The following is a 115,343-nucleotide window of genomic DNA, read 5'->3' on the forward strand; positions in this document are numbered from 1 at the left end:
TTATCATTCATCGTTCATAACTTATCATTTATCATTGATGATGACATCCCCAGCTGTCACTCCGAAGGAGTCTCAACAATCTATTTTACATTATTCTATCATCAAATATTTGAATCCTTTAGACTCTAATAAATATGGCTGGATTCCTACGGAATGACACAACTGAAAAAGAGGATACTTATAATACTATTTGAAAATCATAACACGTAACATGTAACCCGAATCTCAAATCATTCACTAATAGATATTAATATATTTTATTCGCCTATCAAACTAATCAAAAGAACGCAGAAATGAATGATAACAGCTGTACATTCATTAATTGATTATCAACTTTATTCAAATACGAGGGATTTTTGCTTTTTTAACTTGAAAATTGTGTAACTTAGTAATATCAAAATGATTACGAATCTAAAAATATATAATATGAAAAAACATTTATTCCCTCTATTTTTACTGTTATTCGGTGTGAATGCGCAGGCACAACAAGATTTCTTTGCGATTGCCGGAAAACAGACTCAGAGTATCACGTTCAACGATTTTCGAGCAATTGATGCAGTTAATGGAACTTCCGGAGAAAAAGTTTTTACAGCCGATTCTTCAGCCAAAGTATTTTCTCAGGCTAGAAGAGGTATTGTAGCTGAAGATAAAAGCTCTTATGGTAATTCTCAAGCAATAACTTTGGCTGCCTTGGCCTATGATTCTTCAAATAATAATCTGGTTTATATGCCTATGTTTTCGTCAAATATCTATGTCTTAAACCCACAGACGAAGGATATTACATTGGTAGAAAATACAGTAGCAAGAGTATCATCATGTGATATCAATTCTCATATTACAAGAATGGCAACAGGATATAATGGGAGCATTTATGCTGTGAATAATGCCGGAACACAGTTTCTGGAAATTAGTAAAAAAGGTGGACAATATGTAGTAAATGATCTTGGAATTATCAAAGATGATTCTTCTAACGGTAAAAATTCATTTACAGCCATGGAGACTGGATTTGGTGGAGATATGATAGCTGATTCAGATAATAATTTCTATATTTTCTCAGCGTCAGGAAATGTTTTCAAGGTGCTGACAAAGGAATTAAAAGCTAAGTTCGTAGGTAAAATTGCCGGAATTCCGGATAATTATTCCGTTAACGGTTCAGCTGTAAATGATCAGGGAAAAGTAGTAGTTGCAAGTGCAAAAGGAGCTGCGTTATATGAGGTAGATCTAGCAACTTTACAGGCAAAGCAGCTTCCAGGAGAACAAGGACTGCATATTTATGATTTGGCAAGTAAGTATTTTGTTAATGATAAAGCTTCCAACATAAATGCTATGGCAACTAATCTAGATATTTATCCTACAAAAGTAGATGAGCATTATATCAACGTTCATACTAATAAGAATATGAAAGGTAATATTAAACTAAATATCTTTGATATGTCAGGTAAAAATGTAATGACTCATGATTTATCTATAAAAGATACTTCAGTGGATGAGAAAGTATATCTTAAAGGATTGGTGAGCGGAGCTTATATTGTAAATATTACTGATGAATCCGGAAAGGTAATATTTAATAAGAAGATTCTCGTAACAAGATAATTACAAAATATAATTAAGAATATAAAGACCTTTTCAAATCAATTTGAGAAGGTTTTTTAATGATTATTTGATATTCAATAAGTTTTATTTTTCGATATTAAAATGTACATTTATAAAAAAATATAGATGAAACTATACTTTAATGTAGGATATATTGTAAAGGCTGGAGAAAATTTGCAGTTGGTAATTGGTGAAGAGGGAGCTGCAGTACATATCCATACTATGTTTTATGCTGAAAACGGATTATGGAAATGTGAAGTTGATAATTTCTCAAAATCCATTTCTTATCAATACCGGGTAGTTAATGAAAAAGGCAATGTATTAAGAGAGGAATTTGTTCCGCATCATCTTAGTTTCCCCCATAATTATAAGGAGTTTATAGTTTTTGACGAGTGGAATAACAAAAATTTTCCTGAAAACTATTTGAACAACAAAATCCTTTACAATAAACTGCATGATTTTGTTCCCGAAAAAATTACGGTTTTAAAAAAGCATACCCATTTATTCAGAATAGAAGCTCCTATTTATAATCCGGATTGGAGAATCGTGCTCTTTGGAAGCACGGCATCCTTAGGGAACTGGAGCTATGACAAAGTGATTCATCTGCAACAGACAGATTTTGGAATGTGGGAAGCTTCTGTAGAAATTCCGGAGAATGAATTTATCCAATTCAAATATTGTATTTACGATACTAAAGAAAACAGAGTTATTGATGTGGAAACCGGAGAGAACAGATTTACGGTTGCTAATCTGTTAGATGATGTTCTGCAGATCGTTTCCAATCATTATTTTAAATTTAAAGGATATCAGATGTATCATGATGCCGGGGTTGCTGTTCCTGTATTCTCTTTGAGAAGTGATGACGGTTTCGGTGTAGGAGAATTTGCGGATATTAAAAAGTTGGCAGATTGGACAAAAGAAACGAATCTTGGTATTATTCAGATTCTTCCGATCAATGATACAACAGCAAATTATACCTGGACTGATTCCTATCCTTATGCGGCAGTATCTGTTTATGCATTGCATCCACAATATATCTCTATAGAAAAGCTTGATTATTTCTTACCTAAAGAATTAGTTGAATCGTATTTAACTGAAAAAGAAAGACTAAATTCCTTGGATCTGATTGACTATGAAAAAATGATCGAAGGTAAATGGAAATATCTTACAGCTGTTTTCTACGCAGAAAAAGATAAAATCTATAAAGACAGAAACTTCAAAAAGTTTATTAAGGACAATGAATATTGGCTTGTTCCTTATTCTGCATTCTGCGTATTGAGGGATAAATATAAAACACCCAATTTCAACGAGTGGAAAACTCATAAAAAATATATTGCAGGAAAAATTTTACAGTTTTTCACAACGAAAAATAAAGATTATGATATCTCAATGCTTCATGCCTGGGTACAGTATCAATTACATGTACAGCTGAAAGATGCTGTTGATTATGCACATAACCTAGGAATTTCGTTGAAGGGAGATCTTCCGATTGGAATTTACAGATACTCCGTAGAAGCGTGGACAGAGCCGGAATTATTCGGAATGGATTTTCAGGCAGGAGCCCCACCAGATCAGTTTACAGAGCTTGGACAGAACTGGGAATTCCCAACTTATAATTGGGAAGCTATGAAAGCAGATGATTACAGATGGTGGAAAAATAGGTTCAAAGCGTTGGAACAGTATTTTGATGCGATGAGAATTGACCACATTCTTGGTTTTTTCAGAATATGGAGAATGCCAATTTCTGCCGTACAAGGAATTTTAGGGTACTTTTACCCGGCTGTTCCTATAGTGGTGGAGGAATTTAAAGCCTGGCAGATTCCGTTTAATTTTGACAGATATTGTAAGCCTTTTATCAATAATCAGATCTTATGGGACTATTTTGGAAAAGATAGTGGGAAAGCTCTTGAATTTATGAACCGTAACACAGACGGAACCTATGTATTTAAAGAAGAATTTGATACCCAGAGAAAACTGGCTGATTTCTTTAAGAAAAAATCATATGGTCCGCTTGAGGAGCAATTGATTTCCCTGTGTGCTAATGTTTTGTTTTTAACAGAAGAAAGAAACGGGAAAACAGTGTATCACCCAAGGTTCAATGTATACAATACAGAGTCTTACAAATACCTTCCCGAATTGGAGCAGAAAAGTATTTATGATCTGTATCACGATTATTTCTTCAGAAGACAGGATCATCTTTGGTCTGAGAAAGCAATGGAAAAGCTTCCCGTTATCCTGAATGCTACCAAGATGCTGATCTGCGGAGAAGACCTCGGGATGGTTCCTGCATGTGTACCGGTTGTAATGGACGAATTAGCGATCATAGCTTTAAAGGTACAGAGAATGCCTTCTGAAAATATCCCGTTTTATAATCCTAAGCATGCAAACTATATGAATGTAGTGACAGCATCTTCACACGACAGCTCAACCTTGAGACAATGGTGGAAAGAAGATCCTGCTCTTACCCAAAAATATTTCAACCAACAGCTGATACAATATGGTAAAGCTCCTGCAGATCTGAATCCTCATCTTGCAGAGATCATTATGAAACAGCATTTATATAACGAAGCTATGCTGGCTATTTTCCCGATTCAGGAGTTTCTGGCAACAGATGCTGAACTTACTAATAAACATATTGATAATGAAAGAATTAATAATCCTGCAGTTTTTCCACATTATTGGCGTTACAGAATGCATATAAAACTGGAAGACCTTAAAAAGAAAAAATCTTTCAATGAAAAGATTGCTTTTTGGATAAAAGATAGCGGGAGAATGTAAATTTAACACCTGATTATCAGTTAGTTGAAAATAATTTAAAAGAAGTTTGATCTTATGATTTAACTTCTTTTTTTTATTTGTATCAAAAAGATAGAATTAAGATATTCTGCTATATATTAACCAATTAACGACTATAGAGATGAAAAAAATATTTTTAGGATTAGCTTTTGGGTTGGGCGTTTTGACGTCTGCTCAGCAGTATCCGAACAATGGTTGGGGTGATGATGGTTATTATCAGAATGGAGATGGCTATTACAGCGATGAAGATGACAGAAATTATTTCCCTGATGATTATTATTACAATTATCCTCAGGATTATTATCCAAGTGATTATTATCAAAGCTATTATAACGACTACAGAGGAAGTATCATTAATATCGACTGGAACGGTTTTTTTGTACAGAACAGACTAAGCCGCTGGCAGATAGATCAGATTATGAGACTTAATAATCTGTATGCAAGTTTTACAGCATGGAATAATTTCTACCGATATAATCCGGACAGATGGTATTATGACAGGTTTTATGCAATGGAAAGGATATTAGGACCAAGGGTATTTGTAGTTTTCCAAAATAACTACTACAGAGGTTCAAGCCCTATTGTGTATTTCCAGAATTACAGAAGAACGTATTATGTACCGAGATATACTGTAATGCCAAGATATAGAAATGTCAATATCAATATTTACAGAGTAGACAGATCAAGATTCCGTAGAATGGATAACCCTACTTTTGATATTGTCAGAAGAGACAGAGGCGGTAATGGTTTCAGAAATACGAGAACCGATAACTCGGGAGGCTTCCGTGATAATAATGGAGGTTTTAGAAGTAGTAATAGCGGGAATAGAGGAAACTCTGACAATAACGGAGGTTTCAGAACTAATAACAGCGGAGGATTCAGAGGAAACTCTGATAATGGTGGAACCCGTGGGAATTCTGATAACGGAGGATTCAGAAGCAATAATGGAGGTGGTTTCAGAGGAAACAGTGAAGTAAGAAGAGAAGCTCCTAAAAGAGAAGATAATGGCGGATTCAGAGGAAATGGAGGTGGATCGAGACAAAGATCTGAAAGTTCTGGTCGCGGTAATGGAGGCTTTAGAGGCAGCTTAGTAAAGAATTAATTTTCATATATTATATTTAAGTGGTGTGAAGGGCAGGTTTTTATAATCTGTCCTTTTTTTTTGTTTGTTTGTTGATTTATTTTTGTTAAAATTTAACATTATTTATGAATTTATTAATTTAACTTCTGTTTTAATTAATAATCAAAAAGGTATAATAACAATTAATTAAATTTTAAAAAGATGAAAAAATTAGTTTTAGCAATAACATTTATCGGAATGGGAAGTTTTGCAATGGCACAACAGACTACAACTCCACAAGACAGACAGGCAAGAGGCGCTGAAATGAAGCAGAAAATGGAGCAGAAACAACAGGAACGCCTTGCAGAAATGCAAAAAGACCTTAATCTGAACCAATCTCAGGTAGCGCAGATAAAAGACCTTCAGGAAAAAAGAAATGCCGAAAGAAAAGCTGAGTTTGAAAAAAATAAAGGAGAAAGACAGGTTAGAATGCAGGAAATGATGGCAAAGAAAGCACAAATGGATGCTGACATGAAAAAAATTCTAAACCCTGAACAATACGATAAATGGCAGGCTGACAGAAAAGCAAAAGCAGAAAAAATGAAGATGGCAATGAAAGAAAGAAGAATGATGAAAAAGCCGATGAATACAGGAGCTGCTGACGTAAAATAACAGCTTGTAATTTTAGTTTTTTAATGTGTTAAGGATGGATGTTTTTCCATCCTTTTTGTATTAAATTTCTTTAAAACCTTTGATTTCGGGCTTTTATTCCCTATTTTTGACTGTAAATTTAATACTTATGGTTAGCGAAAAAATTGCAAAATTAATTAACGAACAAATTGCCCACGAACAATACGCCGCTCAATATTATCTTTCAATGTCTGCATGGTTTTCCGGAAAAGATCTGGACGGAATTGCCAACTATTTCAGAGTACAGAGCAAAGAAGAATTAATGCACGCAGATAAAATGTTTGATTATTTAAATGATGTAGGCGGAGAAATTATCATCGGAGAAATTCCAAAACCTCCACATGAGTTCGAGAATGCTACGGATATTTTTGAAAAAGCTTTGGCACATGAGAAAATAGTAACTAAAAGTATTTTCAATATTGTAAAAAATGCAAACGATGAAGGAGATTTTGCAACAACATCATTCCTGCAGTGGTTTATCAACGAGCAGGTAGAAGAAGAAGCCAGCGCTTCTCAGTATGTAACAAAAATCAAAATGGTATGCGATAACCCATCAGCACTATACCTTTTTGATCAGGAGTTGTCTCAGAGAGTATTTGTTCCTGCTACAACAGCTTAAGACTTAAACTTCTCAAAATATAAAACCGCTATCCAATGGAATAGCGGTTTTTGTTTTTTATCCGAAAAGAATTAAGCCTTTAGAATTGGAAAATTTATAGATAAATAATCTGAGTCTTAAGAACCTTTTTACCCAGACGCTCAAGGATATTTTTATAGCCTTCTACCTGTGCCTCATCTTTAGTTTTCTGTTCACCAGTCTTAAAATCAACGATGATATAACCTTCCTCACCTTTTAAAATACGGTCAGGTCTGAATATATGGCTTTCCCCATTTTCAGAGATCATAATATCTTTCTCGTTGATCACCTCCCATTTTTCATCAAAGAATTCCGCATAAGTTTTCACGATCTCCTCTAAAGTGAGTTGTATTTCATTCTTTTCCTCCAGCGTAATCTGGCCTTCCAGTGCATAACCTTCCAACACTTTTGAAATATCTTTTTCAGTATTGATCTTTGATAAAAGTTCATGAACAAATAACCCGATCCTTACTTTTTCATTTCGTACCTGATAGTTTTTAGACGGAGTAGCAATTTTGATAGAAGTACTTTTTTCGTTGACATTCTTAAGATCCTGAATATTCTGCGTTTTAAAAGATGAACTTTTATCTTTCGAGTATTTTTTCAGCATTTCCGGATTCACTTCATACAGATCAAACTCATCAGCCTGTTCCGAATTTTTTGTTTGAAGGAATTCGAGAAGCTCAAGATTATTAGAAGTTTTATTAGCTTTCTGAAGATAGAAAAACAACTGTTCAACGGGTCTGGTGGTGGCAACATACTGCAGACATAATCTGTCAATCATGTTTTTATAAGAATTTTTACTGTTAAAAAACAGAATTTCCTCATCATAAACTTCAAGATTCTTATTAAACTGATTGATGTTCACAGATTTTAAAGCTTCATTTTCATTCGTATCAAACCAGTTGGTAAATTCACTATCTCGGTTTTTGTTCATCATAGGAATAAAAACAATAGGGAACTCCAGGCCTTTAGACTTATGAATGGTCATAATTTGGATTGCATCAATATTTTCCGAAGCCTGAATGGTGTAAGAGGAAGCTTCCTCATCCCAGTATTTCAAAAACTCTTTTGTACTGGCACCTGCATTCTGGGTGAAGTTGAAAAGCATTTCAAGGAAGTTCAGTAAAAAATCGGTCTCTTTGTTTTCAACAGAAAATTCGTTGATGTAATATTCTATAAAATTGTACAGATTAAACCTCGGAAAATTGTCCTGCTTAAGCTGCAGTGAATATTTCTGCTGAATAAACTGAAGTATTTCTTCATGCCCCTCAATATCCAGAATTTCTTTCATTTCTAAAGTGAAATCCGGCATATGAATTTTTCCCAGTGTATTCAGATGATACATCATCATGATCAGGCAATGTTTATTCTTAGGATTAAGTTCCCATCGCAGAAATTCAATCACAGCCTTTAACGTATTGGAAAGTTCCAGTGTAAGACCTTTATCGGAAATTGTTTTAATATTCGTTTCCTCACCGCGATAATTAACTTTTAAACTTCCCAGTTTTTGAGAGTAGCTGAAAATATCAAAATTTCCTCTGCAAAGAATCGTGATATCAGAAAACTTAAAACCATTATCCAGACATTCCTGAATGTCCTTTCGCATTCTTTCTGAAGTATCATTGTAAAACTCTTCGTTTGTAAGATTGTCGATAAGATTCACCTTTACACGTCCGTCAATCTTTGATTTTGGACTTTGCTCAGCATCTTCCCCGAAAATATTCTTATGCTCCTCCAAAAGCCCTTCAGAATGGAAACGGTACAGCTCATTGTTGAACTGTACAATATTTCTGGCACTTCTCCAGTTGTCTTTTAACACAAGAAGATCTGCTTCCTTCGGTGAAAATTCTTTTTTGTTGATAATATCCAGCATCAGTTTACTCTCCCCACCACGGAATCTGTAAATACTCTGCTTGGGATCACCCACCAAAGTAAATGAAGTATACTCTGTAGAGACACTGTGATCTCTCAGTGGAACAAAATTTTGCCACTGCAGTTCTGATGTATCCTGAAACTCATCAAAGAAATAATGCTGAAACTGTGCTCCTACTTTTTCGTAAATAAAAGCAGAAGGTTCATTTTTAAGATTTTCATTGATCAGGATATTAAATTTAGAAAGAAGGACAAGATCATTTTCTTCCTCAATTTTTTGAAGCTCATCCTGAATATCCTTATTTACTTTTAAAGGAAGGAGAGCAGACAAAACTTTCTCTTTCTTTTGAGTCTCAATGTACAGAAGGATCAGTTTCATTCTGTTCTCAAGAAGATGATCAAGGATCTCAAAAATTTCAGACTCTTTATGTTTTGATTTTGAAGAGGCTCCCTTTTTGTAATTGTTGATCACAGATTCTTCCTGAGTGGTAGGAAAAGGAAATCCGGCTCTTTTCTGCTGGTAAAAATCGATAACTTTCGTAAAGAAACCTCCGATTCCGTTTTTACCCTGGGCAAAATCTTCAATATCTATATTTCTGGATTTGAATAATTCAATAGAACTGGCCGCAAGTTCTGCAGACTGTTTTTTATTGAGAACAATTTCTTTACGAAGCGTATTCTTTATTTTCTCATAATTGGCATCGTCAAAACTCTTATTGCTTTTCAGATGCTCATAGTGAATATCCTTTACAAATTCTTTTGCCGAATCATAAAGGTTTTTATTAAGATTAATTCTTTCATTATTTTCAAGGCTGTAGTCTACATAATCCATGAAAGAATTGGAGATCGTTTCATTTTCTCCAATCTGGTCCAGCATTTTATCAACGGCCTCTATCAAAAAGGGTTCAGCTTCAATTTCAAGATTAAAATTTTTAGCCAATCCCAATTCATAAGAAAAGCTTCTTACCAGTCTTGAATTAAAACGGTCAATAGTTCCGATGTTCAATGTGGAATAATTGTGGAGAACATAATCCAGCAGTTTCTTAGAACGGTGATGAAGTTCATCAATTGTAATTTTAAGGCCCTCTTCTTCAAAGGCTTTCTGGATATTTTTCAGATCTGTATTCTCTGCATACTCTTTAGCGGAGAAATTTCCCAGCCAGGATAAAATTCTTTCCTTCATCTCGTTTGCCGCCTTATTGGTGAAAGTCAAAGCGAGAATATTCCTGATCGACTGCTGTTGATTAGGATAGCGGAGACAGATCATCAGAAGCCTTTGTACCAGGGCATATGTTTTCCCGGATCCGGCAGAAGCATTGATGACTGTGTAAGAATTTTGCATTGTAAAAAGAGAATTGAGACTGCAAGTTAGCTAAAATTTGAAAGAAAATTTAACAATTTAATCAGGCTATTTAACAGTTTAGAAGGCAAAAATCAAAAAGAAATATTAAAACGCGTTAAGTGTGGTTAAACTTATGGTAAACATTAAAAATAATTTTAGCTTTGCTTTATAAAAAACAGCCAGTGAAACTCAAACTATTCTTTTTTTTATCCTTTATTTTTTTTATCCATACCCATGCCCAAAGTTATATATTCGGAAGGATTACTTCTGAAGACGGTGCAGAAATGCAGGATGTAAATGTAATCAATATCCGGACTGATGAAATGGTGGTTTCAAACAGTGATGGTCATTTTATGATTTCCGGAAAACAGGGGGATGAATTACGTTTTATAAAAGCAGGATATGAACGGCTGATGAGAAAAGTTTCTCAGGAAAATATACAGTCTCCTATGAATATAAGCCTTGTCCGTCAAACCATTCTGATTCCTGAAGTGGAAGTAAAGCAAGGGCTTACCGGAAACCTGAAAATAGATTCAAAACTTTACAACAAACCTAAAAAGGTTGAAAAGCTACTTAAAGATATGGATCGCTATATTGCTCAGAAATCTGATCCAAGAATATTGGCCGCTAAACCCGGAGAATTCGTACAGCCAAAAGGACAAGGATTCTCCATAGGAAAAGTCAAAGACAAGTGGGATGATGTAGATTTGATGCAGTATATCAGAGCGAGTCTTGGAGATGATTATTTTACCAATCTTAAGATCGAAAAACCTCTGATAGATCATTTTATTTATTATGTTTTTGCAGGCGGTTTTGAAAGAAAAAAAATACTGAAGTACGGTTTTTGCAGTGATTCAGATCTGAACAGGTTTCAAGGTTTTGTTCTGACAAGAATTTCATCTTATCGCGCTCCACAAACTAAAAGATAGATGGAGATGATGTATATCAAAAGGTTTTTGTTTCTTGTGCTTTTTTGTATCACCTCTGGATTGTGGGCACAGCAAAAAATATCAGGAAAAGTGATCACAGGGGATGAATTTGATTTAACTCCTGTACTCATTGTCAATATTTCAGAAGACAAAAGCATATTAAGTGATATGTCCGGGAAATTTGAGATTGATGCAAAAGAAAATGACGAGATCAGATTCGTAAAAGAAGGATACTACCGTGTAGATAAGAAAATTACCATAGAAGAGTTCGATTCCCCATTGAATATCATTCTCAAAAGAATAGAAATCCAGATTCCTGAAGTGAAGATTACCTATAAACCTACAGGAAATTTAGCGAAGGATAATCAGCGCTTAAATGAATCAAGAAAACTCCAGTCATTAAAATCGGATATGGAGGATTATATGAAAAGTCCGCTTAATCAACCATTACCGACTAATACCGTTTCAAAAACTTTTACAGGGCATGACTATAATGTGGGACAGGTAAACCTGTTTGGCGTATTTAATGCTGTATCAGGTTTGGTAAAGAAGGTAACAAAACCTAAAATTACGAAAGCGAATTACAATGAGACTCAGAATTTCCTTAAAAGAGTAAGGAACCAGATTAACTTGAATTTCCTGAAAAAATACGGAATGGATGAAGAGCAGATTGACGCCTTCCTTCTTTATGCAGAAAAGACCCGTTCCCTTGCAAAACGCTATCGGAAAGATTTTCAGATTGATGTTATAGAGTATGAGCTTAAAATAGCATTCGGGGAATATAGTAAAATGAATAAATTAGAAGGAAATAAAGAATAATAAAGTTGGGATATATGACTGAAAATATTGAAACATTTGGGCTAAGAAAATTTTTTCTTTTCCTTATGCTTCTGTGCAGTACTCTTATTTTTTCCCAGCAGACAGTAACTGGTCGGATAGTAGATGATAATGGGGAGAACCTGAGTAAAGTGATCGTTATCAATATGTCTTCAGACAAAAAGGTATATTCTGATTCAGAGGGTATTTTTTCTATTGAGGCCAATCCTAATGACGAACTGAGATTTGTAAAAGAAGACTTCAACAGAACCTCCAGAAGAGTTCTTGCCGATGGTATTAATTCTCCGTTGTTTATTACTCTTTATCAGATTCCAAGGGATGTAGGAGAAGTAAAGATCGTAAAAAAACTTACAGGAGATCTGGAAACAGATTCCCGAATTGTTGCAAAAGTAGATAAAGGTGAACAGGTGAGAGATGCGGTAGGACTTCCGCAGCCGGTTGGAAAAATGAGAGAAAAACCAGCCGAAGTAAAAAGTGTTCTTTTACCGATACTCTTGGGAAATCTGAATGTTCAGGGAGTGTATGATCTGATAAGCGGTAAAGCCAGAAGGCAGAAAAGACAATATAAATATGACGATCTTCAGGAACATATTGCCTGGATTCGGGACAGGATAGATGATGATTATTTTGTAAAAGCCGGAATTCCAGCCGACAGAATCTCAGAATTTATTCAATTTTCATTTTTAGCGAAACCTCAGGTCCGAACCTATGTGAAAGCAAGAAATCTTTCTGGGGTAATGCTGAGGTTAGAAGAAACGGTACCTCTTTTTATAGAAAGGTTAAAAGAGAATCAAAAATAGTTATGTGAATCTTCAGGTTTTCTAATTTTTAAAATGTTAAAAAAATCTTAAAATATTGGAATAGAAATTGATACAGTCTTTATTGTAACAACAACCTAAATTCACAAGTTTTATGAATAAAAACATTTTTGCAGTAGCCATAGCCGCGCTTGGTTTCATAATCGGGCTCGGATTTTTAGGAAACGCCATTAAAAACAGAAATAAATCTGAAAATACTATTTCCGTAACAGGTCTCGGTACAAAACAGTTTACATCAGATCTGATCACCTGGTCCGGAAGTTTTTCCAAAAATAATTCTGATCTTAAATCAGCTTATGATGAGCTGGCGATGGACAGAAAAGTGATCAATGATTATCTGCTTTCAAAAGGGATACAGCAGAAGGAGATTGTATTTTCTTCCGTGGATATTCAGAAACAATTCAGGAGTTATAATGATGCCAACGGAAATTATGTACAGGGAGAATTCTCCGGCTATAACCTTACCCAAAAAGTTTCTATTGAAAGTAAAGAAGTAAGCAAAATAGAAAATCTTTCCAGAAATATTACTGAAATTATCAATCGGGGAATTGAATTCACCTCTTCTTCACCAGCCTATTTTTATACTAAACTGGCTACCGTAAAACAGGAAATGATTGCCAGCGCAACAAAGGATGCTAAAGAACGCGCTGAAAAAATTGCTGAAAATTCGGGAAGTAGTTTGGGAAATCTAAAAAAAGCAACCATGGGAGTGATTCAGATTACAGCACCCAATTCTAATGAAGATTATTCTTACGGAGGAACCTTCAATACATCATCCAAAGAAAAAGAAGCCAGTATTACAATAAAACTGGAGTACGAAGTAAATTAATATAAATATCAGTAAAAGAAAAACGCCGGAATAGTTTTTTCCGGCGTTTTTATATTTTTAGGCATAAATAATTTTATGAATTTCTTTTTTAGCTTCATCTACATTTTCGGGAGTATAATTAGCAAGCAGCCATAAATTCAGAGACCTTTTTCCCTCACCATAGCTCGGCTGAATATGGGTATCATCAATCAGACTGAAATTATTTCTCTGATAAAATGAATAACGCCTTGCAGCATCTTCACTCAAATCTGCAGGTTCAATTTCTAAAATTACACCCGGATAGTTTTCTGAGATGTGATTGATAATATGAGAACCCAGTTTCTTGCTTCTGAATGCTTCAAATACTTCAAAATGCTCTACAAAAACAAAAGTGCTAAGCTCCCATAAGATGAGGTAACCAATAGTCTCCGATTCATGAATAACAGACATGAATTTTACATGCGGATTTGAAAATAAACCCTCAAACTGTTCTTTATCTCTTTGTTCATCTACAGGAAAAGTAGTGGTGTAAGAAGTATAGATTTCTTTAATTCTATGATCTTCAGCAGAAGTAATCGGTAAAAATTCCATAATTTATAAGTCAAAGACACTAGGTCTTCTGGTGATAAAAATATCTTTAATCCAAAGCGTGAATGCTAATCCCAAATAGATCAGAAAGAAAAAACCTGCTGTGGCGAAAGTAGAGTAAATGAAGAAAATTCTCAATTTAGATACAGGAATTCCCAGCTTGGCACCCGTTCTTGTCAGTACACCAAACCATTCTCTTTCCATTTTATGACGGATATTACTCAGCATTTCCAGATTGTTATTTAAAAGTTTAAATCCAATACTGCAAGTTAAGTTTTTTTCTTTAAATAGTATTAAGAAACTCAGACAAGTCATACCCATTGTTCATATTCCATTTAGATTTTATTCTTGTTTATATACAATTATTCCTCCTGGGGGAGAAAAAAATCCTTTAAAATATATTTGTTTGTAACTAATTGTTATGATGTTATTTAGTTTTATAGGTCATAATTTTTTTATGCTGAAAAGACATGATATATGGGCTGAGGCCATAGTTTGGGATAGCTACTCTGATTAAATTTGTATCTTGAAAATGTGAATTTTATTTCATGGAACATTGTATTTATAATAAGCCTAAGAAGTCCTCTTATTGTTTTATATGATTGGAATACGATTAAATGTAATATTAAAGAATATAGAAGGGAAAGAGGTATGAAATAGTGTCAATAAACATATGATGCATTATTTCAGTGAATACATGTACTGTATCTATTATTTACATTTACACTTGAGGCATAACAAAAATTTATAAATACACATTGAATGAAAAAAAAGATTTTATTACCTACCGTAATATTATGTTCCTGTTTAGCTTTTGGACAGGTAAGCATAAAAACAACAAATCCCCAAGGAACGTTTCATCTGGATGGAGCGAAAGATAATAATCTTACAGGTACCCCTTCTGTAACACAGCAAACTAATGATTTTATAGTTACATCATCAGGAAATGTAGGCATAGGAACTACAGCACCTGCAGCCAAGCTGCATATAGCCGGAAATGCATACTTAGGAACAGCAACTCCCACTAACGGAGCAGCAGGACACGCCCAAGTTGTAAGAAATGATTTGACAGGAGAATTGCAAATAATTGGTACCCCTACTAATACATTTCCCATAAACTATATTGCTTATAAAGTAAACCATGTGGAAGGAGACAATCTTGAAGATTTAAATCTTAATATACCAAGCTCTCAATATATAGTTGCAGTAGTTGGTAGTTATTTTGTGTCTAATGATGGGAATAATCAATTGTCAATGAGCTTTATCGGAGAAGGAGATTTTTCTCCTAAAAATATATATGCATTTAATAGCGGCGGAACATGGCATCTAACAGCTAATTTTCCCCATGCAACTACGAAGAATTTTTTAACCGGAGCCAATGGAAGCTGGACTATATACTGTCTGGTCATTAATAATACTTTTTCAAAGGATTTAGGATCTTCTGTAGTAAACTTTGGCGGATCAAGTAATGCTACAGGTACAGTTCCGGCAGGATTATAAAAGCAATACCAAATGATATTTAAATTTTATTTACAATGACAATTAGAAAATTAACAAATACCTTATTTTTTATTTCCATACTATTCTCTTCATTTACTTTTGGACAGGTAGGAATTAATACATCAAATCCTCAAGGAACATTTCATGTAGACGGAGGTAAAAATAACAATCTTTCAGGAACTCCAACCGCCGGGCAACAAGCAGACGACTTCATAGTAGCACCTGATGGAAAAATAGGTATTGGTACTACGACACCGGCTGCCAAATTAGACTTGAAAGGAAATATGATTCTTGGTGCAGCTGATTTTGCTAATAATGCACCAGGTTATTCCTCAGTAATGAGAGATAATGCTACAGGAGAATTAAAAGTAGCTTCTTCCTCTTCAGGGAATTCATTTCCAATTAATTATGTGACTTTTCAGATCAATAATGTAAACAGGGATTGGATTAGTGATTATAATACAAATATTGATACGGCAAACTATACAGTTACCATAATCGGAAGCACATTTACTTCTAATAACGGAACAAAACAGTTGGTAATGTCTGATCCGAGCTATGGGGATTTTGGTCCTGCGAACATGTATGCTTTTCAAAATGCAGGTACGTGGAGGTTATTTGCCAATTATCCCGGAGCAACAACAATGAACGGAATAAATGGAAGTTGGACATTCTATTGCTTGGTCATTAACAACTCAATAGTGAAAAATCTGGGGACATCTTCTATTGATCTTGCCGGAGGAAAGACAGGATCAATTGCTATACCTGCCGGATTATAATATAATACAATTAAAAACATACAACAATGAAAAAAAATATAAAGACAAAAATCTTATTGCTCACATTTATTTCTCTTTCTTTATTTACTTTCGGGCAAGTGGGAATAAATACAGCAAATCCTCAAGGTACTTTCCATGTAGACGGAGCTAAGGATAATGCCGCTTCTGGAATACCTACGGCAGCCCAGCAGAGTAATGATTTTGTGATATTTTCTAATGGGAATACAGCAATAGGTACTACATCAATGTCTGCTGCAAAACTTAATATCAAAGGAAATATGATCTTAGGATCTGCAGCATTTACTAACGGAGCCAGAGGGTACTCAGTTGTGGTAAGGGATAATGTGACAGGAGAATTAAAAGTAATGTCAACCCCAACATCAGCTGCACCTATTGGTTATATGGTGTATCAGCTGGATAATGTAAATCAGGATTTTGTTGGTGATTTTAATACTAATATTGATACAACCAAATATACTCTTGCATTAATTGGAAGTTCCTTTGCTTCCAATGATGGCAATAATCAGCTAAAAATGTCTTTGCCAACCTCTGGTGATTTTGCTCCGTTAAATATCAATTCCTATAAAAGCGGAGGTACATGGCATATTTTTGCTGACTTTCCTTCAGCAGGAACCAATAATGCTTCTAATGGAAACTGGACAGTATACTGTTTGGTGATTAATAATTCTATAACAAAAGATCTGGGAACAATAACGACTGATCTTGGAGGTTCAGAAATAGGATCCGGTGTTGTACCAGGATTATAAGTAGCAAAAACGAACAACGAAATAAAAGGAAAATAGATGTTTTTTAATATTGATAGTTTAATAAATTTTATTCTCAAGCAAATCACCTAAAAGTTCCCGATTTATTTTTTAGGTCAAGAGCGATGCAGGTTAACCTGCATCGCTCGCTTTTTTAAGATGAAATCAATTCAATGAGATGTTAAGAGTTTTGATCCAATACTGCATTGCAAACAACTTTTCTCTTCACAGTAATTTTTGTAGTGGTAGATGAGACTTTGACTTTCCAAAGCATTAGCGATTTCCAATCCCAGTTTTTTCCAACTTGTAATGATGGTATTTTTTTCAGGAGAAACTGTTCTGTACAGTTCAATAACTTCATCTGTAATCTCTTCATGATGGTATCTGTGATAAGTATACTTTAAAGGAAGAACAGTATTTAAAATAAGAAGATCAATGAAATCCCTGCTCAATGTTTTAGGCTGTACTTTGGAAATACTCCCGAAATTAAAATGAAAATCCCAATACTCAGAGGCTTTTACAGGTTTAAAAATATCATAAAGCTGATCTGCATTTCCGGCTTCCATAATCTTAGAGAATAGATTCTGATGTTTGTAAAGGTCTGCCAGTTGAGACAATCGGATTGTAGGGAAATTGGGAGGTCTTAGCCTTAAAAATTTAGGATGAAACTTTAGATCTGAAATTGAGAATTTAGCTTTAATGAAATCAAATTCTCTTTTCCATATTTTCATCTGCCCGTCCTGTGGGTTCTCAAGCCATCCTGAAATTCCGAATAATAAAGCTTCAAGCTGAAGAGGATTTTGACGGATTTTATTAATAATACCGTAATCTACACTTTCAGCAATCTGCCGGAAAATATGAGCATTTACTTTTAATCCGAATGAATATGCAAAACTGTGAAATAAAACGGCTTCAAAATTATTTTTATAACGGGTTAAACTCTGTTCAAGTTCTTCAGATTTTTTGTCCAGTTTTTTCAGGATATTCTCTTCGTAGAAGTTGACAGGTACTTTTTTGGGATCAAAGATATTTTCACAGGGAATAAATTCATTTCCATTAATGAGCTTTTCATATTTCAAAATGATATTTTCATCAATATGATTTTTCAGTTCCAAAGTTGGAACATGTTTTCCGGTAAGCTCCTGAACTTCTATGTCATGTTGAAGTACAACATGCAGAATGATATTCTGATAATTGGGATCTTGGGAATGATTATGGAAAATCCAGTCTGAGGAACGTACATGGAGTTCTATATTTCCTGCGAGAAGTAAGTCGTTGATTTTGATTTTAGCATCCAGAAAATCAGGGCCGGCATTTTTATTCCATTTTCCGAAATGGATGATCTCAACGGAATTCCCTTCAATATCCTTGAAGTCAAAATTTTTGAAAATCTTATAGTTCCAAAGATATTGAAGCAGTTTTTCCGTCATAAGTGTGACGATAAATATAATGGAAATATTATACTTTCGTCAGCTTCTTATTAAAGTTTTCTATAGTCGTTCTATACATTTTCTCATAGATAGGAAGAATGTTTTTCAAATCGAATTTTATAGCCTGATCTTTCGCGTTTTGCTTCATTTTGGTTAAAAGTTCATCATTGCTCAACAGCTTGATGGTGTAGTTGCTCATAGCCTCCACATTTCCAATTTCAGCAAGATATCCTGTCTCCCCCTGAATATTCACTTCAGGAATTCCTCCTGCATTGGAACTGATTACCGGAGTATAAGCGGCCATTGCTTCCAAAGCAGCCAGACCGAAACTTTCCTGCTCGGAAGGCAGAAGAAAAACGTCTGAAAGCTGTAAGATTTTATACAGATCATTCACTTTTCCTAAAAGACGAATTTTGGAAATAAGATCCGGGTTTTCTTCCAGAAACTGATTGACCTTTTCCATATCAGGACCTTCACCAATGATGATAAGTTTAGATTTCACCTTTTTTTCCACATTCTTAAAGATCTGAAGTACTTCATCCACACGTTTTACAGGACGAAGGTTGGATACGTGGATCAGGATCTTTTCATCAGGATTGGCAAACTGTGTTCTCTGGCACTCAGAGCAGTCATCAAATTCAGAATTATCAATAAAATTGGTAATTACCTGAATTTCTTTTTTAATATTAAAAAACTGAAGGGTATCTTTTTTCAGACTTTCAGAAACCGATGTAATAGCATCTGACTGGTTGATTGAGAATTCTACCGCATGCTTATAACTTGGGTGCTGGCCTACAAGGGTAATGTCTGTACCGTGCAGAGTAGTCACCAGTGGAATATCATTATTGTCTTCCTGAAGCATCTGTTTTGCCGTAAAAGCTGCATACGCATACGGAATGGCATAATGTGCATGAAGAAGATCCAGTTTATAAAGATTAACAACCCTATAGATCATCGAGCTTAACGCAATATCATAAGGCTGATACTGGAAAAGCGGATAGGTCTGAACATTTACCCTGTGGAAGAAAATATTCGGGTTGGTGATGTCTAATCTTGCAGGAAGTGCAGAACTGATAAAATGTACTTCATATCCTTTATTGGCAAGAGACATTCCTAATTCTGTTGCTACAATTCCGCTTCCTCCATAGGTTGGATAGCAAAGTATGCCTATTTTCATTAGATTATTGTTGTTTTGATGTTGTATTATTTGGTATTTGCTGAGGTAACTGCATTAAGATCAATCCCCATTCCCGGTTTTAACTGATCATTAACCAATACCGGAAGTTTTCCCCATATTTTTGTTTTCCCGTTTAAAGCATCAGCTGCAGCATTCATAGAATCATCATTGTTTTCATAAGAAACAAGAACTGTTGAAACTTTTGAAATATCAATATCTTTTAATGCATAAGCACTTCCGAATACATTCAGGATTACATTTTGATTCCTGGTAAGATCAGAAAGTACCTGCTTAGATTCTGCTGAAACTTTATAAGGTTTGTAAGCCGTTGAATTATCTTTATGTAAGCCGACAATTACTGTTGATCCTGCTGGAATCGTATTTATTTCGCCCGCTTTTTTAATGATTACATTATTCCCTAATCTGTTGGCGAAAGTCTGATAAGGAGCTTCTTCCAAAGGAACATAGTACATCTGCTTTCCTGTAAGAGGAAGTAATTTCTTTTCATCCTTTAATAAAGTCAGTGCATTGGAATAAAGATTCTGTACCAATTGGATATGAGAATTATTATTTAAATCGCCATTGATGTTCTCCGGATTTTTTGGTGTGTATTGAGTGAGACCAAGGAAATATTTGGTTAGTAAGATTTTTTTCACACTTTCTTCTACTCTGGATTGAGGAATTTCTCCTTTATCAATGGCTTTCTGAATCAATTTTTTACCTTCAGAAACACCTTGTGAGAAAAGCATGATATCATTTCCTGCTTTAAAAGCCATAGCATCCAGTTCCCCTGGTTTATATTTATTGGCTACAGCACCCATATTTAGGGCATCTGTAATGATTAAACCTTTATAGCCTAGTTTATCTTTAAGTAATCCGGTAATAATATTTTTAGAAACGGAAGCTGGAATTCCTTTTCCTGATTCTAAACTCGGAACATATAAATGAGCAACCATTACCCCTCCGATTCCTTTATTCATCAACGCTTTGAAGGGGGCCAGTTCTATTGTGTTAAGTCTTTCCATTGAATGGGAAACCACAGGAAGATCAAGGTGTGAGTCTGTGCTGGTGTCTCCGTGTCCCGGGAAATGTTTAATGGCTGCTAAGATATTGTTATCCTGAAGACCATTAGAATAGGATAGGGCAGAGCTGATTACATTATCTACTTCAGAACCAAAACTTCTGTTACCAATGATAGGATTATTAGGGTTAGTGTTTACATCCACTACAGGAGCGAAATCCCAGTTGATTCCCATTCTGTGGCAATCCTCAGCAATTTTTGCGGCCATCTGATACACAAGGTTTTTATCCTGAATGGCGCCCAATGTCATTGCCCATGGAAATTTGTGAGCAGTGGCTATTCTCTGATACAGTCCCCATTCTGCATCCATACCAATCATCAAAGGCACTTTAGATTTTTGCTGAAATTCATTTACCAGATTGATTTCCCTTGCAGCATCATCCTGCATTAAGATCAGACCTCCTATTTTATCATTTGCAACAATTTTTCTTACCTGGCTGATATAGTCTTCACCTTTATTGGTGTAAAGTGCCACAATAAAAAGCTGTCCTAGTTTTTCATCCTGAGAAAGATTTTTATAGGTTTTGTCAACCCACTGGTGAGCCTTTTTCAAATCTTCCTTAGAAGCATTTTTTGGCTGATATTGGGCGTTCACCTTAGGACTTATCAATGCGACAATAAAGAGTGAAGTATATAATAATTTCTTCATGACTTTTTGAATAAGAACAAAAATACAATTAAAAAAATGAGGAAAACAAAGTTTTTGAGATTTTTGGTATATGATTTGAATACGCAATATAAATAATAACTAAACTTTAATAAGAAATGAAAAAAATACTTCTCTTTTTATTCCTGGGTACTGTGGGACTTACTGCTTACAGTTGTGATAATAACGATGATGTAGTACAGGGAACAGATTATGATACTATAAACCAATCGTTCGATATAAGCCCTAGTTTTACTAAGGTTGATGATAATTTGTACAGATGGACCGATGATTTCAACAGCCCATTAGTACAATCTGATATGGTCCTTATTTATATGCAGATTGGAACTGACGGAGGTTCTCCTATCTGGAAGCTTCTTCCCTATACTCGTTATGTAGGAAATGTAAATAATGATGCTGTGGATTATATTTTTGAATTCAGTAAATATGCTGCTACCATTAATATTAATTCTACTGCTACATTTAGTTTAACAGCTAATCCGTCATACTATCAGAATAAAAACTTCAGAGTACTTATTCTTCCTGCTAATGGATCAGGTACCGGTGGTGCAAAAATGGCAAAAGGTACTGCTGTAGATTACAACGATTACAAAAGTGTAATCAAATATTACAATATTGACGAGTCTAAAATCAAGACTAAATAATTTAGAATATCTTTTCAGTTTTTTATAATTAAAAAAGCTCCGGGAGAAATCTCGGGGCTTTTGATTTATGAATGACTGATTACAAATGATTTTATAGGATGCTGTAATTTTCGAGTATTATCTATGCATACAGTATATAAAGTTCAGATTGTTACATTAAATCCTTATGTGAGCGTTTTATACGTAAAATTTGTAGTCTGAATAATGACAGTTTCCTAAGGTCGAAAGTAAAAAACAAAAGCTTCAGAATTTCTGAAGCTTTTGTTTTATTTAGTTATCATTGTCATCCAGAAGATGTCCAAAGAAATCTTTTTTTGTTTGCAGATATCCTTTGCTTATTTCGTTTGCAGGAATCTGTAACGGTACTCTTGAATTAAGGTGAATATTGCTGTCTACAACATATTTTACCTTTTCAGGATTATTGGTCAGAAGATTGATATCTTTTACCTCCAGGAGATTAAGGATTTCAATGGCTACGCCAAAATTTCTGTCATCTGCGGGTAGTCCCAGTTCAAGATTGGCCTGTACGGTGTCCAACCCTTTTTCCTGCAGGGAATATGCCTTCAGCTTGTTGATGATCCCGATGTTTCTTCCTTCCTGACGAAGGTAGATGATAATTCCACCGTTTTCATGGATATATTTCATTGCAGCATCCAATTGTTGGCCGCATTCACATTTTTTTGAATGGAAAACTTCTCCGGTAATACATTCTGAGTGGAAACGAACATTGACTGGCTTTGAAAAATCTGTATTTTCAGCAACGATGGCCATGTGAGGCATCCAGTCATTTTCGTTTTCGGAGAAAGCTATCATTCGGAAAGTACCGTGTTCTGTAGGAACATTGGCTTCCGCCTGAATTTTAATCATTGATAAGTTCAATTAGTTTTTAACTTCCTGGCAAAGCATCTTCAATAACAGAGATATTGGTTTTTAAACGAACCAGATATCTGTTGAGAACTTCATCGTCATCTCTGTCAAGATTCTGTCTTAGCTTTTGAATTTTTTTGTATGATTTTTCAAAGCTTTTAAGGGCTCTGCTCTTACCGGCAGAATTACTGGCATCAATAGCATATAAATAATTCTGAAGGCTGTATTTCAAACTGGTAACCTCATCATTCAACCCATTGTTTTTAAACTTGGGAAAAGTGGAGATCATATTTGAAATTTCAGAAGCATTTACATTTTCTTTAACATTGATATTAAAATTCTTCTTTGAGCCTCTGTCGGAATCAGAACCTTTGGTATCACTATAAAAATTATTTGACAACGGGGAAAGATTTAGCTTTTCCGTTGCGCAGGAAGATGTTAATATGATAAGTACTCCAAGAAAAATTAGTCGTTTCATTTCTGTTGCCCTTTTTGATAAAGGATTGGGTTAAGACTTTCATCGTTATACATTTTCATTTGTTTGTATACTTTCATCTTAACGTTACCGTTCTCAATATCAGCAAGCAACTGATTAATAGAAGTTGACAGGTCCTCTTTCTGAGTAAGCAGAACATCCAGTTTAGCCTGGCAGTTGTTTCTGTGTTCTTCAGAAGCAGATTCTCTATTCGCTTCTAACGACATATGATAAACCTTTAATGCAAGAATTGATAATCTGTCTACTGCCCAAGCGGGAGTTTCTGTATTTATTTTTGCGTCAGATTTAGGAGTTATATTTTCAAACTTAGTAAGGAACCAGCTGTCAATATATTCTACCAGATCAGTTCTTTTCTGATTGGAAGCGTCTATTGTTCTCTTGAGTTGAAGAGCTTCAGCCGGATCAATATTTTCATCTCTAATTATATCTTCCAGATGCCATTGAACGGTATCAATCCAGTTCTTTGCATACAAAATCCGTTCCAAAGTATCTTTTTCGAACGGGTTATTAATTAGAGTGTTAACGTCATCAGACACGTGATAGTCTTCAATAGCTTGATTGAAGACTTTCCATGCAGTCTCAGTAAATTTCATTAATTCTAAGGAATTTTAGTTGCTTGGAGAATTATTATCGTTCGACGTGGTTTTTTTTTCAGAACCAGGTTTGTCTTCTTCTTTTACTGCATCTTTAAATTCCTTGATTCCTGAACCTACTCCTCTCATTAATTCCGGAATTTTCTTTCCTCCAAAAAGTAATACTAAAAGTATTGCTACGATAAGGATATGTTGCCAAGATAAGGCAAGTATTGTTAGTGTATTCATCTCTTAAAATTTTTGCAAAGTTACACTTTTTTTAATATGAAATCCAACCTAATGGATCAACTGGTGTACTTCCGTTCCATACTTGGAAATCAAGGGTATAAGCGCCATCAAAATCCTGTGCTATAGTACCTATTGCGGTTCCTGATGAAACCTGCTGTCCTTTGGAAACATTTGCATTGGATAAGTTGGAATAAATAGTAAAGTACCCTCCGTGTTTGATAATAACGGTTTTGGTACCATCACTGCTTGCTACAACTGAAGATACAGTTCCAGGGAATACAGATTTGGCACGTGTACCTGAAGGCACTGAAATTTTAATACCGGTATTGTCTTCAGAGATATTTTTGAAAACCGGGTGCTGCTGTCTTCCGAAACGGTGGGTGATTTGTCCGGCTCTGTCTGCAGGATAACCAAGTCTTCCTCTATTGTCTGCAAAGTTGTTTCCGGTAGCGGTAGAAACTCCGTAGCTTGTCATGGCCTTTGTTTCAGCAGCTTTTTTCTCTTCTTCTTTTCTCTTTGCTAGGGCAGCTTCTGCGGCTCTAGCAGCTGTTAATTTATCTGCAGCTTCTTTAGCTCTTGCATTGGCTTCGTCTGAAGCTTTTTTAGCGGCTATTCTTCTGGATTCGTCTCTTGCATTAGCTTCTGCTTTGGCAGCATCTTCACTACGTTTTCTTTCTTCTTCAGCTCTTTTTGCCGCCAGATCTGCAGCTCTCTTAGCTTCTGCTTCTGCAAGTCTTCTTTCTCTTTCCAGGGCTTCTGCTCTTGCCTTAGCTTCTGCTTCAATTCTTGCTTTTTCTCTTTCAGCGGCTAGTTTTGCTAAACGTATTTTTTCTGCTTCTGCTTTTCTTCTTGCTTCTTCTTCTGCTTTAGCAATTCTGATTTCTTCAGCAATAATGGCTCTGATCTGTCCTTCCAATGCTTTAGACTGAACTTGTTTTTGCTTAAGTTCAGCGGTCAGTTTGGTCTCGTTTTTCTTAAAGTCAGTTACCAATTGCTCTTTTTGGGCTCTTTCCGCATTGATCGTCGCCAAATCCTTCTGTTGGTTTACCAGAAGGTTCGCTTTCTCTTTTACAGAGTTTTGTCTTTGTGCAATTGTTTTCTTGATCAGGTTGGCTGCATTTGTAATTTCAGCTGCTTTTTTATCCTGATAATCTGAGTATTGTTTCAGGTATTGTACTCTACGTATACCTTCTCCTAAGTTTTTGGCAGAAAGAATAAAAGTTACTTTGTTCTGTACGCCTTTATTTTTATAAGCATTCACCAAAACCTCAGCATAGTTTTTTCTCAATACAGCCAGTTCTTTATTCTGACGGTTGATTTCCAGCTGACGTAAATAGATATCATCCTCAATGAATCTTTTTTCTTTCTGTGTATTATTATAGACCTTCTCTCTTAAAACCAGTTTTTGGTTCACGCTGGAAAGATAGGCTATAGAAAGCTTAGATTCACTTCTGGTTTTGGCTAAATCGGAATTTATTTGTGCAATTTGTTTTTTAAGTTCGGCATTCTGCTTCTGCAGCTGTTCTTTGTTCTGCTGTCCCTGGTGCAGTCCAAACATCAAAACACCTATTAAAAAGCTAAATTTTCTAATCATTTAATCTCAATTTTCTTATAACTGGATGGTACAGAATAAGGTGTTTCCATCCTCGAAAAGTCAAATTTCGTATTTTCCATTAAGATCTGACTAGATTTTGAGCCTTTTATAATTATTTTAACATTTTTTGGAAGGCGGATTCCTTCATATTCATTCCAGTCACTGTAAGAAACATCAAGTTCGTCTGAAGACAGAATATCTTTTAAATTGACGGACAATAAATCGTAATTAGTGTCGTATTGAAGAGCAATTTTATATTCTCTGTTTTTTTCATCCGTTGTAATTTTCTGATTGATATTAGAAACCATTTTGAAGCCTTGTGCATTCTGTGTCAGATCAAATTGTCTGTCATTTATTTTAACAAAAGTTCTTCCTAACAGGATTTTCTCCAAAGATTTATAATCAATGAAATTAACATTCAGTAAATTATTAAGATAATCAAAGTCGGAATCTATATAGGTTTTATTGATCTTATCCTGGCCTTTTATTCCTTCGGGAGTAGCAATACCTCTGGCTGCATTGATGAATAATGCTCTGAGATTCATCCACACCTTTTTATCATTTTCAATATAGACCGTAGCATCCAGAGTAGGGACATAATTTCCTGTTTCTACTCGAACTTTGCTGTCTATCTTAATCTGCTCAAATTTGGGTGGAATCAATACATGTTCATAAAAAGTGAGTTTGTCTCTCACCGGTTGGCTTACATCTTTTGGATCGCCGTTGTCTTTATCTGCTGTTGTAGCAATGCTGTCCCGTGTCTGATCCGTATCATTTTGAACTTTAGTACGGGTCTTACAGGATGATAAGACAAGAAGCAATAAAAGAAGGGGAATCCAGTTTTTCATGTATTTATCTTTAATTAAAAATACGGTGCAATATTAACGCCAAACCACACAAAACATTTTGTGTGGCCTGATGATATCTTGTTTAAATTAAATAATTTCTACTCTTTTTATTTAGATAGAAAATCTAAAACGGAATAATCTCCCAAAGAAATTTCTCTTGCTACTCCGAAATATTGCGCAGAATTACCAATCATAGAATTGGAAAGGTTTCCATGATTAATTCTGGTGTTTTCCTGAATAAGGGAGTTTTCAATATTAGAATTAACAATTGTTGTATTGTTTCCTAATGAAACTCCCGGGCCTACTTTTGAATTGGAGATTTTTACATTTTCACCAATGAAGCATGGCTGAATAATCAATGAATTTTCAATCACAGCAGAAGCTGGGTGATTCTTCATTTCTTCTCTTTCATATTCAAGGATTTTGCTGTTGGTTTCTACAGTGGCATTTTTGTTACCGCAGTCCATCCAGTCATTTACTTTTCCAAGGGTAAACTTTGCTCCTTTAGATCTAAGGTTTTCAAGGGCTGTTGTCAATTGATATTCACCTCCGTTTTTAATATCATTGTCCATGATATAATTGATCTCTTCCATCAGTTTTTCAGCACTGTTGAAATAATAGATACCGATGATGGCAAGATCTGAAACGTAAGTCGTTGGTTTTTCAACAAAATCTGTGATGAAACCATAATTGTCTAATTTTACAACTCCAAAAGCAGATGGATCTTCCACGCTTTTTACCCAGATCACTCCATCAGAATTTTTGTCTAATTGGAAGTCTGCACGGAAAAGGGTATCTGCAAAGGCAATAACGATATCTCCCTGCATAGATTCCTCAGCACATTTGATTGCATGAGCGGTACCAAGAGGGTCATTCTGATAATATATGCTTCCTTTTGCTCCCAGCTTTTCAGCAATCTGAATAAGGGATCTTTCGATCTCAGGACCAAAATCTCCGATGATAAATGCTACCTCTTCAATATTTTCTCCTGCAACTTTAGCAATATCTTCCACCAATCTCTGTACGATAGGTTTTCCTGCAATAGGAATAAGCGGTTTTGGAACTGTCAGTGTATGTGGACGTAATCTGGAACCACGTCCAGCCATAGGAACAATAATTTTCATAAATTATATAAAAAATTTTTTATAGTTATTTTAATAATATGGCTAAAGATAATAATTATAACCTTTGATGGAATATGATTTATATCTTTTTAATATTTGAATAGATTGTTTACCATCAAAATAAAGACCAAAGTTTAATTCTTTCTGATTCTCGATAAAATCAAATCTTTTTCGGAATAAATCAAAATTCCTGTGAAGATCAAAAATAGTATATTACTTGTTAAAATATTATAGTTGAGATATTTTACAATGATGAAACTAAAGATCCCAAGCAAAATAAGGAAAAAAGACATTTTCTTCATTCTGTAAGGAATAGGATAATATTTCTGGCCCAGCAGATAGGATACAATCATCATAATAATATAGGCTCCAAACGTTGCCCATGCAGAGCCGATCATGCTGTGATAATAGTTTAAGGCTAAAAGATTGAGACCAATATTTATTCCTGCTCCAAGCCATGAAATAACAGTTCCTACACTGGTTCTGTCCGTTACTTTATACCAGGTGGAAAAGTTATAATATATTCCGAAGCAGAGATTGGCAATAACAATGATCGGGATGATATCTATAGCGATCCAATAAGATTTGTTGGGAATAAAAACTTCTTTCAGCCAGGATATATTGGCAATAATTCCTAACGCTACGGCACAGGCAAAGAAGGAAAAGTATTCTGCTACTTTGGCGTAAGTCTTTTTAGCATCGCCTTTATCCATTTGTTTAAAAAAGAAAGGCTCAATACCCATTCGGTATGCTGTAACAAATAAGGTCATCAGTACAGCCAGTTTATAGCAGCCGCCATAAGCACCGGCCTCTTCGTCTGAAATGTGATTTCTCTGGATGGATTTATCAAAGTTTTCATTGACCATAAAAGCCAGTCCCGCCAACATGAGCGGAAAAGAATATTTGATCATTCGCCCGAACAAAGAGGTTACAAACTGAAATCTTACTTTTAATATAATAGGAAGTAGTAATAAAACCCCTAAAGCACTTCCCGCCAAATTACTGAAGAACGGATAATCTACATTTTGGTCTAAACCAAAACTTTTGGATATGTTTTCCGGAATCCAGAAGAATAATGCTGCAGTAAAAACAGCCTGAAATATAGCCTGAACAACTCTTACAGCAGAGTATTTGATGGGTTTATTATGAAAACGCAGCCATGCAAACGGAATCACCAGTAAATTATCAAAAAACGCAATCAAAGCAAACCATCTGATGTATTCAGGATTATCATGATATCCTAAATAATCTGCAATAGGCTGATTGAGCAAATAGCATAATGCAAGAAAAGCCGTGGACGTTGAAAACAAAAACCAGAATGAAGTATTGAAAGTTTTTTTCTCATTATCCTCTTCAGCAGAAAACCGGAAATAGGCCGTTTCAAAACCAAAAGAGAGAATGATATTAACAAAAGAAATCCATGCATAAAGCTGTGTGAAAATAGCAAAACCTTCATTGGGAATTTTATAGATCAAAAGTGGATTAAGGATGAATAAAATAATTCTGGGTGCTATAGCTCCCGCTCCATAGATGATTGTCTGCCCTAATAGTTTCTTATACAAAGTCGAAATTTTTTACAAATGTAAAACTTTAAGTATTCGTTTGGTGATTTTGGGGTGAATTAAAACATAAAATCTTAATTTTACGGGGAAATAAATTGAAATGAAAGTTCTTATAAAAAACGTAAATATCGTGAACGAAGGAAAAGTCTTTGAAAGCGATATCCTAATAGAAAATGACTTAATCTCCAAAATAGCTGTTAATATTTCTGAAGATGCAGATCAGATCATTGAAGGTTCTGGAAAGTATCTTCTTCCAGGAGTAATTGATGATCAGGTGCATTTCCGTGATCCGGGACTTACACATAAAGGAGATATTGAAAGTGAATCAAGGGCGGCCATTGCAGGTGGAGTAACCAGCTTTATCGATCAGCCTAATACGGTACCGAATGCTGTTACTCAGGAACTGCTGGCAAATAAATATGAGATTGCTTCCCAAAAAGCATATGCCAACTATGGTTTTATGATGGGGGGAACGAATGATAATCTGGAGGAGGTTCTGAAAACAAATCCAAGGAATGTTCCCGGAATCAAATTATTCTTAGGTTCGTCCACAGGAAATATGCTGGTGGATAACCCTGAAACACTGGAAAATATTTTTAGTAATACCCAAATGCTGATTGCTGTTCATTGTGAAGATGAAGCTACGATCAGAGCCAATACTCAAAAATATATGGATGAATACGGTGAAGATATTCCTGTAAAATTCCATCATTTGATCAGAAGCGAAGAAGCATGTTACATCTCTTCTTCCAAAGCTATTGAACTTGCCGAGAAAACAGGAGCGAGACTTCACGTTTTCCATCTTTCAACAGCAAAGGAAATGGAACTTTTTAGAAATGATATTCCTTTAAAAGATAAAAAAATCACTGCTGAGGTGTGTGTTCACCACCTTACTTTTACCAATGAGGATTATGAAACAAAAGGCGGACTTATCAAATGGAATCCGGCTGTAAAAACTCAAAAGGATAAAGATGCCCTTTGGGAAGCACTGCTGGATGACAGAATTGATGTTATTGCTACAGACCATGCCCCACATACCGCTGAAGAAAAGAATAATGTATATACAAAGTGTCCTTCAGGAGCGCCTTTGGTACAACATTCATTGGTTGTGATGCTGGAAAACTATAAAAACGGTAAAATCTCCCTAGAGAAAATCGTTGAAAAGATGTCTCATAATCCTGCCATCCTTTTCAAAGTTGAAAAAAGAGGTTTTGTGAAAGAAGGATATAAAGCGGATCTTGTTTTAGTTGATTTAAATGAAAACTGGACGGTTTCCAAAGACAATTTATTATACAAATGTGGCTGGAGTCCATTGGAGGGAATGAACTTCCACTCGAAGGTTACCCATACTTTTGTAAATGGACATCTGGTGTATGATAATGGTAAGATTGCAGAGGAAAAGTTTGGAGAGAGATTGCTTTTTGAAGCAAGGGACTAATGAGATATAATCGAAGAATTACGATAATTCAATAAGAGCGGGTTTTAGCCCGCTCTATTTATTTGACCTCATAGATTATATGATTAAACTTAATCCTTTTTTGAACTCTTTTAAATTTTCAGATAATTTAAATTTATGTAGTTTCGCGCAGAAAAAAAATTACCAATATCTATGTATAAATTCTTTTTGATTTTATTTTTCTCATTTTCGTTACAGTTTAGTTCACAAGTCAATACACAACTGCTTGCAAATTCGTCATGGACAAGTGTAAAATCCAGTATGTTGGATGGAAGCAGGGATTTGTTCCAAAAACCATCCAGTTTTTTAGTATGGAAAATTAATGGGAATAACCTTTGTGAATATATTGATCCTTGGTATTTGGAAAGGAAAAATTGTATGAATATTAAGATCGAAAAAAATGTCATACAAATATCTGATAAACCAGTTTATGTAATTGAAAAATTAACCTCAGATTCATTGATTGTTATAGAAAAAAAAGATGATGTTACTTTTCCTGATAAAATAAGAAAGAGGTGGTTTGTAAAAACCTCGGAGGTTTTGAAAGATTTTACGGATAAAGCAACTGGTGATTCGATTATAATTACTTCCCGAAACGCAATGCCATCATTAAAAAGAGGAATAAATTTTGAGCTTCTTGAAAGTTATTCAAAAAAGAAATATACTCTGAATTTCGAGACAGTAGGAGAAATCAGAATTTTCCTTAAAAAACAAAAGGTTGAAGTAACTGTGGATTCTAAAAAGCAGAATAAAGATAATCAGACAGCTATTGAATTTTTCAAAACTACGCTGGAAAAAGATTATAAACTATGGAATCTGACAGGGTTTGAGAAATTTGAGAAAATTATTATTCCATACTATCTCATGGTGAAATTAGAAGATGGTGATGCCGGTAGTATTGCTTTTTTTGGCAAAGTTTCTTTTGAAAAAGATGAAAGAACTGTAGTAAGAATAAAAGATAAATTTGTGTCTGCAGAAAATTTCAATAAGGGTTTAAAAGCCATTAACAGTCAAAAATTTGATAATGCAGTTTACTTTTTCAATAAGGCTCATGAAGATGATAATACAAACACTGAAGCATTGTATAATGTAGCGTCAATTTCTCTAGCACAAAACAAAACAGACGTTGCATGTACTGCATTAAAAAAATTAAAAGATCTGGATCAAAAGGAAGGGATCAAACTATACAATGAAAAATGTTCAGGAAAATAATAATCAATAAGAGCGGGCTTTAGCCCGCTCTCTTTATTTTAAACCTTTCATTGGATTTAGTCACTTTTTATTTCTTCACCTTACTTCCCATATAAAAAGTAAGCTTCCCACCATTCATGATCTCAGAATGTTTCAGTATAAAATTCTTGATTTCTCTTCCATTTAAAAGAACTTTCTGAACATATACATTTTTCGGACTTTGATTGATTGCTTCAATTTCAAAAGTTTTTCCGTTTTCCAGATTCACTACAGCATGATCAATCGCAGGGCTTCCTATTGAATAATCTTCAGAACCCGGAGCTACAGGATAGAAACCCAATGAGCTTAAAATATACCATGCACTCATTTGTCCGGCATCATCATTTCCTCCCAATCCGTCTGGCGTTGCTTTATACTGCATTTCCAAAATACGGCGGATCTGTGCCTGTGCTTTCCATGGCTGGCCTGCCCAGTTATAAAAATAAACAACGTGGTGGGCTGGTTCATTTCCGTGAACATATCCTCCAATGATTCCTTCCCGTGTAATATCTTCAGTATCTGCGAAAAACTCATCAGGTAGATGCATGGTGAACAGTTCATCCAGCTTTGATGCAAATTTTTTCTTACCACCCATCATGCTGATCAGTTCATCCGGATTTTGTGGAACAAAGAAACTGTAGTTCCATGAATTTCCTTCAATAAAGCCTTGACCGTGGGTGCTTAATACATCAAAATCTTTCTTGAAACTTCCATCCGCCAGACGTAGACGCATAAACCCGATCGTTTTATCAAAATTATTTTTCCAGTTTTCAGATCGTTTGATAAACTGATTGTAAATTTCTGTTTTGTTTAAATGTTTTGCCAATTGAGCTATAGCCCAGTCATCATAAGCATATTCCAGCGTATTGGAAACTGAAGTTCCGCTTTTTTCAGCTGGGATATATCCAAGATCGATATATTGCCCGATACCTTCATAATTTCTTTTGTTGGCTGTTTCTATACATGCTTTTAATGCTTCTTCAGGATCTCCTTCATAATTTCCTTTAATAATAGCATCTGCCACTACACTTACACTGTGGTAGCCACTCATACACCAGTTGTCATTGGCATAATGAGACCAGATAGGTAGCATTTTCATAGAAAACTGATTATAATGAGCCATCATGGATTTTACCATATCACCATTCCGTTTGGGCTGAATAATATTAAAGAAAGGGTGAAGAGTTCGGTAAGTATCCCACAAAGAAAAGGTGGTATAATTGGTAAAGCCGTCTGCTTTATGAACATTCTGATCCAGACCTTTGTATTCTCCATTAACATCCATGTAAGTAGTAGGATTGATAAAGGTATGATACATGGCTGTATAGAAGTTGGTTTTTTCCGTATCAGAACCCTTTATCACAATTTTATTTAATTCCTTATTCCAGTTGTTCTGTGCCTGAGCTTTAGCCTGATCAAAAGTTATACTTCCTGCTTCTTTTTCCAAATTTTCTAAAGCGTTGGTCTGGCTTACCGGAGAAATGGCAAGTTTTACTTCAATGGCTTCATTTTCAAGAGTGTCAAAATCAAAAAACATTTTCAGGTTTTTACCTGCAATTTCAGGGAAGTTCTGATTTTGGTCAAATTTTCTCCAAAAACCTTTATAAACCTGCTTCTCATCATAGTTTTTCTGGCCATAAGATTTGAAAGGTTTTGAAAACTTCATCGCAAAATAAACCGTTCTGGTTCTTGCCCAGCCGTTAGTCTGACGATATCCTGTAATGGTATTTCCATTTTCTACCCTAACGTATGTCCAGACATTTTTTCCGTCATAATTATATATTCCAGCCATCAGATCCAGAATAATATGGGACTGGTCAGACTTCGGGAAAGTATAGCGGTGGATTCCCACTCTTGGAGTAGCTGTAAGCTCTGCCAGAATATTGTGATCATCCAGTTTTACTTTGTAATATCCAGCCTCTGCTGTTTCGTTTTGATGTGAAAACCGGCTTCTGTAACCATTTTCAGGATTGGTAGCTGTTCCGGGATTCAGCTGAAGTTTTCCTACCGTTGGCATGATCAGAAAATCTCCAAGATCAGAATGTCCCGTTCCGCTGAAGTGAGTAGAACTGAAACCTACAATCGTTTTATCTTCATAGCGGTAGCCGGCGCAGTATTTATAAACCTCGCCATTGTATTTTCCGTTAAGTTCATAAGAAATAGTGTCTGTTTCAGGACTTAGCTGTACAGCACCAAAAGGAACTGTAGCTCCGGGATAAGTATGTCCCATCTTTTCTGTGCCGATCAGAGGATTGACGTATTGTATTAATTTTTCAAATTTTTGGGCATGAAAGTTTGCACTTAAAAATAATAGAGAAAGAAAAACAATGGGTCTGTGATTTTTCATTAATGACAATTTTTCAAAGTTTAAAATTAATTAAAATCATCATTTGCTGTTGTGTTTTAGATCAATTTGAGTACTGTATTATTCTTTTTCAGAAAAGCGAAAACCTATTCCGTGCAGGTTTTCTATTAAAATATTCCGTTCTTCGGCAAGTACCTTTCGCAATCTGGAAATAAATACGTCTAGACTTCGTCCCATAAAGTAGTCATCATCACCCCAAATTGCTTTCAGAATGTCCTGTCTTTTTACAACAAGGTTTTTGTGACAGATAAAATATAAAAGCAGGTCAGACTCTCTTTGGGTAAGGGTAATGCTGTTTTCTATACCTTGCAGCGTATAATTTTTAGGATCAAAATCATACTTCCCGATTTTGTATTTTAGAGGAGAAGTATCTGTTTTCCTGGTGCGTTTCAGAAAGACTTCAATTTTCAGCATCAGTTCTTCAATACTGAATGGCTTTACCAGATAATCATCAGCTCCTATTTTAAGCCCTTTTATTCTGTCTTCTTTTAAAGCTTTTGCAGAAATGAAAATAATAGGGATTTCAGAATTTTTACTGCGGATATGTTCAGCTACTTCAAATCCGTTCATGCCGGGCATCATAATATCCAGCAGACAAATATCAAAATTCTGACTGTTAAATGCTTCCAATGCAGATTCACCATCAGAATAGCAGCTGATGTCATAATAACTCTCCAGGCTATCTTCAACGAGGAAAGCTATTGTCTTATCATCTTCGGCATATAAAATTTTAGATTTCTCCATACTTACACATGATTATTTGAAAACGGAAAAAATAGGGTGGTCGTAATTCCTTTATCGTCATTATTCTCCACAGAAATTTTCCAGTGATGCTGCTGAACTACTTTTTTCACATAAAATAATCCCAGACCAAAACCATTCACTTCTTCGCTTCTTTTAGTATGTACCCTGTAAAACTTTTCAAAAATATGAGGAATATTTTTAGCAGGAATCCCCATTCCGTTGTCTTTAAACTTTAAATATAAGCCTTTTGAATCTTTATTGGCTGAAATTTTAATTACAGGCTTTGTTTCACAATATTTGATGGAATTATCCAACAGGTTGTAAATGATGTTGGTAAAGTGAAATTCATCCGCCATTACAGAGGTGCTGTTTTCAATATCAATCTTAATGCTGAGGTCTTTATTTTTATGCTGTATAGTGTCTGCAATTTCCTGAATAAAAGGAAGTAACAATATTTTCTGAGGTTTCAAAGAAAGTCCTGCTGCATCGTTCTTGGCAATATTCAATATTTTTTCAATATGATTATTGAGCTTATGACTTTGATTGATAATTATGGAAGTATAGGTTTGCAGTTTAGAATTATTCTGTATCAGATCCTGTTTATTAAGTGCCTCTGAAGCCAAAAGTATAGAAGATAAAGGCGTTTTAAACTCATGAGTCATATTATTGATAAAGTCACGCTGCAACTCCGAAAATTTCTTTTGTTGAATAATGGTATAAATAGAATAAACATATACCAGGAGAATGATAATAAGAGCAAATGTAAGGAGATACCAGAACCTTAATGAGCTGATTAGATAAGTTGTTTTATCAGGAAAACGGATGGAAAAATAATAGATAAGATTTTTATGCTTCGGAAAATTGATCATTTTGTTACTGGGATTTTCCTGGTGCGAAGTCATATACTTTCCGTAAACCATTTTATCACTGTGACAGTTGTATAAAGCGTATACATAATCTGTATTGATCTGAAAACGGGTAAATTCTGTTTTCAGATAGTATTCCAGCACTACGGGGTGAAATTCATTGTTGATATTAACCACATAATAATCATTGGCAATATTCTGTACAGGGTTTTCGGTATAGGATGTCTTTCCTCCGGAGAGTTTTTCTGCGACTTCCATTAAGGCAATATTTACCTTCTGATTGAATTTTTTATCTTCAAGATTATAAGCCTGGCGGGTCCACATCAATTGTGCTATTAAAATTCCGATAATAGCTACGAATCCCAGCGTTATTATAATATTGAGTTTTTTTATTTTCATTTCCTGAAACAATATTATCCAAAATTATCTATTTATCTTTTATCATTAACAACTCGTTAACAAATGTTTGAGAGCGGTTAACAAGTTGTAACCAAGGTCTGTTTTACATTTGCTATACCGAAAGAAAATAATCAGTTTCAAATATTAAAATTTATACTCATGAAAAAATTAAAAATTACCGCTCTTTTAGCAGTTTTGGCATTCTCTCCTTTTTATGCGAATGTATTTACTGCAGACGCTCCATCAATTGTAAAAATGGTTGCAGACGCCATTAAATGGAAATCAGAATCTATAGATGTAGGAAATATTCCTCAGGGAAAACCAAAATTGATCAGATTTGAATTTACCAACACAAGTTCAAAACCAATCATTATTCAGAATGTAGCTCCTTCTTGTGGATGTACTACAGCTGATTATACAAAAACTCCTATCCAGCCAGGAAAAAAAGGATTTGTAGAAGCGAGTTATAACGCAGCTGCAGTAGGTCCGTTTATGAAGACTGTAAACGTTACTACAAGTGACAGCAAAACTCCTAAGACACTTTCTTTCAAAGGAGTGGTAGCTTCTTAATATCCATTTTTAAAAGATAAAAATAGTCTGGTAAGTAATTATCAGGCTATTTTATTTTAGACTATCTGACTGATTTTAAAATAATAGATAAGAATAATTATTTGTAGCATTATTTATCGATCTATTTTAAAGGATTGCATTTCAATATTTATTATTTTTAAGAAAAAATAATTTATGAGTCTATATACACAACCTATGCTGCGCGAAGGGGCATTAAAAGATAAAGTAGCAATTGTAACAGGAGGCGGAAGCGGTCTTGGAAAAGCAATGACCAAATACTTTCTTGAACTAGGCGCCAAAGTGGTGATTACTTCCAGAAATCTGGAAAAACTACAAGCAACAGCGAAGGAACTGGAAGACGAAACAGGTGGTAAAGTTCTTTGTGTGGCTTGTGATGTAAGAAACTGGGATGAGGTGGAAGCTATGAAAGAAGCTACTTTAAAAGAATTCGGTAAAATTGATATTTTATTAAATAACGCTGCCGGAAACTTTATTTCTCCAACAGAAAAACTGACTCACTCCGCTTTTGATTCTATTCTGGATATTGTATTAAAAGGAACAAAGAACTGTACACTTTCTGTAGGAAAACACTGGATAGATTCTAAAACCCCGGGAACTGTACTGAATATCGTAACAACCTATGCATGGACAGGTTCTGCTTATGTAGTACCATCAGCCTGTGCAAAAGCCGGAGTTCTGGCAATGACCAGATCATTGGCTGTAGAATGGGCAAAATACGGAATCCGCTTCAATGCTATTGCTCCAGGACCTTTCCCTACAAAAGGAGCTTGGGACAGACTTCTTCCGGGAGATCTTCAGGAGAAATTCGATATGAAAAAGAAAGTGCCTTTGAGAAGAGTGGGAGAGCATCAGGAACTTGCTAACCTTGCGGCTTATCTGGTTTCCGATTATTCAGCATATATGAATGGTGAAGTGGTAACTATTGATGGAGGAGAATGGCTTCAGGGAGCTGGTGAATTTAATATGCTTGAAGCAATTCCTAAAGAAATGTGGGATGCTTTAGAAGCTATGATTAAGGCAAAAAAATCAAATTAAATTAAACTTATATTAAAAAAGCTCCCGGATGTGTAACAAATCCGGGAGTTTTTTTTACCTATACAGTAAATAATATTTTTCCAATGAACTTTAAATTTCCAACCCTCGTTTCAACTGTTGCAGTTTTGTTGCTCTCAGGATCAGCATATGCACAGCAAACTCCGAAATATGATTATGTAGAAGCATTTAAGCCATTTTTCTATCCTCAGACAGGTACAGCAACCCGTTCTGCAAGCGGACAGCCGGGACATGCCTATTGGCAGAATTCAGCAGATTATCATTTGAACGTCAGCCTGAATGAAGATAAAAAAGAAATTACCGGTACAGCACAGATTACCTATACGAACAACAGTCCGGATAAACTGGGTTTTCTTTGGCTGCAGCTGGATCAGAACCTGTTTGCTAAAGATTCCAGAGGAAATGGAGTAGTTCCTCTTTCGGGAAGCAGAAATGGGGCTCATGGCGAAGAGTTTAATGGTGGATATACAATTAAATCAGTAAAGCTTGACGGTAAAGAAGTAAAATACACCATTACCGACACAAGAATGCAGATTGATCTTCCAAAAGAACTGAAAGCCAACGGAGGCGTTGCAAAAATACAAATAGAGTACTCTTTTATTTCCCCTGATTATGGATCAGACAGAATGGGAATACAGGATACTAAAAATGGTAAAATCTTTACCATGGCACAATGGTATCCGAGAATGTGTGTGTACGATGATGTGTTGGGATGGAATACACTTCCATACATTGGAGCTTCAGAGTTTTACTTAGAATATGGAGATATTACAGCCAATATTACTGTTCCGGCTAATCATTATGTAGTAGCATCCGGAGAGCTTCTGAATGAAAAAGAAGTCTACAGCAAAGAAGAAATTGGCAGATGGAATCAGGCAAGAAACAGTGATAAAACGGTAATGATCCGCCCTGAGTCTGAAATCGGAAAGAATAAAACTTCCGGTACGAAAACCTGGAAATTTAAAATTAAGCAGACAAGAGATTTTGCATGGGCATCGTCAGCAGGATTTATTTTAGATGCAGCAAAAATTGATTTGCCCAGCGGAAAGAAATCTTTAGCTATTTCTGCTTACCCTGCAGAAAGTGCCGGTGAGAAAGCTTGGGGAAGATCTACAGAATATACAAAAGCTGCTATAGAACATTATTCAAAAAAATGGTATGAATACACATATCCTGCAGCCACTAATGTTGCCGGAAATGAAGGCGGAATGGAATATCCCGGAATTGTTTTCTGTCATATGGACTCTAAAGGAGAAGATCTTTGGGGAGTTACAGATCACGAGTTTGGACATAACTGGTTTCCTATGATCGTTGGGTCTAATGAAAGACTTTTTGCATGGATGGATGAAGGGTTTAACACATTCATTAACGGACTTTCAACTGAAGCGTTCAATAAAGGAGAATATTATAATAAACCGAATCTTGCGAGATCAGGAGTATATCTGTTGACAGACAGTCTGGAACCTGTAATGGTAGGACCGGATAATATGAAAGAAAGAAGTATCGGTGCTTTAGCTTACTATAAGCCGGGAACAGGATTGGAGGTTTTAAGAGAGACCATTCTCGGACATGAAAAATTTGACAAAGCATTCAGAACTTATATAGACCGTTGGGCTTTTAAACATCCTACACCATGGGACTTCTTCCATACGATGGAGAACGTTTCCGGTGAGGAACTGAATTGGTTCTGGAGAGGATGGTTTTTCAATAAATGGAAAATTGATCAGGCTGTTAAAAACGTAAAATATGTCAACGGTGATTTTAAAAACGGAGTTCAGATTACTGTTGAAAACCTTGGCCAGCTGCCAATGCCAACCACCGTACAATTGAGATTCAAAGATGGAACGGCTCAAATAGTAAAAATTCCTGTTGAAGTCTGGAAAAGAAATACAGAATGGACATTCAAGGTAGATTCTAACAAGGAAATTGATGAGGTGAAACTTGATCCGAATTCAGTAGTTCCTGATGTCAATCTGGAGAACAACAGCAAAAAGCCTGCATAGAATGTTTTGCGGATAAATATCGGCGAATCTATATGTTACAAAAGCCTGAGCTTACCATCGTAAGTTCAGGCTTTTGTTTTTAGGGTGTTTTTCCGGGGTAAGTAGAGGTGTTCTCCTACAATGTTTGGATGGTGAGTGATATACTTTTGTCTCACCATATTAATCAAAAACAAAAGAACATGGAAACATTAAAATCGGTGCTTGAAGCAAGCCACGCCAAAAAAACAAAAAATGAGTTAATCGATCTCTTGTCAGGAGTAGAAAAAGTACTTACCCCTGCTGTCTATGAAAAAGTATCAGGAATCGAAACTTCAGAACTGGGTTCATTAACGAACAAAGAATTATTAATCATTGTAGACGAATTCAAAAAGAACTATGATGAAAAATGGGAAAAATCTTTCTCCGGTGCATCTACAGAAATTATGAAGCTTATTGCCGGTAAAATAGCTGCCGATGACGAGATCTTCAGAACTTCTGATGCTGCCAGTGCAGATTTTGCTGCAGAATTGGGAAGTATTGACTTTGCTACTATTATTGGTGGACCTTTGGATGCCTGTGTAAAAGCACAGTCTAATGCCTCTATTGCAACCGTTAATTTCATTAATGAAGTTGGTTTTGAACTTACAGATCCTGCCAATGCTGCCAGTCCTAAAAAGCTGAGAATGGCGGAATTCAAATACAAAAAAAATATTCCGAATCCGGATTTTAAAGAAGATGAGCCGGTAAGTGCTTCCAATCCTAAAACAATTCCGAATGATGTGGAAATTTCAGTGCCTTTTATTGCGTTGCTGAATGTTCCAAGCTTTAGAATTGAAACCTGTGAAGTAGATTTCAATGTTAAACTTAATTCTACATATACTAAGGATGTAAGTGATGAATTTGGAATCAATGCCGGAGTTTCCGGTGGATGGGGACCTGTGAAATTTAAAGTGGATGTGTCTTACAAAAGAACTTCCAGCACAGGAATCAAAGTGGAAAAAGAATATTCTCTTGGCGTAAAAGTACGCGCAACCAATGATGAAATGCCTGCAGGACTTGAAAAAGTACTTGGACTTCTTTCACAATAATATATTTTACGAAAGATGATAAAATTATCAGATTACCTGGATTATCTCAACAATGAGATAATTCAGGCTCGTAAAAAAGCAGACGAAAATGCGGTTCTTATTGCAAAAGAATATGCCCGTCATGAATACCTTAAATATTTTAAGGTTCCAAGATATGCGCTGCCCAGTGTAAAGATGGATATTCCGATCAAAATTACAGACATTGATTCGGCTCCCAAATATAATTTTAAGCTGAATCAGGACCAGTTTGTTACTGAATTGAATGAGAGAATCCGTTTGGTAAACAAAGAAAAAAGGATGAATATTCCTCAGATTTCCATAAAACAGATTCAGACCGAAGAGTTCAAAACGCTGTTCAGTAAACTGGAAAAAAATGATCAGAAATTTGGTAAGCTTCCCGCCAGCGAAGTTCTTAAACTGGATCTCAGACACAAAGTACAGCTTCTTAATTCAGGAATATTTCGGCCTCAGGATGGGACAACTGAAGAGGAGACTGATGAACTGAAAGATATTTTTTCAAAAGTACTGCTGAATAAATATACGTTGGTCAATGCAAAGCTGAACAACATTTACATAGATCCCAATACAAGCGCAGCGGAAGATAAAGATAAACTGTTCATCAACCTTCATGTAGAAATGGAGGAAGAGGGAATCAGGATTGTATCCTACAAAGATAAAGACGGTAACGAAATTGAACAGATAACATTTGAGTAATGCAGGAACTTATTCACTTTACAGTACAGAAAATCAAGGAACTTCTGGAGCATTTCAATGAAGTTCAGGGGCTATACCTGTCAAAATCATTTGACTTTGATACCCGGTTTGATGTATTTCTCAACGAGGTCCTGGAATATTTCCGTACAAAAGGAAACACAAGTCATGAATCTGAAGTCTTGAAGATTATGAATATGATTTCAACCGTTAAAAGGGGTTTTAATCCTATAAAAATGGAGAAAATAATTACTGGAAGACGGGAGATTCTCGGTGGATTTTCATTCAACGGAATAGAAAGTATTTATGATATTCTGATGGAAATTTATACTAAGGAAAATAAAAAGCTTGATGATGCGGAAGAGCTTATTTCGGGGATTATTGTTTCCCTATACCAGAATGGAATTTTGGATGATGAAAAATTGAAAGAAATGAATTCTGTTGATAAAATTGAACGTTTCTGGACTTCACTGGTTGAGCAGAATACAGCGATCTCTGGAATTAATAAGAAGCTCAGACTGTCTGTCATTCCGGAAGATATTTTCCTTATCCTGGAAAAAATATTTCTGAAATTAATTTAAAAAAAGATCATTATGGAAACCGGAAGATATATTGTTCTATTGAAAGATCAGCAAAAAGCTGCACTCAAAAAAATAGAGAAAGAACTGGAAGTAAATATTACTTCTTCAGAGCTTCTTTCCAAAGAAAACCGTTCTTACGAGATTATTGATCAGGATAACAGTGTGCTTTATAAAAATCTGGGCATTCTTGTGGTGGATAATATGGATGAAGCTCAATTGAAAAGTGCCGTGAAAAATGAATCCAATGCTATCGTTTATTACGAAAAAGAACGGGAATTTTTTCCTGCCGATGAACTGCAATTGATTAATGAACTTAAAAAACAGTCAGCAGGACTCACAGAAAAAATTTCAGAACTTGAAAAATACATCACCAGCAAACCTTTACCTCAAAAATCATTCGTAGAAATGGAATGGGGATTAAAGGCGATTGGACTGGAAAATACCCATTATACAGGAAAAGGAGTTGATATCTGTATTCTGGATACCGGACTTGAAACTTCCCATCCCGATTTTTCTTCTGAAGAAATTGAAGGGAAGTCTTTCATAGATGGAGAAGACTGGAGCAGAGATCCCAACGGACATGGTACACACTGCGCAGGAGTTGCCACAGGAAATACAAGAAGTGATACCGGAAAACGCTACGGAATAGCGAAGGACTGTAATCTGAAGATTGCAAAAGTACTCGCAGATAACGGAAGAGGAACTACCAGCAGCGTGATTGATGCCATAGACTGGGCCATTACGAAAAAATTCAGAATACTTTCTCTTTCACTGGCAGCTCCTGTGAAGCTTGATGACCAGCCTTCCGTACTTTTTGAAACGATTGGAGAAAGAGCATTAGAAAATAACTGTCTTATTATAGCAGCTGCAGGAAATGACAGCAACAGACCTCAGGTTCCGCAGCCTGTTTCAATGCCGGCCAATTCAAAATCTATCATGGCGGTAGGAGCTATTGACGGGCAAATGAAAATCGCGAAATTTTCAAATGCAGGGATCAATCCGTCTACAGGAGGAAATATTAATGTGTGCGCGCCTGGTGTAGATATTATAAGTGCCTATCCTAAAAATTCAAAAAATAAAAAGAACTTTTATTATACGATGAGTGGCACCAGTATGGCTGCACCACATGTTTCCGGACTTGCAGCTTTGTATATGGAACAGTTTCCCGACAAATCAGCCAAAGAAATCTGGGAGCTTATTGAAAACAAAGCAAGGCCTATTGAAGGCATAAAATATAGAGATATTGGAAACGGCTTAATACAGGTATACCTATGATCACTTATCTTGCAGTTTTAAAGAAAGATATAAATTTTAAAAAGCTTGAAGCTCTTCTAAAAAGCAAAGGGATTAAGCTGGCTGCTCACTATAAAACCATTGGTGTGGTAAAACTTGAAAGCAGTATACCTGTTTCAGAATCCGAATTTCAGGAATATTTTATATCTATAGAAGAAGAAAAAGATAATTTAACAATATAATCATATCAATAAAGCTTTTCTGTCACAGAGAAGTTTTATTTTTGTCTCTTACTGATAAAATAACATATGAATTTAAGATTTTCAATGGTGCTTCTGATGTTTTTTGCATTAGGATTTTCACAGGAGCTTACCGTAATGAGTTTCAATATCAGACTGAATGTAGAATCTGATAAAGACAATGCATGGCCGAAGAGAAAACAGGACGTTGCCGATTTGCTTACCTATTATCACCCTGATTACTTCGGAGTACAGGAAGCTCTTCCGGAACAAATGAAAGATATTAAAACAGGAGTAAAGAACTATGATTACATAGGAGTAGGAAGAGACGATGGTAAAGAAAAAGGAGAATTTTCTGCTATTTTTTATGATACCAACAAACTTGAAGTGATAAAATCAGGGACATTCTGGCTATCTGAAACTCCGGAAAAACCTTCAAAAGGCTGGGATGCTGCATTGAACAGAATCTGTACCTATGCAGTATTTAAAGATAAAAAATCGAAAAAAGAATTTCTGGCAATGAACCTTCACTTTGATCATGTAGGAAATGTAGCCAGAGTAAAATCTTCCGAACTGATCCTGAAAAAGATAAAAGAACTGAATCCAAAGAACCTTCCGGTAGCTCTAAGCGGAGATTTTAACCTGACAGATGATTCGGAACCCATTAAAATTCTTTCCCAGAATATGAAGGACACTTTTTATCATTCTGAAACGAAACATTACGGGCCGGTAGGAACTTTCACAGGCTTCAATGTAAATGAAGTGCCAAAAGACAGAATTGATTATATTTTTACCCAAGGCTTTAAGATAAAATCTCACAGACACATCAATGACAGAAGAGAAAATCTTTTGTATCCATCAGATCATTTCCCGGTGATTGTAAATCTGTCGTTATAAAAAAATCAGTTGGTTGGAAAATCGACTTCAAATCCAATTCCTCTCAGGGATTGGATTTTTATTTGGGGATCACTGTTGAAATACTTACGCAGTCTGCTGATGAACACATCAAGACTTCTGCCGGTAAAGTAATCATTGGTTTCCCAAAGATTGTCAAGGATATTATCTCTTGTGATGATGGTGCGATTGTGTTTCAGAAGATATAGTAATAGCTCCTGTTCCCGTATGGTAAGCCGATTATTTCCGTTAGGATGTGATAATAGAAGTTTGGCGGTATCCAGTGAAAACTCACCGATTTTTATTTGGCTTTCTTTAACGGCAGGAAGAATTCTTTTCAGAATGTTTTTAATTCGTAAAACGAGTTCTTCAGGATCGCAGGGTTTCGCAATATAATCGTCAGCGCCTATTTTTAATCCGGTCAGGCGGTCTATTTTCTGATTTTTTGCCGTTAAAAACAACAGTGGGAAATTACTTTTTTCTTTCAAAATCATTTTAGCCAAAGAAAAGCCGTCTATGTTAGGCATCATCACATCCAGAATCCCTATCTGAAAAGAAAAATCATTGTGAAGTAACGGCACAACATCTTCAGGATTCTGAAACCAGCTGACTTCAAAATCTTCCAATTCAAGATACTGCTTCAGGATCATTCCGAAATCAGGATCGTCTTCTGCGAGAAGGATTTTAGTTTTCATAAGGAACTGATATTTTAAAAGTACTCCCTGTCTGAGGCTGGCTGGAAACATCTATTTTGCCTCCATATGTTGTAATGATCTTTTTAACGAAATAAAGACCAAGTCCAAGCCCTTTACTGTTATGGATATTGTTATTCTGTATTCTGTAGAATTTCTCAAAAATATGACTTAATTCTTTAGCGTCCATACCTTGTCCGTTATCGGAAACTTCAATCTCCATATGCTGAGAGATACTGCTGATGTTTATTTTAACAATAGATGCACCATATTTTACACTGTTTTCACAGAGGTTTTTGATCACTGTTTCCATCAGGTTTTTATCAAAAGGAAGTTTTTGTGAAATGGTATTTTCAAATGTAAAATCAATATCAGGGTGCGTCACAGCAAGATCCTGAATGAAAAAATTCCAGTCTTCAGGTTGTATGGCTGTCATTTCATCCGGCATTTCATCCTTATGAAGCTGAAACATCAGACTTTCAAGGCGTGAAATCTGGCGGTCAATAAGAGGAAGTGTTTCCGGATTCCATTCTTTTTTTAATGCTTTGGAAGCTATTTTTAAAGTAGCAATCGGAGTTTTAAACTCATGTGAAATGTTATCCACAATGGTGTGGAGAACTTCCACCTGCTTTTGCTGCCGGATCAGGTTTCTGATGGTGAAAATATAAAGAAGAAGAACACCTGATAGAAGTATGATACAACAAATAATCAACAATGTAAGTTCCTTGAAAACAATGCTTTTTATATTTTTAATTTCAAAATCAGTCTGGGTTTTTACAAGAAAAGTATGTTTTTTTTCAATCTGCCCGTTCTCTGTATCATCTCTTTTGGTGGTTGAAGTCTCCCAGCTTCCGTTACTGGCAATACGTGGATTTTTAAGCTTATCCTGTGTCTCGAAGATAACAATAGGTTCTGTAATTACTTTTGTGCTGTCTGGCAGATGAACAATAGAAAGGTATCGGATTCTTGCAGAGATTTCATAGCCGTCTTTTTGTTTGCGGCTGTCGATATAATGAATCAGCCTGTCTCTGGCGGATTTTCTGTTTTCTATGAAATAGTTTAAAAAATCCTTTTTATTGATCTCCTTATTATGGTATTGTATAATGATTTCCTGAAGAGAATCATCATTCCTCTCTTTGGTTTCCTGGATATCTTCAAGATTGTCTGTGTAATTGGTAAGCCCGTCATTAATGGATCGGTAGATATCCCTTTCCTTTACCTGATAGGTTTTATACATAAAGTAAACCTGTATTCCCAGTAAAAGCAGGAACAGAGCGGCAAAAACCGGAATGAGAATTTTACTCTTGGCTATCATTAAAACAAAGATAAAACTTTAACATTTTACTGAAATAGTATTTTTGTTATTAACCTTTTATTAACCTGATGGTTAATGTGTTTTTGGTAATTTTAGAAAATTAATGACCATTTAATGAAAAAGATACTCATTCTTCTAATTTTGATGCTTTGGATGCACATCAATGCGCAAACCCACCGCTTTATATATGAACTTCAGTACAGATTTGAACCTAACGGGACAAATTATGATAAAGAAGAAATGGTGCTGGATATCAATCCGGATGAAGTGAAGTTTTATGAATCTGAATTTTTAGCAAGCGACTCTCTAAATATTCTTCACGGGGGAATTTCTTCCCAGCACACCAGTCAGTCCGGACAATCCATTATCCGAAAAAGAAACTCCAATAAGAATAAAAACTTTGTTCAGATTATGATGATGCCTTATTATTATGTTTTTGAAACTGAAGATAATATTCAGTGGAAAATAGAGGCTGATACTAAAAAGATCAATAATTATAATTTACAAAAAGCAACTGCTGTATTTGGAGGAAGAAACTGGACCGCTTGGTTTACACCGGATATCAACATTCCTGAAGGCCCTTATAAATTCAGAGGATTGCCGGGATTGGTTCTGTATGTGGAAGACGATAAAAAAGATTTTATCTATTCTTTCTCCCGAAATAAAAATCTGCCAAAAACTTACGATACAAAAAGCTTTCTCGAAAGACATTATTCACTGGATCCTATTACCATTGACTTAAAGAAATGGGTAAAACTGAATCTGGAGTTTTATAATGATCCATATGCCAGAATGAGAACTGAATTTCAACAGGATTGGAATGTCCGAATTAATGGGCAGCAAATCAAAAGTAAAGAAGAGTTTGCGGGCTTAACTAAACAAACGCAGATAGACATCAAAAAATATTATAATCCGATTGAACTGGATAAAGCGATTCCTTATCCATAAAGAATATACTCTATTGATTTTAAACCTGAATTACTGAATTCAGGTTTTCTTATTTTAAAGAAAAGACATTAACCCATCATTAACCTTCTATTAACCGTATTTCTTATAATCAATACAGAATTTTGTACCCATAAAACAGAACAGTGTTTTTGTTAAGATAAAAAATAGCCATGTATAAAATTCTTTTTTTTCTGTGTTTTCCAGTGTTGATTCTTGCCCAGAAACAAAAACTTGGAGGAACAGTTACGAACACTGAACAGGAAAAACTTTCATCGGTAAAAGTAGAGTTGTACAACTCTCAAAATGAATTAATCAAAGAGTTTAAAACTGATGAAAACGGGAAGTTTATACTGGAAGGGATAGCAGAACAGGAGGTAAAGCTGGTTGTTAAAAATAAGGGATATTCTTTGTTTGAGAAAAAACTTGATCTGAAAGAACCTGAGCCCCTGAATATTATCCTTAAAAAAGAATCTCAGGAAATAGAAGGAGTGGTAATGACGAAACGTAAGCCTTTGGTGAAAAGAAAAGTAGACCGCCTGGAATTTAATGTTGAAAACAGCAATATTTCCTCACTCAATGCCTGGGAAATTCTAAAGAATACACCAAGTGTCACCGTAAACAATGATGTACTTGGTGTAAAGGGAAGTACTGCAATTTTGGTGACCATTAATGATAAAAAGATAATGCTGACGGGGGATGAACTCAAAAATCTTTTGGAAAATACGCAAGGAGATGAAGTGAAGTCGGTAGAAGTGATTACCAATCCACCGGCAAAATATGAGGCTTCAGGAAGTGCAGTGCTGAATATCGTTATGAAAAAGAATAAAATTGAAGGCTACCGCGGTATTCTCTCATCCAAATATGTACAGACACAATATGCGAAAGGCGTTTTTGGTCTTTCCCAATATTATAAAAAAGATAAACTTTCCATGATGGGAAGCTATTATAAAGGGCTGGGGACGTACTACCGGGAAGGAACAGACTATGTGAATTACCCGGAAAGCCAAACCCGATGGGTCAGTACGATGAACAGGAAGGATAAAAACAATAACCAGAATACCCTGAATTTTAATGTGGAGTATGAATTGGACAGCTTGACCAATGCAAGCCTCAACTATTCAGGGTATTTTTCACCAAAATCCTTCGGAACCTACAACGTTCCTACATTAATCTACAATAACCAGGATATCGTAGAGTCGAATTATACCACAATCAATGATCACCGCTCACGTTCCATTAATAACTCTCTGAGTTTTCAAATAGATCGGAAGCTGAATAAGAAAAGCAGTCTTTCCTGGATCAACTATTTTACCGGAAACAACAGCGATAAATACCAGAATGTTATCACCAACCTGAACTTTGCAGGCCAGCCTCCAAAAGAAGATAATTTTCTTACTAAGAACAAAGCTGATGTTCAGCTGTATTCCACTCAATTTGATTATCAATGGAAAGATGATAAACTGGAGCTGGAATCCGGAGCAAAATACAGTTTTGTAAAGACCAGCAGCCAACTTGATTTCTCTGATAACGAAAACGGTGTACTGCAATACCGCCCGGAAAAGAGCAGTATCTTTGATTATAAGGAGCATAATTTTGCCCTGTATTCTTCATTGGCCTACAATATTGGGAAATGGAATTTCAAAGGAGGGCTTCGTGCAGAGATGACGGATCTTGAAGGCGTAGTTTCTGAACCTTATGAATTGAATAAAAGTAATTACTGGAAATTTTTCCCCACTTTTTACGCACAATATACCACAGAAAATAAACAAGAATTCGGTTTCTCTTATGGGAAAAGGATCAGCAGACCTTCCTATTCATGGTTGAACCCTGCAAAATCTTATTACAATCTGTTTTCATATTATCAGGGAGATCCGAAGTTAAAGGCAACCATCACCCATAACCTGAATCTTACCTACTCATGGAAAGACTGGAATCTGGATCTGTATTACCGAAAAGAAATATATCCGTCTATGGAAATTTCATATCAGGAACCAAGCACCAACAGCCTCATTTATTACTTTACTAATATTGAAAAAGGAGAAGCTTTTGGATTGAGCCTGTACAAAAATTTTCAGATCAAACCATGGTGGAATATCATTATGTCTGAAAACCTTGAACACAACGAAAATTATTTCAAGGGAATTGACGGAATGCTGTATAAAAATAAAGTCTGGAACTGGGTTTCAAATATATCAACAAGCTTTACCCTTGATAAAAACAGCGATTGGAAAATGGAAACGGGCCATCGTTACTATTCTCCGGGAATACAGGGGACTTTCAGGATTTCTGCAGTTTGGTCGGCATATTTTGTAATGAACAGAAAGTTCTTTAATAAAAAACTGGAAGCCAGTCTTATATTCACAGATATTTTCAGAACAACAGGTCAGAAAGTCAGTACAAAATACGCGAATCAGGATAATTATTTTCTCGATTATATGGATGCTCAAGGTGTTTCGTTTTCATTGAAATTTAATTTCGGAAATCAGTCTGTAAAAAATGCCAAAACAATAAAGAAGACAGCAGAACAAGATAGATTGTAGAATAATTTACTATAAAATCAGTTATAAATATCATAGTATTCCAAAAGAAATGATCTCTTGATGTCACATTTTCGTTATTTTTGATACCTATTTTTAAAAAGGTCATTATGAAGAAAATTTTTTCCGGAATGCTGATGGTCGTTTCCTTACTGCAATTACCTGCACAGGAACTCTATATGCCGAGGAATATTAAAAAAGCATATGAAAAAGGGACCCGTGATATCTCCGGAGCGCCAGGTAAAAACTACTGGCAGAATAAAGGAGCATATAATGTGGAGGTGAAAGTGGATGCCAATACAAAACTGGTTTCCGGGAAAGAAACAATTACCTATACAAACAACAGCCCGGATAGTCTGAATGAACTGGCTATTCGATTTGTGAATAACCTTCATAAGCCGCAGTCGCCAAGATCAGGATTTGTGTCTAAAGACTTTCTGTCCTCAGGACTTAAGATTAAATCCTTCATTGTAAACGGTACAAAATACGACGTCAACAGTGATGATTGGAGTACCGTTGAAAAAGTAAAATTAAAAACAGCTTTAAAACCCAAATCAAAAGCTGAAGTAAAAATTGAATGGGAATATCCGCTTTCAGTACAGAGTGGAAGAGAAGGTCAGATAGATCCGGAGACATTTTATGTAGCCTATTCTTTTCCAAGAATTTCCGTGTATGATGATTACAACGGATGGGATATGCTTCCGCACTCAGACAGACAGGAATTTTACAATGACTTCAATGACTATAGCTTTGCCATCACGGCACCCAAAAATTATGTAGTCTGGGCAACAGGAGATTTCCTGAATCCTGAAGCAGTACTTCAGCCGGAATATTTAAAAAGATATAAAGCTTCATTAAAAAGCGATAAAGTAATGCATATTGCTACAGAGCAGGAAATGAAGTCGGGTAAAGTAACCAAACCCAATAAATGGAACATTTGGAAATTTAAAGCCAGTCACATTACAGATTTCTGTTTTGCAATGAGCAACCATTATGTGTGGGATGCGGCAAGTGTTCAGTTGAAATCAAAAAGAGCAAGCGTTCAGGCAGGGTATAAAAATGGGGCAAAAGATTTTGAACACTATGTAGACTGGATGCGTTATAACCTTGATTGGTTCTCTAAAAACTGGCCGGGAGTAGAATATCCTTACAATGTGATGACCGCTATTCAGGGATATGCAGACATGGAGTATCCAATGATGATCAACGATACCAGTATTCCTGATGATCTTCAGGATGCAAGGCTGACTGCAGATCATGAAATTGCTCACACGTATTTCCCTTTTTATATGGGAATCAACGAGACGAGATATGCATTTATGGATGAAGGCTGGGCCACCACTCTGGAATATCTTATAGGAATTGATGAAAACGGAGAAGAAGCAGCTAAAGAATTTTATAAAAACTTCCGCGTTAAAAGATGGATCAATGACCCGTCTGCAGAACAGGATCAACCGGTGATTACGATGAGTACGCAGGTGAGTGGTTCCGGATATGGAAACAATTCTTATGTAAAAGCTTCTTTATCTTATCTGGCTCTGAAAGATTATTTAGGAGATGACCTTTTCAAAAAAGCATTACACCATTATATGGATAACTGGAATGGGAAACATCCGGTTCCATGGGATTATTTCAATTCTATGAATACAGGATCAGGGAAAAATCTGAACTGGTTCTTTCAAAATTGGTTTTATACCAATAATTATATTGATTTAAAAGTAACAGGTGCATCCCAGATTAATGATATGCTTACAGTAAACGTAGCGAATGTAGGAGGGTTTGCTATTCCGTTTGATGCTCTATTGTCATATGAAGACGGAACTACGGAGAAACTGCATTTCTCTCCTTCTGTTTGGGAAAAAGATCAGAAATTGACAGATCTTGTGATTCCTATTAAGAAGAAAGTAAAATCTGTAAAGCTGGATGGAGATCTGTTTATGGATTATACTCCGGAAAATAATCAAAAAAACTTATAAAGTAAAAGCCTTCAGATTTTGAAGGCTTTTGTATTTTAAAAATAAGCAGTTAGTCTTAAACCTACTGTAATATAATTAATTTTTTCTTTAGCAATCAGGTTGTTAAGCTCCTGATTCAGCTCATCACTTTCCTTGATCTCATCGCTGAAGTAATACCGGATCGTAGAGTTGATCTGGTTGTAATCTGTATAAAAAGTGAGCCCCAGTCCGGGATTGAACTTGTAGGTCATAGCAGCCCCTGTATTCCAACGGAAAGCGGGTTTAGGCTTGTATCGGGCTATCTGAAGTTCGTGATTAGGAGCATCTATATTGTCTCCTTTTACAAATACTTTCCCACTGGCAGTAGCTGCATACCCTCCCGTTAATTTTAAAGTAAGCTGCCATTTATCTGAGAATTCATGAGAAAAATAAGGTCCGATGCCTGCTGCCAGGAAGCCCATGGATTGTGTTTTAATCTCATGATCCCCAAAATCCTGCCCGTCATCAAAAGTTATTCTTTGAGATTTGATAGGGAAGCTGCTGAAGGCTACATCAGCACCCACACCCCATTTTTTTGAAAAGAAATAAGCTCCTTCCAATCCGCCTTCAAAACCGATTTGTTTTTTGTCATCCAGCTCAGATTCCCTCAGGAAATTGGTTGTACCCAATGCAGTACCCATTTTCAGGGCAAGAAAAGACGGATAATCGTTCCCTTGTATTCTGGATAGGATACTTAAATTATCCCCTTTATTCTTATAAATTTTATCAATAAAAAAATACCCCAGTTCTGTTGATATAATTCCGATACCAGCTCCCGCAAGAATATCCGGAACCCAGTGTCTGTTGTTTAAATTTCGGCCAAGTCCTGTAATGGCGGCAGAACCATACCCTGCGATACTGTAGGCTGGGTTTACCATACCATATTCCTTGTGCAGAAAGCTTGCATTGGTAAAAGCCATTGCAGCGTGCCCTGATGGAAATGAATTGTTTTTTGATCCATCCGGACGTTCAACTTTTGCTGTATATTTAATAGAATTGACTAAAATTGCCATGATAGCTAAACTTGTTCCATAAGACAAGGTAGCTCTTCCAATATTATTTCGTCCCTTTACACCTGCCAGTTTTAATCCGTAAACAGTTGCAGCCGGAGCATATTGAAGATAATCATCAAATTTAACCTTGAAATTAGGAAGATATCGGTTTCTTACCTCACGGATATTTTCCTTTTCTCCCCATGTAGCAGCCGCGGCCGTAAAAAGAAGGGCAGGAGCCACTGATTTTTTCACCCATTCTTTTTTGAAAAAAGGAGTCTTCTTCCCAAATACACAACCAGAAGAGTTGATCAGTGCAATATCTTCCCTGAGATTTCTGGATTGAATAGTGTCCTGTACTTTAATTTGGATAGTATCCTGTGCTTTTATACAGTAAAGATGCAATAGTATTCCTGATGCTAATGCTAATTTTTTCATCGTAGTGGTGCTGAAATTTAAGTCGCGTAAAAATATTAAAAAAATCTATCCCAAAAATTGAGATAGACTATTTTAATGTTTTTATAATATTCAGCTAAGTTGTTGATTATCTTAGACCAGCTCTTGGTCCGGATGCTGCTACTACAGCCTGCATTCTTGTTTTTTGATTAGCAGAGAACATTACCATAGATTTGTCATCTACATAATCCATATAGTTCATGAACATCTGAGAACGGCTTACCCCTCCACAAACTCTGTTCAGAGGATAAGTAGGATTCCCGTAGTTAGGGCCTGGAGACACAGGTGTGTCATTAGAGTAATCCGTTTGGCAACCTGTATCAGATGATCCCCAAAGGTGTGGCAGGTTTAAGTAGTGTCCTACTTCATGTGTTACGGTTCTTCCTAAGTTGAAAGGAGCAGAAGCACCGGTTTTTCCTATATACTGATATCCTATTACTAGACCATCATACCATTGTCCTGCATTTTCCGGATAATAAGCATAACCTAAAGTTCCCGGTTGGTTGTTCTCATCAAGTATTGAATTTACAACCCATATATTCATATTTTTATTCACATCAGTAGCGTCAATACCACCTGTGCTTGCTTTTTTCATTTGTTCCAGATCAGATCTCCAGCCTGTTTTTGTACTTTGTTTACGGTTGGTAGCTACTAATTTGAAACGGATTTTTACATCTCCTGCTGCTGAAGGCTGAAATGCCGAAGGAATTTTATTGATGTCAGAATTGGTAGCGCCATAATCAGCATTCAATACAGCAATTTGTTCTGCGATTCTTGCATCGGAAACATTTTGAGCGGAAGTGTTGTAAATTACATTAAAAACTACCGGAATCTCAACAGTTCCATCTGCCAGAACTTTTCCCAATTTAAGGTTTTCAGTGAATTTTTCAGTGCTGAATTCAATGTCAGTCATTTTTTGTTTTAGTGAAGGGTTTTTTAGAAGCATTGCCTGTCTTATTCCTTCTGAAGGACAGCTTCTTTTAAGTGCGCTTGGAGTGGATGCTTCCTGATCCACAGATGCTTCATTTTGATTACTTAAGTTGTCGGTGTTACACGCCGACATAAGGCCCAGAACAAGGGCTCCAAACAGGAATTTTTTCATATCGTTATAATATAATTTGGTTGAGGGTGTGAAATTATAGTATTTAAAATTGATATGCAAATAATTTGTTTAAAAATATAACAAATGTTTAAATTATTTCTTGTTTGTTTGAATTTAAATTAATCAATTGTAAAATGTATTGAATTTTAGTTAATTTTATTTATTTGTTTTATATTTCACGTTTAAGTGTGTTTTTAAGTGTAAATAATTTTATACTCTATATAATTTGTAGGATATTTTTTACAATTTAAAAGTTTTAATTGATCTTTAAAAGCAAAAGAAAAACTGTTGATTTCTTATCATATTCTTTTATAATCTGCATTAAAGTTCTAGTTTTAACATTTTTCATTAGTATATTCCTGAAATTAAGTAAGATAAGACCATAAAAAAAATCTATCTCAAGGTTGAGATAGATTTAAATTATTCTGAAAGATTTTATTCTAATATACTCTCAATCCTGATCTTGCACCAGAAGAGGCTACTACAGACTGCATTCTTGTTTTTTGTCCCGAAGAGAACATAAACATAGCTGCATCATCTACATAATCCATGTAGTTCATAAACATTACAGATCTTTGTACACCGCTGCACGTATTGTATAGAGGGTAAGAAGGTTTTCCGTAATTCGCTGTAGTTTGTGTAGGAGTGTCGCTTACCAGGTCGTTTCCACAATTAGCATCCCCCCAGATGTGTCTTAGGTTTAAATAATGGCCTACTTCATGTGTAGCTGTTCTTCCAAGATTGAAAGGTGAAGAGGCACCGGTTTTTCCAAAATAAGGAGCACCAATTACAACACCGTCATTCCATAATCCTGCAGATTCCGGGAAGGTAGCATATCCAAGAATTGTACGGCCCTGGCTGGTCATTTTCCCTACGATCCAGATATTAAGATAATTAGTAGGATTAGTAGCATCAATTCCTCCTTTGGAAGCTTTTTTCATATCATCATTAGTAGACCAGCTTGTTTTTGTAGTAGATTTTCTAATGGTATTTACAAGTCTGAATTTTACTTTTGTATCACCTGAACTTACAGATTGAAATTCTGTGGGTATTTTGCTGACATCGCTGTTGGTTCCGGAATAGTCAGCATTTAATACTGCAATCTGTTCAGCGATTCTTGCATCAGAAACATTTTCTGCTGTAGTTTTGTATACTACATTTACAATAACAGGGATTTCTACCGTACCATCGGCAAGAACTTTTCCAACTTTCAGATCATTTGCGAATTTTTCTGTATTGGTTTCCAATGCTGAAAATCTTTGTTGAAGTTCGGGGCTTTTTTTCAATGCCTCCTGTCTGATTTCTTCAGAAGCACAGCCTCTTTGGGCTAAACCGGCAGTCGTTGCTGGTTCATCAGCAGGGTTTTCATTTTGATTGTTGATGCTGTCATTGTTACATGCAGCCATTAAGCTGAGCATAAGAGCTCCAAATAATAGTTTTTTCATATCAAAATCTTTTTGTTTGAGAATGTGAATTTATATTATTTGAAATTGATATGCAAATGTTTTTCTTATTTTGTTGTGAAATCAATAAATATTTTAACGTTTGCTTGGTTTTAATTTACTATTATTTGAAATGTTTTGAATTTTAATCAATTTTTAAAAATGCACGATTGTGTTTTTTGTTTTTGATTGTTTTTTATGAATGTTTTTCGTTTAAATTTATTTTTGAAAGAAATTTTTAATGATGAATTTTAGTTTGCAAAACCATTTTTAATAGCAAATACAGCCAGCCCGACACGGGTTTTCAAATCCAGTTTTTCACAAAGCTGATCGCGGTAGCTTTCCACTGTTCTTGGGCTGCAGCACATTCTGTCTGCAATTTCTTTATAGCTAAGTTCTGTTACGGTATACTTTAGGAACTCCTTCTCTCTGTCGGAAATTCTTACGGCAATTTCAGCTTCCGTTTCTTTGTTAAGATTAGAAAAAATAATTTTAGATGCCCAGTCAGGATAGAAGAAACCATCACTGTTCAGTCGGGTCAATGCTGTTTCCAGATCTCTTGGATGTGTGTTTTTTAAAAGATATCCTTTTGCCCCGCTTTTAATCATCTTAATTACACTGTTATCGTCTCCCTGCATACTAAGCGCCATAATTTTAATGTCAGGATGATTTTTTGTAAGCCAGGCAGCGGTTTCAAAACCATCCATAATCGGCATACTGATATCTAAAAGGATGATATCCGGAATGGTATTTCCTTCCTCAATTTTTTGGATGAGATCTTTTCCGTTTTCACATACATAGATGACTTCAAACTCGTTGAAATTACCAATAATGCCTTCCAGGGCTTTTGCAATAAGTATATGGTCGTCAACAATTACTATAGATTTCTTCATGACTGTTTTTTTAAGATAATATTGATTCGGGTTCCCGTATTTTCCCGGCTTTCCATATGAAAATTTGCTCCTATGATTTCTGCTCTGTTTTTCATGTTGGTAAGACCTATTCCGTTAGATTTGATCTGTGAAGTATCAAACCCGATTCCGTCATCGCGGATATCAAGTTCCCAAAGGACATCTTCGGAAGTATTCAGGCCGATAAAAATATTTTTACAGCGTGAATGTTTTATACTGTTCTGAATAAATTCCTGAGTGATTCTGAGCAACATATTTTTATGAACAAAACCTAGATCCAGTTGTTTAAAATTGTGTTCAAAATTGACCGTACATTTTTTAAAAGAATTGGTATTGTCTACTTCTTCCTGTATCAAAGTTACAATTTCCTTCTGGTTGATATTGTCATCCGTCAATGTTTTCGACAAGCTTCTAAGATCCTGCAAAGATTGATTGATGATTTGAGAAACCTGATCTATTCTTTCGCTTGCTTCGGGGACCTTATTCTCGTAAAGCATCTGTTGAACATAAAGGCTTACCAGAGTGAGCTTTTGACCGATATTATCATGCAGTTCCCGGCCAATCTGCTGCATGGTGGCCTGCTGTATTTCCAATTGGGTAGCAAGGAGTTCTCTTTGATGAAGTTCATTTTTCATCTCAATTTCATTCAGATATTCTCTTTTTCTCTGTCTGTAATTCCGGATATAGATGAATACCGCTATTACAAACATCAAAAAAAAGATGTTGAATGAAATAATGGTTATTAAGAGTTCTGTTTTCCCCATATGAATGAACTTGCAAATAAAATATACATCACTGCTCCTGAAACCTGGAAGTATATAAAATAAATATCCCAGATATCTATATATTTCCATAGGAGAGAGTTAAACGTCATAAATGGCTGATTGGCAATATAAAAAAGTGTAATTCCCAGATTAATATAAAACATTCTGTTTTTACTGAAATTGAGAATTTCGGAAGAATTAACCTGTTTATAATACTCCATAATGACAAGACCCATTAAAAGTAAGCAACCTATATTATAATTGAAAGAAAAGATTACTTTCTTTTCCGGGAAGAAAAGTCCCCTGAGGATATATGATAAAATGTATATGCCCGTCAAAATGTAAAACAGTTTTACTTTCTTGAGAGATTCTTTTGCATACAGCCAATAAAAAAATATAAATTGCAATGGGATCACAAAGTAGTTGTAAAAGTTTATTCTGTCTATTTTAAGCGGTTTTTCTCCCCATTTTACTGCTGATTCACAAAGAAAAATAAGAATGAGATAGATGGCCAGATATTTCCAGGATTGTTTTTTTACACGGTTATAATAAATCAGGGAGATTAAAGCAGCAAAGGCTTCTCCCCAATACATAAATGTTGAAAAAATTTTTTGAATCTCAGTCATATTGCGTTTAAGAAAAGTAATTAATAAGATGTGCCCATAGGGGGAGCTGGTGGAATAAGTATTCCGCTATTTTCTCCTACGGTGCCATCATCTTCGGAATGTTTGTAAGCTGCACTTCGTGCCGTGCTTAAGCCAATTGCTCTATTGTCTCCGCCATCTGCTTGAAGAGTATTAAAATCAGAATGATAGGCTACTCCGCTTTCATCTGTTTTTTTTATGGTAGGAATTAAAACCAACGTATGCTTTTCGGCATATTCCTGGGGTACGGGATGAGATGCCATGATATCCCAGTTTTCAGTTTTAGGATAGGAAGCATAGTAGAATCTGATTCCGAGATCTTCATCAGAAGCAGAAGGGTTCACCTTTGCAGCTTCTTCTTCTATTTTTGCAATGAAGTTTTTTAATTTCGGAAGATCAAACCAGATAGAATTGGCGTCATCTATTCCTAAAGCGGTATTAATAGCACTTAAATGATTTTGACGGTAATTGTCGATCAGAACTTGGATAAGACTATTTGACATTATTCCAGGTTGTAGCGGATTGTTTGATTCTGTATTCATAGCTTAGCGTTTTACGGATGAAACTCAATTAATATGCAAATCTCGGAAAAAATATGGTAGAAAATGTATTCATGAATAGGGAATTATACTGTTATTTTTACCGTGTTTTTACGGATTGCAGTAATCGCAGTAACTTATAATGAATTTATACAAAAAAACGGAGAAAAACATATTTCTCCATTTTCTTCTAAATGCAAGGGTATTTCCTCCAGTCTCTGCAAATATATCCTGATGTACAGCAAAGGTTGACAGGGCAGTTCATGTTTTCGTCACACATGATGATAGGAGAGATAAGCCCACCGTCGATTTTCTTTAAATCATTTCTTTTTAACTTTTTCATACTGATTTTGTTTGAGTTAGTGATAAATTTGTATAGTAAATATAATTATATTTCACTAATAAAGGATAAAATGTGTGAAAAATAAGTGCTGCAGATCATTCTACAGCACTTATTCACAAAAATAATGTATATGAAAAAAACTATTTATTGTTCAGTAGGTCTGAAAACCAAACCTGTTTCTACGAAATAATCCAAAGTAATTCTGTCTCCATCGTTTACCTTTCCTGCAAGAATCTCTTTTGACAGTTTATTGAGTACTTCCTGCTGGATCACTCTTTTTAATGGTCTTGCTCCGAAAGCAGGGTCATAACCTTTCTCCATCAGGTAATCTACCGCGTCCTGAGTGAAAGTCATAATAATGTTTCGTTTTGATAACATTTCATTGAATCCTCTCAGCTGGTACTGAACGATTTTTCCGATTTCTTTTTTTCTTAAAGGCTGGAACAGTACTATTTCATCAATTCTGTTCAGGAATTCCGGACGAAGAGTTTGTTTTAGCAGATCGAAAATTTCTCCTTTTGTTTTATCTACAATTTCATCCTGATTTTCCTCCGTAAGATTCTCAAAATTCTCCTGAATAAGATGTGAACCTAAATTCGAGGTCATAATGATGATTGAATTTTTAAAATTAACCACGCGGCCTTTATTATCAGTCAGACGTCCATCATCCAAAACCTGTAGTAAAGTGTTGAATACATCAGGATGTGCTTTTTCAATTTCATCTAGAAGGACCACAGAATAAGGTCTTCTTCTCACAGCTTCAGTCAGTTGTCCGCCTTCATCATATCCTACATATCCCGGAGGCGCTCCTACCAATCTCGAAACACTGTGACGTTCCTGATATTCACTCATATCAATTCTCGTCATATTATTTTCGTCATCAAATAAGAACTCTGCCAATGCTTTTGCAAGTTCAGTCTTACCAACTCCAGTTGTTCCGAGGAATAAGAAAGACCCGATAGGTTTTTTATCATCACTAAGACCGGCTCTGTTTCTTCTGATAGCATCAGCAACCGCCTGGATAGCTTCATCTTGTCCTACTACTCTGTGATGTAATTCAGATTCCAGATTTAATAATTTATCTCTTTCGGATTGTAATAATTTAGTTACAGGAATACCTGTCCACTTAGCAATCACTTCGGAAATATTTTCTGCGGTAACTTCTTCTTTAATCAGCTCATTCTGATGGTTCTGCATTTCAAGCTCCATCTTCGTGAATTCTTCCTCTTTTTCACGAAGTTTTCCATATTGGATCTCCGCTACTTTTGCATAATCTCCAGATCTTGAAGCTCTTTCTGCTTCATGTTTCAGAGATTCAATATCTTTTTTGATCTGGGTAAGATCTTCACTTTTCTGTTTTTCTTTCAGCCATTTGGCATTGATCTCATTTCTCTGTTCGGAAATTTTAGCAATATCTTCTTTCAGGTGATCAATTTTAGTCTGATTGCCTTCTCTTGAAATAGCTGCCAGTTCAATCTCCAGCTGCATCAGTCTTCTGTCCAGTACATCCAGCTCTTCCGGCTTGGAATTGATTTCCATTCTCAGTTTGGCAGAAGCCTCATCAATCAAGTCAATCGCTTTATCCGGTAAGAAACGGTCTGAAATATATCTTTGAGACATTTCCACAGCCGCAATAATTGCTTCATCCTTGATTCTTACCTTGTGGTGAGCTTCATATTTATCTTTAATACCACGAAGAATTGAAATAGCAGATTCAGTATCCGGTTCTTCCACCATTACTTTCTGGAAACGTCTTTCCAACGCTTTATCTTTTTCAAAATACTTTTGATACTCGTTCAGAGTAGTGGCTCCAATAGCTCTTAATTCTCCTCTTGCCAAAGCAGGCTTTAAGATGTTGGCAGCATCCATAGCTCCTTCACCACCACCGGCACCCACCAATGTATGAATCTCGTCAATGAAAAGAATAATCTGTCCGTCAGATTTGATGACTTCATTCACAACAGATTTCAGACGCTCTTCAAATTCACCCTTGTATTTAGCTCCGGCGATCAAAGCTCCCATATCCAATGAGAATAACGTTTTGTCCATCAGGTTTTCAGGGACGTCACCATTGATAATTCTGTGCGCAATTCCTTCAGCAATGGCTGTTTTACCTACACCCGGTTCTCCGATAAGGATCGGGTTGTTTTTGGTTCTTCGGGAAAGGATCTGTAAAACCCTTCTGATTTCTTCATCACGCCCGATTACAGGATCCAGTTTTCCTTCTGCTGCTAATTCATTGAAGTTTTTAGCATATTTATTTAAGGATTGGTACGTTTCTTCTGAGCTTGCAGAAGTTGCTTTACTTCCTTTTCTTAATTCTTTAATCGCACCTTCCAGCAGATTTTTGGTTACCCCCATATCTTTCAGCATTTTGGATACTTCAGAGCTGGTTTCCAAAAGAGATAGCCATAAATGCTCAATTGTTACATATTCATCATCCATCTTTTTGGCAATGTTAGGAGCATCCAGTAATACTTTGTTAGCAGATTGTGAAAGATAAATGTTTCCTCCCTGTACTTTTGGAAGTTTTTCTAAATTTTCACGGTTGCGCTCTCTTACTAAATTAGCATCTGCTTCAGATTTTTTAAGTAGGAAAGGCGATATATTTTCATCCACCTGAAAGATTCCTTCAAGAAGATGTTGAGGTTCGATACTTTGATTGCCTAATTCCATAGCAAGCTGTTGTGCTGCCTGGATGGCTTCCTGTGATTTTACTGTATATTGATTCAGGTTCATATTTTATATATTTTTTGGTAATGATTTGTTCAAAGTTTAGTTTTAAAAAAACATCAAGAAACCAAATTTTGAGGCTCAGTTTCTTAATGCCATCAATTATTTAATCATTTATTCGATGACTATATCGCAAAAAGTGTTCAATTATTAAATTTACAAAAAAATAGGACAAATTTTCCGGATATTGTATTTTTAACGGAAATTTAACTTGACAAAATTTCCGATTTCGTAATTATTTCTTTGAAATCCATGAACAAATAGTCAGAATTAGGTAAAATAACCAAATGATGAAACTGAAATTGAAGAGTCTTGTGCTTTTTATGATCAAAAACAAAGCAGTTTAAATCAGAATAATTACTTTTGCATTTTACCAGATGGAACTAAAAGAAAAACAGAGAAAAATACTAGATGTAGCGGTAGAGCTTTTCAAAGAGAAAGGTTATATGGGAAGCTCGGTAAGGGACCTGGCTACAAAACTCAATATCAAGGCAGCATCACTTTATGCACATATCCGTTCAAAAGAAGAAATTTTGGAATGGATTTGCTTTGGCATTGCTCAGGAATTTTTCGATGAACTTCAGGAAGTAAAAAATACAAATATAGCTCCGAGAGAAAAACTGAATCTACTATTAGATAAACACCTTTCGGTTGTTCTTAAAAATCGAGATGTCACTCATATTTATTCCAATGAATGGAAACATCTTGAAGAAAAACTTCCCGAGTTTATAGAATTAAGAAAAAATTATCAGCAGGAAGTTGAAAAACTGATTTCTGAAATCTATAGAGCTGAAAACTGGGAACTGAAATCACCCTCATTTACGACAAGATTTATTCTTCATACTTTAAACAATTCTTATTTCTGGTTCAAGAGAAGCAGTGATTCTACTGATGAAATTACCGAAGAAATCAGAGATAAAATACTTTTTGGTCTATTAGGAAACCAGAAAGTATAGTCTTTGGGAAAGAAAGTCATTAATCATTTTACATTATACTTTTTATAAAATAGGGCAGCTCAGCTTCAATTACGTTATTTAGAATCATTCAAAATATGACATAAATCATAAAAATTTTGCCAGCTTCCAAAATCTTTTTAAATTTACACCTAACAAATGTTAGTTAGTTTTATGGATTTTTCAGTTGAATATCTGGAGCTGGGTCAGTTGAGACAGCTTCAATCCGACCGGTTGATGAGTTTGATCAGCTATTTGGGGGAGAAGTCGGAATTTTATAAAAAGAAATTTGATGAATTGCAAATATCTCCACAGGATATAAGGTCGATTGAGGATATAACGAAACTTCCTATTACTTACAAACAGGATTTAAGAGATAACTATCCATTTGGACTATTTACCGTTCCTAAAAATGAGCTTCAGCGTATACACTGCTCAAGCGGAACCACAGGAAAGCCAACGGTAGTAGGATATACCAAAGAAGATGTAGACCTATTCAGTGAAGTGGTGGCCAGATCTTTAAATGCTGCAGGAGCAAAACCAGGAATGCAGCTGCACAATGCTTATGGTTACGGAATTTTCACCGGAGGATTAGGACTTCATTACGGAGCAGAAATGCTGGGAATGAGTGTTCTTCCTATTTCTGGGGGAATGACTGCGAGACAGGTAGATCTGATTGTGGATTTTAAACCGGAAGTCATTTGCTGTTCGCCTTCGTATGCATTAACTATTGCGGATGAATTTGCGAAAAGAGGAATTTCTGCGGACGAAATCAGCCTTAAGTATGCAGTATTAGGTTCAGAGCCATGGACGGAAATTATCAGAGGGCATATTGAAGAAAGGTTAGGTGTTCATGCAACCAATATCTACGGGTTGAGCGAAATTATCGGTCCCGGAGTTTCCATGGAGGATTTTGAAGAGAAAGGCGGAGGTTATATCTGGGAAGATCATTTCTATCCTGAAATTTTAGATCCGGTTACCAAACAGCCGGTTCCTTTCGGAGAAGAAGGTGTATTGGTGATTACAACATTAACGAAAAAAGCAATGCCGCTTCTTCGTTACTGGACCAATGATATCACAAGCCTTTACTATGATGAAAATGCCAAAAGAACGATGGTGAAAATGAGACCCATTGTCGGAAGAGCAGATGACATGCTGATTGTAAGAGGTGTAAATGTCTACCCAAGCCAGATTGAAGATGCTTTCTCTTATGTGGAAGGAGTAGTTCCTAACTATTATTTAACACCTATTGAAAAAGAACATATGTGTATTGCTTTGGATATTGATGTTGAAATAGATGATGAGCTGGTAAAGACACAAAAAATAGAAGCAAATACCGATGATTATTTTAATTTTGTCGGGAACTTTGGAAAAAACATAGAAAACGAAATAAAAAAGCGGGTAGGAATCACCACGAAAGTGAAAGTTCATGCCCAGGACAGCCTGCCGAAGTGCGAAGGTGGAAAAATTAATAGAATACTTAAAAAATAATGAATTCATTTTATAAACTTAAAACAGTTAAAGTTCAGAAAGACACTTCCGAAGCAGTCAGTGTGGCAGTGGAAATCCCTGAAGAACTGAAAGATAAGTTCAGGTTCAAACAAGGGCAGTATCTGAATTTCCGAATGATGATCAACGGAAATGAGGAAAGACGTTCTTACTCTATCTGTAATGCTCCGAGTGAAAAGAGCAATACACTGGAAGTATTGGTAAAGTTGCTTGAAGGCGGAAAAGTATCAGGCTATTTCAATGAGCATCTTCACATGGATGAAATACTGGAAGTAATGCCTCCAATGGGTGGTTTTAATACTTCTTATCATCCTACAAACGTTAAAACGTACATCGGTTTGGCTGCGGGTAGCGGAATTACTCCTGTTTTATCCAATATTAAAGAAAGTCTTTATCAGGAACCTAACAGTAATGCTTACCTGTTCTATAGCAACAGAAGCATGAACCATATTTTAAGAAAAGCTGAAATTGACAGACTGGTAGAGCATTTCAATGGAAGGTTGAAGGTAATTTATCTGGTAAGTCGTGAAAAACATGAAGATCCTGTTTTTGAAGGAAGAATTTCTTCTGAGAAATTAGAGCAGCTATTTGAAAGATATACAGATATCGACGTAAGAGAAGCTACTTATTTCATTTGCGGGCCTGCAGAAATGATCAAAGGAATTGCAGACTATCTGAAAAAAGATAAAAAAGTGCCTGCTATCCAGGTTTTATTTGAATATTTTACCGCTCCCGATGAAGAAAATACAGAGGAAATGAGCGATGAATTCAAGGCAATTGCCAATATCGAAAGTATGGTAACGGTAATTATTGATGATGATGAATATTCGTTCCACCTTAATTCCAAAAAAGAGAGTATCTTAGATAAAGCATTGAAAGACAATCTTCCTGTGCCTTTTGCGTGTAAAGGAGGAGTTTGTTGTACGTGTAAAGCGGAAGTTCTGGAAGGAGAAGTTTTCATGGAGAAAAACTATGCGCTTACCGAAGAAGAAGTAGCCAGAGGCTTCGTTCTTACCTGCCAATGTCACCCGACAACCAATGTGGTGATGCTTAATTATGATGTTTAAATTGTATTAACGATTGACTGTAATTTGTATTCATGAATGCATTAATACTTTTTACATTTTACAAAAAACAAAAAAATGGACTTAGAAAAATTTGTACAATACGTACATGACGAAAATAAAGTAGAACCAAAAGATGTAATGCCCGATGATTACAGAAAACTATTGGTTCGTCAGATTTCACAGCATGCCCATTCTGAAATTGTAGGAATGCTACCGGAAGCTAACTGGATTTCCAGAGCACCTTCATTGAGAAGAAAAATGGCTCTTCTGGCTAAAGTTCAGGATGAGGCTGGCCACGGGTTATATCTTTATTCTGCAACAGAAACTTTAGGAGACGGAAGTATCAGAGCAGACAGAGATGCTACTTATGATGATATGCTGGAAGGAAAAGCAAAATACTCAAGTATTTTCAATTATCCAACACTAAGCTGGGCTGATATAGGAGCTATCGGTTGGCTGGTAGATGGTGCAGCCATCATGAACCAGGTAATGCTGATGGGGAATTCTTACGGTCCTTATTCCAGAGCAATGGTGAAAATCTGTAAAGAAGAATCTTTCCACCAAAGACAGGGATATGAAATTTTAATGGCGCTTTGCCGTGGTACCAAGCAACAGAAAGAAATGGCTCAGGCTTCATTGAATCGTTTCTGGTGGCCGGCTCTAATGATGTTTGGACCTAATGATGACAGCTCGCCAAACTCTAAGATCTCTATGAATTACAGAGTAAAAAGAGAAAGTAACGACAGCCTTCGTCAGAGATTTATCGACGTTACAGTTTCTCAGGCCGAATTTTTAGGATTAACTGTTCCGGATAAAGACCTGAAATGGAATGAGGAAAGACAACATTATGATTTCGGAGAACTTCCTTGGGATGAATTCATGGAAATCTTAAAAGGAAACGGACCTTGCAATAAAAAGCGTATTGAAACCAAGAGAAAAGCTCAAAGAGAAAACTCTTGGGTGAAAGAAGCGGCAGCAGCTTTTGCAGAAAAACAACAAAAAGAAGTAATATAATAATGTAACAATATACCAATGTAGAAATGTAACAATCATTGTCATGCTGAGCTTGTCGAAGCATCTCATTGTTAAACTGGTACATTGATACATTGTTAAATTAATTTGACTATGGCAAATTTAGATATGTGGGAAGTGTTTATTCAAACTAAACCGGGATTATCTCACAAACACGTTGGAATTGTACAGGCACCAACAGCAGAAATGGCTTTGCAAAATGCAAGAGACGTTTATACAAGAAGAAAAGAAGGAACTTCTGTTTGGGTGGTTCCAAGTAAATATATTGTGACTTCAGAAGGGGTAGATAAAGAAGCTTTCTTTGATCCGGCTGATGATAAACTATACCGTCACCCGACTTTCTACGAGATTCCAAACGATGTAAAAAATATGTAAAATAGCTAATGGCTGTTAGCTGCTTGCAATTTGCCAAAAGCTATATGCCAAAAGCCAAAAGCTAAAATAATGAACCCATTATATAATTATTTATTAAAACTAGCAGACGACAGTTTCATTATGGGACAGCGTTTGTCTGCATGGTGTGGTGAAGGCCCTTATTTGGAGGAAGATATTGCATTAACAAATATCGCGTTGGATGAGTTGGGTCAGGCAAACAACTTTTATGTTTATGCTTCAAGAGTAATCGACAACGGTAAAAACGAAGACGATTTAGCCTTTTTAAGATACGAACATGAATATGTAAATGCACACTGGACAGAACTTCCAAACGAAGATTATGCTCAGACGATTCTGAAAGTTTATGTTTTTGCAGTGTATCAGAAACTGATGTATGAAGCATTGTCCAGCTCTGCAGATGAAGAACTTTCAGCTATTGCTCAGAAATCATTAAAAGAAGTAAGATATCATTATACTCATGCTGCATCATGGATGAAAATTTTCGCCCAGGGAACAGAAGAAAGTAAATCCCGTGTAGTAAAAGCCATTGAAGATATCTGGGAATATACAAAAGGACTTTTTGCTAAAACAGAAGGTGAAGATGATCTTATTGCTTTGAATATCGTTCCGAATGCAGATGAATTATACAAAGAATTCGTTGCCATTACGGAAAAAGATTTCAATGATTTTGGGTTGGAATATCCTGTAAATCCTTTCATGCAGCCAAAATCAAGAACAGGATATCATACAGAATATTTCGGATTTATTCTTTGTGAACTTCAGTATATGCAGAGAGCATATCCTGGGTGTACTTGGTAAATTTGAAATTCTATGAATATCTATAAATTTTACAAACCAAGAAGCTTTGATTTCTTTATAGGAGATTTGATAAGTAATGATATTGCCATAAATCTAGTAACAAAAGAAGAAATTAATATTTCTAATTATCGTAGGGAGGAAATAGAATTAATTTCCAATGAATTCGTCATTACTAATATTCAACAATTTTTTATATCTAAAAACAGCATAATTTTCAAGCTCTATATAATTTATGGTAGAGAATTAAATATGTTAAAGGCTGAATTTTTTGGATATAAAGTATATCAGATTAACGAAGAGGCTATTGAATATGATTATAAGGAATTAGTTGGAATACTTAACTCTAGAATTGATTTAGATACAAATCAAGAAGAATATTCTTCATTTAAAATAGCGATGAATTTAAAGTTTGAATCATTTTATACTTTAAATTCATTGATTGATAGGTGTTTAAGTTATGGTGTCATGACTGAGGATGAAATTTTAAACTTTATCATTTTAAATATAGAAGAAATAAAATAGATTGAAAAATCCTTTAGAAATATTAGAAATGGTTCCCGATCCGGAAATTCCGGTAATCAATATTGTGGAATTAGGTATTGTAAGAGAAGCAAAAATTACCAGCGAGAATTCTTGTGAAGTAACAATTACGCCGACTTATTCTGCCTGTCCCGCTATGTTTACCATTGAGGAAGACATCATGAAGATCATGAAAGAAAACGGATGGGAAGCAAAAGTAGTAACCAAAATGTTTCCGATATGGACAACGGACTGGATTACTGATGAAGCAAGAGAAAAACTTCGTGTTTACGGAATCACCCCTCCTGAAAAAGGAGCAGACGAACATCACATCGGGAAACCGAAAAAATGTCCGCGTTGTGGTTCTGAGCATACCAAACAGATCAGCAGATTTGGGTCTACCTTGTGTAAAGCCTCTTATCAGTGTTTAGACTGTCTGGAACCTTTTGATTATTTTAAATGTCATTAATGTAACATAAGATTAATACCCAATTTATCAATAAAAATGACGGATATGCAGCGCATAACGATGCTATTGTTAGATTGTTAAAATCTTAGGTTGTTACATGAATTTATATTGTTAAATTAGTGCATTGTTAAATAATAAATTAATAAAAACTATGTATACACAACTCGATATTGAAACGCATTTTGACGGGAAGCTTAAAATCGCATATCTTAATCAACCGGAAACAATGAACGCCCTTACCAAGCCGGCTTTATCAGATCTTAGAGATTTTGTTAAAGAATGCAGTGAAGACGAAACGGTAAGATGTGTTGCTATTTCCGGAAGAGGAAGAGCGTTTTGCTCAGGTCAGAATCTGGATGAAGCTTTTGTGGTAGGTAAAGAACACCATGATCATGACATCATCAGAAAAATTGTGGTAGATTATTATAACCCTTTAGTGTTAGAAGTTACCCGTTGTAAAAAACCGGTTGTTGCTTTAGTAAACGGTCCTGCAGTAGGAGCCGGAGCGATGTTGGCTTTGATTTCTGACTTCGTTTTAGCGAATGAGAAAGCATATTTTGCTCAGGCATTTTCAAATATCGGTTTAATTCCTGATACAGGAGGAACGTATTTCTTACCGAAGCTTTTAGGTAGACAGTTGGCCAATTATTTAGCATTTACAGGTAAAAAATTATCTGCAGAAGAATCTAAAACTCATGGTCTTGTCGCTGAAGTTTTCACTGAAGAAGAATTCATTCCAAAATCTATGGAAATTCTTGAAAGAATGTCGAATATGCCGACAGCAGCTCTTAAACTTACAAAAAAAGCTTTTGCCAATTCTTATACCAACACATTGAAAGAACAGCTTGAGCTGGAAGGAGATCTTCAGCAGGAAGCTGCAGGTACAGAAGATTTCATTGAGGGAGTAAATGCCTTTTTACAGAAAAGAAAACCTAATTATAAAGGAAGATAAATTTCGTATTAATGTATTCATGTAAAATGTATTAATGATTTTTAAAACGATTTACATGAATACATTTTACATTAATACATTGTACAAATAAAAATGAATATTGGAATTATTGGGGCAGGAACCATGGGTGTAGGAATTGCTCAGGTGGCTGCCACAGCAGGATGCAAAGTAGTATTATTCGATGCTAATGCTCCGCAAATTGATAAAGCGCTTGCTGGTTTAGAAAAAAACCTTCAAAAGCTAACAGAGAAAGGTAAAATCTCTCAGGAAAAAGCAGCAGAAATCAGAAACAATATCGTAAAAGGTGAAGCATTGCAGGATTTAAAAGATTCTGATTTGGTGATCGAAGCGATTATTGAAAACAAAGACATCAAAACCAAAGTGTTTACAGAACTTGAAAATTATGTTTCAGAAAGCTGTATCATCGGTTCCAATACTTCATCTATTTCTATCACCTCTCTTGGTGCAGAACTAAAGAAACCGGAGCGTTTCATCGGAATTCACTTTTTCAATCCGGCTCCGTTGATGCCTTTAGTGGAAGTTATTCCATCCTTATTAACAGAAAAAACATTAGCAGAAAAAATATACAACCTCATGAAAGAATGGGGGAAAACTCCTGTTATTGCCAAAGATATTCCAGGATTTATCGTCAACAGAATTGCCAGACCTTATTATGGGGAAGGGATTAGAATTGTTGAAGAAAACATTGCAACACCGGAACAGGTGGATGACGCAATGAAAACTTTGGGGAATTTCAAAATGGGACCTTTTGAATTGATGGATCTTATTGGAGTTGATGTGAATTTTTCGGTAACAACAACCGTTTATAAGGATTATTTCTACGATCCGAAATATAAACCATCATTACTTCAGCAAAGAATGTCTGAAGCAAAACTTCACGGAAGAAAAACAGGAAAAGGTTTCTACGATTACAGTGAAGGAGCAGAAAATCCTGTTGCCCAAAAAGATGATGCTTTGTATCAGCAGATCTTTTTAAGAATCATTTCAATGTTGATCAATGAAGCTGTTGAAGCTAAAAGACTGGGCGTTGCGAATGATGAAGATCTCGAACTGGCAATGCAGAAAGGAGTAAACTATCCGAAAGGCTTATTAAGCTGGGGGAAAGAAATCGGGTATGCAAAAATCTCCGAAACCCTTCAGAACCTTTACGAAGAATATCAGGAAGAAAGATATAGACAGAGTCCTTTACTGAGAAAATTATAAACCTACAGAAATCTAATAGTTGAACTGTCATGCTGAGCGAAGTCGAAGCATATTACTGTAAAGATTTAACTGTTACATTAGAAAAACTTCATGAATATAGAAGAATTCAGGGCAGAGCTGGAAACCAGACTTTCAATAGAGAAACAGTATTTAATTCAGGAGGCTTCTTCTGTTGATGAGCAGGAAAGACTTGAACTGTTAGGAAAGTTTAATGAAAAATATAAAGAGCTGATCAAAAGATTAGCCAAAGAAAATGGAATTGATTTAAACGCATTCTTTCCCTCTGAAAATTCATCGGACTCAGAAAATCTTTCCTACGAACAGATTATTCTTGGTAAAACAATGAGTGTTTACGACAGATTGTCCGATGAGCTGTATGAAGAAATAACAAACATATAATTAATAGAAATGAATCCAAGACAAGTAGCAGATTATATGTTCAATCAGGATTATTTTTCCCAATGGATGAATATTAAGATGATTGAAGTAAAAGAAAATTACTGTTTAATAGAAATGCCCATTAAGAAAGATATGATTAACGGGCTTAAAACAGTTCATGGCGGAGTTACCTTTGCTTTTGCAGACTCAGCGCTGGCATTTTCTTCCAACAATAAGGGTGATGCAGCTGTTGCACTAAACTGTATTATCAATTTTACCAAAGCCGGAAAAGAAGGCGATGTTTTCAGAGCTGAAAGTATTTTGGTCAATGATACCAGAAAAACGGCGGTGTACGATATTCAGATTACCAATCAAAATAAAGAACTGATTGCAAAATTTGTAGGAACAGTCTACAAAATCGGAAAGAAAGTAACCGAACTATAAAAACACTAACCAGATACCAGATTAACCAAAATGAGAAAAATATTTCTATTGCTTTTTTGGATTTCATCTTTATTGATGAATGCTCAGCAGCAAGTAAACGAAGCTTTGAAAAAAGAACTCGACGAGATCATGAAGGTAGATCAAGGGTACAGAATGCTTTTCGATTCTGAAATAACACCGGAAAAAAGAGAACAGCTCTTGGAAGACCTGAACATTGATAAAGAAGAATTCAAAAAGAAAAGCTGGCAGCTGGTTGCAGAGCATGACAGCCTGAACATTCAAAAAATTGAAAACATTATTTCAAAGTATGGCTATCCTGGAAAAATATTGGTTGGAGAACCTACAAATAAGGCAGCTTGGTACGTGATCCAGCATTCAACCAAAATTGGAAAATATCTGCCTCTCATTAAGGAAGCTGGAAAAAAGAAAGAAATTCCGTTTACCTGGGTTGCTATGATGGAAGACCGATACCTTATGAATGAAAATAAAGAACAGATCTATGGAACGCAGGGAAAAGGAGAAATGACAAAAGATAAGGACGGCAAGGAAGTCTTTATCAGTTTTGTTTGGCCTGTAAAAGATCTTAAAAATGTAAATAAAAGAAGAAAAAAGGCTGGGTTTGATTCTACTTTTGAGGAAAATGTCAAAAGGATGTATGGACCGGATTTTAAGTACGAACCCTATACTTTAAAGCAGGTTTTAGAACTAAGAAATAAAAACAAATAAATAGAAAAGGGAGAGTTTGATAATTTCAAATTATTGCATTATCCTATTTTCAAAGTAAAAATTATGAACAACGTATACATTATAGACTATGTCAGAACTCCCATCTCAAAACTACAGGGAGGATTATCAGAAGTAAGAGCAGATGATTTGGCAGCTATTGTGATCAAAGAAGTGGTTGCTAGAAATCCCGAAGTTCCTGTAGAGGAAATTGAAGACGTTATTTTCGGATGTGCCAATCAGGCGGGAGAAGATAACAGAAACGTAGCAAGAATGGGACTTTTGTTGGCTGGTCTTCCTTATAAAATTGGTGGAGAAACTGTCAACAGACTATGTGCTTCAGGAATGTCTGCGGTAGCGAATGCATTTCGTTCTATTGCTGCCGGAGAAGGAGAAATTTATATTGCCGGAGGAGTAGAACATATGACACGTTCTCCATATGTGATGTCAAAACCTGGTGCTGCTTTCGGAAGAGATAGTCAGATGTTTGATACCACTTTCGGATGGCGTTTCATCAACCCTAAGATGAAAGAATTATATGGAGTTGACGGAATGGGTGAAACGGCTGAAAACTTAGCAGATATCCACCAGATCAACAGAGAAGATCAGGATAAATTTGCCCTTTGGTCTCAGCAGAAAGCTACAAAAGCACAGGAAAGCGGAAGACTGGCAGAAGAAATTGTAAAAGTTGAAATTCCTCAGAGAAAAGGAGATCCTGTTGTTTTTGAAAAAGATGAATTCATTAAGCCAACTTCTTCTATGGAAGGTCTTGCAAAACTTCGTCCTGCTTTCAGAAAAGAGGGAACGGTAACTGCAGGAAATGCTTCAGGAATGAATGACGGTGCTGCTGCTTTGATTTTAGCAAGCGAAGAAGCCGTGAAAAAATATGGATTAAAGCCAAAAGCCAGAATTTTAGGGTCATCTGTAGCAGGAGTAGAGCCAAGAATTATGGGGATTGGACCGGTAGAAGCTACTCAAAAGCTGTTGAAAAGACTGAATCTTTCTCTGGAGGATATGGACATTATTGAACTCAATGAAGCATTTGCAGCACAGGCACTTGCAGTAACGAGAAGTTTAGGTTTAAGAGATGATGATACCAGAATAAATCCTAATGGTGGAGCAATTGCAATTGGGCACCCACTGGGAGTTTCCGGAGCAAGAATTGTAGGTTCTGCAGCTATGGAACTTCAGAAGCAGGATAAAAAATATGCATTGTGTACCCTTTGTATCGGTGTCGGACAGGGATATGCAATGGTGATTGAAAAAGTGTAATTTATATTCAAATTATCTGATTTTCAAATTTTTAAATTAAAAAAATGAATATCTACTCATACCACGGGATTCGTCCCATTATAAAACCCTCTGCCTACATCCATCCGCAGGCAGTCATTATCGGGAATGTAGAAATAGGTGAAGAAGTATATATTGGTCCCAATGCGGTAATTCGTGGGGACTGGGGGAAAATTATTATTAAAGACGGAGCAAATGTACAGGAAAACTGTACACTTCATGTTTTCCCGAATATAGAAACCATACTGGAAGAATCTGCACACATTGGACATGGGGCAATCATTCATTCAGGACACATCGGAAAAAACTGTTTGATCGGGATGAATTCTGTTGTGATGGACAAAGCTTATATCGGTGACGAAAGTATTGTCGGAGCATTAGCTTTTGTACCTGCCAATTTCAGATGTGAGCCAAGAAAGCTTATTGTTGGAAGCCCTGCAAAAATTATCCGTGACGTTTCCGATGAAATGATTCACTGGAAAACAGAAGGAACAAAACTATATCAGGAACTCGCAAGAGAAGGAAAAGAAGCTATTCTGCCTTGTGAACCTTTTACAGAATATGTTCAACAAATTCCAACGAAAATTGTGGATTACAGTATCTGGGATGATGTAAAATAATGACCATTTAAAATTAAATATGATTAAAAAAATTGCACTTATATGCAGCATGGTGTTGGCGATGAATAGTGTAGTGTCAGCACAGACTGTTACGACAAAACCGCTTACAATAGGAGAAGTGAGGACGATTAAGTCCAAAACGTTAAACGAAGACAGGACATTGAATATTTATCTTCCACAAGGCTATGATAAAACAAAATCATACCCTGTAATCTATCTGTTGGATGGAAGCATGAATGAAGACTTTATTCACGTGACAGGATTAGTACAATTCTTTAATCAAATGTATTCTATGCCGGAAACCATTGTGGTGGGAGTTGCTAATGTAGACAGAAAAAGAGATTTTACTTTTCATACAGATTTGAAAGACTTGCAGAAAGATTATCCTACAACAGGACACTCAGATAAGTTTATTGCATTTGTTGAAAAAGAATTAAAGCCTTATGTTGAAAGTCAGTTCAAAACAACAGACAAGTACCTTTTTGGTCAATCTTTAGGGGGACTTTTGGCAACAGAAATCTTACTGAAGAAACCTGAAATGTTCAATAACTATTTTATTATCAGTCCAAGCTTATGGTGGGATGATGAAAGCCTTCTGAACCAGGCAGGAACATTGCTTTCAAAATCTCCGGATACTAAAAAGTTTGTCTATGTTTCTGTAGGGAAAGGAGAACATCCGGTGATGATAAAAGATGCTGAAGCTTTCTACGATGTTTTGAAAAAGGCAGGAAAGAAAAACTGGACATTAGAATATAAAATGATGGAAACAGACAATCACGCAACCATTCTTCACAGAAGTTTATATGAAGGATTAGTGAAAATGTTTCCTTACCAGGAGCCGAAATAAATAATAAATCTAATAATATGACAATGTAAAAATGTAATTTTCAGACTTGTCATGCTGAGCGGAGTCGAAGCATCTCATAGATCAACTGTTACACTGCTACATTGATAAATTAAATATTTTATGGAAAAGTTAAAAAACTATATCTACGGACAATGGGTAGAAGGTACCGGAAACGGAGTTCCCTTGTACAATGCCGTTACAGGAGAGCAGGTAGCTGTTTCCGATACCGAAGGGCTTAATTTTGAACAGGCTCTTGACTACGGAAGAACAGTAGGGTACAAAAACCTTTCTTCAATGACTTTCTACGACCGTGGAGAAATGTTGAAAAAGGTAGCACTTTACCTGCTTGAAAGAAAGAAAAAATATTACGACTTATCATACAAAACCGGAGCTACACATGTGGATTCATGGGTGGATATCGAAGGAGGTTTCGGAACTTTCTTTACCTACTCCGGATTGGCAAAAAGAATGCTTCCCAATACTTCATTTTGGGTAGACGGAGATACTCAGAAAATTTCAGCTAACGGAACTTTCTTAGGAACTCATATCTTAACACCTAGTGAAGGTGTTTCTGTACAGATTAATGCTTATAACTTTCCGGTGTGGGGAATGTTGGAAAAACTTTCTACCTCATTATTAGCGGGTGTTCCTTCCATCGTGAAACCGTCTCCTTTCGGATCTTATCTTACCAATGCAGTATTCCAGGATATGATTGAAAGTGGAGTATTGCCTGAAGGTGCTGTTCAGTTAGTTTGTGGTGAGCCGGGAAATATTCTCGATTATGTACAGGATGGAGACTCTGTTTTATTTACAGGTTCTGCACATACAGGAAGAAAATTAAAATCTCTTCCTTCTATCGCTGGAAATGCTGTTCGTTTCAACATGGAAGCAGATTCATTAAACTGTTCTATCCTTGGACTGGAAGCAAAACCGGGAACACCTGAATTCGATCTATTCATCAAAGAAGTTCGTAACGAAATGACTACGAAAGCAGGACAAAAATGTACTGCAATCAGAAGAATTATCGTTCCTGAACATTTAATCGGTGACGTTCAGAATGCTTTATCTAAAGCTTTGGATCAGACTAAAATAGGAAACCCATTAAGCAGAGAAACCAAAATGGGATCTTTGGTAGGAAGACAGCAGTATGAAGAAGTTTTAAGAAAAGTAAACATCTTAAAATCAGAAACAGAACTTGTTTATGACGGAAAACACGAACTGGTAGATGCCAACTATGAAAATGGGGCATTCATGAGTCCGAAATTATTCCTGAATGACAAGCCTTTTGAAAAAAATATCTCTCATGATGTAGAAGCTTTCGGGCCGGTATCTACATTGATGCCGTACAAAGATGCTGAAGAAGCTGCTGCATTGGCAAAAAGAGGAAAAGGAAGTTTGGTAGGGTCTATCGTTTCTCATGACGAAAACTTTATCGCTGAAACTTCTTGGAAAATGGCTTCCCAACATGGAAGAATCTTTGTTTTGAACAGAGATAACGCCAAAGAAAGTACAGGTCACGGTTCCCCACTTCCTACACTAATGCACGGAGGTCCTGGTAGAGCCGGAGGTGGTGAGGAAATGGGAGGTCTAAGCGGTCTTCATTTCTTCTTACAGAAAACAGCCATTCAGGGATCACCAGATGTACTGAAAGCAATTACTAAGATCTACCAGCAGGGAGCAGAGAAGAAATTCTCAGACAAACACCCTTTCCAGAAATATTTTGAGGAAGTTGAAGTAGGAGACTCTTTAGAAACAGCAGGAAGAACAGTTACCGATGCAGATATCGTTAACTTCTCCAATGTTTCATGGGATCATTTCTATGCACATACTGATGCAACAAGTTTAACGGGAACAATCTTTGATAAAACGGTAGCTCACGGATATTTCATCCTTTCAGCGGCAGCAGGATTATTTGTTTCAGGTAAAAAAGGACCTGTTATTGCCAATTACGGATTAGAAGAATGTAGTTTCTTCAAACCTGTATATGCCGGAGATACCATCACTGTTTATTTAACAGCAAAAGAAAAAATCAACAGAGGAGTAAAAGGTAGAAACATTCCTTCCGGTGTTGTAAAATGGCTGGTTGAAGTAGTGAACCAAAGAGATGAGGTAGTTTGCGTAGCAACGATCTTAACATTGGTTGCAAAACAATCCCCTTTCATTGATCTGAATGTGAAAAACGTTCAAAAAATGTTGAATGGATTAATAGAAAGTACTCCTGCGCTTTGGGGGAAAATGTCTCCACAGCAGATGATTGAGCATTTGGAACAAGCAGTTCTGGTAAGTCTCGGAGAACCTGAGGCTGAGAAGTGTTTTACTCCTGAAGAACATCTTGAAAAATGGCAGGATTCTCTTTATAACCACAGAGCAATGCCAAAAGAATTTACCGCTCCTTTCCTTCCAGAGGATGGCTCACTTCCGGAACCAACACATAGAAATCTGGAAGCAGCAAAACTGTCATTCATGGATAACCTAAAGAAATTTGTAGTTTATTACAAAGAAAACCCACAGGCGGAACACATGAATTTTGTATTCGGCAAACTGAATAAAGAAATGTGGGAATTAATGCACAAAAAACATTTTACGCACCACTTCCAACAGTTTGGATTGATTTAATTCAGGAAAATATAAATTTAAAATCCCTTTCAGTAATTGGAAGGGATTTTTATTTTAAATATGACCGGAAATACATAAATTCAGAAATATTTTTTAATCATGAAATCTTTAAAAATCTTCGTTATCATTGTCCTTTGGACTTCTTCAATTTTATTCTTTTTTTCCTGCTCGCGAAATCCTAAACCAGACAAAGAAGGGTATTTTTCTGAAGAAAAATTTGTTGATAGCCTGAATGTTGGAATGAAGGGTAAAACCAAAGTCGAGATTGAAAAATTCCGGCATGTCAAGAAGGGTGATGTGTTTGTTACCTTGAATTTTTATGATCTAAAAGATATCTGGGTGGAAGCCAAAGGTTCAATGTTTCATACCTGGGAATTAAGGAACAGTTTTAAATTTATCAAAGATGGAGTAACCGGTTTGGATGTTCAGATAAGTGATTTCAATAATGATGGCTTCAACGATGTGACTTATCAAAGCGGAATTGCAGGAAGAGGAGGAAATATTATAATGACCTTATTTTTATATGAACCTAAAAATAAAGATTTTATCCACATCAAAAATTCAGATAATTATCCAAACCTAAGTTTTAATTCAAACCTAAATTGTATCAATTCTGTAATTTTAACAGGTTCTACCACAACGGTATTTCTAAAAATTAAAAAAGATTCCCTGGATGAATTTGCACGAGTAGATGTTTCTGATAAAATAGTGGTGGAAGAAAAAGATTCTACTGGTAAGTTTAAAATTATTGAAGAAAAACCATTCAAAGGAAATAACGAAGACTTTTATAAAGCTTTTAGAAACTACAAGCCTTTAGAATATTAATGATTTGTATATGGAAATGTTCATTATTTCAATTAGTTATGTTTTTTTTGTTTAAAAATGATTAACTTTAATAGGCGAAATCCGAAAAGCATATAGAGTAGGAAAGAACATCAAAACTAAACACTATGAAAAACTTAAAAAAACTTTCAAGACATGAGTTGAGATCTCTTAAAGGAGCCGGGCCAAACTGGTCTTGTGTCCTTAATCCTTGTCCTCCCGGAAGCTGTTGTCTTCCCGGAAGATGGCCTGATATTGCAAGAGCATGTTATATATGTGCCGATTCTTAGATTTTTTTAAACTTAAAACAATACATAAAGCTGCAAATTCACTGTGATTTGTGGCTTTTTTTATAATCTTTTGTTAAAAATCCTATCCTGTTTGATGCCTTTGGATTTATTCATTATTTTCAATCTTAAAATTAATTCAAAAAAAATAAACTATGGACCAAAGCTGGATGCAAAAATGGGAAGAAGTGAAAAATATTATGGTTTGCCCTACAGATCTGGAAACCTATTTTACTTCGAATGAAATTTTGGGAAAGAAAATGGAGACAATGGAAGTTGGAAACGTTTCCCTTCCTTCTGGAAAAGTGGTGGTAAGAGATCCGTTGGTTTCTTTAAATGCCAATCAATCACCTTATTTTATTCAGGCACCAACAGGAAATTTTCCGGTAAGAATTGCTGTCGTAAAATCCGAAGATTGGGGAGACAGATATGCTGTGGTAAAAGTCGAATTTACTAAAGAAAAACCGGTTGTTTACAGAGAGGCTTTGGTCGGAATCGAAGAATTGGAGGGTGTAGCTAAAGATGATTATTTTGGTTTCGCCGTGGATGCTGGTTTAGGATGTATTGCTGATAAAGATGTACTTCCTTTTGTGGATAGATTTATAGATGAAATGGATGTAAATAATATTTACGATGATTATTTCGCCGACCTTTTCTTACAGAGCTACAAAGCTTACCCCAAAAATCAAAGAGAGGCAGGAGACTGGATCAATTGGACGATTCCTGATACCAATTATCAGATTCCAATGTTTGCAAGTGGTTTTGGTGATGGTACTTATCCTGTTTACTTCGCTTATGATGCTAATGAAGAAATTTGTGGTTTATACATTCAATTCATCGATATTGAATTGGCTTTAAGTGACGAAGATGAGGACGAAGACGAGGATGGTGATGACGATCAACCTGAAAATTTTGTTTTTCTTAAAAATTAAATATGAATACAACTTTTGCAGATCATGTCATTGAGTTCAATAAAAACCTTAGCTATACGGGAAAACTTCCTGAAGGGTTTGAAGTCCTGAACCCTTACCTGGACAATCCCGAAACATTGACGGTCATGCAGAAATTTTATCACAAATATTATAATGATTCGTCGCAGAGAAAATTCATGATTGGAATTAACCCAAGCCGCCATGGAGCAGGGGTTACAGGCGTTCCGTTTACCGATACCAAAAGACTCGAAAGTATTTGTAGTATAAAAATGAAGTCTGCCCATACTCATGAAGTCTCTTCTGTTTTCATGTATGATATGATTAAAGAATATGGAGGTGCAGACCTTTTCTATAAAGAGGTCTATATTAATTCTCCGTTTCCGCTGGCTATCGTAAGAAAAACAAAAAACGGATGGCTTAATGCCAATTATTATGATGATAAGGAACTTTTCGAGGCTGTAAAAAGTTTTATGATTGAATCTTTGAAGCAACATATCAGTCTCAATCTGGATACTTCGGAGGTGTTTATTCTGGGTAAAAAGAATGCTGACTTTATTTCAAAATTAAACAAAGAAGCAAAACTCTTTGATACCATGACTGTTCTGGAACATCCCAGATATATTCAACAGTACAAATCAAAAGAAAAACAGCTGTATATAGATAAATATATTCTGTCATTGAAAAAACAAAACCCTTAATATAACAATTAAGGGTTTTGCCATTTATGAATTAGAATCTTTATGGGATATGGAACTTATGTAAAATTTCCTGAGATTAGTTTTTAATAACTTTGCTTGATTCTGTTGCTGTTTTGATGATATAAACTCCTTTTGGAAGATCTGAAATATTGATTTCATTATTTCCTTTCTGGGTTTGTACCGTTTTCAGCATTTTACCATCTACACTGTAAATCTTGGCTTCACCTGCTTTCTCAGTTGCAATAGAAAGAGGTCCGTTAGTTGGATTAGGATATACAGTCAAGTCTTTTTTAATGCTTTTCGTTTCAGAAGTACCCAATACAATATTGCTGTCTTTTACCCATGTGAAGGCATCCAGACCTACATATCGGAAGGCCCCGTTCGCAGTGATCTGCAACTCGTCAATCACGATGTTTGAGTAATTTTGGCCGTTTAAGTTGGTAAGATCAATTAAGGTATATCCGTTTGTACTCCCTAAGCTTGTTGCAAATCCACTCATTTTTGTTTGGGTAAATTTGGTTACTCCGCTTAGTTTTCCAGTTACAGTAAGTGTTCCTGCTACATTGAGGTCTAGGTTCAATGCAGAAAGATACATCCAGAACCTGTTTACTTTAAATAAATTTGAAGTGGTTTTGATGCTGAATGACGGCGGAGATTGAGAGTCATTGGAATTATCAATGTATCTGTTATCATTAGCTGTTCCGCTCCAACCTGTTCCTGGATAATTTCCCTGGATGTCAAAAACACTTACATGTGAAATGATATTGAAAATGACTCCATTGTCGGTAAAGCTTGTACTTCCGTTCGATTCCGTTTCAAATTGTTCTGTACTGGTCTGCCCGAATGAGATAATTGAAATGAGCAGACTACAAATTGTTAAAAAAGTAGTGCTTTTCATGATTTTTGGTTTTAAATATTAGGTTATTGTGAGTATTAATCTCTTGGAGGGTAAATACCTTCAACGCAGATGATATAATTTAAACCCAGATAAGGAGGCATATTATTCACTGGTAAATTTTGTCCTATAAAGGCAATGCTTTGTCCGTTAATCACGGTATCAGGGTTAGAATCATTTACAAAGCTGGATACTACGTTGAAATCTCTTCCAACCTGTGTTCCTGAAATGGCAATAGTTGATGTAGCGGTAGGTGTTGAGGAATTAGCATTCTTATTAGCTACTTTCAATTGAAAACCACCTCCGATGCTTGGAAGATTTGAAGCTAAAAGAGTATTTTGTGTAGTACCGGATACCACTCCCAAAGGATAGAACTGGTTGGCATTTACATTTCCTGCTCCTAAAGCCATACGCCCTTTTAAGTTAGGTAATGCAAAAGTAGTGATTCCATCTCCCCCGTAAGTTGTTCCTAAGATAGAGAATAATGCTGAATTTCTTGAAATAGCTATTAAGCTTCCGTCACAAAACATCCAGCCTCTAGGTGCGAAATTACCTGCAAATAATTTTACAATTCCAATGTACTCTTCCATGATAATGATATTTAGTTTTAAATTTCTTACTCTGTTATGGGCTTTTCAGATTCCGCCTTTAGTTATTATTTCTAAGCCAAAGGAACAATTATTAAGAAAGGAGTACTAGAGTAGAAAATACCAAATTACGTACTCCGTATTTCTACGTAAAGGGAATCTTATAAAAGGGACATCTATAATGGAAATTATCTTCTTTAAGTTTCTCTGAAAGAGCTGTATTTCGTATTTTTGTAAGAATCCAATAAAAATAAAAATGAGCGAATTTGTAGTATCAGAAATTAAAAATAATATTGCTGAGATCAGTTTCGGAACACCAAAAAGTAATTCTCTTCCAGGAGCAATTTTAGAAAAATTAGCAGAAACAATTCTTGAAGAAGGCGCTAAAGATGAAGTGAAAGCTATTTTAGTTAAAAGTGCTGGCGAAAAAGCCTTTTGTGCAGGAGCAAGTTTTGATGAGCTTTTAGCGATTGAAGAACTGGAAGCTTCCACACAATTCTTTGGTGGTTTTGCAAAAGTGTTGAATGCCATGAGAAACTGTGGGAAAATTGTAGTGGTAAGAGTTCAGGGGAAAACAACCGGTGGAGGAGTTGGAATTGCTTGTGGTGCAGACTATTGTTTTGCAACAAAGGATTCAGCTTTGGCACTTACTGAGATCAATCTTGGAATAGGTCCTTTTGTAATAGGACCTTATGTAGAAAGAAAAATCGGGAAGTCTCAATTCTCTGCAATGGCTATTGATGCAGACTTCAGATCTGCTGAATGGGCTGCGCAGCATAATATTTACCACTCAGTTTCAGATACTATTCAGGAAATGGATGAAAAACTGGAGACATTTTTACAGACTTTAGCATCAAGAAGCAGTGAAGCTTTAGCATTAATTAAAAAAGTATCATGGGAGGGGACAGACCATTTCAATGAATTAATGCCGGCAAGAATTCATATGAGCGCAAGCCTTATTCTTGAAGATTCAGCAAAGAAAAATATTGAGTCCATTAAAGAAAAATTGAGAGCGAAATAAATTTCTTTGTTATTTAAAAATAATAAGATTTTAATTTAAATATGATCCGGCGAAACATTTGTTTCGCCGGATTTTTTATATCCTCCTATTTGAATAAGATGATGTGGAAATTTGCCGTTTTTACATTTGAATTGATTTATTTTCATTCTAATGTTATTTTATTTGTGTTTTAGTTATTAAAATATAATTTTTAATTAAGTATTTGCATTTATTTAACGTTCTTTAAGTTATTTTGTTCTTTTTAAAAATCTAATTTAACTTAATTTTAACATATTTTTTTAATGAATAATCAAATATCAATTAAATATTTCAATCAATTAAATTTAATTAATTAAAATGCTATTTTGGTTATATTTTTAATAATTTTTATTACATATATTTGCATTCATACTGTTAAAATATGTTAAATATGAAAATGAAACTAATATTGAGTACTGCTGTGCTGTTCTTTGTAGGAGGACATATGGTGGAGGCACAAAAGGCAAAGCGTGACACAATACCGCAGGATACCAAGATTGATGAAATCGTTGTGGTGGCTTATGGAAGCCAGAAAAGAGAGACTATGGTAGGTTCCAATACAGAAGTGAAAGCAAAACAGTTTGCAGATCGTCCTATAACGAGTATCGGGCAGGCTTTAGATGGTGCCAGTGCCGGGGTAAAGGTAAGTACCGGTACAGGACAGCCGGGAAGTTCACCAAGTATTCAAATCCGTGGGATAGGTTCTTATGGTATCACAACAAATCCTTTATACGTAGTAGACGGGACCATATATACTGGTTCTCTTGCTGCTATTAATCCCAATGATATTGCGTCATACAATATCCTGAAAGATGCTGCTTCCACTTCTTTGTATGGTTCTGCTGCAGCCAATGGTGTTGTTTTGATCACTACAAAATCTGGTAGAAAAGGAAAAGATGCATTCAACTTTAGCATGAGTACCGGAGCGGTGGGAAGATCAATTCCTGAGTATGACAGAGTAAATGTTCATCAGTATTATCCTCTTATTTGGGAGTCAATAAGGAATGGCAGAATGACTTCAGTACCTGGTACAACTATGGCTGATGCGAATGCTTATGCCACAGCACAGTTGATTTCCGGAGTTTTGAAAACCAATGTTTTTAATGTTCCCGATAATCAGTTAGTTGTCAATGGTGTTTTAAATCCAGATGCTAAACTTAAATATACAGATTTAGACTGGCAAAAACCTTTGATGAATACGGGTTTCAGACAAAATTATGAAATGAATTATAGTGGAGGAAGTGGTACAACGACATACTTTTCTTCAGTAGGATATACCAATGAAACCGGATATCTTATCAAATCAGATTTTGAAAGATTTACGGCAAGGTTAAAAGTGGATTCACAAGTTAAAAGCTGGTTAAAATTAGGAACAAGTATCAGTGGAGTCTCTTCTAATGGAAATAATTCCGTAGAAGGTGTAGATAATAATTCGGCATATATTAACCCATACAGATGGACAAGAACGATGGGGCCAATCTACAGTCCTTATGCTCATGATCCTAATACCTTTGCTACCCTTTATGATAGTGCTGGGAATATAATGTATGATGCCGGAAGTGCCAGAGGTGCTGATGCAGCGGCAGGAAGAAACGTAATTCAGGAAACGTTATTAAATAAAGATCTTTCCAAAAACTACTATATTATTTCCAGAGCATATGCTGAAATCAAAGTAGATCCTTATCTTACTTTATCTACCAACGTTGGGTATGATATCAGAAATAACAGAAGAAGTACATACGGTAATAAAATTATCGGAGATGCAGCTCCGCTAGGTTCAGCAGAGAAATACAGCTTTACTGAACAAACGTTCACATGGAACCAGCTCCTGAACTACAAAAGAAAATTTGGAGACCATAATTTTGAATTCCTTTTAGGACATGAAAATTATAAATTCATGTATGAATACCTATATGGATATAAAAAAGGCCAGATTGTAGATGATAATGATGAATTGATCAACTTTGTAACGCCTGCAACGCTTACTTCCCGTACAGATAATTATAGAAAAGAAGGGGTGTTTTCAAGATTGAATTATGATTACAAATCAAAATATTTACTTTCAGGATCTATCCGTTGGGATGGTTCATCCAGATTTGCCAAAGATGTAAGATGGGATTCATTCTGGTCCATTGGTGCAGGATGGAGGTTGAAAGGAGAAGAGTTCTTAAATAATTCTAACCTTATCAGCGAACTGAAATTAAGAGGTTCATATGGTGAAGTAGGAAATGACAGAACAGACAGTTATTATATGTATAAAAGTACTTATACTTTAGGATATAACAATGCTCAGGAACCTGGAATCTTATTCGGCTTTTTGGCAGATCCTTCAATTACCTGGGAGGCTAACAAACAAACTGATGTAGGTATTGATTTTGGGTTTTTAAATAACAGAATTACAGGGTCTGTGGAATACTATAAAAGAGTTACTGAAGATCTGATCTTCCCGGTTCCGCTTCCTGTTTCTGCTGGGGTTCCTGATAATACAATCAGCAGGAACGTAGGAACAATGTATAACCGTGGATTTGAATTCAGTATTAATGCAGATGTTATTAAAACTCAAAATTTCACATGGAATATTAATGCCAATGCGTCCACACTTAAAAATCAGATTACAGAACTGTCCAATGGAATAACGGAAATTATTAATGGTACCAAGAAAATTTCTGTAGGGCATTCAATATATGATTATTGGTTAAGACAATGGTATGGGGTAGACCCTGCAGATGGTTCACCTTTATTCCTGGTTGCCGATGCTTATGCTAATACAACAGCTGCTGATATCAGAACTGTGAATGGAGAAAAAGTTACCACCAATTTCAATAAAGCTAAATATGACTATTCTGGTACAGCAATTCCTGACTTGTTTGGAAGTTTTGGAACAACAATTACGTACAAACAATGGTCATTATCTACAATGTTTACGTATCAATTAGGTGGAAAAACATATGATTCTAACTATGCAGCATTGATGTCCGCTTACTCACAAGGAGGAGCTTTAAGTACGGATATTCTGGATAGATGGACTACTCCGGGGCAGATTACGGATGTACCTGCATTGAATTCATCAACATATACAAGCTCAAATGCCGGTAATTCATCAAGATGGCTGGTGAGTTCAGACTTTATAACATTCAGACAAGCTACCTTAAGTTATAGTTTCAGTCCTGAAACTTTATCTCAGCTTGGGGTATCCGGATTAAGAATTCTTGTATCCGGTGAAAATTTATGGAGCAAAACAGCCAGAAAAGGATTGGAACCGGCGCAGGCATTCAATGGTACTGCATCAAACAGATACACTCCGGCAAGAGTGGTAACAATAGGATTTAATGTGTCTTTTTAAATAATTAAATAATGAAAAATATCAAAAAACAATATATCAAATGGGCTGTTGTTCTTTCAGTCTTTACAGGAATGGTTTCATGTGAGAGTGATTACCTTGAAGCGGATCCTACTACAGCAGCCTCTGAAGAAGCAGCTTATTCGAGTGCTTCTAACCTTATGGCGATTGTTAATGGGATGCATAGAGATATGTATTACAGACAAAATGATAGTCAGGGACAGAATGGTCAGGGAGGCATTATGATTATGATGGATGCCTTAGCTGATGATCTTGTATTTCCATCCACAGGAAATGGCTGGTATGTATCAACGGTAAGATGGCAGGATCAGGTGAATGAAAGTGGGTCTAATGATTTTTATCCTTACCAATTTTATTATGCATTGATAAGAAATGCAAACTTAGTTATTGCTAATGGCCCTTCAGTTCCTGCTCCAACTGCTGCTGATGCTGCTACTATTAAAACAGCAATTGGTGAAGCATATGCTTTCAGAGCTTTCTGTTATTATATGCTGGTTCAGATTTATGGTAAAAGATACGTGCCGGGTGCTAACAATACTCAGCTTGGAGTTCCAATCAGACTGGTAGCGAATGAAATACCTTTAGCGAGAAATACAGTAGAAGAAGTATATACCCAGATCAATAAAGACCTTGATGAGGCTGCAAGCAGACTGGCAGGGGTTGCCAGAGCTACGAAATCACATTTTAATGATAAGGTGATTTTAGGATTGAGAGCCAGAATTGCATTAACACAAGGAAATTATGCAACAGCTGTAACTGCAGCTCAATCAGCCCGTGTAGGATTTGCGTTAATGGATAATACAGCTTATACAGCTGGATTTAATAACTTAGCGGCTAATGGTGAATGGATGTGGGGTGCTATAATCATAGCAGATCAGGGAGATTCATTCTCAAATTTTGGTGCTTACATGTCAAGGAATTTTAACTCAACCAATATTCGTCAGGCTCCTAAAGCGATTAACAGTAAATTGTTTTTATCATTCCCATCTACAGACGTAAGAACTAAGAATTTTGATCCAACAGGAGCGCATACAGCGCTTGCTTTACCTTCAACATATTCTAAATTCCCATATACAAGCCAGAAGTTCATTGCTGCAAGCCAGGGAGACAGTAGAGTAGATGTTCCTTATATGAGATCTGCTGAAATGTATCTTATTGAAGCGGAAGCTTTGGCAAAATCAGGAAACGAAGCAGGATCGAAAGCAGTTTTTGATGTGTTTGCAAAAAACAGAAATCCTTCTTATACGGGTGCTACAACAACGGGCGCTGCCTATATCTCAGAAATTCTTAATAGCAGAAGGTTAGAGTTTTGGGGAGAAGGTTTCAGATTCCTGGATCTGAAAAGGCTAAACCAAGGCTTGGACAGAACAGGAGCTAACCATTCTTCTGTTGTTACCAATAATGTAATGACAGTTGCTAATACAGATTTACGCTGGGAATTCCTTATTCCAAGAACTGAGATCAACGCTAATCCATTGATTGTTCAGAATCCGTTATAAAAACAACAAATTTTAATATATTCCGAGAACCTCGCTTTTGGCGGGGTTTTCTTTTTGATAATAGTAGAATGAAAATTATTTAAAAAATTTAAAATAAATAATTGGAAGATTCAAAATAAATTTTAACTTTGTAATTCAAAGTTCTTTTTATGGATACAAAAAACTATCACGAAGACTTATCCCATATCCGTTCCATGATGGAACGGTCTTCCAGATTTATTTCTTTAAGTGGCTTATCCGGTGTTGTTGCCGGATTAACAGCAATTATTGGGGCTATATATGTGTACTTTGTTTTTCAGAGGGAGGGAATAAGCTATCTTGATGGAGAGAGAAATATTCTCGGTCCATCCCTGGTTAAAGAACTTGTTGTGATTGGAATAGTTATTTTAGTGGTTGCTATTCTTAGTGGTTATATTTTTACAGCCCATAAAAGTAAAAAGAAAGGATTGAAGATCTGGGATGCCACTACAAAACGGCTTTTGATTACCTTTGCGGTTCCTTTGATAGCAGGAGGTATTTTTTGCCTCGCACTTCTTTACCATCATCTTTTTGTTTTCATAGCGCCGGCTACACTGATTTTTTATGGATTGGCATTAGTTTCAGCAGAGCGATATACATTAACAGATGTGAAATATCTGGGATATTTTGAGATTGTCCTGGGACTTATTTCTTTATTCTTTTTAGGTTGGGGATTAGTGTTTTGGGCTGTTGGTTTTGGAGTTTTGCATATTGTCTATGGATTGATTATGCATAAAAAATATAAGTAATGGGAATTGGTTTTGTCATATTCATACACCTTATCTTTCTGTTTATTGTAAGCTTTATATGTGCTGTTACAAGTTGTACAATTACCTATTTTATCAGTAAAAAAGAAAGAAGAAGAAGGAAAATGATATTGGCATTTATCGCTCCGTTTGTAGGATTCTATACCTTTTATATTGTTGGAATTATTGGTTTATCCATTATATCAAATAATAAAAAAGTAGATATTGGAATTGGTGATGCCTGGTATGTTCCTTTGAAAAATGACTATCAATTACTATTTATTGATTTGCCGGAACAAGCGGGTATTAATAAAGAAAATGGGCAGACATTAGTCTCAGAAGTGGCAAAAATGGAAGAGTATGGTAATTATATTTTTGGGAAAACTTTTGATAGCTCATACTTTTTAGTGGATACAAAAACAGATGAGGTGAAAATTTTTGATACTGAGAAAGAGTTAATTGCCTTACATAAAAATAAGAAACTTAATCTGGTAGATACCACTGAATTTTATTCAGAAAGAAAAGATAATATTATGGGCTATTGGCCTTTGTTAGTAGGATTTATATCTCTCGTTGTCAGTATTGGAGCGGTATATATATGGAGAATGATATTAGTTTTTTAATAGTAGAAATCCGCTTGATTCATCATAAATAAAGTGTTTTAGGAAATGAGAGATTTTTTTAATCCTTATTTTTGCACCGTTTTTTAGACAAAGGAAATAATTAAGATAAATTAAAATGATCAAAATAAATCAACTCAATAAAGAATTCGAAAGCCGTGTAAGACTGGGCATTATGTCCGTTCTTATGGTCAACGACTGGGTTGATTTTTCTGAAATGAAGACCTTGTTGGAAATTACAGACGGAAATCTTGCCAGTCACAGTAATGCATTAGAGAAAGCAGGTTATATTGAAGTGAAAAAGGAGTTTGTAGGGAAGAAACCCAAAACATCTTACCGTGTTACGCAGAACGGAAGACAGGCATTTAAAGAACATTTGGATGCTCTTGAAAAACTATTGGGACGGTAGTCCTATATTTTTTTGAAAATCAACTTTGAACTACAAAGTACTTTATAATTTAAATTTTAATGAAATGATAACACAAAAACAAAAAACAGTCACAATTTATGCCCTGCCATTGGCTTTACTATGTATTCCATTGCTGGGGAATCTATTCTCTAAAGAAGTAAACTGGTCAGCTTCAGATTTTCTGATAGCAGGAACTTTACTCTTTACAACAGCTTTTTTGATTAATCTGGTCAGAGGCAAAATCAAAAAACAAAGTAAGAAAGTCCTGATCTGCATTTTCATTCTGCTGGCTCTTGCATTGATCTGGGTGGAGCTTGCGGTAGGTATTTTCGGAAGTCCGTTTGCCGGAAGTTAACTGGCTTGATTACTAATTCTAAATAATAATGAAAGATTCAGAAATAATAAATTTAGGCAAAACTGTATTTGGAGTATTTTTTTCAGTGGGAACACTTTGTCTTTTAGGAGCAATCATTACAAAGAATGACTGGTTTGCCGGAGCAGGCTATTTGTTAATCATTTTTGGAGTGCCAGTCAACTTATTATGCATATTGGGATTTTTGATAAATGGTATTATCAATACATCAAAATTCAAAGAATGTATGATTGCCATTCTCATTTTGACAGCCAATATTCCTATTGCATTTACTTACACTCTTATAGGTCTTAGTCTTTTCGATTAATATTCATAAATATCAATACATATGAAAAAAATACGCGTTCAGTTTCTGCTTTTTGTCTATGACAAAACTCAAAAATTATACAGAAAATACTTTAAAAAGAAAAAAAGACAATGGCAGTTCAATGAAAAACAGCTGCTGGAATTTCAGGAAGATTCTCTGGGAAGAAAATTGGGTGAATTTTATAGAAAACACGGTTTTTCAATGATCCCTAAAATGGAAAACCACGATGTACACCACCTGATAACCGGTTGTGGGACCAATTTTGAAGATGAAATCGCCATGCAATATCTGCTCTTAGGAAATGGTAAACTCAATGCACATCTTCTGGCAGCAATCGTATTAGGAACAATTATTCTGCCTGAATATGTGAAAATTTATATCAAGGCTTATAAAAAGGGACAGAATATGCGTGCTTTCCATCACTGGGATTTTGAAGAGCTGTTGAGCCAGAAGTATGAACATGTAATGGATTTTATTCAACAGAAAGAAACAGTTGTTCTTCATTAAAACGAATTACCATGAAGAAAATAAAATTCAGTCCGCTTGGGAAGAGATCATTCATCATTTCTTTTCTGTTGGGAACACTTCTACTGGTTGTATTTTGGTTAATAAGAGCGGATTTTTTTATTGAGCTGGGCTTTTATTATGTACTGGTAACCGCTGTGATTAATATGTTTATTCTTCTGCATGAGCTTATTATCTATCTTACTGATGTTTCAGATCAGAAAGCATCGGGCAATTCAGTTTTACTTTTGCTTGTCAATATTCCGATAACAGTCTTGTATCTCTATATAATGACACAGTTCACCTGGATAGATGAGGTTCTCAAAATCTAACTTTTTTAATCTTTTAATTTTTCAATCTTTAAATATCATGAAAACACATCATTATATATTTCTTACCGCCATCCTGTTTGTCATTGTCTTCTATGATCAGGATGTTGGCCTGAACCTTGGAATTCTAGGAATCATTTATGCTGTATTAACCCTGCTTAAAACTCCTGAGAAAAATAAAACCAGAACCCTGTATTTTCTTTTTGCAACAAGCATTTTATCCAGTATTGCATTTGCTTGGTATGGGGATTTTCCCTCCTTTATCGCGGTGGTCAGTTCGCTTCTTTTGCTGGGATATAAATCAAAGAACAGAAGGTTGAAAATTCTTTTTTTGCTTCCGGTTTTTATTGTGAATTGCTGCACTTCATTCTGCCGTTTTTTCAGTTTTGATGAATGGCTGCCCAAGAAGAATGTTCCTGGGTTATGGCAAAAGACATTCGCTTTCATTTTAATTCCTTTGGTGCTGGTTTCCGTTTTCTTTGGAATTTATTCTGCAGGAAGTGATCATTTTGCCGCTCTTTTTACAGATTATGAACTGGATATTAATTTATGGCAGGTATTCTGTCTCTCTGTATTAGGTTTTTTTATTGCCTTTAACTACTGGAACTTTGCAGTGGAAAAACTCATCTACAAAAACAACCATTTTTTGGATAATGATTTTCAAAAAGATTCCCGGATACCAAAGGCTACCTATTCCTTTCTTGATCTCAATGCCGAAAGAATGAGTGGAGTTGTCTCTTTTGTTCTGCTGAATATTTTACTGATCTTTTTTATTATTACTTACAATTATGAACAGTTTTATGAAGCCGTAAAAACACCCGTTCAGCTTTCCGAAGAAACCCATGAAAGAGTGAATGCCGTCATCATGTCTATCATCATGGCGATTCTGGTCATCATGTTTTACTTTAAATCAGGATTTAATTTTGATCCGAAAGCGGGATTATTGAAAATCTTAGCCAAAATCTGGATTTTCCTCAATGCAGTTCTTGTTATGTCGGCTGCTGTTAAAAATTATGAGTATATCATTAATTACGCATTTACCTATAAAAGATTAGGGGTTTTTGCTTTCCTTCTGTTATCATTAATTGGTCTTGCCTTGACCTTTATTAAAATTCAAAAACAAAAAAGAAATATATTCCTTGTCAATACAATGGTTTGGTATTTCTATGGAACCATTTTAGTGTGCAGTTACTTCAATTGGGGTGGCTTCATTACCTCTCAGAACATGAAAAGAAAAGATTTTGCAGTCAACTATCATTTAACTTCTATCAATTTCAGTGAAAAAGCCCTGTTGAAATATGCAGATGAGAAAAATGATCAGAAACTAAAAAAGACTTTGCAGACGAAAGTGAAAAAAGAAACCTCCAAAACATTCCTTTCAAAGATTATTTACTATCAGACCATTCATTAATTGCAGCCGGAAAAATAAATTATTCTTTAGGATTGGAACAGTTTTAGCATTTCATAGAACTCACCAGAATGATATGTTGATACATTCTTAAACTTAATTATTATGAAAAAAAGCTTATTGTTAATTCCATTGATTATTATTTCATGTAAAAAAGAACCTGCCGTGACCAATGTTCCGGAGAAGGATTCTACAGTTGTTACAGAAATGCCGGATTCTGTTGTAAAAGCAGATTCTGCAGCATTGAGAAAAAGAGATTCAATCATTAACAATGCTCCGGCTACCAAAGAAGTTTTGCGTAAAGGCGTAATGAGAACTGAAAAAGAAGGACAGATCATAAGAACAGCCGATGCTACTCAGCTGCCTTTCACTTTGGGAGAAGAATTTAAAAAAGATGATCAGGAACTGGTTTTAAAACTGACGCACTACGATCGCCCGAATATCAAAGCAAAAATTTCAACCAAAGAGAAAGATTTCAATATCCGTTTCAATCAGATCAAACTTCCTAACGGAGATTATGATGGGCCTTTCGGAAGAGAAATTACTTATGAAACTCCCGGGAAAGGTGAAGTATGGCTGATTATCGGTAAAAGTAATATGGCTTCAGGAAACACGAAAGGAAGTTTTACCATAAGCGTGGAATAAGGCCCAATCAATTTGGTACAATTTCTGCAAAATAAACTTAGAATTTTAAAATTTAAATTATGAAAAATATAGTTCTAACAGCAATGGCCGCTTCAGCTGTACTTGTAAGTTGCGGAACCGTACAGTCGCTGGTTCAGAATACATTTCCATACACAACGAATGTTTTAGTGTCTACAGGTGTTCCTGCAGATAAAGAAGTTTCTTCCACTGCAACAGCGACTAATGTACAGACATGGTTCGGAGGAAATAATAATGCAAAGATTAAAGACGTAAGAATTTCAGATGCTAAAATTTCTGTTGCATCCCCTTCGGGAGGTAATCTGAGTGCATTCAAAACCGTTAAAATATACGTTTCATCCAACGGAACAGGAGAAAGACTGATTGCATCACGCTCTAATATATCTACCAATTCTTCCAGCTTAAATCTGGACCTGAACGATACAGGATTTCTTGATGAAATTGTAAAAAGCTCAGGATTGACCGTAAGAACTGTTTACGAACTGAAGAATCAAACCTCTTCAGACATGAACATTAAAGTAGCCCTGAATTTCAGCAGCGTTCCTGCGAAATAACCGGATAAAAATTAATAATAAAAACCCTCTTCCAGTATTCTGAAAGAGGGTTTGATGTGAAGTAAAATGTATAAAAATCTTATTAAAGTTTTGTGAATTTCTCAACAACTCTTCTTTGGCCTTCATTGATATTGATGATATATTGACTGGTAGGAAGTTGTGAAATATCAATTTTTTCATTAGACAAAACAGAACTTTTGATTACTGTACGCCCCTGCAGATTGATGATTTCAAAATCCAGTTTTTTGTTTTCCGTACTTTGAATAGCAATAGTATTGCTGGACGGATTAGGATAAATTTTAACCTCCAGCGGAGACAATGTTTTTACAGGAGTAGCAAATTTACTCTCCAATTGCAGTATCGCATTTTTAACATTAGGTAGAGGCCCGATCTTCTGACCCGTTACAGTTCCCCCTTGAGGAATTCCCGTAGAAATTAATAGGTTTTTCATCGCAGAGGGTGTCAGGTTCTGACCTGTTGTCTGACGATAAAAAGACTGAATCAAAATTGCTGCAGAAGATACTACAGGCGTTGCAGAACTTGTACCACTGAAATAATTATAAGTCCTGTTATTATCATTGTCATATTTGGCATAAGAACCATAACCTGCAGCAAGAACACTGCTTCCCCAACCTTGAACATCCACTCTGTTTCCATAAGTACTGAAACTTAATTTTGAATGGGTAGTATTAGGAGATCCTGCTCCTACAATGATAGCACCGCTATTTCCTCTGGCAAGATAAGTTGCATAAAACGGATCATCCAGATTCTGATTTCCGTTACCAGCAGCAGCAATGATAATAATTCCTGAATCAGTAGCCGCTTTTGTAAGATCCCAGATTACTTTATCGTACTCTGCGGGACAATATTGGCCATCTTTTCCTCCGGTCTGCATTTCATACAGAATAATATCGCCTGCCTGAGAAGCATTAATAGATCTGCTTACCGCAGAAGCTCTGTTGTATCCCACGGTTGTCCATTCCATATATCCTTTTATTTCAGAAGTACTGTAAGCAGCTCCTGTAAGCCCGATATTATCTTTTATTGAACCTAAAATACTCACCACGGCAGTTCCGTGGTCGCGGTAATTATTATTGGCTAATCCTGCATTCGGAGAATATCCCGGTTCAAGCTGTATAGAGTTTTGATTAGTAAGCATTTCATGAGTTTTGTAAAAACCATATTCCACATCTCTTACTCGAATATTCTGTCCCGTAATTCCTCTTGACCAGGCGTATTTTGCATTGATTCCCGGATTGTCATTCAGATAAGTCTGAATGCTTTCCAGATCAGGGGTTGCTACAAAAGCATTGACCAAAGGAGGTTCAATAGGAGTAGCGCTCATTACAGATACATATTCTATTTCAGGAAACCTTTCAAGACTATGAATGATTTTCTGAGTGGTTTCTTCATTTTGAAGAGGCAGATCAGCCTTATAGATTCTTTTCAGTTTTTCTACAGATTCTGAAGAGTTTCCGATTGCTTTACTGCTTCTTGCCATTTCATCAAGTTTATTGTCTGTAAAATCCAGATCGTATTTAAATGAAATTTTATTTTCTCTTGAAAATCTCTCAAGATCAGCATTTCTGCTGAATGCCATTTTTTCTGAATTAATGCCCTTTGAAAAGCATACATAGATGATGGAATTTTGATCCTGACTCAGTCTGGGCTGGCTGTCCTGACCAAAAGACAGGGAAGAGCAGAACGCAAACAATGCGAAAAGGTTGATTTTTGTTTTCATACTATTTTGTTAAATGGTTGTAAATCAGTTTTGATTTATACCAAAAATAATAATAAAATAAAAACAAATCACATTTTTGTGAATTTATTTTTTGTTTTTTTATTCATCCCTTATGTATAAAGACTTTCATCAATTTTTTATGATAAATTTTATCATTTTTGAAGTCTTTGAGGTTTGGAAAATATACTTGGTATGATTACAAAAAACCATCCAGGATCACTGAATGGTTTTGTTGAGGTATTTAATTCACTGCCGGATAAGCAATGATTATATTTTGTTATCCATCTTAATGCAATTAGACTTTAGTAACCGAATCCATTACAATAGTGACAGGTCCGTCGTTGATCAGGGAAACCTTCATCTCCGCTCCGAAGATTCCACTTTCCGTTTTTAATCCGGATTTAGTTATTTCTTCTTTAAAATAATCAAAAAGGGGGATTGCCTTATCAGGTTTTGCGGCTTTTATGAAAGACGGGCGGTTCCCTTTTTTGTAATCAGCAATCAATGTAAACTGACTGATGCAAAGGATTTCTCCTGAAATATCCTTCACAGAAAGATTAAGTTTATCCTCTTCATCTCCAAAGATTCTTAGGTTTAAAACCTTCTGTACAAGCCAGTCTGCATCTGTTTTTTCATCATTTTCATCCACACCTACAAGCAGCATTAATCCTTTCCCGATTTCACCAACAATTTTTCCGTCTACTTTCACGCTGGCTTCAGAGACTCTTTGTATAACGATCTTCATTTGATATTCTAATAATAAACATTTAAAGTTTTACTTGGCGCATCATAAGTATAAGGATAGGTTTTTGGTGGCAGAGAGGTTTTAGCTCCGGCCTCTGGCTGTCCCGTACTTAAAATCCATCTTGTATTATCCTGCGGACAAATAATAGCAATATTGTCCTTTACTTCAAGGGTTGTATTATTATCAGGACATATGTGAGGCGCATTTCTGTCATACACCTTAAATCCGTTTGCAGTTCGTACAATAATCAGCCCTCTTGTTCCGGACTGCTGTTCGTTCACATAAATCCAGCCGTTGATATTGTTCAAAGCATAGTAGGCAGGCAGATTTAGATTAAGAGATACATTAATGGGGGTATTGGGGAAGCAGCTCACGGTATCTTCTCTGCTTCCACAAGAGTTTACAGATAAGTTGCTGAAAATCAATATACTGAAAATGGATAAGATTGAAAAAGTTTTTTTCATTTCAATTTAAATTTTTATATATTTGTAAAAATTAAACGATTACAACACGAAAACATTGTCCGGCAAATGTCGGATTATTTTTTTATACTAAAACTAAATTTTGAAAATTATGGCAAGCTATGTAACTAAGGAGGGCCTAGAGAAAATGAAAGCTGAGCTGGAACAGTTGGAAACTGTAGAGAGACCAAAAATCACTCAGCAGATCGCGGAAGCAAGAGACAAAGGAGATTTGTCTGAAAATGCGGAATACGATGCGGCTAAAGAGGCTCAAGGGATGCTTGAAATGAGAATTTCTAAGCTGAAGGATGTTATCTCTACTTCTAAAATTATAGACGAAAGCCAATTAGATACTTCAAAAGTTTCCATCTTAACAACAGTGAAACTTAAAAATAATGCTACCAAGCAAGAGCAGGTATTTACATTGGTACCGGATAACGAAAGTGACCTGAAGACAGGAAGAATTTCTGTAAACACTCCTATCGCAAAAGGTTTGTTGGGGAAAGCTGTTGGCGAAACTGCCGAAATTACTTTACCGAACGGAAACAAACTGTCTTTTGAAGTATTAGACATTTCTTTATAGTCTGATACGGTTTCTATTTCTAAACTTCTAAATATTTAACCCTAACTTCTGATAAAATGAGCACTATATTCACAAAAATCATCAATGGCGAAATTCCCTCTTATAAGATTGCAGAAAATGAAAACTTTATTGCATTCTTAGATGCAATGCCTTTGGTGAAAGGACATACTTTAGTAGTTCCGAAAAAAGAAGTGGATTTGATTTTTGATCTTGAAAGTGAAGAATACAAAAACCTTTGGGGATTTGCCCAAGAGGTAGCCAAGAAGATCAAAACTGCAATTCCATGTGTAAGAGTAGGAGTAGCGGTGGTAGGACTTGAAGTTCCTCATGCACACATCCATCTGATTCCTTTAAACAAGATGGAAGACATGAATTTTAGAAATGAAAGATTAAAATTAACGAACGAAGAATATACAGAGATTCAACACTCAATTATTAATTCTTAACAATCAGAAAATCGTAAAAAAGTAATTTTTTACGATTTTCTTTAACATATACATATATTATATCATATGAACTCCAACCAATGTTCTTTCTGTGGCAGAAAAAGAAATGAAGTACAGATGCTGATTTCTGGCCAGAATGGTTTTATTTGTGAAAATTGTATAGAGCAGGCGCACGCTATTGTAAAAGATGGTGCATCCAAAACAGGATATTCACCTGCCGACAGTATGGCTGAACTTAAAAAGCCGAAAGAGATCAAAGAATTTCTTGATCAGTATGTGATCGGGCAGGATCAGGCAAAGAAACAGCTTTCTATTGCTGTATATAATCATTATAAGAGATTACTCCACGCTCAGGACGAAAACAGAGAAGTGGAACTTGAAAAGTCGAACATCATCATGATAGGGGAGACGGGAACAGGTAAAACTCTACTGGCCAAAACTATCGCCAGAGAACTGAACGTTCCTTTCTGTATCGTAGATGCCACTATTTTGACAGAAGCAGGATATGTAGGAGAGGATGTTGAAAGTATTCTATCCAGACTTCTGATGGTAGCAGATTATGATGTGGAAAAAGCTGAAAAAGGAATTGTTTTCATTGATGAGATTGATAAAATTGCAAGAAAATCAGACAATCCAAGTATTACAAGAGACGTTTCCGGAGAAGGTGTACAGCAGGGATTACTGAAACTGCTGGAAGGAAGCATCGTCAATGTTCCGCCGCAGGGAGGCAGAAAACATCCGGATCAGAAATATATTCAGGTTAATACTCAGAACATCTTATTTATTGCTGGGGGTGCTTTTGACGGCATCAAAGAGATTATCGAAAGAAGAATGAATAAGCAGGCGATAGGCTTCAGTTCTGAGAAAATCAATAAAACAGACGAAGATGAATATATATTAACAAATATTAATGCAATTGATCTTCGTACTTTCGGATTAATTCCGGAACTTTTAGGAAGATTTCCAATCATCACTTACCTCGATAAACTCACGAAAGAGACTTTGGTAAGAATTATGAAAGAGCCCAAAAATTCAATTGTGAATCAATTTGTGGAACTTTTCAAGATGGATGGCACAGATTTAGTAATAACAGATGGTGCAATTGAAAAAATCGTAGAGGAAACTATTGAGAAAGGATTAGGCGCAAGAGGGTTGAGAGGTACTACCGAAAAAGTTCTAGAAGACTATATGTTTTCAATAGGAGAGGACAAAAAGATCATCTTGACAGAAGATAATGTTTTGATTAATAGATAAAATATTTTTTTTATAAGAAAAATAATAATACCTTTGCGGGTGAAGATTGTATTAACACACAAATAATTTATACAATGAGAAAAAGTTTATTTGCTATAGGTCTTTTAGCAATTAGTTACTCTGTTCAGGCGCAGATACTATGTCACGTTGACACTAATGCTAATATGTATGTGAGCGAAGGCACCCTAGTTTATAGTGGTGGAGGTGTACAGACAAAAGGTAATGGTCTTTTGGACGTACATGGAAATATTATGGTTGTAGGATCTGCTACAGATAGTTTTAAGACAATTGATGCTGCCGGTGCTGATAAAACTGACGGTGGAAATATCATCTTAAGGCTTAATACTCCAGCTTCTTTTGCTACTTCCACATATGGTCAGCTGTACATCGACGGATTATCCCAATCCAATATTTCTGGTGTCGTAACCAAAGAATACAGAACTACAAGTAACGGTAGTGGTAATTATTTCCAGCAAGTTGCTTTACCTTTCTCTGGTAAAGCTTACAATTCATTATCTGCCGAAGTTGGTAAAACTTTCAATACCGGAAGGTACGATAATCCAATTCTTAAGTGGGATAATGCTAATGCTGTTTCTATTACTACTTTGAATCTAGCTCCTACCTCGACTACTTGGGATGCTTCAGGTTATTATATGCTAAAGGTTAAAAATAACGACTGGAATCCAAGTGCTCCTGCATCAGGAAATGTATTCAATATTAACGGAAAACCATATGCCCCATATGCTGGTACTGTAACATTACAGAACGCAGGAAAATCTAATTTAGGAGCTTCTAATGTTGTGTTCGGAACTAATGGTAATGCTCTAAACCAGTACAATGAGAAGTATAACACTTATCTTGATGATAGTTTTGAGTTTACTACAAATCCATGGGCTAATACATTTGGTCAAAATTTCTACCAATTCGGAAACCCTTTCCTTACCAATTTAGATTTATCTAATATTGGATATACTGAAAGTGTTACAGGATCTGATGGAAATGCAGTAAGAAATATCTGGGGTATTGAATATAACCCAGGTACAATTGTTACACTTCCTAATGGTTCTACTTATGCTACAGGTTCTCAGGTTGTTACCTTTGTTCCTACCGGTGACGGAGTTGCTCCGGCAATTGGAGATGTGAATTTAGATAAAATGGTAATCAAGCCTATGCAGTCGTTTAAAATAAAGTTAAGAGACAATACAGCTCAGACTTTAAATTTTAATACACTGAGAAGATTCAAATCAACTGCTAGAACAGCTGGTGTTAACTATGATGTAAACGCAGCTAAAATGGCTACTGGTAAGAATACAACCAATACTGTAAAACAGCTTGGGGTAATCGGTCTTGATGCTAATGGGAAAGAACTTTCCAGAACATACTACGTTGTTTCTCCAGCATTAACAACAGGTCACCAGATTTCTGCAGCAACTTCTGTTCAGGCTTCAGCTGGTAAAAATATCATCGGTACTTTTGAAGAATCATTGAATGGTGGGTATGATAATAATAATACTAACTATTGGTTATATATTAACGAAGCTAATGAAAATAACTTCAAGGGTAAAAATGTTAAGTTAGTTAACTACTACCTGGATCAGGTGAAATCTTATAAATTCGAGATCAGAGAAAATGCAGAGCTAATCCCTGCTGGTGTACATCAATTATCTTCAGGAATTGGGTTCTATTATAAAGCCGAAAACGGAAATTTAATAGAAGCTAAACAAGGAGATGTTGTAGCAGTTACCAATGAGGAAGCTAATTTGTATTATGGAGAACCAAGTAATATTACTTTAGCAGTAGATAACAATAAAGCTACTGCATCAAGAACACTTGTAGTATATGATCCATCTATTACAAATTACATTGTAAGATTTGATCCAAAATGGAAAAAAGCAGATATTCAAGTTTATGATATGAGCGGTAAACTAGTAATCTCTAAAAAAGCGGTTGATGCATCCAGAGATTTTGTAATCGAGCTTGATGGCTCAGTTAAAAATTCATACGTTGTAAAAATCGTTTCTGATAAAGGAGAAACTGTTAACACTAAAATCTTAAAATAAACCACATGAAAACTATTAATAAACTAGTATTAGCTCTTTTTCTTTTTGCTATATCTTTAGCAAATGCTGCCCCACCACAACCAGCACCAACAGGAAGTGGAAATGGAGGGAATGGTACCGGAGCGCCTGCACCCATTGATATGTACGTATATGTACTTGGTATTGTAGCAATTGCATTTATTGTTTATTTTACAAAAAAGTACAAGAGCGTAAAAGCATAAAATTTTATTAAAATAATATTAAACTCTCTGATTAGTCAGAGAGTTTTTTTATTTTTACTCTATGAAAAAGATTTATACGCTATCTGCGGTTTTGGCCGCATTTGCTCTGCAGGCTCAGTTTACAGTTACCATTCAGACTCCGGCAGACTTTAAAGATCAGGACGCTATTCTATATACATTAAACGGCTCAAAAGATATTATTGTTACTAAAGAAAAGAGTAAGAATAGTACATGGACTTTTAAATATCCAAGCAGCTATATGGGAATGATGAAAGTATATTTCCCGGGCTCTAATAATACCGTAAGCTTTATTTCTGAAAATAAAAATGTCAACTTTAAACTGGATATCCAGAATAATAAAGTTAAAGATGTTATTTATCTGGATGAAGCAAATAACCTGATGAGTAAGCAGCAGGAAGGTTCTCAAAAGAAAGAGCTTATTTTGCCGGCTTTAGCGCAGATCAAAGAATATTATAAAGACAATACAGACTTTGGAAAAGCGCTGAAAATAGAGATTGATAGACTTTCCGGTTCTTCCAGCTCTATTGATGCCACTCAACATCCGTTTATTACTTATTATAATACGAATTACAGTAAATTTATTTCCAACTCACCGGATTCTGTCAAAAAAGTAGATCAGGAGGAAATAATAAACTTTCTGGACAAGTCCAATGATATGCTTGAGACCTCCTCATTGCTAAGACCAGTATTAGTATCTTATCTGAATTCCGGAGGAAATACCAATGTTGTTGCTTCTGTTGATAAATTGTTAGACCGATTAAAAGTGGAGACTCCAAGAGGGCAAACTGTTTTATCAGAGCTGATTGATATTTTTGATGTATATGAGATGGATGAGTACAAGAGCAAATATTTATCACTTGCCAAAAATCTTAAGTGTACCATCAATGACAGACTTGCTTCTACCCTGAAATCGAATGCCAACATTGAAATGGGGGCCGCTTTCCCTAACTATAAGTTCCAGTCACCTGTAAATACTACTGCAAAGTCATTATACGATATAAAGGCTGATAAAAAAGTTGTTGTGTTCTGGTCATCTACATGTTCGCACTGTGAAAGTGAACTTCCGCAACTTTTGGAAAAATACAATGAACTGAAATCAAAGAATATTCAGGTTGTAGGATTTTCTTTAGATGTTGACAAAAATTCTTATACTAAAAAGATTGCTGCATTTCCTTGGGTGAATGACTCGGAATTGAGAGGATGGAACAGTAGTTATACGGATATGTACAATATTCATGCAACTCCGACATATTTTATTTTAGATGCTAACAATAAGATTATCAACAAACCAGATCACGTTGGAGATGTTTTGGAATATTTTAAGTTAAAATAATTTTGGAGGTAAAGAAATATTTTCTATATTTGCACCACCAAAAAGGCGAGGTAGCTCAGTTGGTTAGAGCGCAGGATTCATAACCCTGAGGTCACGGGTTCAATTCCCGTCTTCGCTACAAAAAACCGCAATCATTGATTTAATGATTGCGGTTTTTAATTTTATAATAGCTGCATATTTATCTTTTCATTTCTCTCCATTTTTTTTATTTCTAAAAATTATCACCTTTCAATAGAAAATTAAGGGAATTATCCGGATTTCGACTTTGTCATATTTTTTTTATCGGAATGTTTTAAATGGGAGATCATTGTTTTCCATGTATTCGCTTTCTTACAGGCTTTTTTGAGACGATCTGTTTATTTATGGGCAGAAACCTCTTTTTGCAAAATAAAGTCTGTAATCAATGAACTGTGCTAATTTGGTGGTGTGTAAAATAAGCTAAGTGTGACCAATCTAAGATAATATCATAAAAAAGCCGTGTTACAATCTGTAGCACGGCATGTATTTTTTTGAGCAAATTTATCAGACCTGATATCCAAGAAGCTTTCTGATCTGATAGAAGAATCTTTCAATCAATCGAAGGTCTTGGGTTACGATCTCAGCACTGCCTCTAAGTTCTTTATCGAATGTAAGCGTTTTGTTATAGCTTGTTTTTAATCCTTTTGGCAAAATAACATCTACATAATAATTTCCTTTATCATCAGGAATAAGAGAGATATTCTGTACTTTTCCTTCGATGATACCATATTCCTGGAATCGGTAGTTGTCTAGTTTAATCAGTACTTTTTCGCCCGGAATGATCTTTCCTGAGTTCGTGGTAGGAACAGACATTCTGCCTACCAGCTGCTCTTTGTTTTTAGGAAGAATAGAAAGAATAGGCTCGCCCGATTTTACAAACTGATTTTCGCCAAAAAACTGCTGGAAACTGGCAACACCATCTGTAGATGATATAACAAGATAATTCAGTTCCCACTGTTTTAAAGATTTTCTCAGTTGCTCAAGAAGCTGTAAAGTTTGTGAAGAGTATGTAATTCTGTCTTTTTCTGTGTTAATGGCGGTCCCGCTTTTAGTTTTATTAAGATTGGTAATCCCTTCATCCATTTGTGAAATGGAGATTTTAAGATTTTCAAGATTTTGCTGGGCCTGAAGATATTTGATCTTTTCATTTTCAAGTTCCATAGCCGAAATAACTCCTTGATTGAAAAGTTCCTGAGATCTGTTGAAATTTTTCTTAGTCAGATCATATTTTATAGATTCCAGGTTTTTCTGTTGTTTTAGGGTAGCTATCCTTACGCGGTATTCGGAAATACTTTGGTTGGCTGCCAGGTTTTCCGGAACATAAGGCTGTAATCTTGTAAAAAGAGCTTCATCCTGAAATGCTTTTGCAAAACTGTTGTATTCACCTTGTAATTCACCCAGTTTAAACCTTGAAGCCTGAGCAAGAGGGAAGTTATATAAATTATCAGGAGTAATAGAGTCTACCAGTTTTTTAAGCTCTAAAATATCTTTATAGTTAGCTGCAGACTGCATCACCATCAGAACATCATTCTTTTTAACTTCCTGATGGTCTTTTATGAATATTTTTTCAATTTTGGAACTTGTCCTTGCTTCTATCTTCTCCGGAGGATTCTGGGAAGTTACAATAATAGGAGCCGGTACAAATTCCGGATACTTTATAATATAGCTCATTAAGAGAATCAACAGGAGGATAATAAATATCACTGTATTTCCCCAGCGGATCATCCAATGTGGTGGCTGGGTAAGAATATCCTGTACACTCTCTGAGCGAAGTTCAATATTGTCTAAAACGTCTTCTTTCATTGTTCTGAGGTAAAATTTCCCCCAATATTTCAGGGGGAATATAATTTAAATAATTGGGCAGTTCCCGTCATACCAAGATGGTGGCGAAGTATCCGCATCGGGAGGACATTCAAAATGCTTTATACGGCATGGTACCCAGCTGCCAAGACACCAGGATCCACAACAGTTATTGTCCGGAATAATTACTCCTCCACTGACTAATGTCAAATCTTTTCTTGAAAGTTTTTTAAGATTTTTCATGATTTAATTAGTTTATTTTTTCCTACTCTGTAAGCTTTTCGGATTCCGCTATATTTTTGCTTTTATAATTAGCTGCCTAATTCAAGCTGATTTCTTACAAGTCTGTAATATTCTCCCCTTAAATCTACCAGATCAGCATGGCTTCCTTCTTCAACTACTTTTCCTTGATCCAGTACAATGATTTTATCAGCATGTCTTACTGTAGAAAGTCTGTGGGCAATAACCACTGCTGTTTTCCCTTTAAAGAACTGCTCAAGGTTTTCCATGATCACTTTCTCATTATTGGCATCCAGCGCAGATGTTGCTTCATCAAACAAAATATATTCAGGAGATTTGTAAACGGCTCTTGCAATGAAAAGTCTCTGTTTCTGACCTCCACTTACACCCACTCCCTCATTTCCGATTTTCGTATTATAGCTTAACGGAAGACTTTCAATAAATTCTTTGATGTTGGCTATTTCTACAGCACGTCTCAGTTTTTGTTTGTCAATATGATCTTCACCTACGGCAATGTTATTGGCAATAGTATCGTTGAATACATATCCTTCCTGCATTACCACTCCACAATGGTCTCTCCAGTATCTTGGAGAAATATTCTTCATATTGGTGCTTCCGATTCTGATCTCACCCTGGTCAGGATCATAAAACTTCATTAACAGTTTCAGCAGGGTTGTTTTCCCACTTCCACTGGCTCCTACAATAGCTGTGGTCTGCTGATAGGGAATCGTAAGGCTTAAGTTTTCAAAAACCGGAACATCGGAGCCAATATAACGGAATGACATATCCCTGATCTCGATATCTTTCTTTGGAACATCTGTGACGTACTGCTCATTTTTATCTTCCTCATCATCTTTATCATGAATCTCTCCTAATCTTTCAAGAGAGATCTTAGCATCCTGAGTCTGCTTGATAAAGTCGATAAGCTGAAGAAGAGGACTGTTCAACTGTCCAATGATATATTGTACAGAAAGCATCATCCCTAAAGTAAGGTTTCCACTCAAAACAAGCTTTGCAGAAAGGAAACTTACCAAGATATCTTTCATCTGGTTGATAAAGTTACCTCCTACAGACTGCCATTGTTCTAATGAAAGAGATTTTATTCTGATTTTAAACAGTTTTACCTGAAGAAATTCCCAGTCCCATCGTTTTTGTTTTTCAGCATTATGCATTTTAATCTCCTGCATACCGTTGATAAGCTCAATCACTTTACTTTGTTCCTGAGAGACCTGAGAGAACCTTTTGTAGTCAAGTTCTTTTCTTTTTTTCAGGAAGAAACTGATCCAACCGATATACAATACTGCTCCAACAAGATAAACAAGGAATAGTCTGTAATCATAAAACAGCAAGACAATACTGAAGATGATAAGATTCACCAGTGAGAACAAGGTGTTTAATGATGAGCTTGTAAGCAGCTGTTCAATTCTGTGGTGGTCATTTATTCTCTGCATGATATCTCCGGTCATTCTCGTATCAAAGAAACTGATAGGAAGTCTCATGAGCTTGATAAAGAAATCGGAGATAATTGAAATATTGATTCTCGCTGAAAGATGGAGAAGAATCCAGCTTCGTATCGTTTCAATTCCCATTCTTCCAAGGAATAGCATAATCTGCGCAAGTAAAACCACATAGATAAAATTAATATCCTGGTTCTGGATCCCGACGTCTACAATACTCTGGGTAAGAAACGGGAATATCAGGGATAATAAACTTCCCCCCAGAAGCCCAATAGCAAGCTGGATGACAAGTGTTTTATACTTAAGGAGATATTTGGAAAGAAAAGTAAAGCTGGCTTTACTTTCTTCAGCATCAAATTCTGTCTGGAAAAATGCCGGGGTTGTTTCAAGAATCAGGACGATACCTTCTTCTGTATTTTCGTTTGCATTTTCTCCGATCCAGGATTTGATAAACTCTTCTCTTGTATACGTAATAAGCCCATAGCTGGGATCGGAAATATATACTTTATTATTTTTATCAATTTTGTATACAACAACAAAATGGTTTTTATTCCAGTGTGCTACACAGGGAAAAGGAACCTCTTCTGTGAGGGTATTGAAATCAATTTGGACTCCCATTGACCGGAACCCGAGGTTTTCTGCTGCATCGCTTAGCCCAAGAAGGCTGCTTCCTTCACGTGTTGTTTCGGAAAGGTTACGAATCTGCTGCAGAGATATACTTTTACCATAATACTTACTTACAATCCTGAGACACGTAGGGCCACAGTCTTTGGTATCTGGTTGCTTATAAAAAGGAAACTTTTTTTTCAAAACTACTACTCATTATAAAATGCCGTCAGCGGGTGACGACATTTACTTTAATTCAATTATGATTCAATGAAATGGTAAACCGGAATAGTCCCATTAGCCATTGTTTTTCTGCTCTTTACATCTTATCAGATGTTGTTTTTGTCTTCCTAAGATAATGAAATTTTCAAATGAATGATATTTATTTACTAAATCTCATCATCTTCTATTAATTCATCAATAAAGAATAAAATATCTTCACGATCATACTTATCAGGGAATTGGTATCCGTTGATGATAAAAATCGGGGTGAAATTTAATCCTGCATTACTGTTTTCATTAGTCATCTCTATCAGTGGATTCAGGTTTTCTGACGTTACATTTCCTCCGGAAAGAGCATTGATTTTGCTTTCATCCTTAGTTTCAAACCATTCTTCTACAGCATGTAGAAACTCTTTTTCCGGCTTGTTGTGGTAGATATGAGTTAAGTCTGAAATAAGCTGAGTGTATTTTTCATTAGCTCTTTCAGGACTGTAATTGAATCTCATCTGTAAAGAAATATTATCAGGGTATTTTTCCAAAAGGCCTTCTGCCAGTTTATGAGCATCTTTACAGAAACCACAGTATGGATTGGAAACGATAGAAATACGAAGTTTCGCATCTTTTTTCCCAACAGCAAAAGTTTCCGTATTCTGGAATTCAATTTTTGGATTCTGCTCCATCTGATTTTTGAAAAGCTCATAATTTCTTTTGAATCTAAGATTTTTCGCATTAGACTTTTGAAGAGCCTCTTTTTGTTCAAGAAGAGTATTGAAATAAATAACGGCAGAGAAAACAAGTGCCCACAGAATAATAGTCAATAAAAGTGTTCCCACACTGAAAGACAGATTCTCGAAAAATAAACTGCTTACTACGATTTGTGCTGCAAGGATTGAAATAATCAAAAGGCATACTCTGCAAAACGTTTTTTCTACAAAAGCCTGAATGTATAGAGAATATCCTATTGCAAGTACAGAAACAAAGGTAAATCCTTTTACGATATAAGCTGTAGCCGGTAAAAATAATCCCAGCACTGCAAGTCCTGCAAAATAGATCAGGGAAAAGTCTGCGAATTTTAAACCTAAAATACTGGTTTTATCCTGTTTTATAATTTTATCACAGGAGTTGACTGTCTGGCTGGCAGCAGCACCTCCGCCACCGCATATACTTCCGATTACAGTAGATGTATTCCCGAATTTCTGATTGAAGATTTCCAGTGAAATATATACTCCAGCCAAAGAAAGAAGGTTGAAAAGGGCTTCGTAAATGGTTTGGCTTATAAATGAATAGGCGAGAACAGCCGCAAAAATTAAATAAAGAACCGGCTTGAAATTGAAAGCCAGCTTATTTTCTGCATTTTCGGTTTTTTCAAACAACAGTACAAAATCAGTTGATTTGGTATAAAGTTCTTCTTTACCGAAGGTTTTTGCTTTTTCTGAGTATACAGAATAATTGCTGCCTGACTTTTTTACAAGAGAAAATGAATTTTCAACAATAGCAATAAATTCTTCCGGAAGTTCGTCCCAATATTCTTTGTCAAGTTCATAAGCATCATTTTTCACCCCCATAAAGTTCAGTGTATCACTAAAAGCCAAAGCAGATGGATAGTTAGGATGTGAGTTGAACTGGAAAATGAATTCCTGTTTATCGAGTTTTAGGTGGTTAATTAGTTTGTCAAAAATCATGTTAATATTTTTATCTAAAATACACAGATGTTTTAAATATACAAAAAATTTTTTCTTTTATTAGTGAGATATAAACGGCTGTTGGTAGATTATATTTGACTTTCAATATTTTATTTCCCAAAATTTGAGTTTCAAATTCGATTCTGAAATATGATTTTCTAATAAAATTCTATGGTTTTATCGCTGTGTCAGAGTAGAATTTATTTTTGGTAGTATTTGAAAAAATAAGAATGGTAGCTTAGAATACTGAATGTTTAAATGAATTATTTCTAAGAAAAATAAGGCCCAGTTCCCGCAGGCAGCTATTGTAAAATTTCATGGTTATAGTTTGCGTTAAATTGCACCTGCGGGAGTAAGGAAGCCTTGCTTTGTGACAAAGTGTATGGTGTTTTACCTGGAGCAAAGATGCATCTGTATATTCCATAATCCAAGAAAAGCATGTCGGAATTGACAAATTTCGAGTTCTTTATTTACAGGACTCAAGATCGTATTTTGGATTAATGGTCTGATTTTTAGTTTTATAGATTGAAGAATTGTGGGATGTTTAAAAAAACTGAAAAAGTCTAATATTGGACCTTTAAAAAAATATATACAAAAGTTTTTTTTGTTTTTCTGTTGATTTTTGCCAGGAATTTACTCTTATCAAGGTACAAATGAATATCTGAAGTCCGGAAACCTAATGAACAAATTGAAATAAAAAAGTCATTATTTCTAATCAAAATATCCTGAAATTTTTAAATAGAAATAGTAGAAATATCCCATAAAATACAGTGAATAACTCCAATATATAAAACGATGAAAATGGGGCAAAAACTGAATGTTTTTTATCTAAACAAATGTTTGATTCTATGGTGATTTAATAGGCTGTACTGGATTTAAATGGCGTTTTTCATATTGAATACCACTGTTGATTGCGATTTGTAACAATAGGGTGTGAACTCAAAAAAACTTAAAAAATCATAAAGTTTTCATAAAGTTTTAAAAAAGGATGTAAATGTTTTTGTATTTATAAAATATGTCGTACTTTTACATCGCCTTGAATGAGGGAACAAGTCAAGGTAATAAATTTTTTTTCATCATTTGTGTTTTTAGAATCGTATCGCCTGATACGATTCTTTTTTTTTTATTTTTCATAGTTTAAAAGAAGATCTATAAAGTAAGAATAGGTGACAGAGCCTTCCTGTTGATTGCTTTTCAGAAACAGATTGTTGGTAAATCCAAAGAAATCATCCAGCCAGCCCTGATGGCTGAGAACAAAACTCTTTTCATACATACGGTCTCTTTTCATTGCAGGAGAATATTGATGAAGAACATTCTTAACGAACGCCGGATCTTCCTCCACAATGAATCTTAAAAGGCTTTTTAAAGTGAAAAACTCAGTACTGTATCTTAACTCCGGATTGCCGGAATGAACTCCTATTAAATACCCCACAAAATTAGCCTCCTGTTCTCTGGCAAAACCCAGTTGATGAGAACTTTCATGCGCTGTTGTAAAAGGAATAAATGTAGAAGGTAATTCAGAGTTATATTGAGCTTCAGCAGTAAAAGGGTTATAGTATCCCAAAATACCCGTAAAGCTCATTACATTTTTGAATAAACTGGGTTTGATATCCAAAATCTGAGGTGCCTTTTTATTTGAAATATATGAAGGTAATTTTGCTTGTTGGTGCAGAATTTCCTGTTGTATAGAATTAAGATTCGTAATAATGAATACTCCTTTGTTGTTTTCCCGGACAGACTGCCTGGTTGCTTTACATTTTTCAAGATAAGTAAGAGCCAGTTTCTTGGCCTTTTCCACATCCGGTTCTTTCTGGCTTGAAAGTTTCTTGATGATAGGAGTCTGGAAATACAGCATTCCCCAAAAGATCTGATAGATAAAGTAAAAAACATTGATGATGATCAGAACCCTGAGCAGAGAATGATGTCTTCGCTGCTTTCTGAACAGCATGATGAAATAATACAAAAGGAAAGCACCCAATACAATATATATAAGATCTCCCATAGAAAATGGAATCCAGCTGAACAATGCCTGATGTGTTCTTTTCTGAAGTTCAAAGAAGTTTTCAAAAAACGAGATCATCACTCCGGATTTTGAGCAGGCATAAAACAAAAGAAATTGGGCAAGTAATACACCTGCCCAAAACCTTTTCTTTTTATATATTGTTTTCGTTATATTAATGACCATTACCTTTAGATACTTTATCAAGATCAATGCCCTGGGCTTTTAAAATCCCACTCACACGGATCGCATAGAATGCAAGATAAGCAAAACAAATAACCCCTACGATATAACTGAAATGAATATTTGTAATATCTGCAACATACCCCTGTATAATGCTTACGATACCTCCACCCATAATCATCATAATAAGTAATCCTGAACCCTGATTGGTATGTTTTCCAAGTCCGTTAATAGCCAATGCAAAAATACATGGCCATAAAGTAGAGCAGAAAAGACCTACGCTGGTAAATGCATAGACAGATACCATTCCTGTTGTGAACATTCCTATTAGCAAAGCTGTAATTCCTGCTAAAGAAAATATTAAAAGCATTCTTGCCGGGTTTCCTTTACTTAAGATATCACAAATAATCATGGCAATAATAATAAATCCATATACATAGAATGGAGACAGGTCATGTTTCGCAATAGCATTCACCAATAAAAATACACCAAATGCAAGATAAGGAGCTAAGAATCTTAAGATCTTTTTGAATCCCGCATTCACATCAAATGCCTCTACAGCACCTGTCCAACGGCCGATCATCAATGATGCCCAGTATAAAGAGATATAAGGTGCTACATCTTTTGTTTCAAAGCCTAAGTTTTTTTCCATATAAGCCGGAAGATTACTGGCTGTTGAAACTTCTACCCCTACATACACAAAGATCGCAATCATTCCCATTACCAATTGAGGGTATTGAAATGCCGATTTTCTGTGTTCTCCCGGAGTTGAATCATCAGTGTTTTCAGTATTCGTTGGAGTTACAGCAGGAAGAGAAGAGAATTTAAGCATTAAAGCTACAAGAGCAAAAGCTGCTCCTAATATCAGATAAGGAATTTTTACACTTTCAATACTTGCTTCCGTGTTGCCTGCGCTTGCAGAACCAAAAATGGCAAATGCCACAATAAGCGGTCCTATTGTAGTTCCTAAGTTATTAATTCCCCCAGCCATTGTTAACCTCTGAGACCCTGTTTCTGTAGGGCCAACCTCAATAGCAAGCGGATTGGCAACAATCTGCTGAAGAGAGAAGCCCAAACCTACAATAAATAATCCGGAGATCATTAAAGGGAAAGAATGCATGTTGGCAGCCGGATAAAACAACAGGGTTCCCATTGCGGAAATAAGAAGCCCCACAATAAGGCCGTTTTTATACCCGATTTTATTGATCAAATCCTGTTTCAGGCTCTTTGATATAATCATATAAATTAAAGAACCTACAGTATACGCTACATAAAAGCATATCTGTACCAGCATACTTTCAGTTTGAGATAGATTGAAGGCTTTTTGAAAAACGGGGATCAGAATATCATTACTGGCTGCTACAAATCCCCAAAAGAAGAATACAGTAACCAATGGAATGAATTGGGCCCAATTGGTTTGTTTAGAATAATTTGACATATTTATTATAGATTTCACAAACAAATATAACTATTTCCTTTCAACGGAATACCTGATTAAGGTTTTTTTTATTTCCTCATAAGCCTCTGCCTTTAAGTCTTTTGGCGAATCGGTAGGCTCCATGATTCCATTGAAATACACCTTTACTCTTCCAGGATAGCCTTTTGAGTTTTCAAAAGGGAACATTTCCTTGAGTCCGATAAAGGTATAAACAGCGATAGGAGAGTTATGTTTTGAGGACAGCATAAACGCACCATCCTTAAAATCATCCAAAATTATAGAAGTGTCATCAGGTACGCCGCCTTCAGGAAAAATGGCAATACTGTTGCCTTCCTCCATTTTTTCAGCGCATCTCCGGTATACATCTGCACGGCTTTTTGCATTCGTTCTGTCTACCATTACACATATCCTTTTATAAATGGTTCCGAAAATAGGAATCTTTACCAGCTCTTTTTTTCCTACAAAACATATCGGATGATCCGGAAATACAATGCAGGTAAGCATAATATCCATGATGGATGTATGATTGGAAATAAAAACATAAGGGATGCTTTTATCTTTCTCCTGTTCCGAAAGTTTAATGAGATCATACCGGAAGCCCATTCCGTAAAACATTCCGAAACACCAGATCCTTACGAGTTTATAACCGTATTTATAATGCTTTTTGTTAAAAGATAAAATATAGACAGGGATTCCAATAGTAACTGTCAGAAAAAATGCTAACAGCAGCAGCCAGAATCTCCAGAGATAATTTAAAATTATTGTCACAGCCTAACCGTTAAAAATTACTTTCTTTTTTACTGAATAATTCAGAATGGAAACCAGCAATATTGCTGCAATTTTGCTGATCATTTCCGGGCTCAAGGTATAAAAAAATAAATTGATATTATCTTTAAATATGAAACTGTAAAATATCTGGAAAAACCCCAGGCTGAGTAACGTTGAAAAGAAGGAGACCACCATAAAATAAGCAAACTCTTTTTTCTTGGAGTGTTTTCCTCTTTCAAACACAAACCAGATACTCAGAAAATAATTGGTAATAATCCCGCAGCTCGTAGAAAAAATGTTACTTAAGGGATAATGTACACCATGGAAGTTGATTTCCTTTGCAAAGAAATGCGGAAGATAGGTGCTGAAAATCTTAAAGCTGCCTATTTCTACAACGGCACTCAGTCCTCCTGCAATGATGAAGAACAGAACCTGTTTCTGGCGTAAGAGTATTTCTTTCATGCGATGAATATAAAACTAAATATATAAGTACATATTGTAGAAACACTGAAATGATTTATATCTCAGAATATAAGGGCCTTACCGTATTCCGGCTGTTAATAACCGTTTTAGAATACCAGCAATGCCAAAGCTTCACAATATGAATATGCAAATTTATAACTATATGTTAAACACTGAAAAAAGTTGTTAAAATATTTTTTTTAATAAAAATTATTTCTAATTTTAATATTCAGAATGATGTAATAATGACCTGATAATAAATTCATTTTCAACTTCTTGTGTTGATGGTTTTTTCTATCTTGTAGTGCGCGATTAAGAGCATATACCCCTACATTTTATGACCCAATTATTAATAATATTTGTATGAAAAGTCAAAACAAATACAGAAAATTCCAGCTTCAACAGAAAAATATTGAGGCTCTTGAGAAAGAAAATTCCCGCTTCAAAAGAGTGTATTCCGAATATGAAAATATGTCAGATGAATTGTGGAATCTCGAAAACTCCAAAGGAGAACCAGTGCCAGATGATTTTATCAATGCAATGGTATTACAGACTTCCTATCTGGAAGATGAAATAGAAGATTGGCTATTACAATTCAACGAAAAAAAAACACAGATTAAACATTAATGATTTTAGACAGCTTCCAGGTTGTTTATAAACGCTAATTGAAGATAAATTCATAATTTAGCACCCTTAAATTAAAATCTAAAATATGGTTGCTATTGTAGATAGTGGTTCTACTAAATCGGATTGGGTAATACTTGATGACTTTAAGAAAGTTTTTTTGAAAACAGAAACAATCGGGTTCAATCCGAATTTTATCAACAGAGAACTTATCGCTCCTGAGATACAGAAAAATAGCAATCTGGTATCGGTTAAAAATTCAATTACCAAGGTCTTTTTTTATGGCTCCGGATGCGGTGTGAAAAAAAACTGTGAAACCATAGAAGAAGAACTGACGAAAGTTTTTGGAAAAGCTGAAATTATTGTGAAGGAAGATCTGATGGCTGCAGCATATGCGGCATACAGCGGAAAACCTGCTATCGTGTGCATTCTTGGCACAGGATCAAATTCCTGTTTTTTTGACGGTGACAATCTGAAGATAGAATTGCCTTCACTGGGATTCCTTATTGGAGATGAAGGAAGCGGCAGTGCTATCGGAAAGCAATTGGTGCGCAGATATTTCATGAAAAAACTGCCTTCAGACCTTCATACAGAATTTGAAGCCAATTATCAGCTTACCGTAGAAGATGCATTGAAAAATATGTATCATACCCCAAGACCAAATGCATATTTGGCAAACTTTACCAAATTTGTGATCGAAAGAAAAGATCATCCTTATTTCAGAGATATGGTGTTTGAAGAAATGAAAAGTTTCTTTGAATATCAGGTTCTCCCTTATGAGGAAGCAAAAGATGCCGAGATCAATTTCATTGGCTCTATTGCTTATTATTATGAAAATATACTACGTTCTGTAGCTACAGAACTTAATTTAAATGTGGGACATGTTGTGCAGAAACCAATTGAAAGCTTAGTAGATTACC

110 protein-coding genes and 1 tRNA gene (1 of these 111 running past the window's edge) are annotated in these 115,343 nt (G+C 35.6%); 70 read left to right on the top strand and 41 right to left on the bottom strand.

Annotated features, from left to right (window positions below):
* Window positions 1–426 precede the first annotated feature (426 nt).
* The 5 genes from FW780_RS21615 to FW780_RS21635 all read left to right on the top strand — a co-directional run bounded on the left by FW780_RS21615 (window position 427) and on the right by FW780_RS21635 (window position 6,758).
* The gene (locus tag FW780_RS21615) at window positions 427–1,593 is read left to right on the top strand and encodes a T9SS type A sorting domain-containing protein (RefSeq protein WP_149835659.1); all 1,167 of its coding nucleotides are present in this window, start codon (window positions 427–429) and stop codon (window positions 1,591–1,593) included.
* A 126-nt stretch (window positions 1,594–1,719) separates the two neighbouring features.
* Window positions 1,720–4,371: a 4-alpha-glucanotransferase gene (locus FW780_RS21620; protein WP_149835660.1), complete on the top strand. Its 2,652-nt coding sequence runs from the start codon at window positions 1,720–1,722 to the stop codon at window positions 4,369–4,371.
* A gap of 139 nt (window positions 4,372–4,510) precedes the next feature.
* A complete protein-coding gene (locus FW780_RS21625) occupies window positions 4,511–5,491 on the top strand; it encodes a hypothetical protein (RefSeq protein WP_149835661.1) in 981 nt (326 codons plus the stop codon).
* A gap of 180 nt (window positions 5,492–5,671) precedes the next feature.
* The gene (locus FW780_RS21630) at window positions 5,672–6,121 is read left to right on the top strand and encodes a hypothetical protein (protein ID WP_149835662.1); all 450 of its coding nucleotides are present in this window, start codon (window positions 5,672–5,674) and stop codon (window positions 6,119–6,121) included.
* A 127-nt stretch (window positions 6,122–6,248) separates the two neighbouring features.
* Window positions 6,249–6,758, top strand: a complete 510-nt coding sequence (locus tag FW780_RS21635; protein WP_047374012.1) for a ferritin — start codon at window positions 6,249–6,251, stop codon at window positions 6,756–6,758.
* Window positions 6,759–6,852: 94 nt separating this feature from the next.
* Here FW780_RS21635 and FW780_RS21640 read toward each other — a convergent pair whose 3' ends face one another.
* Window positions 6,853–9,993 carry a UvrD-helicase domain-containing protein gene (locus FW780_RS21640; RefSeq protein WP_149835663.1) on the bottom strand — a complete coding sequence of 1,047 codons (3,141 nt, stop codon included), beginning with the start codon at window positions 9,991–9,993 and terminating at the stop codon, window positions 6,853–6,855.
* Between the two features lie 182 nt (window positions 9,994–10,175).
* Between FW780_RS21640 and FW780_RS21645 the strand changes: the two genes are divergently transcribed.
* The 4 genes from FW780_RS21645 (at window position 10,176) to FW780_RS21660 (ending at window position 13,406) form a co-directional block, all read left to right on the top strand.
* Window positions 10,176–10,922, top strand: coding sequence for a carboxypeptidase-like regulatory domain-containing protein (locus FW780_RS21645; RefSeq protein WP_149835664.1), 747 nt, complete (start codon window positions 10,176–10,178; stop codon window positions 10,920–10,922).
* 6 nt (window positions 10,923–10,928) lie between these two features.
* The gene (locus FW780_RS21650) at window positions 10,929–11,741 is read left to right on the top strand and encodes a hypothetical protein (RefSeq protein WP_241676967.1); all 813 of its coding nucleotides are present in this window, start codon (window positions 10,929–10,931) and stop codon (window positions 11,739–11,741) included.
* Window positions 11,742–11,755: 14 nt separating this feature from the next.
* Complete coding sequence (locus FW780_RS21655; RefSeq protein WP_241676968.1) at window positions 11,756–12,559, top strand: carboxypeptidase-like regulatory domain-containing protein; 804 nt, start codon at window positions 11,756–11,758, stop codon at window positions 12,557–12,559.
* A 112-nt stretch (window positions 12,560–12,671) separates the two neighbouring features.
* Window positions 12,672–13,406 (top strand): SIMPL domain-containing protein, encoded by a 735-nt coding sequence (locus tag FW780_RS21660; RefSeq protein WP_149835666.1) that lies wholly within the window; start codon window positions 12,672–12,674, stop codon window positions 13,404–13,406.
* Window positions 13,407–13,463: 57 nt separating this feature from the next.
* Here FW780_RS21660 and FW780_RS21665 read toward each other — a convergent pair whose 3' ends face one another.
* The gene (locus FW780_RS21665; protein ID WP_149835667.1) at window positions 13,464–13,976 is read right to left on the bottom strand and encodes a GNAT family N-acetyltransferase; all 513 of its coding nucleotides are present in this window, start codon (window positions 13,974–13,976) and stop codon (window positions 13,464–13,466) included.
* A 3-nt stretch (window positions 13,977–13,979) separates the two neighbouring features.
* Window positions 13,980–14,201, bottom strand: coding sequence for a PspC family transcriptional regulator (locus tag FW780_RS21670; protein ID WP_034695702.1), 222 nt, complete (start codon window positions 14,199–14,201; stop codon window positions 13,980–13,982).
* Between the two features lie 534 nt (window positions 14,202–14,735).
* On the opposite strand from FW780_RS21670, the gene FW780_RS21675 reads away from it, so the two are divergent.
* The 3 genes from FW780_RS21675 to FW780_RS21685 are packed head-to-tail and all read left to right on the top strand — an operon-like array spanning window position 14,736 to window position 17,019.
* Window positions 14,736–15,473, top strand: coding sequence for a hypothetical protein (locus FW780_RS21675; protein ID WP_149835668.1), 738 nt, complete (start codon window positions 14,736–14,738; stop codon window positions 15,471–15,473).
* 35 nt (window positions 15,474–15,508) lie between these two features.
* Window positions 15,509–16,252, top strand: coding sequence for a hypothetical protein (locus FW780_RS21680; protein ID WP_149835669.1), 744 nt, complete (start codon window positions 15,509–15,511; stop codon window positions 16,250–16,252).
* A 26-nt stretch (window positions 16,253–16,278) separates the two neighbouring features.
* Complete coding sequence (locus FW780_RS21685; protein ID WP_149835670.1) at window positions 16,279–17,019, top strand: hypothetical protein; 741 nt, start codon at window positions 16,279–16,281, stop codon at window positions 17,017–17,019.
* Between the two features lie 167 nt (window positions 17,020–17,186).
* Here FW780_RS21685 and FW780_RS21690 read toward each other — a convergent pair whose 3' ends face one another.
* The 3 genes from FW780_RS21690 to FW780_RS21700 are packed head-to-tail and all read right to left on the bottom strand — an operon-like array spanning window position 17,187 to window position 21,353.
* Entirely contained in the window at window positions 17,187–18,446 is a 1,260-nt protein-coding gene (locus tag FW780_RS21690) for a DUF2851 family protein (protein ID WP_149835671.1), read from the bottom strand.
* Window positions 18,447–18,474: 28 nt separating this feature from the next.
* Window positions 18,475–19,623: an N-acetyl-alpha-D-glucosaminyl L-malate synthase BshA gene (bshA, locus tag FW780_RS21695; RefSeq protein WP_047374001.1), complete on the bottom strand. Its 1,149-nt coding sequence runs from the start codon at window positions 19,621–19,623 to the stop codon at window positions 18,475–18,477.
* A gap of 26 nt (window positions 19,624–19,649) precedes the next feature.
* Window positions 19,650–21,353 carry a glycoside hydrolase family 3 protein gene (locus FW780_RS21700; RefSeq protein WP_149835672.1) on the bottom strand — a complete coding sequence of 568 codons (1,704 nt, stop codon included), beginning with the start codon at window positions 21,351–21,353 and terminating at the stop codon, window positions 19,650–19,652.
* A gap of 116 nt (window positions 21,354–21,469) precedes the next feature.
* Here FW780_RS21700 and FW780_RS21705 point away from each other — a divergent pair, with 116 nt between their 5' ends.
* A complete protein-coding gene (locus tag FW780_RS21705) occupies window positions 21,470–22,015 on the top strand; it encodes a hypothetical protein (RefSeq protein ID WP_149835673.1) in 546 nt (181 codons plus the stop codon).
* 270 nt (window positions 22,016–22,285) lie between these two features.
* On the opposite strand, the gene ribA is transcribed toward FW780_RS21705, so the two are convergent.
* From ribA to FW780_RS21745, 8 genes are all read right to left on the bottom strand, one after another.
* A complete protein-coding gene (ribA, locus tag FW780_RS21710) occupies window positions 22,286–22,882 on the bottom strand; it encodes a GTP cyclohydrolase II (protein ID WP_052198528.1) in 597 nt (198 codons plus the stop codon).
* 19 nt (window positions 22,883–22,901) lie between these two features.
* Window positions 22,902–23,360, bottom strand: coding sequence for a hypothetical protein (locus FW780_RS21715; protein WP_142719677.1), 459 nt, complete (start codon window positions 23,358–23,360; stop codon window positions 22,902–22,904).
* Window positions 23,357–23,971, bottom strand: coding sequence for a DUF4254 domain-containing protein (locus tag FW780_RS21720; protein WP_047420296.1), 615 nt, complete (start codon window positions 23,969–23,971; stop codon window positions 23,357–23,359). The genes FW780_RS21715 and FW780_RS21720 overlap by 4 nt, the downstream gene beginning before the upstream one ends.
* A gap of 15 nt (window positions 23,972–23,986) precedes the next feature.
* Entirely contained in the window at window positions 23,987–24,199 is a 213-nt protein-coding gene (locus tag FW780_RS21725; RefSeq protein ID WP_047382882.1) for a twin-arginine translocase TatA/TatE family subunit, read from the bottom strand.
* Window positions 24,200–24,230: 31 nt separating this feature from the next.
* The gene (locus FW780_RS21730) at window positions 24,231–25,793 is read right to left on the bottom strand and encodes a peptidoglycan DD-metalloendopeptidase family protein (RefSeq protein WP_149835674.1); all 1,563 of its coding nucleotides are present in this window, start codon (window positions 25,791–25,793) and stop codon (window positions 24,231–24,233) included.
* Entirely contained in the window at window positions 25,790–26,641 is an 852-nt protein-coding gene (locus tag FW780_RS21735) for a DUF4292 domain-containing protein (protein ID WP_149835675.1), read from the bottom strand. The genes FW780_RS21730 and FW780_RS21735 overlap by 4 nt, the downstream gene beginning before the upstream one ends.
* 107 nt (window positions 26,642–26,748) lie before the next feature.
* Window positions 26,749–27,765, bottom strand: coding sequence for a sugar phosphate nucleotidyltransferase (locus tag FW780_RS21740; protein ID WP_149835676.1), 1,017 nt, complete (start codon window positions 27,763–27,765; stop codon window positions 26,749–26,751).
* 134 nt (window positions 27,766–27,899) lie between these two features.
* Window positions 27,900–29,327 carry an oligosaccharide flippase family protein gene (locus FW780_RS21745; protein WP_149835677.1) on the bottom strand — a complete coding sequence of 476 codons (1,428 nt, stop codon included), beginning with the start codon at window positions 29,325–29,327 and terminating at the stop codon, window positions 27,900–27,902.
* A 100-nt stretch (window positions 29,328–29,427) separates the two neighbouring features.
* Here FW780_RS21745 and FW780_RS21750 point away from each other — a divergent pair, with 100 nt between their 5' ends.
* Together FW780_RS21750 and FW780_RS21755 are read left to right on the top strand one after the other, a co-directional pair.
* Window positions 29,428–30,765, top strand: a complete 1,338-nt coding sequence (locus FW780_RS21750) for a dihydroorotase (RefSeq protein ID WP_149835678.1) — start codon at window positions 29,428–29,430, stop codon at window positions 30,763–30,765.
* A gap of 396 nt (window positions 30,766–31,161) precedes the next feature.
* A complete protein-coding gene (locus FW780_RS21755; RefSeq protein WP_149835679.1) occupies window positions 31,162–31,995 on the top strand; it encodes a tetratricopeptide repeat protein in 834 nt (277 codons plus the stop codon).
* Between the two features lie 67 nt (window positions 31,996–32,062).
* Here the strand turns inward: FW780_RS21755 and FW780_RS21760 are convergent, their stop codons facing one another.
* The 3 genes from FW780_RS21760 to FW780_RS21770 form a co-directional block, all read right to left on the bottom strand.
* On the bottom strand, window positions 32,063–34,360 hold the full coding sequence (locus FW780_RS21760) for a GH92 family glycosyl hydrolase (protein WP_149835680.1): 2,298 nt from the start codon (window positions 34,358–34,360) through the stop codon (window positions 32,063–32,065).
* Window positions 34,361–34,438: 78 nt separating this feature from the next.
* Window positions 34,439–35,122, bottom strand: a complete 684-nt coding sequence (locus tag FW780_RS21765) for a response regulator transcription factor (protein WP_149835681.1) — start codon at window positions 35,120–35,122, stop codon at window positions 34,439–34,441.
* 2 nt (window positions 35,123–35,124) lie between these two features.
* Window positions 35,125–36,387, bottom strand: coding sequence for a sensor histidine kinase (locus tag FW780_RS21770; protein ID WP_149835682.1), 1,263 nt, complete (start codon window positions 36,385–36,387; stop codon window positions 35,125–35,127).
* Between the two features lie 159 nt (window positions 36,388–36,546).
* Here FW780_RS21770 and FW780_RS21775 point away from each other — a divergent pair, with 159 nt between their 5' ends.
* The 9 genes from FW780_RS21775 (at window position 36,547) to FW780_RS21815 (ending at window position 44,762) form a co-directional block, all read left to right on the top strand.
* Window positions 36,547–36,957: a DUF1573 domain-containing protein gene (locus FW780_RS21775; protein ID WP_149835683.1), complete on the top strand. Its 411-nt coding sequence runs from the start codon at window positions 36,547–36,549 to the stop codon at window positions 36,955–36,957.
* Between the two features lie 174 nt (window positions 36,958–37,131).
* Window positions 37,132–38,013 (top strand): SDR family oxidoreductase, encoded by an 882-nt coding sequence (locus tag FW780_RS21780; protein ID WP_149835684.1) that lies wholly within the window; start codon window positions 37,132–37,134, stop codon window positions 38,011–38,013.
* Between the two features lie 83 nt (window positions 38,014–38,096).
* Window positions 38,097–40,034 (top strand): M1 family metallopeptidase, encoded by a 1,938-nt coding sequence (locus FW780_RS21785; protein WP_149835685.1) that lies wholly within the window; start codon window positions 38,097–38,099, stop codon window positions 40,032–40,034.
* 179 nt (window positions 40,035–40,213) lie between these two features.
* A complete protein-coding gene (locus tag FW780_RS21790) occupies window positions 40,214–41,101 on the top strand; it encodes a DUF2589 domain-containing protein (protein WP_206669042.1) in 888 nt (295 codons plus the stop codon).
* A gap of 15 nt (window positions 41,102–41,116) precedes the next feature.
* Window positions 41,117–41,815, top strand: coding sequence for a hypothetical protein (locus FW780_RS21795; RefSeq protein WP_149835686.1), 699 nt, complete (start codon window positions 41,117–41,119; stop codon window positions 41,813–41,815).
* Window positions 41,815–42,393 (top strand): hypothetical protein, encoded by a 579-nt coding sequence (locus FW780_RS21800; RefSeq protein WP_149835687.1) that lies wholly within the window; start codon window positions 41,815–41,817, stop codon window positions 42,391–42,393. Before FW780_RS21795 ends, FW780_RS21800 begins: the two co-directional genes overlap by 1 nt.
* A gap of 12 nt (window positions 42,394–42,405) precedes the next feature.
* Window positions 42,406–43,668 carry a S8 family peptidase gene (locus tag FW780_RS21805; protein WP_149835688.1) on the top strand — a complete coding sequence of 421 codons (1,263 nt, stop codon included), beginning with the start codon at window positions 42,406–42,408 and terminating at the stop codon, window positions 43,666–43,668.
* Window positions 43,665–43,868: a hypothetical protein gene (locus FW780_RS21810; RefSeq protein WP_149835689.1), complete on the top strand. Its 204-nt coding sequence runs from the start codon at window positions 43,665–43,667 to the stop codon at window positions 43,866–43,868. Before FW780_RS21805 ends, FW780_RS21810 begins: the two co-directional genes overlap by 4 nt.
* 66 nt (window positions 43,869–43,934) lie before the next feature.
* On the top strand, window positions 43,935–44,762 hold the full coding sequence (locus FW780_RS21815; protein WP_149835690.1) for an endonuclease/exonuclease/phosphatase family protein: 828 nt from the start codon (window positions 43,935–43,937) through the stop codon (window positions 44,760–44,762).
* Between the two features lie 5 nt (window positions 44,763–44,767).
* On the opposite strand, the gene FW780_RS21820 is transcribed toward FW780_RS21815, so the two are convergent.
* Together FW780_RS21820 and FW780_RS21825 are read right to left on the bottom strand one after the other, a co-directional pair.
* Window positions 44,768–45,454 (bottom strand): response regulator transcription factor, encoded by a 687-nt coding sequence (locus FW780_RS21820; RefSeq protein ID WP_149835691.1) that lies wholly within the window; start codon window positions 45,452–45,454, stop codon window positions 44,768–44,770.
* Entirely contained in the window at window positions 45,444–46,766 is a 1,323-nt protein-coding gene (locus FW780_RS21825) for a sensor histidine kinase (protein WP_149835692.1), read from the bottom strand. The genes FW780_RS21820 and FW780_RS21825 overlap by 11 nt, the downstream gene beginning before the upstream one ends.
* A gap of 114 nt (window positions 46,767–46,880) precedes the next feature.
* Between FW780_RS21825 and FW780_RS21830 the strand changes: the two genes are divergently transcribed.
* The 3 genes from FW780_RS21830 (at window position 46,881) to FW780_RS21840 (ending at window position 52,227) form a co-directional block, all read left to right on the top strand.
* Window positions 46,881–47,714, top strand: a complete 834-nt coding sequence (locus tag FW780_RS21830) for a GLPGLI family protein (protein WP_149835693.1) — start codon at window positions 46,881–46,883, stop codon at window positions 47,712–47,714.
* A 170-nt stretch (window positions 47,715–47,884) separates the two neighbouring features.
* Window positions 47,885–50,254 (top strand): outer membrane beta-barrel family protein, encoded by a 2,370-nt coding sequence (locus tag FW780_RS21835; protein ID WP_149835694.1) that lies wholly within the window; start codon window positions 47,885–47,887, stop codon window positions 50,252–50,254.
* 107 nt (window positions 50,255–50,361) lie between these two features.
* The gene (locus FW780_RS21840) at window positions 50,362–52,227 is read left to right on the top strand and encodes a M1 family metallopeptidase (RefSeq protein ID WP_149835695.1); all 1,866 of its coding nucleotides are present in this window, start codon (window positions 50,362–50,364) and stop codon (window positions 52,225–52,227) included.
* Between the two features lie 35 nt (window positions 52,228–52,262).
* On the opposite strand, the gene FW780_RS21845 is transcribed toward FW780_RS21840, so the two are convergent.
* From FW780_RS21845 to clpB, 9 genes are all read right to left on the bottom strand, one after another.
* Window positions 52,263–53,675: a phosphatase PAP2 family protein gene (locus tag FW780_RS21845; RefSeq protein WP_149835696.1), complete on the bottom strand. Its 1,413-nt coding sequence runs from the start codon at window positions 53,673–53,675 to the stop codon at window positions 52,263–52,265.
* 106 nt (window positions 53,676–53,781) lie between these two features.
* Window positions 53,782–54,795, bottom strand: coding sequence for a zinc metalloprotease (locus FW780_RS21850; RefSeq protein ID WP_149835697.1), 1,014 nt, complete (start codon window positions 54,793–54,795; stop codon window positions 53,782–53,784).
* A gap of 440 nt (window positions 54,796–55,235) precedes the next feature.
* The gene (locus FW780_RS21855; protein ID WP_149835698.1) at window positions 55,236–56,240 is read right to left on the bottom strand and encodes a zinc metalloprotease; all 1,005 of its coding nucleotides are present in this window, start codon (window positions 56,238–56,240) and stop codon (window positions 55,236–55,238) included.
* 248 nt (window positions 56,241–56,488) lie between these two features.
* Window positions 56,489–57,130 (bottom strand): response regulator transcription factor, encoded by a 642-nt coding sequence (locus FW780_RS21860; protein ID WP_149835699.1) that lies wholly within the window; start codon window positions 57,128–57,130, stop codon window positions 56,489–56,491.
* Window positions 57,127–57,858 (bottom strand): sensor histidine kinase, encoded by a 732-nt coding sequence (locus FW780_RS21865; RefSeq protein WP_241676969.1) that lies wholly within the window; start codon window positions 57,856–57,858, stop codon window positions 57,127–57,129. The genes FW780_RS21860 and FW780_RS21865 overlap by 4 nt, the downstream gene beginning before the upstream one ends.
* A 32-nt stretch (window positions 57,859–57,890) precedes the next feature.
* Window positions 57,891–58,538 carry a hypothetical protein gene (locus tag FW780_RS21870; protein ID WP_149835701.1) on the bottom strand — a complete coding sequence of 216 codons (648 nt, stop codon included), beginning with the start codon at window positions 58,536–58,538 and terminating at the stop codon, window positions 57,891–57,893.
* A gap of 20 nt (window positions 58,539–58,558) precedes the next feature.
* Window positions 58,559–59,098, bottom strand: a complete 540-nt coding sequence (locus FW780_RS21875; RefSeq protein WP_149835702.1) for a hypothetical protein — start codon at window positions 59,096–59,098, stop codon at window positions 58,559–58,561.
* Between the two features lie 187 nt (window positions 59,099–59,285).
* Window positions 59,286–59,438 (bottom strand): hypothetical protein, encoded by a 153-nt coding sequence (locus FW780_RS22555; protein WP_167510776.1) that lies wholly within the window; start codon window positions 59,436–59,438, stop codon window positions 59,286–59,288.
* A gap of 144 nt (window positions 59,439–59,582) precedes the next feature.
* Window positions 59,583–62,177 carry an ATP-dependent chaperone ClpB gene (gene clpB, locus FW780_RS21880; RefSeq protein ID WP_149835703.1) on the bottom strand — a complete coding sequence of 865 codons (2,595 nt, stop codon included), beginning with the start codon at window positions 62,175–62,177 and terminating at the stop codon, window positions 59,583–59,585.
* A 371-nt stretch (window positions 62,178–62,548) separates the two neighbouring features.
* Here clpB and FW780_RS21885 point away from each other — a divergent pair, with 371 nt between their 5' ends.
* The 21 genes from FW780_RS21885 (at window position 62,549) to FW780_RS21980 (ending at window position 80,747) form a co-directional block, all read left to right on the top strand.
* A complete protein-coding gene (locus FW780_RS21885) occupies window positions 62,549–63,127 on the top strand; it encodes a TetR/AcrR family transcriptional regulator (RefSeq protein WP_149835704.1) in 579 nt (192 codons plus the stop codon).
* 171 nt (window positions 63,128–63,298) lie between these two features.
* Window positions 63,299–64,615, top strand: coding sequence for a phenylacetate--CoA ligase family protein (locus FW780_RS21890; RefSeq protein WP_149835705.1), 1,317 nt, complete (start codon window positions 63,299–63,301; stop codon window positions 64,613–64,615).
* Window positions 64,615–65,700 carry a 2Fe-2S iron-sulfur cluster-binding protein gene (locus FW780_RS21895; protein WP_149835706.1) on the top strand — a complete coding sequence of 362 codons (1,086 nt, stop codon included), beginning with the start codon at window positions 64,615–64,617 and terminating at the stop codon, window positions 65,698–65,700. The genes FW780_RS21890 and FW780_RS21895 overlap by 1 nt, the downstream gene beginning before the upstream one ends.
* Window positions 65,701–65,775: 75 nt before the next feature.
* Entirely contained in the window at window positions 65,776–66,714 is a 939-nt protein-coding gene (paaA, locus tag FW780_RS21900) for a 1,2-phenylacetyl-CoA epoxidase subunit PaaA (RefSeq protein ID WP_149835707.1), read from the top strand.
* Window positions 66,715–66,825: 111 nt separating this feature from the next.
* Complete coding sequence (gene paaB / locus FW780_RS21905; protein WP_002981782.1) at window positions 66,826–67,107, top strand: 1,2-phenylacetyl-CoA epoxidase subunit PaaB; 282 nt, start codon at window positions 66,826–66,828, stop codon at window positions 67,105–67,107.
* Window positions 67,108–67,176: 69 nt separating this feature from the next.
* Window positions 67,177–67,926, top strand: a complete 750-nt coding sequence (paaC, locus tag FW780_RS21910) for a 1,2-phenylacetyl-CoA epoxidase subunit PaaC (RefSeq protein WP_149835708.1) — start codon at window positions 67,177–67,179, stop codon at window positions 67,924–67,926.
* Window positions 67,927–67,938: 12 nt separating this feature from the next.
* The gene (locus tag FW780_RS21915) at window positions 67,939–68,448 is read left to right on the top strand and encodes a hypothetical protein (RefSeq protein WP_149835709.1); all 510 of its coding nucleotides are present in this window, start codon (window positions 67,939–67,941) and stop codon (window positions 68,446–68,448) included.
* A gap of 28 nt (window positions 68,449–68,476) precedes the next feature.
* Window positions 68,477–68,914, top strand: coding sequence for a 1,2-phenylacetyl-CoA epoxidase subunit PaaD (paaD, locus tag FW780_RS21920; RefSeq protein WP_121490220.1), 438 nt, complete (start codon window positions 68,477–68,479; stop codon window positions 68,912–68,914).
* Window positions 68,915–69,065: 151 nt separating this feature from the next.
* Window positions 69,066–69,866 carry an enoyl-CoA hydratase/isomerase family protein gene (locus tag FW780_RS21925; protein ID WP_149835710.1) on the top strand — a complete coding sequence of 267 codons (801 nt, stop codon included), beginning with the start codon at window positions 69,066–69,068 and terminating at the stop codon, window positions 69,864–69,866.
* A gap of 93 nt (window positions 69,867–69,959) precedes the next feature.
* The gene (locus FW780_RS21930) at window positions 69,960–71,090 is read left to right on the top strand and encodes a 3-hydroxyacyl-CoA dehydrogenase NAD-binding domain-containing protein (protein ID WP_149835711.1); all 1,131 of its coding nucleotides are present in this window, start codon (window positions 69,960–69,962) and stop codon (window positions 71,088–71,090) included.
* 90 nt (window positions 71,091–71,180) lie between these two features.
* Window positions 71,181–71,489 carry a hypothetical protein gene (locus tag FW780_RS21935; protein ID WP_149835712.1) on the top strand — a complete coding sequence of 103 codons (309 nt, stop codon included), beginning with the start codon at window positions 71,181–71,183 and terminating at the stop codon, window positions 71,487–71,489.
* A gap of 9 nt (window positions 71,490–71,498) precedes the next feature.
* Window positions 71,499–71,912: a PaaI family thioesterase gene (locus tag FW780_RS21940; RefSeq protein WP_149835713.1), complete on the top strand. Its 414-nt coding sequence runs from the start codon at window positions 71,499–71,501 to the stop codon at window positions 71,910–71,912.
* Between the two features lie 30 nt (window positions 71,913–71,942).
* Window positions 71,943–72,638, top strand: coding sequence for a DUF6624 domain-containing protein (locus FW780_RS21945; RefSeq protein ID WP_149835714.1), 696 nt, complete (start codon window positions 71,943–71,945; stop codon window positions 72,636–72,638).
* A gap of 63 nt (window positions 72,639–72,701) precedes the next feature.
* Window positions 72,702–73,907, top strand: coding sequence for a 3-oxoadipyl-CoA thiolase (pcaF, locus tag FW780_RS21950; RefSeq protein ID WP_149835715.1), 1,206 nt, complete (start codon window positions 72,702–72,704; stop codon window positions 73,905–73,907).
* A 44-nt stretch (window positions 73,908–73,951) separates the two neighbouring features.
* Window positions 73,952–74,545 carry an acyltransferase gene (locus tag FW780_RS21955; protein ID WP_047382988.1) on the top strand — a complete coding sequence of 198 codons (594 nt, stop codon included), beginning with the start codon at window positions 73,952–73,954 and terminating at the stop codon, window positions 74,543–74,545.
* A 19-nt stretch (window positions 74,546–74,564) separates the two neighbouring features.
* Entirely contained in the window at window positions 74,565–75,392 is an 828-nt protein-coding gene (locus FW780_RS21960; RefSeq protein WP_149835716.1) for an alpha/beta hydrolase, read from the top strand.
* A gap of 120 nt (window positions 75,393–75,512) precedes the next feature.
* Window positions 75,513–78,008: a phenylacetic acid degradation bifunctional protein PaaZ gene (gene paaZ / locus FW780_RS21965; RefSeq protein WP_149835717.1), complete on the top strand. Its 2,496-nt coding sequence runs from the start codon at window positions 75,513–75,515 to the stop codon at window positions 78,006–78,008.
* Window positions 78,009–78,107: 99 nt separating this feature from the next.
* The gene (locus FW780_RS21970; protein WP_149835718.1) at window positions 78,108–78,833 is read left to right on the top strand and encodes an XAC2610-related protein; all 726 of its coding nucleotides are present in this window, start codon (window positions 78,108–78,110) and stop codon (window positions 78,831–78,833) included.
* A 125-nt stretch (window positions 78,834–78,958) separates the two neighbouring features.
* Window positions 78,959–79,120, top strand: a complete 162-nt coding sequence (locus tag FW780_RS22560) for a bacteriocin-like protein (protein WP_167497914.1) — start codon at window positions 78,959–78,961, stop codon at window positions 79,118–79,120.
* A gap of 152 nt (window positions 79,121–79,272) precedes the next feature.
* Window positions 79,273–80,049 (top strand): DUF4241 domain-containing protein, encoded by a 777-nt coding sequence (locus FW780_RS21975; RefSeq protein ID WP_149835719.1) that lies wholly within the window; start codon window positions 79,273–79,275, stop codon window positions 80,047–80,049.
* A gap of 2 nt (window positions 80,050–80,051) precedes the next feature.
* A complete protein-coding gene (locus FW780_RS21980) occupies window positions 80,052–80,747 on the top strand; it encodes an SMUG2 DNA glycosylase family protein (protein ID WP_149835720.1) in 696 nt (231 codons plus the stop codon).
* Between the two features lie 76 nt (window positions 80,748–80,823).
* Here FW780_RS21980 and FW780_RS21985 read toward each other — a convergent pair whose 3' ends face one another.
* Complete coding sequence (locus tag FW780_RS21985; RefSeq protein ID WP_149835721.1) at window positions 80,824–81,645, bottom strand: T9SS type A sorting domain-containing protein; 822 nt, start codon at window positions 81,643–81,645, stop codon at window positions 80,824–80,826.
* Window positions 81,646–81,680: 35 nt separating this feature from the next.
* A complete protein-coding gene (locus tag FW780_RS21990; protein ID WP_149835722.1) occupies window positions 81,681–82,232 on the bottom strand; it encodes a phage tail protein in 552 nt (183 codons plus the stop codon).
* Between the two features lie 253 nt (window positions 82,233–82,485).
* Here FW780_RS21990 and FW780_RS21995 point away from each other — a divergent pair, with 253 nt between their 5' ends.
* The 13 genes from FW780_RS21995 (at window position 82,486) to FW780_RS22055 (ending at window position 94,059) form a co-directional block, all read left to right on the top strand.
* Complete coding sequence (locus FW780_RS21995; protein ID WP_149835723.1) at window positions 82,486–83,250, top strand: enoyl-CoA hydratase/isomerase family protein; 765 nt, start codon at window positions 82,486–82,488, stop codon at window positions 83,248–83,250.
* Between the two features lie 409 nt (window positions 83,251–83,659).
* Entirely contained in the window at window positions 83,660–86,611 is a 2,952-nt protein-coding gene (locus tag FW780_RS22000) for a SusC/RagA family TonB-linked outer membrane protein (protein WP_241676970.1), read from the top strand.
* An 11-nt stretch (window positions 86,612–86,622) separates the two neighbouring features.
* The gene (locus tag FW780_RS22005; protein WP_149835725.1) at window positions 86,623–88,128 is read left to right on the top strand and encodes a RagB/SusD family nutrient uptake outer membrane protein; all 1,506 of its coding nucleotides are present in this window, start codon (window positions 86,623–86,625) and stop codon (window positions 88,126–88,128) included.
* 149 nt (window positions 88,129–88,277) lie between these two features.
* Complete coding sequence (locus FW780_RS22010) at window positions 88,278–88,895, top strand: hypothetical protein (RefSeq protein WP_149835726.1); 618 nt, start codon at window positions 88,278–88,280, stop codon at window positions 88,893–88,895.
* The gene (locus FW780_RS22015) at window positions 88,895–89,515 is read left to right on the top strand and encodes a hypothetical protein (protein ID WP_149835727.1); all 621 of its coding nucleotides are present in this window, start codon (window positions 88,895–88,897) and stop codon (window positions 89,513–89,515) included. The genes FW780_RS22010 and FW780_RS22015 overlap by 1 nt, the downstream gene beginning before the upstream one ends.
* A 115-nt stretch (window positions 89,516–89,630) precedes the next feature.
* Window positions 89,631–89,921, top strand: a complete 291-nt coding sequence (locus tag FW780_RS22020; protein ID WP_149835728.1) for a winged helix-turn-helix domain-containing protein — start codon at window positions 89,631–89,633, stop codon at window positions 89,919–89,921.
* Window positions 89,922–89,985: 64 nt separating this feature from the next.
* A complete protein-coding gene (locus FW780_RS22025) occupies window positions 89,986–90,276 on the top strand; it encodes a hypothetical protein (RefSeq protein WP_149835729.1) in 291 nt (96 codons plus the stop codon).
* Window positions 90,277–90,304: 28 nt separating this feature from the next.
* Entirely contained in the window at window positions 90,305–90,601 is a 297-nt protein-coding gene (locus tag FW780_RS22030) for a hypothetical protein (RefSeq protein WP_149835730.1), read from the top strand.
* Between the two features lie 21 nt (window positions 90,602–90,622).
* On the top strand, window positions 90,623–91,108 hold the full coding sequence (locus FW780_RS22035; protein WP_149835731.1) for a Coq4 family protein: 486 nt from the start codon (window positions 90,623–90,625) through the stop codon (window positions 91,106–91,108).
* Window positions 91,109–91,119: 11 nt separating this feature from the next.
* Window positions 91,120–91,437 carry a hypothetical protein gene (locus FW780_RS22040; protein ID WP_149835732.1) on the top strand — a complete coding sequence of 106 codons (318 nt, stop codon included), beginning with the start codon at window positions 91,120–91,122 and terminating at the stop codon, window positions 91,435–91,437.
* 37 nt (window positions 91,438–91,474) lie between these two features.
* Window positions 91,475–92,845, top strand: coding sequence for a DUF4153 domain-containing protein (locus FW780_RS22045; RefSeq protein ID WP_149835733.1), 1,371 nt, complete (start codon window positions 91,475–91,477; stop codon window positions 92,843–92,845).
* A gap of 102 nt (window positions 92,846–92,947) precedes the next feature.
* Window positions 92,948–93,487, top strand: coding sequence for a hypothetical protein (locus tag FW780_RS22050; protein ID WP_149835734.1), 540 nt, complete (start codon window positions 92,948–92,950; stop codon window positions 93,485–93,487).
* Between the two features lie 59 nt (window positions 93,488–93,546).
* On the top strand, window positions 93,547–94,059 hold the full coding sequence (locus FW780_RS22055; protein WP_047383035.1) for a hypothetical protein: 513 nt from the start codon (window positions 93,547–93,549) through the stop codon (window positions 94,057–94,059).
* Between the two features lie 82 nt (window positions 94,060–94,141).
* On the opposite strand, the gene FW780_RS22060 is transcribed toward FW780_RS22055, so the two are convergent.
* The 3 genes from FW780_RS22060 to FW780_RS22070 form a co-directional block, all read right to left on the bottom strand.
* Window positions 94,142–95,800: a S8/S53 family peptidase gene (locus tag FW780_RS22060; protein WP_149835735.1), complete on the bottom strand. Its 1,659-nt coding sequence runs from the start codon at window positions 95,798–95,800 to the stop codon at window positions 94,142–94,144.
* A 295-nt stretch (window positions 95,801–96,095) separates the two neighbouring features.
* The gene (gene dtd, locus FW780_RS22065) at window positions 96,096–96,545 is read right to left on the bottom strand and encodes a D-aminoacyl-tRNA deacylase (protein ID WP_149835736.1); all 450 of its coding nucleotides are present in this window, start codon (window positions 96,543–96,545) and stop codon (window positions 96,096–96,098) included.
* Window positions 96,546–96,553: 8 nt separating this feature from the next.
* Window positions 96,554–97,009: a hypothetical protein gene (locus tag FW780_RS22070; RefSeq protein ID WP_149835737.1), complete on the bottom strand. Its 456-nt coding sequence runs from the start codon at window positions 97,007–97,009 to the stop codon at window positions 96,554–96,556.
* A 109-nt stretch (window positions 97,010–97,118) separates the two neighbouring features.
* Here FW780_RS22070 and greA point away from each other — a divergent pair, with 109 nt between their 5' ends.
* The 7 genes from greA (at window position 97,119) to FW780_RS22105 (ending at window position 103,042) form a co-directional block, all read left to right on the top strand.
* On the top strand, window positions 97,119–97,589 hold the full coding sequence (greA, locus tag FW780_RS22075) for a transcription elongation factor GreA (RefSeq protein WP_047420150.1): 471 nt from the start codon (window positions 97,119–97,121) through the stop codon (window positions 97,587–97,589).
* 56 nt (window positions 97,590–97,645) lie between these two features.
* Window positions 97,646–98,035, top strand: coding sequence for an HIT family protein (locus tag FW780_RS22080; RefSeq protein WP_034695857.1), 390 nt, complete (start codon window positions 97,646–97,648; stop codon window positions 98,033–98,035).
* 66 nt (window positions 98,036–98,101) lie between these two features.
* The gene (gene clpX / locus FW780_RS22085; RefSeq protein WP_149835738.1) at window positions 98,102–99,289 is read left to right on the top strand and encodes an ATP-dependent Clp protease ATP-binding subunit ClpX; all 1,188 of its coding nucleotides are present in this window, start codon (window positions 98,102–98,104) and stop codon (window positions 99,287–99,289) included.
* A 74-nt stretch (window positions 99,290–99,363) separates the two neighbouring features.
* On the top strand, window positions 99,364–101,349 hold the full coding sequence (locus tag FW780_RS22090) for a T9SS type A sorting domain-containing protein (protein WP_149835739.1): 1,986 nt from the start codon (window positions 99,364–99,366) through the stop codon (window positions 101,347–101,349).
* Between the two features lie 5 nt (window positions 101,350–101,354).
* Window positions 101,355–101,570, top strand: coding sequence for a signal peptidase (locus FW780_RS22095; protein ID WP_149835740.1), 216 nt, complete (start codon window positions 101,355–101,357; stop codon window positions 101,568–101,570).
* A 61-nt stretch (window positions 101,571–101,631) separates the two neighbouring features.
* Window positions 101,632–102,924, top strand: coding sequence for a TlpA family protein disulfide reductase (locus FW780_RS22100; RefSeq protein ID WP_149835741.1), 1,293 nt, complete (start codon window positions 101,632–101,634; stop codon window positions 102,922–102,924).
* A 44-nt stretch (window positions 102,925–102,968) separates the two neighbouring features.
* A tRNA-Met gene (locus tag FW780_RS22105) sits at window positions 102,969–103,042 on the top strand.
* Window positions 103,043–103,446: 404 nt separating this feature from the next.
* Here the strand turns inward: FW780_RS22105 and FW780_RS22110 are convergent.
* The 8 genes from FW780_RS22110 to FW780_RS22145 all read right to left on the bottom strand — a co-directional run bounded on the left by FW780_RS22110 (window position 103,447) and on the right by FW780_RS22145 (window position 113,799).
* Window positions 103,447–104,745 (bottom strand): HlyD family secretion protein, encoded by a 1,299-nt coding sequence (locus FW780_RS22110; RefSeq protein WP_149835742.1) that lies wholly within the window; start codon window positions 104,743–104,745, stop codon window positions 103,447–103,449.
* A gap of 45 nt (window positions 104,746–104,790) precedes the next feature.
* The gene (locus FW780_RS22115) at window positions 104,791–104,985 is read right to left on the bottom strand and encodes a hypothetical protein (RefSeq protein WP_149835743.1); all 195 of its coding nucleotides are present in this window, start codon (window positions 104,983–104,985) and stop codon (window positions 104,791–104,793) included.
* A 68-nt stretch (window positions 104,986–105,053) separates the two neighbouring features.
* Window positions 105,054–107,249, bottom strand: a complete 2,196-nt coding sequence (locus FW780_RS22120; protein WP_149835744.1) for a peptidase domain-containing ABC transporter — start codon at window positions 107,247–107,249, stop codon at window positions 105,054–105,056.
* A gap of 185 nt (window positions 107,250–107,434) precedes the next feature.
* Window positions 107,435–108,949 carry a thioredoxin domain-containing protein gene (locus tag FW780_RS22125; protein WP_149835745.1) on the bottom strand — a complete coding sequence of 505 codons (1,515 nt, stop codon included), beginning with the start codon at window positions 108,947–108,949 and terminating at the stop codon, window positions 107,435–107,437.
* A 1,123-nt stretch (window positions 108,950–110,072) separates the two neighbouring features.
* On the bottom strand, window positions 110,073–111,134 hold the full coding sequence (locus FW780_RS22130; RefSeq protein WP_149835746.1) for a DUF3810 domain-containing protein: 1,062 nt from the start codon (window positions 111,132–111,134) through the stop codon (window positions 110,073–110,075).
* On the bottom strand, window positions 111,124–112,569 hold the full coding sequence (locus tag FW780_RS22135) for an MFS transporter (RefSeq protein WP_149835747.1): 1,446 nt from the start codon (window positions 112,567–112,569) through the stop codon (window positions 111,124–111,126). The genes FW780_RS22130 and FW780_RS22135 overlap by 11 nt, the downstream gene beginning before the upstream one ends.
* Window positions 112,570–112,599: 30 nt before the next feature.
* Window positions 112,600–113,337, bottom strand: a complete 738-nt coding sequence (locus FW780_RS22140) for a lysophospholipid acyltransferase family protein (RefSeq protein ID WP_149835748.1) — start codon at window positions 113,335–113,337, stop codon at window positions 112,600–112,602.
* A 3-nt stretch (window positions 113,338–113,340) separates the two neighbouring features.
* Window positions 113,341–113,799, bottom strand: coding sequence for a GtrA family protein (locus FW780_RS22145; RefSeq protein ID WP_149835749.1), 459 nt, complete (start codon window positions 113,797–113,799; stop codon window positions 113,341–113,343).
* 363 nt (window positions 113,800–114,162) lie between these two features.
* On the opposite strand from FW780_RS22145, the gene FW780_RS22150 reads away from it, so the two are divergent.
* Entirely contained in the window at window positions 114,163–114,426 is a 264-nt protein-coding gene (locus FW780_RS22150; RefSeq protein WP_047373857.1) for a hypothetical protein, read from the top strand.
* A gap of 85 nt (window positions 114,427–114,511) precedes the next feature.
* A protein-coding gene (locus FW780_RS22155) for a BadF/BadG/BcrA/BcrD ATPase family protein (RefSeq protein ID WP_149835750.1) crosses the window boundary here: on the top strand, window positions 114,512–115,343 show its 5' portion. It continues 20 nt past the right edge of the window; 832 of the gene's 852 nt are visible here — the first part of the coding sequence; it begins with the start codon at window positions 114,512–114,514; its stop codon lies beyond the right edge, outside the window.

The sequence above is a fragment of the Chryseobacterium sediminis genome, assembly GCF_008386505.1.
GTDB classification, from domain to species: Bacteria; Bacteroidota; Bacteroidia; order Flavobacteriales; family Weeksellaceae; genus Chryseobacterium; species Chryseobacterium sediminis.

Bases quoted from the DNA above. Each gene is read 5' to 3' on its own strand.
- FW780_RS21615 (WP_149835659.1), top strand. From the start codon at position 427: ATGAAAAAACATTTATTCCCTCTATTTTTACTGTTATTCGGTGTGAAT.
- FW780_RS21620 (WP_149835660.1), top strand. From the start codon at position 1,720: ATGAAACTATACTTTAATGTAGGATATATTGTAAAGGCTGGAGAAAAT.
- FW780_RS21625 (WP_149835661.1), top strand. From the start codon at position 4,511: ATGAAAAAAATATTTTTAGGATTAGCTTTTGGGTTGGGCGTTTTGACG.
- FW780_RS21630 (WP_149835662.1), top strand. From the start codon at position 5,672: ATGAAAAAATTAGTTTTAGCAATAACATTTATCGGAATGGGAAGTTTT.
- FW780_RS21635 (WP_047374012.1), top strand. From the start codon at position 6,249: ATGGTTAGCGAAAAAATTGCAAAATTAATTAACGAACAAATTGCCCAC.
- FW780_RS21640 (WP_149835663.1), bottom strand. From the start codon at position 9,993: ATGCAAAATTCTTACACAGTCATCAATGCTTCTGCCGGATCCGGGAAA.
- FW780_RS21650 (WP_241676967.1), top strand. From the start codon at position 10,929: ATGATGTATATCAAAAGGTTTTTGTTTCTTGTGCTTTTTTGTATCACC.
- FW780_RS21655 (WP_241676968.1), top strand. From the start codon at position 11,756: ATGACTGAAAATATTGAAACATTTGGGCTAAGAAAATTTTTTCTTTTC.
- FW780_RS21660 (WP_149835666.1), top strand. From the start codon at position 12,672: ATGAATAAAAACATTTTTGCAGTAGCCATAGCCGCGCTTGGTTTCATA.
- FW780_RS21665 (WP_149835667.1), bottom strand. From the start codon at position 13,976: ATGGAATTTTTACCGATTACTTCTGCTGAAGATCATAGAATTAAAGAA.
- FW780_RS21670 (WP_034695702.1), bottom strand. From the start codon at position 14,201: ATGCTGAGTAATATCCGTCATAAAATGGAAAGAGAATGGTTTGGTGTA.
- FW780_RS21675 (WP_149835668.1), top strand. From the start codon at position 14,736: ATGAAAAAAAAGATTTTATTACCTACCGTAATATTATGTTCCTGTTTA.
- FW780_RS21680 (WP_149835669.1), top strand. From the start codon at position 15,509: ATGACAATTAGAAAATTAACAAATACCTTATTTTTTATTTCCATACTA.
- FW780_RS21685 (WP_149835670.1), top strand. From the start codon at position 16,279: ATGAAAAAAAATATAAAGACAAAAATCTTATTGCTCACATTTATTTCT.
- FW780_RS21690 (WP_149835671.1), bottom strand. From the start codon at position 18,446: ATGACGGAAAAACTGCTTCAATATCTTTGGAACTATAAGATTTTCAAA.
- bshA (WP_047374001.1), bottom strand. From the start codon at position 19,623: ATGAAAATAGGCATACTTTGCTATCCAACCTATGGAGGAAGCGGAATT.
- FW780_RS21700 (WP_149835672.1), bottom strand. From the start codon at position 21,353: ATGAAGAAATTATTATATACTTCACTCTTTATTGTCGCATTGATAAGT.
- FW780_RS21705 (WP_149835673.1), top strand. From the start codon at position 21,470: ATGAAAAAAATACTTCTCTTTTTATTCCTGGGTACTGTGGGACTTACT.
- ribA (WP_052198528.1), bottom strand. From the start codon at position 22,882: ATGATTAAAATTCAGGCGGAAGCCAATGTTCCTACAGAACACGGTACT.
- FW780_RS21715 (WP_142719677.1), bottom strand. From the start codon at position 23,360: ATGAAACGACTAATTTTTCTTGGAGTACTTATCATATTAACATCTTCC.
- FW780_RS21720 (WP_047420296.1), bottom strand. From the start codon at position 23,971: ATGAAATTTACTGAGACTGCATGGAAAGTCTTCAATCAAGCTATTGAA.
- FW780_RS21725 (WP_047382882.1), bottom strand. From the start codon at position 24,199: ATGAATACACTAACAATACTTGCCTTATCTTGGCAACATATCCTTATC.
- FW780_RS21730 (WP_149835674.1), bottom strand. From the start codon at position 25,793: ATGATTAGAAAATTTAGCTTTTTAATAGGTGTTTTGATGTTTGGACTG.
- FW780_RS21735 (WP_149835675.1), bottom strand. From the start codon at position 26,641: ATGAAAAACTGGATTCCCCTTCTTTTATTGCTTCTTGTCTTATCATCC.
- FW780_RS21740 (WP_149835676.1), bottom strand. From the start codon at position 27,765: ATGAAAATTATTGTTCCTATGGCTGGACGTGGTTCCAGATTACGTCCA.
- FW780_RS21750 (WP_149835678.1), top strand. From the start codon at position 29,428: ATGAAAGTTCTTATAAAAAACGTAAATATCGTGAACGAAGGAAAAGTC.
- FW780_RS21755 (WP_149835679.1), top strand. From the start codon at position 31,162: ATGAATATTAAGATCGAAAAAAATGTCATACAAATATCTGATAAACCA.
- FW780_RS21760 (WP_149835680.1), bottom strand. From the start codon at position 34,360: ATGAAAAATCACAGACCCATTGTTTTTCTTTCTCTATTATTTTTAAGT.
- FW780_RS21765 (WP_149835681.1), bottom strand. From the start codon at position 35,122: ATGGAGAAATCTAAAATTTTATATGCCGAAGATGATAAGACAATAGCT.
- FW780_RS21770 (WP_149835682.1), bottom strand. From the start codon at position 36,387: ATGAAAATAAAAAAACTCAATATTATAATAACGCTGGGATTCGTAGCT.
- FW780_RS21775 (WP_149835683.1), top strand. From the start codon at position 36,547: ATGAAAAAATTAAAAATTACCGCTCTTTTAGCAGTTTTGGCATTCTCT.
- FW780_RS21780 (WP_149835684.1), top strand. From the start codon at position 37,132: ATGAGTCTATATACACAACCTATGCTGCGCGAAGGGGCATTAAAAGAT.
- FW780_RS21785 (WP_149835685.1), top strand. From the start codon at position 38,097: ATGAACTTTAAATTTCCAACCCTCGTTTCAACTGTTGCAGTTTTGTTG.
- FW780_RS21790 (WP_206669042.1), top strand. From the start codon at position 40,214: ATGGAAACATTAAAATCGGTGCTTGAAGCAAGCCACGCCAAAAAAACA.
- FW780_RS21795 (WP_149835686.1), top strand. From the start codon at position 41,117: ATGATAAAATTATCAGATTACCTGGATTATCTCAACAATGAGATAATT.
- FW780_RS21800 (WP_149835687.1), top strand. From the start codon at position 41,815: ATGCAGGAACTTATTCACTTTACAGTACAGAAAATCAAGGAACTTCTG.
- FW780_RS21805 (WP_149835688.1), top strand. From the start codon at position 42,406: ATGGAAACCGGAAGATATATTGTTCTATTGAAAGATCAGCAAAAAGCT.
- FW780_RS21810 (WP_149835689.1), top strand. From the start codon at position 43,665: ATGATCACTTATCTTGCAGTTTTAAAGAAAGATATAAATTTTAAAAAG.
- FW780_RS21815 (WP_149835690.1), top strand. From the start codon at position 43,935: ATGAATTTAAGATTTTCAATGGTGCTTCTGATGTTTTTTGCATTAGGA.
- FW780_RS21820 (WP_149835691.1), bottom strand. From the start codon at position 45,454: ATGAAAACTAAAATCCTTCTCGCAGAAGACGATCCTGATTTCGGAATG.
- FW780_RS21825 (WP_149835692.1), bottom strand. From the start codon at position 46,766: ATGATAGCCAAGAGTAAAATTCTCATTCCGGTTTTTGCCGCTCTGTTC.
- FW780_RS21830 (WP_149835693.1), top strand. From the start codon at position 46,881: ATGAAAAAGATACTCATTCTTCTAATTTTGATGCTTTGGATGCACATC.
- FW780_RS21835 (WP_149835694.1), top strand. From the start codon at position 47,885: ATGTATAAAATTCTTTTTTTTCTGTGTTTTCCAGTGTTGATTCTTGCC.
- FW780_RS21840 (WP_149835695.1), top strand. From the start codon at position 50,362: ATGAAGAAAATTTTTTCCGGAATGCTGATGGTCGTTTCCTTACTGCAA.
- FW780_RS21845 (WP_149835696.1), bottom strand. From the start codon at position 53,675: ATGAAAAAATTAGCATTAGCATCAGGAATACTATTGCATCTTTACTGT.
- FW780_RS21850 (WP_149835697.1), bottom strand. From the start codon at position 54,795: ATGAAAAAATTCCTGTTTGGAGCCCTTGTTCTGGGCCTTATGTCGGCG.
- FW780_RS21855 (WP_149835698.1), bottom strand. From the start codon at position 56,240: ATGAAAAAACTATTATTTGGAGCTCTTATGCTCAGCTTAATGGCTGCA.
- FW780_RS21860 (WP_149835699.1), bottom strand. From the start codon at position 57,130: ATGAAGAAATCTATAGTAATTGTTGACGACCATATACTTATTGCAAAA.
- FW780_RS21865 (WP_241676969.1), bottom strand. From the start codon at position 57,858: ATGTTTGTAATAGCGGTATTCATCTATATCCGGAATTACAGACAGAGA.
- FW780_RS21870 (WP_149835701.1), bottom strand. From the start codon at position 58,538: ATGACTGAGATTCAAAAAATTTTTTCAACATTTATGTATTGGGGAGAA.
- FW780_RS21875 (WP_149835702.1), bottom strand. From the start codon at position 59,098: ATGAATACAGAATCAAACAATCCGCTACAACCTGGAATAATGTCAAAT.
- FW780_RS22555 (WP_167510776.1), bottom strand. From the start codon at position 59,438: ATGAAAAAGTTAAAAAGAAATGATTTAAAGAAAATCGACGGTGGGCTT.
- clpB (WP_149835703.1), bottom strand. From the start codon at position 62,177: ATGAACCTGAATCAATATACAGTAAAATCACAGGAAGCCATCCAGGCA.
- FW780_RS21885 (WP_149835704.1), top strand. From the start codon at position 62,549: ATGGAACTAAAAGAAAAACAGAGAAAAATACTAGATGTAGCGGTAGAG.
- FW780_RS21890 (WP_149835705.1), top strand. From the start codon at position 63,299: ATGGATTTTTCAGTTGAATATCTGGAGCTGGGTCAGTTGAGACAGCTT.
- FW780_RS21895 (WP_149835706.1), top strand. From the start codon at position 64,615: ATGAATTCATTTTATAAACTTAAAACAGTTAAAGTTCAGAAAGACACT.
- paaA (WP_149835707.1), top strand. From the start codon at position 65,776: ATGGACTTAGAAAAATTTGTACAATACGTACATGACGAAAATAAAGTA.
- paaB (WP_002981782.1), top strand. From the start codon at position 66,826: ATGGCAAATTTAGATATGTGGGAAGTGTTTATTCAAACTAAACCGGGA.
- paaC (WP_149835708.1), top strand. From the start codon at position 67,177: ATGAACCCATTATATAATTATTTATTAAAACTAGCAGACGACAGTTTC.
- FW780_RS21915 (WP_149835709.1), top strand. From the start codon at position 67,939: ATGAATATCTATAAATTTTACAAACCAAGAAGCTTTGATTTCTTTATA.
- paaD (WP_121490220.1), top strand. From the start codon at position 68,477: ATGGTTCCCGATCCGGAAATTCCGGTAATCAATATTGTGGAATTAGGT.
- FW780_RS21925 (WP_149835710.1), top strand. From the start codon at position 69,066: ATGTATACACAACTCGATATTGAAACGCATTTTGACGGGAAGCTTAAA.
- FW780_RS21930 (WP_149835711.1), top strand. From the start codon at position 69,960: ATGAATATTGGAATTATTGGGGCAGGAACCATGGGTGTAGGAATTGCT.
- FW780_RS21935 (WP_149835712.1), top strand. From the start codon at position 71,181: ATGAATATAGAAGAATTCAGGGCAGAGCTGGAAACCAGACTTTCAATA.
- FW780_RS21940 (WP_149835713.1), top strand. From the start codon at position 71,499: ATGAATCCAAGACAAGTAGCAGATTATATGTTCAATCAGGATTATTTT.
- FW780_RS21945 (WP_149835714.1), top strand. From the start codon at position 71,943: ATGAGAAAAATATTTCTATTGCTTTTTTGGATTTCATCTTTATTGATG.
- pcaF (WP_149835715.1), top strand. From the start codon at position 72,702: ATGAACAACGTATACATTATAGACTATGTCAGAACTCCCATCTCAAAA.
- FW780_RS21955 (WP_047382988.1), top strand. From the start codon at position 73,952: ATGAATATCTACTCATACCACGGGATTCGTCCCATTATAAAACCCTCT.
- FW780_RS21960 (WP_149835716.1), top strand. From the start codon at position 74,565: ATGATTAAAAAAATTGCACTTATATGCAGCATGGTGTTGGCGATGAAT.
- paaZ (WP_149835717.1), top strand. From the start codon at position 75,513: ATGGAAAAGTTAAAAAACTATATCTACGGACAATGGGTAGAAGGTACC.
- FW780_RS21970 (WP_149835718.1), top strand. From the start codon at position 78,108: ATGAAATCTTTAAAAATCTTCGTTATCATTGTCCTTTGGACTTCTTCA.
- FW780_RS22560 (WP_167497914.1), top strand. From the start codon at position 78,959: ATGAAAAACTTAAAAAAACTTTCAAGACATGAGTTGAGATCTCTTAAA.
- FW780_RS21975 (WP_149835719.1), top strand. From the start codon at position 79,273: ATGGACCAAAGCTGGATGCAAAAATGGGAAGAAGTGAAAAATATTATG.
- FW780_RS21980 (WP_149835720.1), top strand. From the start codon at position 80,052: ATGAATACAACTTTTGCAGATCATGTCATTGAGTTCAATAAAAACCTT.
- FW780_RS21985 (WP_149835721.1), bottom strand. From the start codon at position 81,645: ATGAAAAGCACTACTTTTTTAACAATTTGTAGTCTGCTCATTTCAATT.
- FW780_RS21990 (WP_149835722.1), bottom strand. From the start codon at position 82,232: ATGGAAGAGTACATTGGAATTGTAAAATTATTTGCAGGTAATTTCGCA.
- FW780_RS21995 (WP_149835723.1), top strand. From the start codon at position 82,486: ATGAGCGAATTTGTAGTATCAGAAATTAAAAATAATATTGCTGAGATC.
- FW780_RS22000 (WP_241676970.1), top strand. From the start codon at position 83,660: ATGAAAATGAAACTAATATTGAGTACTGCTGTGCTGTTCTTTGTAGGA.
- FW780_RS22005 (WP_149835725.1), top strand. From the start codon at position 86,623: ATGAAAAATATCAAAAAACAATATATCAAATGGGCTGTTGTTCTTTCA.
- FW780_RS22010 (WP_149835726.1), top strand. From the start codon at position 88,278: ATGGATACAAAAAACTATCACGAAGACTTATCCCATATCCGTTCCATG.
- FW780_RS22015 (WP_149835727.1), top strand. From the start codon at position 88,895: ATGGGAATTGGTTTTGTCATATTCATACACCTTATCTTTCTGTTTATT.
- FW780_RS22020 (WP_149835728.1), top strand. From the start codon at position 89,631: ATGATCAAAATAAATCAACTCAATAAAGAATTCGAAAGCCGTGTAAGA.
- FW780_RS22025 (WP_149835729.1), top strand. From the start codon at position 89,986: ATGATAACACAAAAACAAAAAACAGTCACAATTTATGCCCTGCCATTG.
- FW780_RS22030 (WP_149835730.1), top strand. From the start codon at position 90,305: ATGAAAGATTCAGAAATAATAAATTTAGGCAAAACTGTATTTGGAGTA.
- FW780_RS22035 (WP_149835731.1), top strand. From the start codon at position 90,623: ATGAAAAAAATACGCGTTCAGTTTCTGCTTTTTGTCTATGACAAAACT.
- FW780_RS22040 (WP_149835732.1), top strand. From the start codon at position 91,120: ATGAAGAAAATAAAATTCAGTCCGCTTGGGAAGAGATCATTCATCATT.
- FW780_RS22045 (WP_149835733.1), top strand. From the start codon at position 91,475: ATGAAAACACATCATTATATATTTCTTACCGCCATCCTGTTTGTCATT.
- FW780_RS22050 (WP_149835734.1), top strand. From the start codon at position 92,948: ATGAAAAAAAGCTTATTGTTAATTCCATTGATTATTATTTCATGTAAA.
- FW780_RS22055 (WP_047383035.1), top strand. From the start codon at position 93,547: ATGAAAAATATAGTTCTAACAGCAATGGCCGCTTCAGCTGTACTTGTA.
- FW780_RS22060 (WP_149835735.1), bottom strand. From the start codon at position 95,800: ATGAAAACAAAAATCAACCTTTTCGCATTGTTTGCGTTCTGCTCTTCC.
- dtd (WP_149835736.1), bottom strand. From the start codon at position 96,545: ATGAAGATCGTTATACAAAGAGTCTCTGAAGCCAGCGTGAAAGTAGAC.
- FW780_RS22070 (WP_149835737.1), bottom strand. From the start codon at position 97,009: ATGAAAAAAACTTTTTCAATCTTATCCATTTTCAGTATATTGATTTTC.
- greA (WP_047420150.1), top strand. From the start codon at position 97,119: ATGGCAAGCTATGTAACTAAGGAGGGCCTAGAGAAAATGAAAGCTGAG.
- FW780_RS22080 (WP_034695857.1), top strand. From the start codon at position 97,646: ATGAGCACTATATTCACAAAAATCATCAATGGCGAAATTCCCTCTTAT.
- clpX (WP_149835738.1), top strand. From the start codon at position 98,102: ATGAACTCCAACCAATGTTCTTTCTGTGGCAGAAAAAGAAATGAAGTA.
- FW780_RS22090 (WP_149835739.1), top strand. From the start codon at position 99,364: ATGAGAAAAAGTTTATTTGCTATAGGTCTTTTAGCAATTAGTTACTCT.
- FW780_RS22095 (WP_149835740.1), top strand. From the start codon at position 101,355: ATGAAAACTATTAATAAACTAGTATTAGCTCTTTTTCTTTTTGCTATA.
- FW780_RS22100 (WP_149835741.1), top strand. From the start codon at position 101,632: ATGAAAAAGATTTATACGCTATCTGCGGTTTTGGCCGCATTTGCTCTG.
- FW780_RS22110 (WP_149835742.1), bottom strand. From the start codon at position 104,745: ATGAAAGAAGACGTTTTAGACAATATTGAACTTCGCTCAGAGAGTGTA.
- FW780_RS22115 (WP_149835743.1), bottom strand. From the start codon at position 104,985: ATGAAAAATCTTAAAAAACTTTCAAGAAAAGATTTGACATTAGTCAGT.
- FW780_RS22125 (WP_149835745.1), bottom strand. From the start codon at position 108,949: ATGATTTTTGACAAACTAATTAACCACCTAAAACTCGATAAACAGGAA.
- FW780_RS22130 (WP_149835746.1), bottom strand. From the start codon at position 111,134: ATGGTCATTAATATAACGAAAACAATATATAAAAAGAAAAGGTTTTGG.
- FW780_RS22135 (WP_149835747.1), bottom strand. From the start codon at position 112,569: ATGTCAAATTATTCTAAACAAACCAATTGGGCCCAATTCATTCCATTG.
- FW780_RS22145 (WP_149835749.1), bottom strand. From the start codon at position 113,799: ATGAAAGAAATACTCTTACGCCAGAAACAGGTTCTGTTCTTCATCATT.
- FW780_RS22150 (WP_047373857.1), top strand. From the start codon at position 114,163: ATGAAAAGTCAAAACAAATACAGAAAATTCCAGCTTCAACAGAAAAAT.